94 protein-coding genes and 1 other RNA gene (1 of these 95 running past the window's edge) are annotated in these 115343 nt (G+C 66.8%); 55 read left to right on the forward strand and 40 right to left on the reverse strand.

What is annotated here, in order from left to right; genetic code table 11:
• Positions 1-1450 precede the first annotated feature (1450 nt).
• Together SX243_00590 and SX243_00595 are read left to right on the forward strand one after the other, a co-directional pair.
• Positions 1451-1921, forward strand: a complete 471-nt coding sequence (locus SX243_00590) for a hypothetical protein (GenBank protein ID MDY7091446.1) — start codon at positions 1451-1453, stop codon at positions 1919-1921.
• Between the two features lie 411 nt (positions 1922-2332).
• Positions 2333-2458, forward strand: a complete 126-nt coding sequence (locus SX243_00595; protein MDY7091447.1) for a hypothetical protein — start codon at positions 2333-2335, stop codon at positions 2456-2458.
• Positions 2459-2898: 440 nt separating this feature from the next.
• Here the strand turns inward: SX243_00595 and SX243_00600 are convergent, their stop codons facing one another.
• The gene (locus tag SX243_00600; GenBank protein MDY7091448.1) at positions 2899-5685 is read right to left on the reverse strand and encodes a CHAT domain-containing tetratricopeptide repeat protein; all 2787 of its coding nucleotides are present in this window, start codon (positions 5683-5685) and stop codon (positions 2899-2901) included.
• Between the two features lie 254 nt (positions 5686-5939).
• On the opposite strand from SX243_00600, the gene SX243_00605 reads away from it, so the two are divergent.
• The 14 genes from SX243_00605 (at position 5940) to SX243_00670 (ending at position 19924) form a co-directional block, all read left to right on the forward strand.
• Positions 5940-6971 carry an NlpC/P60 family protein gene (locus SX243_00605; protein ID MDY7091449.1) on the forward strand — a complete coding sequence of 344 codons (1032 nt, stop codon included), beginning with the start codon at positions 5940-5942 and terminating at the stop codon, positions 6969-6971.
• A 139-nt stretch (positions 6972-7110) separates the two neighbouring features.
• Positions 7111-7836, forward strand: coding sequence for a hypothetical protein (locus SX243_00610; GenBank protein ID MDY7091450.1), 726 nt, complete (start codon positions 7111-7113; stop codon positions 7834-7836).
• 100 nt (positions 7837-7936) lie between these two features.
• Positions 7937-8590, forward strand: a complete 654-nt coding sequence (locus SX243_00615; GenBank protein MDY7091451.1) for a hypothetical protein — start codon at positions 7937-7939, stop codon at positions 8588-8590.
• A 48-nt stretch (positions 8591-8638) separates the two neighbouring features.
• Complete coding sequence (locus SX243_00620) at positions 8639-10030, forward strand: FtsX-like permease family protein (GenBank protein ID MDY7091452.1); 1392 nt, start codon at positions 8639-8641, stop codon at positions 10028-10030.
• 588 nt (positions 10031-10618) lie between these two features.
• Complete coding sequence (locus tag SX243_00625; protein ID MDY7091453.1) at positions 10619-11467, forward strand: FtsX-like permease family protein; 849 nt, start codon at positions 10619-10621, stop codon at positions 11465-11467.
• A 21-nt stretch (positions 11468-11488) separates the two neighbouring features.
• The gene (locus SX243_00630) at positions 11489-12298 is read left to right on the forward strand and encodes an ABC transporter ATP-binding protein (GenBank protein MDY7091454.1); all 810 of its coding nucleotides are present in this window, start codon (positions 11489-11491) and stop codon (positions 12296-12298) included.
• On the forward strand, positions 12288-13346 hold the full coding sequence (locus tag SX243_00635; protein MDY7091455.1) for a vWA domain-containing protein: 1059 nt from the start codon (positions 12288-12290) through the stop codon (positions 13344-13346). The genes SX243_00630 and SX243_00635 overlap by 11 nt, the downstream gene beginning before the upstream one ends.
• Before the next feature lie 80 nt (positions 13347-13426).
• The gene (locus SX243_00640; protein MDY7091456.1) at positions 13427-14917 is read left to right on the forward strand and encodes a hypothetical protein; all 1491 of its coding nucleotides are present in this window, start codon (positions 13427-13429) and stop codon (positions 14915-14917) included.
• 98 nt (positions 14918-15015) lie between these two features.
• Positions 15016-15756, forward strand: coding sequence for a prolipoprotein diacylglyceryl transferase (locus SX243_00645; GenBank protein MDY7091457.1), 741 nt, complete (start codon positions 15016-15018; stop codon positions 15754-15756).
• Between the two features lie 318 nt (positions 15757-16074).
• Positions 16075-16914, forward strand: a complete 840-nt coding sequence (locus SX243_00650; GenBank protein ID MDY7091458.1) for a hypothetical protein — start codon at positions 16075-16077, stop codon at positions 16912-16914.
• Between the two features lie 161 nt (positions 16915-17075).
• A complete protein-coding gene (locus tag SX243_00655; protein ID MDY7091459.1) occupies positions 17076-18425 on the forward strand; it encodes a hypothetical protein in 1350 nt (449 codons plus the stop codon).
• A 177-nt stretch (positions 18426-18602) separates the two neighbouring features.
• Positions 18603-18836: a hypothetical protein gene (locus SX243_00660; GenBank protein ID MDY7091460.1), complete on the forward strand. Its 234-nt coding sequence runs from the start codon at positions 18603-18605 to the stop codon at positions 18834-18836.
• A complete protein-coding gene (locus SX243_00665) occupies positions 18833-19267 on the forward strand; it encodes a type II toxin-antitoxin system VapC family toxin (protein MDY7091461.1) in 435 nt (144 codons plus the stop codon). The genes SX243_00660 and SX243_00665 overlap by 4 nt, the downstream gene beginning before the upstream one ends.
• A 150-nt stretch (positions 19268-19417) precedes the next feature.
• Positions 19418-19924, forward strand: a complete 507-nt coding sequence (locus SX243_00670) for a DinB family protein (GenBank protein MDY7091462.1) — start codon at positions 19418-19420, stop codon at positions 19922-19924.
• A gap of 8 nt (positions 19925-19932) precedes the next feature.
• Here SX243_00670 and SX243_00675 read toward each other — a convergent pair whose 3' ends face one another.
• Entirely contained in the window at positions 19933-20991 is a 1059-nt protein-coding gene (locus SX243_00675) for a methyltransferase domain-containing protein (GenBank protein ID MDY7091463.1), read from the reverse strand.
• A 209-nt stretch (positions 20992-21200) separates the two neighbouring features.
• A complete protein-coding gene (locus tag SX243_00680) occupies positions 21201-21758 on the reverse strand; it encodes a hypothetical protein (GenBank protein ID MDY7091464.1) in 558 nt (185 codons plus the stop codon).
• 148 nt (positions 21759-21906) lie between these two features.
• On the opposite strand from SX243_00680, the gene SX243_00685 reads away from it, so the two are divergent.
• From SX243_00685 to SX243_00695, 3 genes are all read left to right on the forward strand, one after another.
• Positions 21907-22629 (forward strand): SEC-C domain-containing protein, encoded by a 723-nt coding sequence (locus tag SX243_00685; GenBank protein MDY7091465.1) that lies wholly within the window; start codon positions 21907-21909, stop codon positions 22627-22629.
• 126 nt (positions 22630-22755) lie between these two features.
• Positions 22756-24780 carry a winged helix-turn-helix domain-containing protein gene (locus tag SX243_00690; protein ID MDY7091466.1) on the forward strand — a complete coding sequence of 675 codons (2025 nt, stop codon included), beginning with the start codon at positions 22756-22758 and terminating at the stop codon, positions 24778-24780.
• A gap of 178 nt (positions 24781-24958) precedes the next feature.
• Positions 24959-26506 (forward strand): ankyrin repeat domain-containing protein, encoded by a 1548-nt coding sequence (locus SX243_00695; protein ID MDY7091467.1) that lies wholly within the window; start codon positions 24959-24961, stop codon positions 26504-26506.
• Here SX243_00695 and SX243_00700 read toward each other — a convergent pair.
• Positions 26455-28077: an MFS transporter gene (locus SX243_00700; protein ID MDY7091468.1), complete on the reverse strand. Its 1623-nt coding sequence runs from the start codon at positions 28075-28077 to the stop codon at positions 26455-26457. The two genes, SX243_00695 and SX243_00700, sit on opposite strands and share 52 nt — an antisense overlap.
• Positions 28078-28301: 224 nt before the next feature.
• Here SX243_00700 and SX243_00705 point away from each other — a divergent pair, with 224 nt between their 5' ends.
• Positions 28302-29282 carry a malate dehydrogenase gene (locus tag SX243_00705; GenBank protein MDY7091469.1) on the forward strand — a complete coding sequence of 327 codons (981 nt, stop codon included), beginning with the start codon at positions 28302-28304 and terminating at the stop codon, positions 29280-29282.
• Between the two features lie 332 nt (positions 29283-29614).
• On the opposite strand, the gene SX243_00710 is transcribed toward SX243_00705, so the two are convergent.
• Positions 29615-30061 (reverse strand): helix-turn-helix transcriptional regulator, encoded by a 447-nt coding sequence (locus SX243_00710; protein ID MDY7091470.1) that lies wholly within the window; start codon positions 30059-30061, stop codon positions 29615-29617.
• Positions 30062-30598: 537 nt separating this feature from the next.
• Here SX243_00710 and SX243_00715 point away from each other — a divergent pair.
• Positions 30599-31018 carry a helix-turn-helix transcriptional regulator gene (locus SX243_00715; GenBank protein MDY7091471.1) on the forward strand — a complete coding sequence of 140 codons (420 nt, stop codon included), beginning with the start codon at positions 30599-30601 and terminating at the stop codon, positions 31016-31018.
• Between the two features lie 106 nt (positions 31019-31124).
• Here SX243_00715 and SX243_00720 read toward each other — a convergent pair whose 3' ends face one another.
• The 6 genes from SX243_00720 to SX243_00745 all read right to left on the reverse strand — a co-directional run bounded on the left by SX243_00720 (position 31125) and on the right by SX243_00745 (position 36229).
• A complete protein-coding gene (locus SX243_00720; GenBank protein MDY7091472.1) occupies positions 31125-31970 on the reverse strand; it encodes a DUF4412 domain-containing protein in 846 nt (281 codons plus the stop codon).
• Between the two features lie 146 nt (positions 31971-32116).
• Positions 32117-32941: a ribonuclease PH gene (rph, locus tag SX243_00725; GenBank protein MDY7091473.1), complete on the reverse strand. Its 825-nt coding sequence runs from the start codon at positions 32939-32941 to the stop codon at positions 32117-32119.
• An 86-nt stretch (positions 32942-33027) separates the two neighbouring features.
• Complete coding sequence (gene murI, locus SX243_00730) at positions 33028-33879, reverse strand: glutamate racemase (protein ID MDY7091474.1); 852 nt, start codon at positions 33877-33879, stop codon at positions 33028-33030.
• Positions 33876-34442 (reverse strand): GerMN domain-containing protein, encoded by a 567-nt coding sequence (locus tag SX243_00735; GenBank protein ID MDY7091475.1) that lies wholly within the window; start codon positions 34440-34442, stop codon positions 33876-33878. Before SX243_00735 ends, murI begins: the two co-directional genes overlap by 4 nt.
• Positions 34439-36019 carry an N-acetylmuramoyl-L-alanine amidase gene (locus tag SX243_00740; GenBank protein MDY7091476.1) on the reverse strand — a complete coding sequence of 527 codons (1581 nt, stop codon included), beginning with the start codon at positions 36017-36019 and terminating at the stop codon, positions 34439-34441. Before SX243_00740 ends, SX243_00735 begins: the two co-directional genes overlap by 4 nt.
• 63 nt (positions 36020-36082) lie before the next feature.
• The gene (locus SX243_00745; GenBank protein MDY7091477.1) at positions 36083-36229 is read right to left on the reverse strand and encodes a hypothetical protein; all 147 of its coding nucleotides are present in this window, start codon (positions 36227-36229) and stop codon (positions 36083-36085) included.
• Between SX243_00745 and SX243_00750 the strand changes: the two genes are divergently transcribed.
• The 3 genes from SX243_00750 (at position 36228) to SX243_00760 (ending at position 40000) form a co-directional block, all read left to right on the forward strand.
• Entirely contained in the window at positions 36228-38984 is a 2757-nt protein-coding gene (locus SX243_00750; GenBank protein ID MDY7091478.1) for a prolyl oligopeptidase family serine peptidase, read from the forward strand. The two genes, SX243_00745 and SX243_00750, sit on opposite strands and share 2 nt — an antisense overlap.
• An 82-nt stretch (positions 38985-39066) precedes the next feature.
• Positions 39067-39422, forward strand: a transfer-messenger RNA (tmRNA) gene (ssrA, locus tag SX243_00755).
• A gap of 197 nt (positions 39423-39619) precedes the next feature.
• Positions 39620-40000 carry a helix-turn-helix transcriptional regulator gene (locus tag SX243_00760; GenBank protein ID MDY7091479.1) on the forward strand — a complete coding sequence of 127 codons (381 nt, stop codon included), beginning with the start codon at positions 39620-39622 and terminating at the stop codon, positions 39998-40000.
• A gap of 12 nt (positions 40001-40012) precedes the next feature.
• Here SX243_00760 and mtnA read toward each other — a convergent pair whose 3' ends face one another.
• From mtnA to SX243_00780, 4 genes are all read right to left on the reverse strand, one after another.
• Complete coding sequence (gene mtnA, locus SX243_00765; GenBank protein ID MDY7091480.1) at positions 40013-41086, reverse strand: S-methyl-5-thioribose-1-phosphate isomerase; 1074 nt, start codon at positions 41084-41086, stop codon at positions 40013-40015.
• 136 nt (positions 41087-41222) lie between these two features.
• Positions 41223-41597, reverse strand: coding sequence for a divalent-cation tolerance protein CutA (gene cutA, locus SX243_00770; protein MDY7091481.1), 375 nt, complete (start codon positions 41595-41597; stop codon positions 41223-41225).
• A 65-nt stretch (positions 41598-41662) separates the two neighbouring features.
• The gene (locus tag SX243_00775; protein ID MDY7091482.1) at positions 41663-42265 is read right to left on the reverse strand and encodes a GspH/FimT family protein; all 603 of its coding nucleotides are present in this window, start codon (positions 42263-42265) and stop codon (positions 41663-41665) included.
• Between the two features lie 212 nt (positions 42266-42477).
• Positions 42478-42837 carry a helix-hairpin-helix domain-containing protein gene (locus SX243_00780; GenBank protein MDY7091483.1) on the reverse strand — a complete coding sequence of 120 codons (360 nt, stop codon included), beginning with the start codon at positions 42835-42837 and terminating at the stop codon, positions 42478-42480.
• A gap of 602 nt (positions 42838-43439) precedes the next feature.
• On the opposite strand from SX243_00780, the gene SX243_00785 reads away from it, so the two are divergent.
• Both SX243_00785 and SX243_00790 read left to right on the forward strand, forming a co-directional pair.
• The gene (locus SX243_00785) at positions 43440-43772 is read left to right on the forward strand and encodes a hypothetical protein (GenBank protein MDY7091484.1); all 333 of its coding nucleotides are present in this window, start codon (positions 43440-43442) and stop codon (positions 43770-43772) included.
• Between the two features lie 18 nt (positions 43773-43790).
• Positions 43791-44063, forward strand: a complete 273-nt coding sequence (locus tag SX243_00790) for a hypothetical protein (protein MDY7091485.1) — start codon at positions 43791-43793, stop codon at positions 44061-44063.
• Between the two features lie 98 nt (positions 44064-44161).
• Here the strand turns inward: SX243_00790 and SX243_00795 are convergent, their stop codons facing one another.
• Complete coding sequence (locus SX243_00795) at positions 44162-45283, reverse strand: DUF4013 domain-containing protein (protein MDY7091486.1); 1122 nt, start codon at positions 45281-45283, stop codon at positions 44162-44164.
• Positions 45280-46278, reverse strand: a complete 999-nt coding sequence (locus SX243_00800; GenBank protein MDY7091487.1) for a DUF4013 domain-containing protein — start codon at positions 46276-46278, stop codon at positions 45280-45282. Before SX243_00800 ends, SX243_00795 begins: the two co-directional genes overlap by 4 nt.
• 241 nt (positions 46279-46519) lie before the next feature.
• Between SX243_00800 and lepB (SX243_00805) the strand changes: the two genes are divergently transcribed.
• From lepB (SX243_00805) to SX243_00820, 4 genes are all read left to right on the forward strand, one after another.
• Positions 46520-47257: a signal peptidase I gene (gene lepB / locus SX243_00805; protein MDY7091488.1), complete on the forward strand. Its 738-nt coding sequence runs from the start codon at positions 46520-46522 to the stop codon at positions 47255-47257.
• Positions 47257-48069 (forward strand): signal peptidase I, encoded by an 813-nt coding sequence (lepB, locus tag SX243_00810; GenBank protein ID MDY7091489.1) that lies wholly within the window; start codon positions 47257-47259, stop codon positions 48067-48069. Before lepB (SX243_00805) ends, lepB (SX243_00810) begins: the two co-directional genes overlap by 1 nt.
• Before the next feature lie 92 nt (positions 48070-48161).
• On the forward strand, positions 48162-48497 hold the full coding sequence (locus SX243_00815; protein ID MDY7091490.1) for a hypothetical protein: 336 nt from the start codon (positions 48162-48164) through the stop codon (positions 48495-48497).
• 70 nt (positions 48498-48567) lie between these two features.
• Positions 48568-50340, forward strand: a complete 1773-nt coding sequence (locus SX243_00820) for an alkaline phosphatase family protein (protein MDY7091491.1) — start codon at positions 48568-48570, stop codon at positions 50338-50340.
• A gap of 53 nt (positions 50341-50393) precedes the next feature.
• On the opposite strand, the gene SX243_00825 is transcribed toward SX243_00820, so the two are convergent.
• Positions 50394-50912, reverse strand: coding sequence for a DinB family protein (locus SX243_00825; protein MDY7091492.1), 519 nt, complete (start codon positions 50910-50912; stop codon positions 50394-50396).
• Positions 50913-51125: 213 nt separating this feature from the next.
• On the opposite strand from SX243_00825, the gene SX243_00830 reads away from it, so the two are divergent.
• Positions 51126-52421, forward strand: coding sequence for a dipeptidase (locus SX243_00830; protein MDY7091493.1), 1296 nt, complete (start codon positions 51126-51128; stop codon positions 52419-52421).
• Between the two features lie 46 nt (positions 52422-52467).
• A complete protein-coding gene (locus SX243_00835) occupies positions 52468-53097 on the forward strand; it encodes a DUF1579 family protein (protein ID MDY7091494.1) in 630 nt (209 codons plus the stop codon).
• A 98-nt stretch (positions 53098-53195) separates the two neighbouring features.
• Here SX243_00835 and SX243_00840 read toward each other — a convergent pair whose 3' ends face one another.
• The 3 genes from SX243_00840 to SX243_00850 form a co-directional block, all read right to left on the reverse strand.
• A complete protein-coding gene (locus tag SX243_00840; GenBank protein ID MDY7091495.1) occupies positions 53196-54767 on the reverse strand; it encodes a tryptophan 7-halogenase in 1572 nt (523 codons plus the stop codon).
• Positions 54760-55761, reverse strand: a complete 1002-nt coding sequence (locus SX243_00845) for a radical SAM protein (protein ID MDY7091496.1) — start codon at positions 55759-55761, stop codon at positions 54760-54762. Before SX243_00845 ends, SX243_00840 begins: the two co-directional genes overlap by 8 nt.
• A gap of 95 nt (positions 55762-55856) precedes the next feature.
• Positions 55857-57203 carry an asparagine synthase-related protein gene (locus SX243_00850; GenBank protein ID MDY7091497.1) on the reverse strand — a complete coding sequence of 449 codons (1347 nt, stop codon included), beginning with the start codon at positions 57201-57203 and terminating at the stop codon, positions 55857-55859.
• 327 nt (positions 57204-57530) lie between these two features.
• Between SX243_00850 and SX243_00855 the strand changes: the two genes are divergently transcribed.
• The 16 genes from SX243_00855 (at position 57531) to SX243_00930 (ending at position 84638) form a co-directional block, all read left to right on the forward strand.
• A complete protein-coding gene (locus SX243_00855; protein ID MDY7091498.1) occupies positions 57531-57881 on the forward strand; it encodes a hypothetical protein in 351 nt (116 codons plus the stop codon).
• Positions 57878-58075, forward strand: a complete 198-nt coding sequence (locus tag SX243_00860; protein MDY7091499.1) for a helix-turn-helix transcriptional regulator — start codon at positions 57878-57880, stop codon at positions 58073-58075. The genes SX243_00855 and SX243_00860 overlap by 4 nt, the downstream gene beginning before the upstream one ends.
• Before the next feature lie 194 nt (positions 58076-58269).
• Positions 58270-59439, forward strand: coding sequence for a Fic family protein (locus tag SX243_00865; GenBank protein MDY7091500.1), 1170 nt, complete (start codon positions 58270-58272; stop codon positions 59437-59439).
• A 175-nt stretch (positions 59440-59614) separates the two neighbouring features.
• On the forward strand, positions 59615-62008 hold the full coding sequence (locus SX243_00870) for an NAD(P)-binding domain-containing protein (protein MDY7091501.1): 2394 nt from the start codon (positions 59615-59617) through the stop codon (positions 62006-62008).
• A 3-nt stretch (positions 62009-62011) separates the two neighbouring features.
• Positions 62012-62863: a hypothetical protein gene (locus SX243_00875; GenBank protein MDY7091502.1), complete on the forward strand. Its 852-nt coding sequence runs from the start codon at positions 62012-62014 to the stop codon at positions 62861-62863.
• Positions 62864-62980: 117 nt separating this feature from the next.
• Complete coding sequence (locus tag SX243_00880) at positions 62981-64993, forward strand: FHA domain-containing protein (GenBank protein ID MDY7091503.1); 2013 nt, start codon at positions 62981-62983, stop codon at positions 64991-64993.
• A gap of 80 nt (positions 64994-65073) precedes the next feature.
• Positions 65074-66780, forward strand: coding sequence for a heme-binding protein (locus tag SX243_00885; protein ID MDY7091504.1), 1707 nt, complete (start codon positions 65074-65076; stop codon positions 66778-66780).
• Between the two features lies 1 nt (position 66781).
• Positions 66782-68857 carry a hypothetical protein gene (locus SX243_00890; GenBank protein MDY7091505.1) on the forward strand — a complete coding sequence of 692 codons (2076 nt, stop codon included), beginning with the start codon at positions 66782-66784 and terminating at the stop codon, positions 68855-68857.
• Between the two features lie 15 nt (positions 68858-68872).
• Complete coding sequence (locus tag SX243_00895; GenBank protein ID MDY7091506.1) at positions 68873-72688, forward strand: hypothetical protein; 3816 nt, start codon at positions 68873-68875, stop codon at positions 72686-72688.
• Positions 72689-72690: 2 nt separating this feature from the next.
• Complete coding sequence (locus SX243_00900; GenBank protein MDY7091507.1) at positions 72691-74076, forward strand: multiheme c-type cytochrome; 1386 nt, start codon at positions 72691-72693, stop codon at positions 74074-74076.
• Positions 74073-75404 (forward strand): tetratricopeptide repeat protein, encoded by a 1332-nt coding sequence (locus SX243_00905; protein MDY7091508.1) that lies wholly within the window; start codon positions 74073-74075, stop codon positions 75402-75404. Before SX243_00900 ends, SX243_00905 begins: the two co-directional genes overlap by 4 nt.
• Positions 75401-76309 carry a FecR domain-containing protein gene (locus tag SX243_00910; GenBank protein MDY7091509.1) on the forward strand — a complete coding sequence of 303 codons (909 nt, stop codon included), beginning with the start codon at positions 75401-75403 and terminating at the stop codon, positions 76307-76309. The genes SX243_00905 and SX243_00910 overlap by 4 nt, the downstream gene beginning before the upstream one ends.
• A 3-nt stretch (positions 76310-76312) precedes the next feature.
• Complete coding sequence (locus SX243_00915; GenBank protein ID MDY7091510.1) at positions 76313-78589, forward strand: adenylate/guanylate cyclase domain-containing protein; 2277 nt, start codon at positions 76313-76315, stop codon at positions 78587-78589.
• A gap of 96 nt (positions 78590-78685) precedes the next feature.
• Complete coding sequence (locus SX243_00920; protein MDY7091511.1) at positions 78686-82153, forward strand: IPTL-CTERM sorting domain-containing protein; 3468 nt, start codon at positions 78686-78688, stop codon at positions 82151-82153.
• Between the two features lie 208 nt (positions 82154-82361).
• Positions 82362-84221, forward strand: coding sequence for a hypothetical protein (locus SX243_00925; protein MDY7091512.1), 1860 nt, complete (start codon positions 82362-82364; stop codon positions 84219-84221).
• A 150-nt stretch (positions 84222-84371) separates the two neighbouring features.
• A complete protein-coding gene (locus SX243_00930) occupies positions 84372-84638 on the forward strand; it encodes a DUF6289 family protein (protein ID MDY7091513.1) in 267 nt (88 codons plus the stop codon).
• Positions 84639-84766: 128 nt separating this feature from the next.
• On the opposite strand, the gene SX243_00935 is transcribed toward SX243_00930, so the two are convergent.
• Positions 84767-85165, reverse strand: a complete 399-nt coding sequence (locus SX243_00935; GenBank protein MDY7091514.1) for a PIN domain nuclease — start codon at positions 85163-85165, stop codon at positions 84767-84769.
• A 2-nt stretch (positions 85166-85167) separates the two neighbouring features.
• Here SX243_00935 and SX243_00940 point away from each other — a divergent pair, with 2 nt between their 5' ends.
• Positions 85168-85335: a hypothetical protein gene (locus tag SX243_00940; protein ID MDY7091515.1), complete on the forward strand. Its 168-nt coding sequence runs from the start codon at positions 85168-85170 to the stop codon at positions 85333-85335.
• A gap of 184 nt (positions 85336-85519) precedes the next feature.
• Here SX243_00940 and SX243_00945 read toward each other — a convergent pair whose 3' ends face one another.
• From SX243_00945 to SX243_00980, 8 genes are all read right to left on the reverse strand, one after another.
• Positions 85520-86335 (reverse strand): hypothetical protein, encoded by an 816-nt coding sequence (locus SX243_00945; protein ID MDY7091516.1) that lies wholly within the window; start codon positions 86333-86335, stop codon positions 85520-85522.
• A gap of 121 nt (positions 86336-86456) precedes the next feature.
• On the reverse strand, positions 86457-86897 hold the full coding sequence (locus SX243_00950; GenBank protein MDY7091517.1) for a hypothetical protein: 441 nt from the start codon (positions 86895-86897) through the stop codon (positions 86457-86459).
• Between the two features lie 133 nt (positions 86898-87030).
• Entirely contained in the window at positions 87031-89985 is a 2955-nt protein-coding gene (locus tag SX243_00955) for a CHAT domain-containing protein (GenBank protein MDY7091518.1), read from the reverse strand.
• A gap of 215 nt (positions 89986-90200) precedes the next feature.
• Positions 90201-91070, reverse strand: a complete 870-nt coding sequence (locus tag SX243_00960; GenBank protein MDY7091519.1) for a zf-HC2 domain-containing protein — start codon at positions 91068-91070, stop codon at positions 90201-90203.
• Entirely contained in the window at positions 91067-91684 is a 618-nt protein-coding gene (locus tag SX243_00965; protein ID MDY7091520.1) for a sigma-70 family RNA polymerase sigma factor, read from the reverse strand. Before SX243_00965 ends, SX243_00960 begins: the two co-directional genes overlap by 4 nt.
• A gap of 127 nt (positions 91685-91811) precedes the next feature.
• Positions 91812-92708: a galactosyltransferase-related protein gene (locus tag SX243_00970; protein MDY7091521.1), complete on the reverse strand. Its 897-nt coding sequence runs from the start codon at positions 92706-92708 to the stop codon at positions 91812-91814.
• Positions 92709-92735: 27 nt separating this feature from the next.
• The gene (locus tag SX243_00975; GenBank protein MDY7091522.1) at positions 92736-93653 is read right to left on the reverse strand and encodes a transketolase; all 918 of its coding nucleotides are present in this window, start codon (positions 93651-93653) and stop codon (positions 92736-92738) included.
• A 51-nt stretch (positions 93654-93704) separates the two neighbouring features.
• Positions 93705-94553, reverse strand: coding sequence for a 1-deoxy-D-xylulose-5-phosphate synthase N-terminal domain-containing protein (locus SX243_00980; protein ID MDY7091523.1), 849 nt, complete (start codon positions 94551-94553; stop codon positions 93705-93707).
• 177 nt (positions 94554-94730) lie between these two features.
• On the opposite strand from SX243_00980, the gene SX243_00985 reads away from it, so the two are divergent.
• A complete protein-coding gene (locus SX243_00985; protein ID MDY7091524.1) occupies positions 94731-95798 on the forward strand; it encodes a hypothetical protein in 1068 nt (355 codons plus the stop codon).
• Between the two features lie 7 nt (positions 95799-95805).
• Complete coding sequence (locus SX243_00990) at positions 95806-97764, forward strand: asparagine synthase-related protein (GenBank protein ID MDY7091525.1); 1959 nt, start codon at positions 95806-95808, stop codon at positions 97762-97764.
• Here SX243_00990 and SX243_00995 read toward each other — a convergent pair.
• Genes SX243_00995 through SX243_01020 form a run of 6 tightly spaced genes read right to left on the reverse strand, consistent with a single transcriptional unit; the run spans position 97761 to position 105112 of the window.
• Complete coding sequence (locus SX243_00995; GenBank protein ID MDY7091526.1) at positions 97761-98954, reverse strand: hypothetical protein; 1194 nt, start codon at positions 98952-98954, stop codon at positions 97761-97763. The two genes, SX243_00990 and SX243_00995, sit on opposite strands and share 4 nt — an antisense overlap.
• Positions 98951-99982 (reverse strand): polysaccharide pyruvyl transferase family protein, encoded by a 1032-nt coding sequence (locus SX243_01000; GenBank protein ID MDY7091527.1) that lies wholly within the window; start codon positions 99980-99982, stop codon positions 98951-98953. The genes SX243_00995 and SX243_01000 overlap by 4 nt, the downstream gene beginning before the upstream one ends.
• A gap of 8 nt (positions 99983-99990) precedes the next feature.
• Positions 99991-101982 (reverse strand): M1 family aminopeptidase, encoded by a 1992-nt coding sequence (locus SX243_01005; GenBank protein ID MDY7091528.1) that lies wholly within the window; start codon positions 101980-101982, stop codon positions 99991-99993.
• Positions 101979-103115 carry a beta-N-acetylhexosaminidase gene (gene nagZ, locus SX243_01010; GenBank protein ID MDY7091529.1) on the reverse strand — a complete coding sequence of 379 codons (1137 nt, stop codon included), beginning with the start codon at positions 103113-103115 and terminating at the stop codon, positions 101979-101981. The genes SX243_01005 and nagZ overlap by 4 nt, the downstream gene beginning before the upstream one ends.
• On the reverse strand, positions 103112-104689 hold the full coding sequence (locus SX243_01015; GenBank protein ID MDY7091530.1) for a radical SAM protein: 1578 nt from the start codon (positions 104687-104689) through the stop codon (positions 103112-103114). Before SX243_01015 ends, nagZ begins: the two co-directional genes overlap by 4 nt.
• A 12-nt stretch (positions 104690-104701) precedes the next feature.
• Complete coding sequence (locus SX243_01020) at positions 104702-105112, reverse strand: hypothetical protein (GenBank protein ID MDY7091531.1); 411 nt, start codon at positions 105110-105112, stop codon at positions 104702-104704.
• 336 nt (positions 105113-105448) lie between these two features.
• On the opposite strand from SX243_01020, the gene SX243_01025 reads away from it, so the two are divergent.
• Positions 105449-106504, forward strand: coding sequence for a hypothetical protein (locus SX243_01025; protein MDY7091532.1), 1056 nt, complete (start codon positions 105449-105451; stop codon positions 106502-106504).
• A gap of 102 nt (positions 106505-106606) precedes the next feature.
• The gene (locus SX243_01030) at positions 106607-107674 is read left to right on the forward strand and encodes a cysteine synthase family protein (GenBank protein MDY7091533.1); all 1068 of its coding nucleotides are present in this window, start codon (positions 106607-106609) and stop codon (positions 107672-107674) included.
• Between the two features lie 46 nt (positions 107675-107720).
• Here SX243_01030 and SX243_01035 read toward each other — a convergent pair whose 3' ends face one another.
• Positions 107721-108518, reverse strand: coding sequence for a hypothetical protein (locus SX243_01035; GenBank protein ID MDY7091534.1), 798 nt, complete (start codon positions 108516-108518; stop codon positions 107721-107723).
• 697 nt (positions 108519-109215) lie between these two features.
• A complete protein-coding gene (locus SX243_01040) occupies positions 109216-110589 on the reverse strand; it encodes a tetratricopeptide repeat protein (protein MDY7091535.1) in 1374 nt (457 codons plus the stop codon).
• A gap of 340 nt (positions 110590-110929) precedes the next feature.
• Between SX243_01040 and SX243_01045 the strand changes: the two genes are divergently transcribed.
• Positions 110930-111715, forward strand: coding sequence for a hypothetical protein (locus SX243_01045; protein MDY7091536.1), 786 nt, complete (start codon positions 110930-110932; stop codon positions 111713-111715).
• A gap of 163 nt (positions 111716-111878) precedes the next feature.
• On the forward strand, positions 111879-113459 hold the full coding sequence (gene pckA, locus SX243_01050; GenBank protein ID MDY7091537.1) for a phosphoenolpyruvate carboxykinase (ATP): 1581 nt from the start codon (positions 111879-111881) through the stop codon (positions 113457-113459).
• 24 nt (positions 113460-113483) lie between these two features.
• Here the strand turns inward: pckA and SX243_01055 are convergent, their stop codons facing one another.
• On the reverse strand, positions 113484-114056 hold the full coding sequence (locus SX243_01055) for an outer membrane beta-barrel protein (GenBank protein MDY7091538.1): 573 nt from the start codon (positions 114054-114056) through the stop codon (positions 113484-113486).
• Positions 114057-114078: 22 nt separating this feature from the next.
• A protein-coding gene (locus tag SX243_01060; GenBank protein ID MDY7091539.1) for a CusA/CzcA family heavy metal efflux RND transporter crosses the window boundary here: on the reverse strand, positions 114079-115343 show its end. 1885 nt of this gene lie beyond the right edge of the window; only the last 1265 of its 3150 coding nucleotides appear in the window; its start codon lies off the right edge, out of view — the gene reads right to left on this strand; it ends in the stop codon at positions 114079-114081.

The raw sequence follows: 115343 nt of genomic DNA on the forward strand, positions 1-115343 counted from the left end.
ACGGACTTCGGGGCCTATCGGTGGAAGCAGCGGGAGCCGTTTGAGAATTTGTTGTTGGGGGAGTGATGACGGTGCGGGTCGCCGAGGGCCCCAAGGGCTGCTGCTAGTCGTTTGCAGGTCTCGGGCGGGTTTGGGAGGGGCGAGTTTGGAAGGTGAGTCTCTCCAGCGACCAGGTCGTCGGCAGGTCGACGGACACGGTGCCTCGCGAAGAGGATCCTGTTTGAGAGAGGAGTTCTTCGAGGGGTGTCTGGCCGCGGGGGCCGTGAGAGCGGACTCCCCGAAACTGAACAACCCACGGATTTGGGATGGGTTCCTCGGTGCTCAGCAAGAAGTATGTGTCAGAGCCAAAGGGCTCTCCAACGCCAAAGATCTCCCGTGGGCCGACTTCGATGACGCGGGGCCAGTCTGCGTGAGGGTTCGGGAGCACGGGGAAACGATTCTCGACACTTCCCTGCGAGGCCCTGGGATAGAGCAACCGACTATTGCCCGCGCTGTCGATGGTGAAGAAGTAGATATAGCGAGGACTCTTCACTGCTTGGAGGGCCTTCGGATGGGCTTCTAGCACCAGGCCGAACCTCTGGTGGTGGAAGAGCGTGCCGGACCGCATCAACTCTCCGGATTGAGCCCGGAGGGCGAATCGGTAGGGGAACTCTCCGCCCCAGGGCGACGAGATGGTCAACCAAGCGCGAATCTTCGCCAAGCGCAGCGCCTGGCTGGTCAACTGACCTCCACAGTTCCTAAGGGATGGGTCGCACCACTTCGTTTGTGACGGCAGCTGCTCGCCTGCCGGGGCAAGGCTGCTGAGACCGGGCCGGACCCAAGCGAACCGAACCCGATTGCCGTCGAGCTTCCCGACGAGCTGATAGTGAGCTCGTTCAGGATCCCCAACGCGCTCCACCGCATCGTGCAAACTTTCCTCTCCTAGCTCGAGAGCATTCCCAAGCTCCTCTGTCGGCGGAAGGTGCATGAAAAGAGACGGCTCTTCGGAAATCTCCAAGACTTGGGCGAGGATGCTCGCAGCTGAAGGCTCTGGGCCCAACGCTTGCGCATCGCGATTCTGGCCGGCCAGCCACCATGCTCCACGGTGCCAATACAGCAGGTGTGTTGGCGTACTTTGCGATGGGTCTGCGACCCAAGAGACCCTCATTTCCTCGCAGAGGTCTCGGAGCTGGCTCGCCAGGTTGGGCAGCTGAGACTTCCAGGGAGAGGAGTCAGGGATCCAAACCTTGAGAGCGGGCTCGTTGGACGAAGTCCACCCTGAGACCCTTGCAAGGTCCCCCGGCCCAATCTCGTGCTGGGCTCTGTGCACCGAGCTGGGGCCGATGAGTCTCGCTTCGGAGCTAGAGGGACTCAGGATGCGAGTGATGCGAAGCTTGGGTGCTATCTCTTCCGGAGCGTCCCCCAAGAGCGTGAGCTCCACCCCCTTCTCAAGCCCGTGGATCCAGCCTCCTTGAACGAGGAACGCTCCATTCCCAAGGTCGCGCTGAATGGCAACCAATCCCGTCTTCGCCGGCGCGTCGCCGCGTCCCAGGATCGGCTCACCGAGGCGACTTGCCTGCCCCGCGAGCACGGGCTGTTGATGGAGCACATGAGCTTGCAGCAGGGCGCGGGCGCGCAAGAAGGTCGCCTCGGCGCTTTCTCCCGGCAGTGCACGACCGAGGGCTGCCAGCAGCGCAGACGAGAAGACGCCCCGGATTTGGTTCGTTTCGTCTGGCGCCTCGATGGCGAACTCAAAATCTTGGGCAGCCGCCAGCACCAACGCGCCGTGTTCTTCCGGCCTGCCACCGGTCGGGGCGGAGTCCTCCACCGCCTGTCGGGATGGCGGCAGGAAGCGGGCCGTGGCTTTGGGCGGGAGGCTTCGGACTCCGGACCCGCTGTGACAGCTATCGAGGATGATGGTGAACCGCGCGTGGCGGCCTAGGATCTGATTGAAGAGGCGGGCCAGCTCTTTGTCGCGCAGGTCATCCGCCCCCAGGTTCGAATCTGCCGGGACCAAACTCTCATCGAGCCCGTCCGCTTCCTGGGAAGCGGGGTTGGGCACCTGAGAGCCATGGCCGGCATAAAAGAAGATCACCTCGTCACCCCGATCTGCAGGTGCCAGAAGATGGTTCTTGATGCCGTCGAGAATGGCTTCGCGGGTGGCTGCTCGGTCCAAGAGCATCATGATCCCTTTGGCTGAGAAGCCATATTCGCTCAGGAGAAGCTCGCGCATCGCGACAGCGTCATGGACGGCACCGTTGAGGTCTCGCCATCGGGCGCCTTCGTTCGGGAATTGGGGCCCTCCGGAGGTGTAGTCGTCGATGCCAATCAGCAGTGCACGCCGAGAGGGAGCGTGATTCGGAGCCTGTTGCGAGGATTGGTCTGGGATCACCTCGATGCCCGGATGGCTCTTGGCGCCCTGATCGCTTGCTTCGAGGAGATGTTGACTCGTGCCTTCACCACCAGCGCCGATGGCTAGCGCCGCAACAGACATCGCCAGCACTCCGAGATACTTTTTCGGCCATTCTAGGGAGTTGCGCAATGAGGGCATGGGTCACAGTCTTCCAGTCGAAATTGGTTGCAACGAGGGCACGGAAGCAGCCGGCCCCGAGGCCGAGCGACGAGGTAGACGAGGAGGCCGACCCCGCTCGTCAGGAGCACCAGAGCCATCCATAGCGAGGCGTTGTCGACTCCTCGTGCCTTGGTGTCCTTTGCCATCCAAACGAGCAGTGCGATGTTGAGCCCGAGGATCACCGTGGAAATGAGGACCAAGCCGGCAGCAAGAATTGCGCAGGCGGGCCCCCGCGCTATCGGCTCGGCCGACGCGGAGAAGAGTTGCAGGGAGAGCAGGCTCGTTACGGTCGGAGAAACCCTGGCGGTGAGCAGGCAACGACGATGGGTGTCCATGGGAGGGGCCGATCAACGGGTGAGGACGAAGCCGCCGGCTGCGAGGACTGCCTCGGCCAAAGAGTCTTCGTCCCGAATCCTTAGGAGCTCTGCTCGCTGCACCTCAGCGAAGGCCTCTTCCACATCCTTGGTCTCGAAGAGTCTTGGGTAGAAGAGCTCCATGAATCGATGAGCGTCCTCGTCTCCGATCTTCCAAAGAGAGAAGAGGAGATGCCGGGAGCCGGCGAGCCGGAACCCATGGCGAAGCCCCAACACGCTCTCTCCCCTCGCTGCCTCTCCAAGGCCGGTCTCACAGGCAGAGAGTGTGGTCAGCCAAGTCTTCCCGAGGTCGAGCCCGGCAGCCTCCTCGGCCGTCAACAGGCCATCGTTCTCCGCCGCGGGCGGCCGGCCTTCCCGCCATGCCTCCAAAGATTCCGGAGCGTTCGCGAGGGCGACATAGCTACGGAGCATCGGAAGGCGCCGGACGGCTTCGGATAGGCCCTTAAGGGCAGAGTTGCGGAGGAAGTGGCCGTGGCCGGAGAAGTGAAGGATGCCCGGTGACGGCTCTTCGAAGAGAGCTCGCTCGCTCGCCTGATCCCCGGTGAGGATTCTGGGTGCCCAGCCGTGGCGACACGCTACCCCGGCTAGATCTTGAACCTCTCGTTCCGGCAGAGTGAGGAGGTCGTCATTCCTGCCAACGGCCAGCACAGTTTTGGGAGTTGCGCGGGCTACATCTCGAACCAGGTCGCGCCCCGAGGTCACCTGGAAGAGATCTAGATCTTCGGCGACAAACCGCCCTTCCTCGTTGGGGAGAGCAGCCCAAGGGACAAAGTGCAGGGCGCCATCAGGGCTCAAGAAGAGGGTTCGAGTGTCCGGAGGAAGCGCTCTGGCCAATGGGTGCCACAACCGACGATGGAGCTCGCCGAGGAATGATCGAAAGCCCGAGGAGCCTCCGCAGTCGAGGGGGTCCGATCCTCGGCCCTGTTTTCCCAGACAGGCGGCTAGCTGGTCCACCGCCGCCTCGATTTCAGCAGCAGAGCCGAGCGGTACCCACCGAGGCTCTCCCTGCTGGGGAATGAGCACGGCCCCATAGTGCGAAAGCAGTCTAGCCCCATCGCCGACTCGCTCGAAGCGAATGATGTCGATGAAGGCCTCGTCCTGCTCGAGCCGCATTTGCAGCCGATCGAGGTCTACGGTGGGGGTTCGCGAGGCGCTCAGCCGGCCCAAGGATCGGGCAAGCGCTGATTCTTCCTGCTTCAGCTCCCGGATGAGCTCCTCGCGCCGAGCGCGGTCGGTGCCACCGGTTGAGCTTTCCACCAGCGATGCCATGATCTGGCGCTTGAGCGAACGAATGTGCTCGAATCGCCTTTTGTGCTCCGGCACCCTCGAGAGGCGTGCCAGCGCTCGTTCTTGGAGCAGCGACTCCGTGACGGCCCCTTTGACCGACAGCACAGCCTCCGCCAGAAGACGCGGCTCTTCCAGGGTGGCCAGCAGGTCGTACAGGAAGCCCTGCCGGCGATAGGCAAGGCGTTCCGCTTCGGTCCCGAAACGGAGGACCTGCTCGAGGGACCGCTGCTCGAGATCCAAGGCCTCGACGGCTAGATCCTTCGCCGCGTTTGTTTCGCCTCTCTGCCAGGCAACCACCGCCAGCCCCTTGAGAACCCCTGCGTTGAATGGATGGACGGGAGAGCCATTCCTGCTCCACAGTCGCTGTGCTCGCTCCAGAAGAGCCTGTGCTTGGTTGAGATCTTGGTGAGATATCGCGACCGTGGCTAGGTTGGCCAGCGGGGCGACAAGGTCGTCAGGTGTTGTATCGGGGCTGGCTTCGAGAATGTCGAGGGATCTCTCGAGGCGCTCGCTCGCCTGGCCGAGCTTTCCTCGCTTGATCGAAACCACGGCGAGATTGCTCAGAACCTTCGCCTCCATGGGACTGTCCTTTCCTACAAGCTGTAGCGCCTCCTCGAGCGCTCTCTCGGCGCCTTCATAGAGCTCGAGCCCGCGAAGCGCCTCCCCAAGGTTGTTGAGCAGCGCGAGGCGGAGCCTAGGGTTGAGCCGAGGCCTGCTCTCAAGCAGGCTCTCGCAGATGACCCGGGCGCGCTCGAAGTCGCCCATCACGAGGCGCAGAACTGCCAGGTTCTGTTGGATGGTTCGGTATTTCTCCGTCTGCTGTTGCTGAAGGGTTTCGAGAAGGTTCAGAGCCTCCTCGAAGGAGCGATCAGCGAGGTCCCAGTTCGCCAAACTCGTCGAGACGGATGCCAGGTTCTGTAGAGCGACGACTCGTTCGGACGGGTGCTGGTCAGTGTCCAATAGATCGAGAGACCGCTGAAAAAGCAGGTTTGCTTCACTGACCTCTCCGCACTGAAAATGAACCATGCCCATGTTGTTGTACAGCCATGCGAGGTCTTCTGACTTGTCGGGATAGTTGACCAGGATCCGGACCGCTTCGTCGAATCGAGCCTGAGCGCGGTCGAAGTCGCCGAGTGCACCATAGAGCTGTGCCAGATAGCCGACCAGGCGCCCGACCCCGGCACTACCCGCTCCGTCGACAGCTCGGGCAGCCTTGGCCAGGCCCTCCAGGGGTGGAATGGCTGCCGCTACGGACTCCTTGGGGACGGGTGGGAGCCCAGGGGGTTGGATCCACCCACCCGCGGCTTGAGTTTCAGATGGGGTCAAGGGGCCAGCGCCGCTGACAGGTTCCAGGGGTTCGCGAGTCCAGCTCTCTGCCGCCAGCGGAGCGACTGTCGCCAGAATTCCGCAGGGGAGTAGGCAGCTCAAGACCAGGCTCTTGAGGACGCAACGAAATCGAAGGCTTTGATTCATGGGAATCCTCCTCTTTCTTTGAATAGAGCCGATGGAAGATTTATTGTTGGAGAGTCTGTCGCACCGATAGAAAGGTTCTGTTTCAGGCCCACAAGGGGCTTCATCGGACCCTCTGAGGCCGAGCACGCCGTTCTGATCCCGGGTACCTGGGAGAGCTCTCCTGGGTCACCGGCTGCTAGGGAGCCTGCCCAGCCTCGGGCCGGCCGCATCGGGGCCTTCGCACCCTTCTCGTCGCATTCTGTGTCGATAGAGGAATGCGCCAGTTGCCAGGTCTCTTTCGTGCAGCGGGTAGCCATCCTTCAGCGAACAACTCGCTACGGGCCGGCTGGCTGTTTCTCGGCTGCTTGGTCCTGACCGGCCTCGGCACCGGGAACTCCGACCAGGCCGAGGCCGTAGTGGCCTCTGGTGGGGTGGTGGAGCGGCTCCAGGAGGTTCACCGCCAACGTCGGGATGTGCGCTATGCCTTCGGTGGCTGCGACGACCTCAGGATGGACTGCTCGTGCTTCGTGCAGACCGCCTTCGAGGACGCCTTTGGCCGTCGCTTGCCGCGCACAACCCTCAGCCAAACGAGATTCTTCGAGAGCGAGTTGCTGCCCAGGCTCACCGACATTCGTCGGCTGGCGCCGGCAACCCTTTGCCCCGGCGATTTGATCTACACCTTCCGCGGTGACCGTTGGGAGACCGCACCGCGCCATGTGGCGATCTATTACCAGGATGGGCGCATTCTCCATTCAGCTTCGGGTCTCGGGGTGGGGGTCCAGTCGCTCGATGTCCTTTCCCACCACAAGCTCCATGGTGTCGTGCGCCTCTTCGAATGCAGGGACCCTGGACCCAACTCCGGGTCGAAACAACCCGAGCCCCCATCTCCTACCCGTGGCCCTCTTCCAGGGCCAAACAACGCCCTCGCCGAGGCTGAGAGTCAGAAGGCGGTGCGCCAACTCGTCGACGACCTCTTTCAGGCTTGGTTTCGACGTGACCGGCGGACCTTTGCCTCCCTCTGGGGCGAGGGGGCCCTGCAATGGCGCCAAGGCTCTGCTGGGGACGAATCGTCCGTGCTCTCCGACTGGCGCAAGACGTTTGATGAATTGGCGGGCCGGCGCTGGAGGTACGGGATTCGCGAGCTGCAGACCCGCGGCGATACCGCCTTTGTCGAAGTCGGCACCGAGTACCCCTGCTTAGCCCCCGAGCAAGGGATCTGCAGCAGCCAGATCCAGACCTTTGTCTGGAGACTCGGCGCGGACGGTGGCTGGCGCATCGTTCAGCATGAGCTGGGCTCAGCGCAATGAGGTGGCGAAGCCGGACTGCTCGCGGTTTCACAACCTTTTGCCGCCGAACCGTGTCTTTCGAACCCAGAACGGCTCGCAACGCGGCTCGACTTTCACCATGGGTTGGCAAGGAGATTCTATGTGCAGGACTTCGGTATGGATGGGATGGATCGTCGCGATGCTCATCGGAGCAGGCTCCAGTGAAGCGCAGATCTTTCCCAAGCAGATGACCTTCAGGGTAAAGGGTGGCTTTGCGCAAGGCTCCTTCGATCTCAGCTTCAGCGAGAGCCTGTCAAAAGGGCCGCCCAAATATTCAATCCTGCTCCGCAATTTTGGCGGCCTCGGCATGACTTCGAGCCAGGAGCTCTGGAGCTACGTCTTCCAAGAGGACCTTTCCCTCTATGGTCACTTGGTCCAAGAGAGAGGCGGCCCGAAGATCCGAGAAGTCTTTCTCAACGATAACTGCAAGAGCGCCATGGGGCAGGTGAGGACCACCTGTTTTCTTTATAAAGAATACACAAGTGGTGATAGCACCCAGGCCGAGCTCTTTGCCAAGGAGCCGGCCATCGACTTGATTTCGTCTCTCCTGGTGGCGACTCGTGAGGCATCCAAAGGCTCGAACGAGACGAAAGATTACGTCTTTGTTTTTGAGGACAGCGCCAAGAAGGTAAGCCTGGTTCCTGTGGGGGAGAAGTCTTTGAGCTTGCCGCAAGCCGGAGAAGTCAGCGCCGCGATCTGGTCCTTGAGACCCCGTGGCGAAACCTTCGAACTCTACCGGTTCTATATCGCACGGGATCGCCAGGGACGCTTCTTCCCCGCCAAGGTGGAGTTCGAAGAACCGAGTCGCGGCCTGATCGAATTAACGGCCGAGAGCTGGACTTGGTGATGTTGTTGGTTGGTGGCAGAAGTCCAGCTGCGCGACGTGTCCTTCGTTCTCGCCGGTCCCTAGAACCGCGCACTTATCGAATCTTCAGGATGGGAAGACCATGAGAAAAATCACCCCGATCATTTTGGCGCAACTCCTTCTGCTGACTCTTCTTATTGCGCCCCAGGCCTCTACCCAGGGGAGCTGCGAGCTGGATCAAGGTCTGCGGGACTTGGTTGGTGACACGTTCAAGGGCTGGGAGGACGGGAGGCCTGCAGGCCAAAGCAAGGTTTATGTAAGTCACCTTTCTTTCATGGACGGCGTGACCAAGACACTGCTGCTTTCCGAGGAAGCGGCCTTGATCGACGAAGCGGTCAAGGACGGGATGCGGCAGGCCGCCAGCACCAATCCGAATATCGTTGTCAATGAGCCCGGCCATACGGTCCCGAATACGGACGCAAGCGTCGGCAAACTCGCGGAGATCTCCTTCAACGCCGACTTCACCCCAGAGCAGAAGTATCGCGAGGCTGTGAGCACCTTGCTCGAGCCCAACGGGGTCGACGTGTTGATCTCGGGAATGATCGTTGACACGGGGACAGTGATCCAGGTCAAGCCCATGGGAGTTTCCAAGCCCGATGAGGTCATCAAGACCAAGGACCGAAGTTTCTCTGTCCGGGAAGAGCTGTTTGAAAAAGTGAATAGAACGCTGACCTTGACACCCAAAGGCCACGAGGAGATCGCCAAGGCGGTGAAAGATCTCCTGGAGAACCTTTGATCCCTTGGCCCTTGGAAACTTGGCTACCTGCAATCAGGAGAGCGGCTCTTGAGTCATGAACGGATGCTCGCCCGTGCCTTTGCTGCTGGAGGAGGCGCTGGACGCTTGCACTCGAGCTTTGTGGTGAGTATTGCCAGCGTGCTTCTCGGCGTAGCGTTTCTGGTTCTCACCCTCGGTGTCTACGACAGCTACGTCGACAAGCTGGAGACCATTGCCTTCGCTCTCTACCCTCATGTGCTGCTCGTCGACGGGCAGACGCTGGAGAGGGCGTCGAGCGCTCCGGAAGAATCCGACAGAGAACTTTGTGAGCGGTTCTGCAATGGCGAGGTTGTTCTCGGTGCTGAGCGTTGGGAACACCGGTCGGCCGGGGTCGGAGTGACCGCCGATCGCTTCGCCGAGCTCCAGCGGGCCCTGAAGGCTGCGGACCCGGTGGATTCCGAGGTCGCCGCCGTGGTGGCGCCGGTGATTCTGGAAGAAAGAGAGCTCACGTTTGTTCTGGGTAGCCGATCCGCATCCGTCGAGGCGTCGCTCGGGAAGCCTGGGGAAGGTGCCAGCCTCGGCGAGCCGCGGCTGGTTCGGGTGCTCGGCGTCGACCCCGAGGCCTCTCGCCTGGTGCCACGGGTGGACCTGGTGCTCGATGCGCAGCAGGTCGACCAGCTGAAGCAAGAGCCAGGAACGGTGTTTCTCGCTTCGACCCTCTGGCGAGACATCCTTGGGTCGGAAGCGGCGTCGGACTGGCTGCGTCTGGCGCGCCCCGGAGACTTGCCGCTCGCGCTGCATCTGGGAGGCCAGTTTGAGCTCGGCTTCCACGCCGTGGCACACAACCTGCTGATCACCTCGCTCGACACTGCGCGATCCATTCTCTCGCTAGGCGATGAAGCTAGCTATCTGGGGGTCGTTCTCAAGGACCCATACCAATCGCGAGACTATGTCGACGCGACCAAGGCGATGTTCCATGGTGCCGGCTTTCGAGCGATCGATTGGACCGAGGTAGCTGGCGGTGACTTCGAGAGCATCCGGCTGTTTCGCTGGATTCTCTTTCTCGTCCTCGGTCTATCGTTCCTGACCATCGCCCTGGGTATTCGCAACACCATTGCCATCCTCATCGTCGAGCGAAGACGCCATATCGGTATTCTCCGTGCCCTCGGGGTCAAGGACCGATCACTGCGGCTTATCTTTCTGGTCATCGCCTGCGCCATGGGGCTAGCGGGCGCCGTGCCCGGTGCACTCATCGGCTCGTGGATGGGAATTGCCTTCGGCCACTGGCTGGACCAAGAGCTGGCTGGAGTGCTGCCTCTACGGGGAGTCGAGGTGGTTTGGCAGCCGGTGGCTCTTGCTCAGGTTCTGTCGCTGGTGCTTTTGGTTTGCGCTCTGACATCGGCGGCAGCGGTCCGGCGAGCTCTCGACCTGGATCCTGCGACCTGCCTGAGGGAGGAGTGAGGGATGCTCGCAAGGTTTCTCGGTCCGGCCCTCGTACCCCGCCGCTACTCCCGATATCTGATCCTGGGCTGCTGTCTCGGGGTCGCGGCCATCCTGGTCGTGCTCTCTCTGTTCGCGAATTACCTGCGGGCGGTGGAAACCCAGCTTCTCGGTGTTCACCCTCATCTCTCGATTCGCCCTGTGCCGGAGGGGCGGATGCTGGAAAGCGGAGAGTTGGAGAGGATCGAGAGGGCCTTGGTCGGTCTGGACGGAGTTGTCGTAGCGCGCCCAGCCATCGATCGCATCTACCGCCTTCAGCTAGCCTCCGTCCAATCCCGCCCTGTCGTCTGTCAAGGATGGGCTCCAACGAGCTCCTGTTTCGAGCCATCGGCTGCAGTAGATTCGCGAACCCTTCGCGGTGTCACCGGCTTCACCGTCGAGCGCATCAAGACCGCCCAGGTGCGGTTGCGAGGCCTCGATCTGGGCGAGTTGTCGGCGAGGGCTCATCCTGCGGGACCGTTGACCCTCGAGCTCGAAAGGGTGCTCGACGTCCGCTCATCGGGTCTTGGTCTTGGGCGATTGGCCCTAGGACCCGCAGAGGGCATGCCGATGGCAGGCTACTTCGAGCGCGGTCTCTTCCTCGGGGCGGCTCCCCTCGACGACTTCCTTCTCTGGTCGCCCTCTGTGGGTAGGCCCGGCGCGGTGGAAAGGACCCCTTCTCGCGAGCCACATCATCTCCGGCTGCTCAGCACCCTTCATCTCGGGCTGCGCCAAGATGCCCATCCGTTGGTGGTCACCTCCCGCGAGAACGCGGCCCGGATCCTCGGGTTCGACACCTCTTCTACCTCTGCGGCCAACACGTTCGAGGTCCGCCTCGAAGAGCCCAATCAGGCGTCCGCCGCGGCCGAAGAACTTTCCCGGCGACTCGGCAAGGCCGGCTTCTCCCTGACGGCTTCCGGAAGAGCTAGGTCGGAAACCATTGGGCTCGAGGTGCGGCCTTGGTTCGATCAAGACCAAGGAGCTCTCCGGCTCCTGGGCGTCCTCCGCTGGGTCATTCTCGTGGTCACGTCGAGCGTCATCGCGGTCGCTGCTTTGGGACTGATGTCCACTCTTTCGTTGGTCGTCCTCGAGGGGCGGCGGAAGATCGCAATGCTGCGGGCGGTGGGTTTGCGGGACCGCCACCTCTATGGGGCATTGGCCTATCAGTGCTCCTGGATCGCTCTAGCAGGCCTGGCCAGCGGCCTGGCCCTCGGCGCGGCTGCAAGCTGGGGACTCCTCCAGATTCCCGGATTCGCCGTGGGTCTCTCAAAGATGGGCGTGTCCGACCCCAAAGTCATGCTACGGATCGAGGACCTTGTGGCTGTCGCGCTGGCTACCTGGGCGCTCTTCCTGGTGGTGGCCTGGTGGCCGGCTCGGGAGGCTTGCCGCATCGATCCCGTCCGCGGGCTCAGAGGATGAAACCGTTGCACAGGAGGCGCTATGGCCTTTCTTGAAGTGAGTGGATTGTGTCGCACCTATCGCACCCTTGATGGTGCGGAGGTGAAGACCGAGCAAACCGTCTTCCGAGACTTTTCCCTCGAGGTCGAAGAGGGGGAGATGATCGCCATCATCGGTCCATCGGGCTGTGGTAAGAGCACTCTGCTCAATCTCATCGGAGGTCTCGATTCCGTTGCCGCCAGAGAGGTCGCTGAGGTCCGGAAGGGTCGGGACTTCGAAGAGGTCGCTCTGCTGGAGGGGGCGGGATCGATCCGCATCGGAGGCTTCGAGATGTCGTCGGAGAGCAGCGCCAACAAGGCCGATTTCATGAATCGCCAAATCGGCTTCGTATTCCAATTTCACCACCTGATTCCCGAGCTCTCCGCTCTCGATAACGTCGCTCTACCTCGGCTGATCCGGGGTAAATCTCGTGCAGCATCACGAGACGCTGCCCGGAAGCTGCTCGAGCGAGTGAACTTGGCCGGGCACGGAGACAAGAAGCCGGCGGTCCTCTCGGGGGGCGAGAAGCAACGCGTTGCCATCGCCCGCGCGCTGATCAATCAACCCTCGCTGATCCTCGCTGACGAGCCCACCGGCAGCTTGGATCCGGATCTCAAGAGCGAGATCTTTGGGCTGCTCCGAGAACTCAACGGAAAGAAAATTACGCTTCTGCTGGTCACTCACGACCGCAACCTCCTCAAGGATGACCGGGGTCGCCTAAGGGTTGATCGTGTGGTGGAGCTTCAGGAGGCCAAGCGAGTTGCCGTCACGCTCAACTCTTCAGAAAGGCAAGGAGGCGGCGATGACTCCTGAGTTCGGGGCGCTTCGTTCCCAACTCTATGGCCTCGAGTGGCCGGCAGGTTGGGTGAGCACGGTCATCGGGTTGCTGGTCGTCGCGACATTTCCTTGCTTAGGTGGGCCTGCTGAAGCGCAGACAGCGCACCTGAAAAACTTCCAACATCTGGTCTGTAACTATTCCCTCAATACAGGCGAGCTGACAGTGGCCCTACTCTCGACCAGCGCCAAGACCGACCCTGCCCAGGAGCCAGGATTGGCATCGTCCATCGAGGTCCAGCTCGAGTTGGACGGAGAGCCTTTACCGATCATCGAAGCCAAGCATTTGAAAACTGCCGTGCTGGGTACCTTTCGGGCCGAGGCGGACCGCAAATACAGACTCTTTCGCTTCAACCTGGTCATCGATGAGAGTACCTCCATCGAGACGCCAGAGTTGATCGAAGCCCGCCGGATCATCGATAAATTCCTGCGACGCATTCCGGTGGTTTACGAAGCTCAGATCATCCGCTTCTCGACCTCGGTGCAGCCACCCAGCGCCTTTACCAACGATGTGGATGCTTTGCGCCAGGCGCTCGGTCAGGGCAATGACCGGCTGATCGGCGGGACCGATTTCTACAATGCAATGGAGCGCGCCTTGCGGGAGCTCACCTCCGCAAATCGGGGAGAGACTTTGCCCCTGCAGTTCACCATCGCCTTCACCGACGGCGCCGACACTTCGGGGCGCGAGTTCGAGCCGTTCAAGCGCTCCCTGCAGCAAATGGTCGATCATGAGCAAATTTTCCTCTTCATTGCAGGGATTGGCGGAGAGGGAGAGATCCAGCACGACCAATTGCGCCAGCTGCCGGGATCGAGGGGTATTTACTATGAGCTATCGAAGGTGCCCGAGGTGGATCAGGTCTTCGACGCCATCGCACAGATGCTCGACAAGACCTACGTTTTGAGAATTCCCACCGTGTCTTCTCATAAAGGCGCGAACAAACTCTACATTGTGCGGAAAAAGGCTACCGGGGGTGGCCGCGAGACCATCCAGGACATCCACCTTCCTCCTCGCTGTGTGCCGCCGTGAAGGGTGCCTCGGTTTTCAGTAGGGGCGAGTCTCTGCGACCGGATCATTTGTTTCAAGGGCAGAAGCCAAGGAGTACCGCCATGGACGATCTCATTCGCTGGTCCCACCTGTCTCTACTAATGCTCCTGACATCAAGCCTTTGTCTGGTGAATGGGGTTTTGGCTCAGGGGCAAGTCGTCAAACCCAAGCCCAGTGAAAAAGGTCCACCCCATGCGCTCCAACCAAAAGAAAAAGCCGTGGCGGTAGAGGGTAGCGAAGCGCAAGAAGCTGGCTCGGTTCGGCTCGGCATCCTTCCCTTCTTCAGCACCACCAGCCGGTTCGATGAGGCGGCGGTCGCCGTCTTCGACGAATGGTTCAAGGCTGCGGTCTCGACGCTTTCAAAAGAAGCGAGCTTCAGTGCGGTCGAATCTCGTTGGATCCCCACCGACGCGGTCGACAAAAACGTCTTCCAAAGCCTGCCGAGCAGTCGAATTCGTGGTGTTGCAGGTCTCTTGAATCCTCTGACGGCTCAGGGTCTCGACGGAATCATCGGATGCTGGATCGAAAGCAAGCAGGGAAGCGATCAACTGGTGCTCGTTTTCTACTTGCCAGAGAGGATCGAGCTGGAAGGTTATAAGGTCTCCGCCAACTTCGAACGCGCCACTTTGGAGGCCGTCGCCGACGTCGGCTATGTCGCCGAGGAAACTCAGAAAGTCATGGCGGATCTCTTGCGAAAGAGCCTCCGGCGCATGACTCCACCGGCGGCGGCGGAGCCTCCCGCAACCCCGCCGACCGTTCCCCCGGTCGCAGGAGAAAATCCCTCCGGCGAGATGGAAGAGGCTCCGAGTCGTGATCCGGCGGAAGAGGAGCCCGATGCTCCAAAGACCTTCGCCGTGCTCGACTTCTCGCGGGAATTTCTTGTCGAGAAGCGGGTCATTGCGAAGGAATATTCTGAAGAGCTCCTAGCCTTCTCGTTCGGAAAGAGCACCGCATCGATCTTGAACGCCTTGGGTGCGCGCCGAGTTCGTCATGAGCGGGATCCGGAGCCCGTTACGGTCGATCAGATCGATGCACCGCCCTTGGCTCTGGACCCTACGTCCGACCCTCACGCTCGGGAGAAAGCACTCTTCGCTCGGGCGGGCCCCGCGGTGGATCTCTTGGTCCTGGGTCACCTTCGCCAGGAGCGCACGAGCCAGGGCATGAGCCTTTGGCTCTATGTTCGGCTTTTGAGGAGATCGGACTTCCGATACTTCATGGCAGAGCCAAGAGAATGGCAACCAGGAAATCAAGACCGGCCGTGGGACGCCGCGACCATCCGGGGCGCTCTTCAGAGTTCCGTTTCCGAAGTTCTGAACAAGGCGGGGGTCGAGGTGACGGTGCCGAAGCCAAGAGAGATCATCCTGAGGCGCGGGCACACTTTGTTCAGGATTGCCAAGAGATGCTACGGGAAGGCGGATACAGCCTTCACCATGGAGGTCCTCACTCAGGAGAATCAACTCGATTCTCCCCACAAGCTCCTCGAGGGGAAGCCGTTCAAGCTACCGCTCAAGATCGGTCAACACAAGCTACAAGATCGAAAGATTTGTCGATAGCAGGCCCCGATTCTGCGAGGTAATCCTGCCCTCCTCTGGAATCTGTCCAAAGCCACTACTTCTTCGGTGATCACGCTCAGCACCTGCCGGCAGTATCGATGAAACCAATACTGCTTCATCTCGCCGAGGTCCCGGTTTACAGCTATGGCTTAGCCATGATTCTGGGAGCCTTTCTCGGCGGTGCCATGGCCTGGCGCATGCGCCCTCAGGGGCTTTTTGAGCTCTCCCAATACCTGAACCTCTGTCTGCTCACCACCTTGGGGGCCAGTGTGGGTGCTCGATGGTTGGGGGCGACAGCCTTCGGAGGCTCCTCGGGGGCCGGCCTTTCCTCTTTGGGTGTCCCTCTGTTGGTGGTTCCCGCGATCTTTATCTACTGCCGGTGGAGCGGTCTGGACTATCGGCGGGTCTTTGACTATCTGATGCCCTTTGCTGTTCTTGGCGCTGCTTTTCAGCGAACCTTCGGCTGCTTTCTCGCCGGCTGCTGCGGAGGCAAAGCGACCGGGCTTCCTTGGGGAGTGCGTTTTCCCGGCATGGCGGCGACCGTTCACCCGACCCAGCTCTACCTGGGCATCGGGCTCTTTCTGACCTTCTTTGTGTTCGTCGGTTGGGTCTCCGCCCGCCCCGGTCGCAAGGCCCTTACCGTCTTGGCGTGCTATGCCGTAGTTTGCCTTCTCGTCGCGCCGCTACGGATAGGGCTCGGAGAGCCTTTCTGGCTGGAGCTGACCCCTTACGCTTGGGTCCACGGCCTGATCGCTCTGTTAAGTCTCTTGGCAGCCACCTATCTATCCTGGAAGCCTCCAAAGCTCGGCGTTGCCCACGGCACAACGAAGAGGCTTTGATCCATGGGCCGGAAAGTCCTCAAGATTCCCTTCGCCTGGCTGGCGCCGGTCATCCTTCTTCTCTATTGTGTTGCGGAAGTCACCGCCGCCGATGAGATCGAGCTGCGCTGGAGCTCTGATGAACCCCGGTGGGCCCAGCCCGTGACCCTCGAGGTCACAGCGCGCAACCCGACTGGGTCGATGGTCCAGGGGGGCTTGACCATCTCGTTCTCCTCGCAGGTCCTGGTGCTCGACCAGAGCCCAGGCTCTCGAGTCTACCTGCCTGGATCGAAGCTCATGGAGGTCGGGCACAGTCGCACCATGAGATCCCGCGACGTCATGGTCGAGACCTGGTATCCCAACTGGGCCCCGGGCACCCGCGCCACAGTCTGGGTGACTTTCTTCCCCGTCCGTTCGGGGCTGTTGACGGTCAAGACGCGGGCCGCCTGGATCCGGTCGGTGACTCAGCGCCGTGTGACCAACTCGCCCCAAAATTCGGGCTGCGTAGATCAACAGGGCTATCCATCAATCTGCCGGCATGTCCGAGTCTATGAATCCCCGGCGACCCTCGAGGATCTGCGCGAAGCTCTGGGCGGTCGCCTGGCTTGGGACACCCAGACGTTTTCCCACCTTCAGACCCTCTTGCTCCAACCCACGGATGACCGAGCACTCGCCTACTTTGGCATTCAGCTCGATGCCACCACCCGCCACTATCTCGAGCGGTATGAGCCTCTCCTCCGGCGGAAGCTGCGCGATCCAAGAATCCGCGACCACCCCCAGTTGCTGCCCTATCTACTGCGCGTGATCCGCAACCCCCTCGATGGCGAGGCTCTGAGGTTTCTGGGGTTCGAAAGTGATCGCCCAGGGACGCCCGAGGACCTCCGGGAAGAGCACATCAACCAGGTCAAAAGCTATCTCTCGGATCAGCAGGGGGGCGTGAACCTGCTCAGCCTGATCGCCGCTGAAAAGGATGTGACCTTTGGTTCCGCCGGAGATCCCCGGGCCATTGTGCTCGAATATGGAGGTGGGCGTTACAGCTTCTGGCGAGGGCCTGACATTGTGGCCCGGATCATCGAGGCCCTGATGCAGATCAAGCCGCATTCGAAGTACATTGACCGCAAGGAAGAGGTCAGTGGCTCTAGCTACAGCGAGGTCCTTAGGAGCTTGCGCAAGCAGTAGGTTGTGTTTGCTCAGAAGCAGCTTTGCCCCAGAATCTTCTTGCACAAGCCTTGAGTTCCGCAAGGCCTCCGTCATCTAGCCAACCACTCCTCCCTACCCTGTATCATCGACCCTATTCCCCAAATGAGTGAAGGGTCGATCTAGCCGGGTTGGTGGTAGCGGTGAGCAACGAACCACGCAAACGAGAACCAGCGAAGCGAGGCAACCAGCCGAGGAAGCGGTGGACCGCTCATTTTGGCAGGGCCTTCACCTGGGTCTCCAACCTCACCGTTGCCTTCACGGCTCTGGGCACTCTCGCTAGCTTCAAGACCTGGGACCACTTCGCCGAATGGTTGGCCGAGCTGAGCCAGCGGCTGGGGGAGATCATCGAGCTCTTCGGCCGCGTGATCCACGCCCTGCTCGTCCCGTGGGTATTTCTGCGCAACCTGATCTTCCGCTTCGTCCCGTTGGACATTCCCGACCACTGGGAGGACCCTGTCCTCCTCGGCCTGTTCATCATCTGGTTTCCGCTGAATCTAGCGTTTCTCTTCTGGGCCGGGTTTTCGAAGCAAATCAGCGCCACGGGGGCAGACCATCTCGAACAAGCGGTCATCGCCTCGGCCATGGAGCCGGGTCGCACGGCTCAGGCGAATCGCATTCACAAGTTGGTCGAGCAGTTGGGCCTGCAGGCCATTGCTCAGGGACCCATCGCCGACTTGCTGCGCGCTCTGCGGGCGGACGAGTTCCCGGAAGATCTGCTGATGGAGCGGGCGAACCGGGCCTTGGCGGATGTGGTTGCCTGGCGCCGGCAGGTTGAGGAGAATTGGGTCGATACCCGGAAGAGCTGGAAGGCCGAGAGCCGCGGCCTGCTGATGCGAGCATTCCTCGCGGTCGTCCTGTTGCTCGCCCTGAGTCTCGACCAGGTGCTCAACGGCGGCGGTTTCGTGGCCTTCTCCATCCTCTGGCGCTCCGCCGTCGTCTTCGTGCTCTTCGGAGTCGGCGCGGCAGTCTTCGGTCTTCTCCTCCTCCCCCTTCTAGTCATCATCCTGCAACCCCTCAGCAAACTGATCGCCCGGCTTCCCGGAGTCGAAAGCTGGGCCCAGGAGCGTTTTCTGCCCTGGTACCTGCGTCAAATGCGCGGCCTGGTCACCGACCCGGAGCCCGACGAAGAGACAACCAGTCAGCAGCCAAGCAACGCGAACAATGAAGTGCCGGCGGTCCCCGAGGAGCCGCTCTTTACCGCCGGAACTTGCCGGCTGGCGGGAGCCGGTGGTGACGGTGTGGCCTACCTGAGATATTCGCAGGACATCCTTGGCCTGGCGCGCATCCAGCACGTGGAGCACGAGATGGATAGCGGCAAGTTCTTCGCAGTTCACGACGACGGCAACCGTCAGCTCCTAGCCCGATGGAACATCCACCCCGACCGCCGCTCCGAGCTGCACCAGATGAACGAGATTCAGCTACAGCTGGTCCTGGAGGAGCGGGTGTTGGATTCGAGCCGCGTGCCGCTGCGGCACTTTTGGATGGGGTAAAGAGGATTACGCTGCCGAGGGAAAGCTCTGCAGGCTCGTCGATGGTAATGAGGCCGGCTGTTGCGGGCTTTGCGTGTTGGTGGGCTTGATCAACGAGGGACACCAGAAGTCTTCACTAGCGATCGTCCTTGTTGGCCGTGCTAGCGCTTGCTAGCATAGGGGGTGGAGGGAGCACGAATGGCTAGCCTAAGTGTGCGAAAACTAGAAGATGAGGTTTACGAGAGACTTCGAGTCCGCGCAGCGGAACATGGGATCTCTATGGAGGAGGAAGCTCGCCGTATTCTGAGGCGTGCCGTGGCAGCCCCTGAGCGTCTGGGATCCTTGGCCGTCGAGTGCTTCGGTGCCGATCATGGCATTGATCTCGAACTGCCACCGCGAGCACCTCATGACCCACTAAGCCTCGACGATTGATTCTCCTCGATACAAATGTTGTCTCCGCGGTAATGAAGCTCGCGGCCAACCCTCGGGTCGTATCCTGGCTTGATCAGCAGCCTACAGACACTCTCTTTCTGTCTACCATCACGATCGCCGAGATCGAATTTGGCCTGCACAATCTTCCAGGAGGCCGTCGGCGCCGCAGCCTCGCGGAGCGTTTCGAGTTCTTCCTAGAGCGAGGTTTTGATCGCCGAGTTCTCCCCTTTGATCTTCCGGCCTCTCGCCTCTACGGCAAACTGATGGCACATCGGCGAAGCCTTGGTCGGCCTTTGTCAGTCCTCGATGGCCAAATCGCTGCAATTGCTCGTCAGCATCGGTTGGCTGTGGCAACCCGCAACGTGAGGGACTTCGAGGAGTGCGGGGTGGCAGTGGTTGATCCCTTCTCGGTTGATCCTGGGGGCGAGTAGTCGCCGACTTGGTTGCATGTCGGCCAGCCCGAAGCGAAGGGCCGATTCGCAGACACCACAGCACCTGCAGGTGACGATAAGCAGAGACTACTTGGTGGTCGTTTGACGCGTGACACTCGAATCACAAGCAATCCACGAGGAGCCCCGCCCATGTTCGACCTCCCCACCTTCCTCGCCTACCTCGACCGAGTCCACGCCCGCACGCGCCGGGTCGCTGTGCTCGTGCCCGAGAATGACCTGGAGTGGGCGCCGGCGCCGGGGCGGTTTAGTTTTGGGGATTTGTTGCGGCATCTGGCGGGGATCGAGCGGTGGATGTATGCGGAGACGGTGCATGGGCGGCCGAGCCGGTATGCGGGGCATGACCGGGCGCTGGCGGAGGGGTGGGAGGCGGTGCTGGCGTATTACGACCGGCTCCATGCCGAGTCGCGGGAGCTCTTCGCGGCGCTGGCGCCGGGGCGGCTAGAGGAGAAGTGCGTGACGCCGGCGGGGACGCCCATCACGGTGTGGAAATGGCTACGGGCGCACCTAGAGCACGAGGCCCATCACCGCGGGCAGCTCTATTTGATGCTGGGGATGCGTGGGGTCGAGGTGCCGCAGCTCTACGGGCTCACCGCGGAGGAAGTGGCGGCGCGGTCTGGCGCGGAAGGCGAGTCGTAGGAGCGGCCCTAGCAGCAGCTCCCAGAGCCGTCCCCACCCCCCGCATCCGCCGGGGCGCAATCGAAGAGCCCGTGATGGACGCTGCGGTCGCCGAGGACCTGGAAGTGGTCGCCGTACCAGGTCTCCTCGACCATGGCGGCGCTGTTGCCGCACACCAGCATGGGCTTGCCGGTGGTAAAGAGGTGATGGTCGTCGAGCTCGAAGGCGTGGGGGGCTTCGGGGATGGTGCCGCGGTAGATGGCCACCTGGCCGTAGTCTTCGCACAGGTCTTCCAAGCTGGCGAGCTTGAACACCCGGTAGGTGATGGACTCGAAGCGGATATTGCCCACGGCGCGGGCGATGCCCGGATCCTCGATCTCGATGGGGCTGCGACGGACCACCCGCAAGTCGAGGACGCCGAGGTCCCGCAGCAGCCGGCGGAAGTCCTCGACGTAGAGGGCGCCGCCCAGGCATTCGCCGTAGATCACCGGGTCGGCGGCGACCTCCGGCGGTACTCGGCGGTCGGTGAAGACGTCGGAGAAGTAGAGCTCGCCGCCGGGCTTGAGGACCCGCAGGATCTCGGAGAAGACCCGCCGCTTGTCCGGCGATAGGTTGATCACGCAGTTGGAGATCACCAGGTCCATGGAGTCGTCCTCGATGCCGGCGGCCGCCAGGTCCTCGATGTAGCCCTGGCGGAACTCGACGTTGGAGCGCTGGAAGCCGAAACGCCGCATCTGGGAATCCACGTGGCGGCGGGCCACCTCCAGCTGCTCGTCGGTCATGTCCAGCCCCAAGACGAAACCCTCTGGTCCCACCAGCTTGGACGCCAGGTAGGCGTCCCGGCCGGTGCCGCAGCCGAGGTCGAGCACGCGGCGGCCTTCGAGAGCCACCGGGATCGGCGAGCCGCAGCCATAGAAGCGGCTCAAGACTTCGTCGTCGATCTCTCCCAGGACTTCTTTCTGGTACCCGGGCAACGCGTCCGTGGTGCAGCAGGCGGTGGTCTTGAGGTCGCTGGTCTTGCTCAGCACCTTGCCGTAGTACTGCTTGACCTGCTCGAGGGTGACGTCGTCGGTGAGGGTCGGTTCCATGGCGTCCTTCGTCGGGGCGTGGATGGGCTGTGCCGGCGGTGGCGCCTCTTCGGGATGGAGCCCTTGAGGATGGGTGCACCGGCGCAGAAATCGAAACGCCGGCACCGCCCCCGGGGCCTCAGCCGCGGGAGGCGGGAGCCGGCTCAGACACTATAAGGATCTTCGCAGCCCGACGGAAGTCGGATTGGTTCTTGGCGTCGGAGGCCGCTTCAGGGCCAGAGCCAGCCGAAGGCGCCGGCGGTAAGCAGGGCGTAGACCAGACCGTCGACGGCGTCCTTGATCGTCCGCTTCCAGCCGCGCCCCATCCAGATGGAGTCGGCAAAGTGGGAGCAGGCGTAGGCCAAGAAGGCGATGGTACCGGAGACCCGGAATACTTCGAGATACGACGTCCCCGCCGGCAGCACTCGCCCGGTCAGATAAGCGACGAAGACCGAGACCACCAGCGAATAGATGAACCAAGAGACGAGCTGTTTGCCCATATTCGGCGGACCGGGTGGGCGCAGGGTCACGATGCCGCAGGGGCCTTCTTTGACCTTGGCGAGCCACTCCTCGCTCTTCCAATCCTCCGCCGTGGCGGCGTAAGGAACGGTGTACTCGCCCGGGGACGCGCCCTTGAGGCCGGCCCGTGCCGCCTCTTCGTCGGGGAGCTTGGCAAAGTCCGAGCGGTGGTGGGGTAGCACCATCCAGGCGAGGGCGCTGGCGATGAAGACCAGCACCGCCGAGAGCAGAATGGGCAGCCACAATGAGGTGATCAGAACCGGTTCCATAAACTCTCCTCCGGGTCTGGGCCCCCTCCGAGCAAAGCCCACGGGGGCGTGGGTTGAATTCGGATCGTTGTAGCGCAGTCTATCAACACTGCTAAGATGCTGGTGCGCGTTCGCGCCACCACCCTTCCCTACCCCTAGGAGCCTCACCATGCCCCATGTCGAACTCGATGATCCGTGTCCCTGTGGCAGCGGAGAGACGTTTCAGGACTGCTGCTTGAAAGCGCGGGAGGAAGGCGCCGAAGGAGCGGTGGCGGCGGCGGTGGACTGGCTCCTCAGCCACCATGAAGAAGCCTGCGACGAGACCCTCAACGAAGACTTCCTGGGTGGCCTGGAGGACGAGCACTATGAGCGCCTGGAGGAGCTGCCGGAGGAGCTCGCCGAGCTGATGACCGCCAATGCCTTCGAGTGGCTGCTGGCGGAGGGGGAGATCGAGATCGACGGCGAGCCCCGCCGGGCCATGGAGCTGGTGCTGGGCCCTGGAGGGCCGGAGCTGGAAGAGGCTCAGCGCGCCTATCTCGAAGCTCTCGGTCAGCGCGGCCTCGGGCTCTACGAGGTCGAGGAGGCGGTGCCGGGAGAAGGCCTGTGGCTGGAGGACGCCCTGGGCCGGGATCAGCCGAGCCGTATCTGGGTTGCCGAGCGCATGGCCTCGGCCTCCTTGGAACCGGGCAACATCCTCGCTACCCGCCTGCTCCCCGGCGACCCCTGGGAGAGCAGCGGCGCCCTCTATCCCTTCCCCGAGGAGCTCTACTCGCCCCTGATCCAAGAGCTCCAGGACCAGCTCGCCGGCGCCGAGACCCCCGAGCAGGAACGCGAGGCCATCGGCGTCATCCTGGTGGACAGCTGGCTGGAGTTGATCACCGCGGCGGAGTAGGGTCTCGTGGCCGAGAACGCCTTAAGAGCTTCTTAATCGGCCTTGCTCAGCGGGCCATCGGCCCGCCGTCTCGAACCAAGCCCCCGGCGGTGGCGTATCCTCCTGGAGAGGAGGTGAGGCAGGAGCATGGGGCAGCAGTTTTCAGAACCCTCACAGAGGCTGGACTCCGTTGAGCGGCCGGTGCACCGGCTACGCTTCGGGGATTTCGTGGTGGATCTGGAGATGCGCCGGCTGCTTCGGGAGGGCCGGCCGCTGGCGGTTCAGGAGAAGCCGCTTCTGCTGCTGGAGACTCTGCTCCGCCAGCCGGGGCGGGTGGTGTCGCGGGCGGAGCTGCGGCGGGCCCTGTGGCCGGATGCCGAGTTCCTCGACTTCGAAAACAACATCAACGTCGCCGTGGGCAAGCTGCGGGAGGTGCTGGGAGAGTCGGCGGCGGAGCCCCGTTGGATCCACACCGTCCCCCGCCGGGGCTACCGATTCGTCGGCAGCGTGGAGGCCGTAGCGGCGGAGGACCCTGGGAGCGCGGTGGCGCAGCCGGCGTCCGGTGCCCGCAGGCTCGTCTACGGTGGGCTGGTGGGGCTGGCGACGCTCGGGGTGCTGGCGATTCTGTGGCTGGGGTCTTCGGACCGCAGCGCCGATCTTCGGGATGCCGGCTCCGCAGAAGCTCCGCGTTCGGCAGCCGGCTTGCCGGCAGCGGAGGTCGTGCGCCTGCGGCTGGCGCCGGTGGAGGCCGACGGGCCGGAGCTCGAAGCCTCGGCCCAGCGGCTGGCGGCGCAGCTGGCGAATCGTCTGCCGGTCCTGCGGCCAGAGCAGTTGGTGGTGACCACGGGAGAAGGCGCCGAGGGAAGTGCCGGGGCGGACTATGAGCTCCGCTCTCGTCTGACCGCTCCCGCCACGGCACTCGGCTCCCGGGCTCGGCCTCTGCTCTCCGCCGAGCTGGTGAATCTTTCCACCGGCGAGGTGGAGTGGAGTTTCGCCCGGCCGCCGGAGCCCCACGAGACGCTGGTGCGGGGAATCCTCCGGCGCCTGCCCTTCGTCCTTCTGCCGCCAGGAGAAAGCTCCCTCGCCGTCGCTCGGGACGCCGCCTTCGAGCCGATGATCCTTCCGCCGCCGTCAGAGCGCCTGCGCCGGCTCGAGGAGCGCTGGGCGACAGCAAGCATGACGCCCCGGGAGAAGGCGGAGCTGGCGTTGCTGTTGCTGGATGAGCGGGGCGCCGCCGGGGCGACGGAGCCGGGTGCTCCGGGATTGGGTGCTCCGGGATTGGGTGCTCCAGGATCAGGGGCTCCGGGTTCGAGGGCCCTGGCCCTGGCGCGGAATGCCCTGGCGGCGGCCCCCGACTCGCCGGATCTGTTGGCGGCGGCGGCGCAGGTGGAGCTCTTCGTGCTGCGCGACTATGGGCGCTCGCGGCAGCTGGCCGCCCGGGCCTTGCGGTTGGAGCCGGGCCACAAATTGGCCCTCGAAACCCTCGCTTCCATCATCGTGGTGGGGAACCCAACCTCGGAGGGCCGATCCTTGCGAGAGGTTGCGGGGTCGGAAGACCGCGTGCGGCCGAATGGTGCTGCCGTGCTCACCCTTCGGCAGCTGGGCGGGCTCATCGCCTCCCGTGCCGGCAGTCCCCCCGAGCCCTTGACGCCAGAGCAAAGCCTCCGCGTGGGTCGCCTGTGGCTCCTGGCCGGCCTGCCCCATGAGGCCCAGGAGGCCTGCAAGGCTGCTCGTCGGGAGGAAAGTCAAGCACCGGACGTCTGGTACTGCCTGGAGCTGGCCCATGCGTTGCTCGGTAACGAGGAATTGGAGATGGTGGCGGCGGCGTTGAGCCTGTCTCCGGGAGCGTCCAAGATTCTCGAGCAGCGGGAGCCGGTGGAGGGCGAGACCGAGACGGAGGCCCTGCGCTACTTGCGCTTGCTCCGCCTTTCCTCGTCCCAGCACGGTACCCCCTTCGGCCCGGCGTACCCTTGGCGGCTGGCTTACGACGCCGCCGAGCTCGGCGAGCCGGAGCTGGCCCTGGCGTGGCTCGAACGGGGATTGAGCGAAGGGCTGCCGCAAATGCTCTTCGTCGGCGTCGACCCCGCCTTCCGCAAGCTGCACGGCGATCCGCGCTTCGCCGAGTTGGTGGCCCGCGCCGAGGCGCCCCGGCCGCAGGTGCCCCCACAGTAGGGACCGCCGCCTCGAAGCCGCTTCTTAGCTCTCCTTAACCATCGCCCAACCGGACTGCCGGTAGCTCCAAAGCGCCCTATCCTCGGTGAGGCTGAAGCCGGCACTCGCGAGGCCCGTATTCGCGAGGCTGGTGCTGCCGAAGCTGGCCCCTGCAAGCGCTGAGAAAGGAGCTTTGCCCATGACTACCACCCGTCGCCAGATCCTCTCCGCCGGGACCCTTACCGCCGTCGGCGCCGCCGTCGGTGCCGGCCTTGCTCCGGCGCCACCTGCGCGGGCGCATCTCGACCCAGCCTGCCCCGAGTCTCAGGCCCCGCCCCTCGATTCCCAGCTCTTCCGACAAGCAGTGCTGGAGGGGGATGAAGAACGGGTGCTGCGCTATCTGGAGCGCGACCCCGGCCTCGCCTACGGCCGCGATGCCCAGGGCCGCTCCCCCATCGTCCTGGCCTTCGTGGCCGGCCACCGTTCCATCGCCGAGCTATTGCAGCGGCGCGGTGTGACCTTGGACCTGGTGGAGGCGGCGTTGCTGGAGGATTGGACGCGGGTGGAGGCGGTGGGTGCCGTCGCCCCGGGGTTGGTCAACGCCCCCCAGCCGGCGGGCGGTACGGCACTCCACGCGGCCGCCCGCTACGGCCAGGCGCGGAATCTGTGGCGGCTGGCGCAGCTAGGGGCTGACCTTGACGCCCGGGCCTCCGAGGCGGCGGTCTTCGGTCCCGCCGGCGCGACCCCGGCTCGGGGGGCGCTGGAACGCTGGAGCAGTGGCGCGGCGGAGCGCACGGAAGCGGTGCGGGTGGTATTCAACCTGCTGGGCAACGGCGCCGACGTCAATGCCGCCTGGGGCCGGGGAGAGACCCTGCTGCACGCGGCGGCGGAGCTGGAAGAGGATCCTTGGGTGCCCCATCTTCTGCGCTTCCTACTGCGCAAGGGTGCGGACGAGGGGGCCCGCAACGGCGAAGGCCAGACCGCGCTGGACCTGTCCCGAAGCAGGGCTCGAAGCGGACACCGGAGCGGAGCTCGGAGCTCCGAGGCGGCGGAGGGGGTTCTGTCGAGGGCTGCGGAGGTGCCGCGGGACTGCCGCACCTCGCGCTTCGCCCAGGACGGCAACGGTGCTCCCTATCGGCCTTCGGCTCACGAAGGGCTGAGCCAGAGCCTGTGCAACCAATTCGTCGGTCTGGCCCACTTCGACCTCGACGAGGTCCGTCGCCACCTGGAGCGCCAGCCGCTCCTGGCCTTCGTCCGATCGTCTCTGGATGAGCTGGCCGTGGAGGCGGGGGCGCATATGGGGCGGCCGGACATGGTCGACCTACTCCTCGACCACGGGGCGCCGCTGTCCCTCCCCACGGCGTTGATGAGCGGCCGGCTGGGGGCAGCGCGGGAGCTTCTCCAGCCGGACCCGGCCCGCATTCGCGAGCGCGGTGCCCACGACTTCCCGCTGATCTGGTATCCGTCCATGGCCGACGGCGATGTGGAGGCCGCCGAGCTCTTGTTGAACGCTGGGATCGATCTTGCCTCCGAGGGCAAGCTGGGCTGGACGGCGCTCCATTGGGCCGCCGACGCCGGGCACGAAGAGCTGGCGGCGTTTTGGATCGAGGCCGGTGTCGAGATCAACGCAAGAAGCTGGGACGAAGGCCTCACCGCCCTCGATCTGGCGGTCGCCAGCGAGAGCACTTCCCTCGCTCAGCTGCTGCGCGCTCGCGGCGGTCGGAGCGGCGAGGCGTGGGAGAGATAGTGGCGGACCCGCGGCGGCTCCGGTCCCCGGTGAAAGGCCCGGCCGGACTCCTCGATGGCCAGGTCCTGCTCCGTCAACCGGTGGTGGTGGCGCAGGTGCTCGACCCAGGACTCATCGACGAAGCTCTCCAAATAGCGTCCGGGTTCGGCGGCGTCCGCCCACAGTCCCCAGCGCACCGAGCCGGCCCGTTGGCGACTGCGCCGGACCTTCTGCATGGCCCGAGCGAACTCGGCGGCTTGCTCCGGGTCGATGCGGTATTCCACGGTGACCAGCACCGGCCCGCCGTCGGGCTCCGGATCGAAGGCCACCAGCGGCGCCGGCCAGTGGCGGGAGGGAGCCAGCCGGCTGGGATCTACCTTGCCGAGCCGGAAGCGCAGGCTGGCGGTGAGGCCGGCGAGCAAGACGGTAGCGGCCAACGCCAGGGCCCAGCGGGGCCCGAGGAAGTCCGCCACCGCGCCCCAGCAGCCGGCTCCGCCGGCGAGGCCGCCAAAGAAGATCACCAGATAGGCGGAAAGCGCTCGGGCGCGCACCCAGCTGGGCAGCGAGCTTTGAGCGGCGACATTGTAGCCGGAGAGCACGGTGAGCCAGGCGCCGCCGGCGATGGTCGCTACCGCCGTTGCCCAGATGGCGGCGGGGGCCAGCGCCAGCCCGAAGAGGGCGACGGCGAAGAAGGTCGAGGCGAAGACGGCCAGAAAGTCGGCGGAGACGCGCTCGCGAATCGGAGGCAGGGCCCAGGCGGCGGTGACGGCGCCGACGCCGAAGGCTCCCACCACCAGGCCGTAGCCCCCGGGGCCGGCGTTGAGCTCGAAGCGCACCACCGCTGGCAGCAATGCCCACCACGCGCTGGCGGCGAAGACGAAGAGGCCGCCACGCACCATCACCGCCTGGAAGCGCGGTGAGTGGCGGACGTAGCGGGTTCCCACCCGGAAAGCGCTGATGAAATTCTCGCCCGGGAGTGCGTCGCCATCCTCTTCCGGCCGATCCCAGCGCGCCAGTACCAGCAGCACCCCGACGAAGGAGAGGGTGTTGAGGGCGAAGTTGGCGGCGGCGCCGAAGAGGGCCAGCAGCGCGCCGCCGAGGGCCGGTCCCAGAGCCCGGGCCATGTTGAACCCCATGCTGTTGAGGGCCACGGCCTTGGGCAGCTCCCGGCGGCCCACAAGCTCCGGGACGATGGCCTGCCAGGCGGGAGCGGAGAACGCCACGCCGCAGCCCAGCATGGCGGTGAATAGGAGCAGCAGCTGAGGGGTCACCGCATCGATGGCGGTGACCCAGGCCAGGCCGCCGGCGGAGAGGGTCATCCAAGCCTGGGCCAGCAGCAGCACCCGCCGCCGGTCGAGGAGGTCTGCCAGCACCCCGGCGGGCAGGGCAAAGAGGAACATGGGCAGCATCGCCGAGGCCTGCACCAGGGCGATGAGGGTGGTGGAGGTGGTGAGGTTGGTCATGGTCCAGGCGGCGCCGACCTCGTGCACCCAGGTGCCGACGTTGGAGGCCAGGGCGGCCAGCCATAGGGACCGGAAGACCGGAACTCGGAGCGGGGTCCAGGGAGAGGTGTCCGCTGGGTTGGGGTTCATCTGCGCCATGGTCGACGATGCTATCCCTAATCGCCGCTATCCCTAACTGTGGGGCCGGGGCGGTTCCCAAACCGGCCGCTGGCCAGTAGAACGGCGGCTGTCGCCCCGGGGTTCGGTGTGAGAGACTTCCCGAGATCGTGATCGGCCTTTGGCAGTCCGTGGTGAGAGCCAGGCCGATGATTTCGAAAACATCCTCGCAACCGACCTGTCTCCAAGGAGTCGTCATGAAGAAGCCTGTTCGCGTGGCCGTGACCGGCGCGGCCGGCAATATCGGATATGCCTTGACCTTTCGCATCGCCTCCGGTTCCATGCTCGGACCGGATCAACCGGTGATTCTGCAGCTGATCGAGATCCCGCCGGCCATGGACGCCCTCGAGGGGGTGGTCATGGAGCTCAACGACGCCGCCTTTCCGCTGCTCGCCGGCACCGTCGCGACCTCCGACCTCAACGAGGGTTTCGACGAAGCGGATATCTGCCTGCTGGTGGGAGCGCGGCCCCGGGGGCCGGGGATGGAGCGCAAGGACCTGCTGGGAGCCAACGGCAAGATCTTCGGCCCCCAGGGCAAGGCCATCAACGACCAGGCCTCCCGCGACGTCAAAGTGTTGGTGGTGGGCAACCCGGCCAATACCAACGCCCTCATCGCCGCCGCCAACGCTCCGGGTCTGGACCGCCGCCAGTTCACCGCCATGACCCGCCTGGACCACAATCGGGCGCTTTCCCAGCTGGCGGAGAAGACCGGTACCCACAGCTCCAAGATCCGGCACATGACCATCTGGGGCAATCACTCAGCGACCCAGTATCCGGACCTCCACCACGCTTTGGTAGACGGCCGCCCCGCCACCGAGCTGGTGGACGAGACCTGGGAGCGGGAGACCTTCATCCCCACCGTGCAGCAACGTGGCGCCGCCATCATCAAGGCCCGGGGCCAATCCTCCGCGGCGTCCGCGGCGTCCGCCGCCGTCGACCACGTGCGCACCTGGGTTCAGGGCACTCCCGACGACGACTGGGTCAGCATGGCGGTACCGGCGGACGGCAGCTATGGGATCTCCGAAGGGGTGATTTACTCCTACCCGTGCACCTGCTCCGGCGGCGATTACTCGGTGGTCCAGGGCCTGGAGATCGACGACTTCAGCCGCCAGCGTATGGATGCCACCGATCAGGAGCTGCGCGAGGAGCGCGCGGCGGTGGAAGAACTCCTGGGCTGAGGCCTCGGAGCTCCCCTTGCCCGGCCCTGAGAAGAAACCCGGATACAAAAGAAAGCAGGAGCCGCTGAGGGCGGCCCCTGGAGGGAAAGGGATGGGTTCGGGAAGGGTCCCGTGTATGGACTAACGTCGTCGCCCGGAGGCGGCGACGGGGTGGGAGTGGGCTTTGAGCCGGCGAGGAAGTCCGGCAGAGCCTGCTCCGAGCATTGCCAGGAGAGTGTGGCGGCGACGCGTGGCGCTCAGGTGTCAGGGGAGTCAAGAGGCGGTGGCGATGATCGTGCCGGCCCTCAGAGGGTTAGCGGTCGTCGGTCGGACTGCGGCGCTTCCGTCGGGGATCAGTGCTTGCGCAGCTGGAGCCAGCGAAGCAGCTTGAAGAGCAGGTCCACGATGCTCAGGACGATGCGCTCCGGCTCCGGCAGCTGAGAACGGTCGCCATAGAGGAGGTCGTGCAGCGCCGGAGCGCCCTCTCGGCCCTCGCCACCCTCGAGGAACGCTGGGGCGGGGAGCTCGTCGGAGGCGATCATCACCGGCCAGTGCTTGCTGCGCACGGGGAATTGATCGCCGCTGGCGAAGCGTAGCGCCGCTTCGAGGTCGATGAAGGAGCAATCCAGCGCTCGGAGCAGGCGCCACAGGGAGCGGGCGGAGAGATTCTTCCCATTGCTCTCATAGTTGGACAGTCGAGAGCTGTTCATTCCGGCAGCTTCCGCCACCGCCTTCTGGGTCATCCCCTGGCGTTTGCGCAACAAGACCAGCGCCGGACCGAGGTGCTCGAAGCGGACCATGGCCAATTCTTATCTCGTCCCGGTCGCAACTGCAAGCATAAACCCTTTATTATGAGACGTTTGGGGAGCCCCCTCGGTTTCTTCAAAGAGCAAGAACTTGACCCCCATGGGAAGCGGCCCTGGGCCACCATGCCGAGGAAAGAGAGAGTGCTTGCGCTTCGAGTGAAAAAAATCCGCGGTTGCGCAAGAGGCGGAAAAATTCGCCGGAATTCTCCTTGTTCGAGACCGCCGGCTAGGCAGCGAGGCCAACCGCTCCCGCTTCCGGCCCCGAGAAGGAAGACGGCCCAGATGTCCACACGGGAAACGGTTTCAGGGCCTCAGCGATGAGGATTATGTCTTTCAGCATTTTTTCGCCAGGCGCTGCTGATTTCTTGGGTCGCGAAGAAAAATGCTCCCTACAGACCATCTGGGTGCAACTTGTTGGCTGCAGGCAATAAATAAATCGTCTCTTGGGTCATGACCCCGGCCTTCCAACTCTTTGAAAACAAAGGCGTTTATCCTTGAACAAAGAAGCTGGAAAACAGTACAGTGCCGGCCATGGTTCCAATCGAGCATCTGGGCAAGGCCCTGGCGATTCTGCGCGAGAAGACTGGAAAAACCCAGCTGCAGATCGGAGAGGCGGCGAATGTAACGCCGTCGATGATCTCGAAGTGGGAGCGCAACAAGGAAAAGCCCACCTTGGAGAGTCTTTGGAAGACCCTCTCCGCGATGGGCTGTACCTGGATCGACCTGGAGGCGGCTTTGCGCTTTGTCCGCGGGGATGCGTTCCCGCTGCAAAGCCGCTATTGGAAGATCACCATCGAGAGTGAGGAATATCCCGGCCTGGTGCCGGCGGGCAGCGAGGTCGCCGAGCCGGCGGTCGACCTGTCCTCTCTCTTCCCCGATGCGCGGCCCGTGCCGCCGGAGAAGGAAGAGGCTTTCCTCGCGATGATGCGTATCCTGCTGCGAATGCTCTGAGGCTGCAGACACCCAGCCGGCCGGGGCCCCCGAACGGTCCCCGGGTGGCTACGCATTGGGGCCGCTCTGGGAAATCCCTCGGCGGCCCCCTGGAGGAAGAAGGAGCTTAACCGCCGCCGAACAGGCCTTTGAGCGGATTGCTCTCGCCCTCCTCCTCGGTTTGCGGCATCATCTCCCGTTCTTCGTAGCCCGCGGGAATCTCGAACGAGCCGGCGGGTACGTCGCGGCGCTCCAACACCGTCACCTCCGTGGTGCTACGGGTGGTCGTGCTGCGCTTTTGCTTTTCGCCGGTGGTGGTGCTGACGGTGACGGTCTTGAGGGGGAAGCCCTGGATCTTGTCGAGCTCCGCTTCCACCAACTGGTCGATGTCCTCGTTGCCGGTGCGCGGCGGGGTCGAGCGCAGCCAAACTCCGAGGGCGGCTTCGTCCATCTCATCGGTGGTCCACAGATCCTGCACCGTCTCCGTCGTGTTGTTGCGGCGGATGCCCATCACCTTCAGCTTCATGGTGTAGGTGGTGCGGTAGCGATAGTGGGTGGTGTCCATGCCTAGCATGCTGCCGCCACCCTCCTCCAGGAGCTTCTCCACCTCCGGCTCGGAAAACTCCATGGTCATCATGCCGCCCATGGAGTCCATCATGGCGCCCAGGGTTTGCATCATGGCGGCCAGATCCCATTCGGTGTAGGTCTTCTCCTCCGGGTTGACCAGGTAGAGGACCTGCCCTCCGTCGGTGGTCAGCAAATAGCTGCCCTCGGGGGTCATGGGATTGGTGCTTTCGGTGAACACGATCTTCGCTTTCTCGCCGTCCACCCAGGCTTCGACGTCCATACGCTGGGACTGGCCATTGTCCGGCTCGATGACCGACTCGGCCTTGTAGTACACGCCGGCGAGGGCGGCGTCGGCGCCCAGCAGGACGCCGAGGGTGAGAATCAAGAGGATTGAGAAACGACGCATTGAGGTCTCCTTTCGGGCCTCGGACTCGAGGCCGAATTCTAGAAAGTCTACGAGCTCCAACGGGGGATGAGAAAGGACGAAGGAGCAGCCCGGCCCCACGCGGTGTGTTGGCCGTTAGCAGGTCGGTGGGGACCGACCCGGATACATCAGGCGGGCGGCCCCCAAAGAGAGCTTTCGTCTTTGGCCGGCGCGGTGCGCCGCCGGCCCCGGCGACTGGCCAGGTCCACTTCTTGGAGGACCTCGCTCAAGGCTTCGTTCTGAGCCGCCGCCAGCTGCCCGATGCCCGCCATGGCGAGGTCCAGAAGCTGGTCCAGCTCCTGACGGTGGAAGGTCGCCCCCTCGCCGGTGCCTTGGACCTCCACGAGGGTTCCGTCGGCAGCGGCGACGATATTCATGTCGACCTGGGCGTCCTGATCCTCGACGTACTCGAGGTCGAGGAGGGGAACGCCCTGGACGACCCCCACCGAGATGGCGGCAATCTGGTGGATCATCGGCCACTTGGGGAGATCGCCGGTGAGGAAGAGCTTGCCCAGAGCCTGGACGGTGGCGACGTAGCCGCCGGTGATGGCGGCGGTGCGGGTCCCGCCGTCGGCCTGGAGGACGTCGCAATCCACCGTCACCGTCACTTCCGGCAGCGCGTCCAGATCCACTGCTGCCCGCAGGCTGCGGCCGATGAGGCGCTGGATTTCGGTGCTGCGGCCGGACGGCTTACCGCTTTTCACCTCCCGCCGGGAGCGGGTGTGGGTAGCCCGGGGCAGCATGGCGTATTCGGCGGTCAGCCAGCCCCCCGCCTCGCGGCGGAAGGGCGGCACGCCGGTTTCGACGCTGGCGGCCACCAAGACCTTGGTCTCCCCGATCTCGATGAGCGCTGAGCCCTCGGCGTACTTCATGGCGTCGAGGGTCAGGCTCACCGGGCGGAGAGCGTCGTGGGCACGGTCGTGGATACGGCGAAAGGACTTTTCAGAACTCATATTGAATATCTTATCGCGCCCCTTTGGGGGCACTGCAGCATGTTGAGGGTGTGTCGCCGAGCCGGAGGCTCCTCCGCGCCAGCGCTTCAGACTTCCACTAACTCCAGGGGCCGGTGATGGGCGCCGAGGATCAGATCCGCCACCCGGGCAAAGGGTTGGCTGGCGTCGGTGACGCAGAGATGGCGCTCCGGATCGCCATGGTCTCGGCTCCCGGCGCTATCCCCAGCGAGCAAGCCCCGCTCCGCCAGACCGACGGCCACCGCCTCTGCGGTGGTCTCCGCCGAGTCCACCAAACCCACATCCGGACCCATCACCCGCTGCAGCACCGGCCGCAGCATGGGGTAGTGGGTGCAGCCGAGCACCAGGGTGTCGATCCCCGCCTCCCGCAACGACCCGGTGTAGCGCCGGGCGACCTCTTCCACCACGGAGTCGTCGAGCCAACCTTCTTCTACCAGCGGCACGAAGAGGGGGCAGGAACTGCTGCTCACCTGCGCCTCCGGCCGGTGCCGACGGATCGCCTGGCCGTAGGCGTCGGAGCGGATGGTGGACTCGGTGCCGATGACCCCGATGCGGCCGCTGGTGCTGTGCTCCACGGCGGCTCGGGCGCCGGGCTCCACAACACCCCAGGTCGGTAGCTGGGGACTGAGCCGTGGCAGCGCCAGCGCGGAAGCGGTATTGCATGCCACCACCATCGCCTTGACTCCGCGGTGGGCGAGGAAGTCGAGGTTGCGCTGGGTGTAGCGGGTGACGGTTTCCTCGGATTTGGTGCCGTAGGGCAGCCGGGCGGTGTCACCGAGGTAGAGAATCGCCTCCCCGGGTAACCGCCGCTCGAGGGCCGCTACTACGGTGAGGCCTCCGACCCCGGAGTCGAAGACGCCGATGGGCCTTTCGCAAGCGGGCCTTTCGGATCGGCTCGTCTCAGGCTGACGGACGCTCACGGATCGATGGCCACCAGGGTGGGGTCGGGGCGCAGCGGAGAGGTGGTGTTGAGGTGACCGCCGAAGCTCTCCAGCTGAGTGCCGTTCCACAGCAACACCACCGACGAGACCAACGAGTGGTTGAGGGCGACGCTGTTGACCAGGCTGTAGATCGCCAGTCGCTCCTGCTGCGAGCCGTAGGAGAACGGCCTCTCGGCGCCGGGCTGGCGGAGCTCTACGTAGGCGACGCCGCCGGTCCCCAAGAGCACGCCGCCGAGCTCGATTTCCGGCGGGAGCGGGGCGATCAGATCCGGGTCCTCGGGGCCCCCGAGCACCGCCAGGACGATGTCCCGGCATTGCTCCGCCACCGTGCGCTGGGGGAGCTCGCGCTGCTCCCTGCCCAGGCGGCCGTTGCCGTTGGGGAAGTAGAGGGTAACCGTGGTAGTGGCTCCGGCGGGGGTGTCGGCGGCGGTCTCGGGAGCCCCGTCACTGGAGCGTCCTGGGCGGGTGCTCCACACCAGCAGCGCGGCGGCAAGGGCGAGGAAGGCGATGCCGGCAGCCCAGAGCACTTGGCGCTGGCTCACGGGAACTCCTCGTCATCGTCGGCCTGACCGCTCTGTTCCACCAGCGCTTTGTAGCGCGTGAAGGCCCGTACCAACGCTTCGACCAGCTGGCTCTGGTACCCGGGCTCCTGCAGCCGCTTCTCCTCCTCCGGATTGCTGAGGAAGCCCAGCTCCACCAGCGCGGCGGGCATGGAGGCCCCCATCAAGACGCGGAAGGGCGCCTGCTTGACCCCGCGGTCTCGCAGCTCCAGGGCGGAGTTGAGCTCTTCTTGGACCAGGGTGGCGAAGCGCAGGCTCTCCGAAAGGTAGTGGCTCTGGCTCAGGTCCCAGAGGATCAGCTGGAGGTCGTAGAGCGGGTCGCCGCCATCGCCGCCGCTGCGGTTCTCCGCCGCCGCCGCATCGGCGGCCAGGGCGTCGGAGGCCTCGTCGCTCAGAATATAGGTCTCGGCGCCGTGGGCGGAGGCCCCGTAGGAGGAGTTGACGTGCAGCGAGACGAAGAGATCCGCCTTGTTCTGATTGGCGACGGCGGTGCGGCTCTCCAGCGACAAGAAGGTGTCGTCGTTGCGGGTCAGCACCACCCGCACCGGCAGCCGTTGCTCCAGCCGCCGGGCCAGGGAACGGGCGATGGAAAGGGTCAGATCCTTCTCCATCGTGCCGCTGGCACCGACGGCGCCGCTTTCGCCGCCACCGTGACCGGGATCGAGGACGATGGTGCGGATCCCCTCCCGGTGCCGGGGCCGGATGGGGGGGCGGTCGGCGTTGCCCTCTGCCCGCGCCTGCTGCTGCGGATAGACGTCGAAGACCAGCCGGAACGGCCGCTGCAGAACGTAGTGGCGGGTGGCCGTATTCTGGGCCAGGCGGATGCGGATGGATTGGGGCTCGATGCGCACATTGCGCACCAGGGCGTCGCCCCGGGGAGTGCCCCACTCGTTGACCAGCCGGTCGCCGAGGATTTCGATGTCGATCCGGCCCGGCCGCTCGTCAATGCGGTAGCGCGGGGTATCGGAGAACTCAATGGCCAGGGTCGTGGTGCCCTGGAGATGCACTAGCTCCGGCAGCACGATGAGCTCCCGGGCCACCGGTCGCTGCACCACCATGCCGACGGCGGGGCGCCAGTCGAAACTCAGTCCCAGCTGATCGCCGAAGGTCAGCTGCAGAAAGTCCAGCGGCACCATGGGGCCGGTGAGGCCGATCTGCGGTGGTTGGGAGAGCTCCAGGATGTCCTCGCCGCGCACTACCGCGGGGCTCTCGCCGCCGAAGACGTAGAGAGTCTCCCCCAGCTCCAGCTCCCAGCTCTCGCCGTAGGGCCCTTGTTCGAGGCGCGCCCCGAGGCGTCCGGCAAAGGGTCGAAGGGCGAAGAGGGGGCCCCCTTCGCCGGCGCGGGTGGAGAGCGGGATGCTCTGGCCGCCGAGAAGGATGCGGCTGACGGCGCCGAGGCTCCCCTCTTGGTCAGAAGCGGACGATCCCTCGGAAGCCGTCGCTTCGGAGGTTGGGATCCGGGGAGCCGGCGGCTCGGTGGTTTGCTGCGGTGCAGCCACCAGCTTTGGCGTCGCCCACAGGAGGGGAATCAGGCAGAGAAAGACGAGCAAACTGCGCACCGGCGGAGAATACCATTGCGCGAGCGAACTCCGGCACCGACTTCGGGTATCGTTGGGCCTATCTCACAGGCTGACCCCGTCGCCCTGGCCCCCCTCCGCCCCGGCCGAGGCCAGCGTCGATGCCGGCGTCACCCACCCGGAGGAAACCATGCGCTCCCAACCGAGGTTGTTGCTCTCCCTGCTCTCCTGCTCTCTTTGGATGATCACCATGAGCCTATTCGCCCAGCCTTCTGCCGCAGCTCACCCTTGGACCATCGAAGACTTGATCCAGGCGGAGACCGCCAGCGATTGGGCCGTTTCCCGGGACGGCAGCCGGGCCGTCTGGGTGCAGTCGGAAGTGCGCAAAGTCGAGGAGGAGGAGAAGCGGGTCTCCAATCTCTACCTGGCGAATCTGGAGACGGGGACCACCGTCCAGTTGACCCGCGGGGACGCCACTGTTTCGGCTCCGGCCTTCTCCCCCGACGGGCGGCATATCGCTTTCGCCTCCGACCGCGAGCTGCCCGCCGGCGGGGGGGACAAGAGCAAGGCCGGCAAGAAGCAGCTGTGGGTCATCCCGGTGAGCGGTGGCGAGGCCTACCCGGTGACCCGCCTGGAGCGCTCGGTGCGCCTCTTTGCCTGGCGCACTGCCGAGGAGCTGGTCTTCGCCGCCCAGGAATCCCCCAGTGCTTGGGAAAAGGAGCGCAAAGAGAAGAAAGACCAGGCGGTGGTGGTGGACGATTACGACCGTGAGCCGCCGGTGCGTCTGTTCAAGGTCGAGTTGGAGGGAGAGCCCGAGCGTCTGAGCACCAACGGCGACTGGATTGACGAGCTGGCGGTGACGCCGGACGGCTCCCGCGCCGTGGTGCGAGCCCAACAAGGCCTGAGCTACGCGTTCTACCAGCGGCGGGCGCCGCATCTTTACCTGGTGGATCTGGCTACCGGAACCTTCGATGAAATCTTGGAAGGCTCCTCGCTACGCCCTGGAGATTTGGCCTGGGACCCCGACGGCGAAGGCTTCTATTTCGCCGAGGAGCGCACCACCCACCCCACCCTGCGCACCGCCACGGTCACCGATCTCTATCGCTACGATCTCGCCGCCGGTGAGGCGCGGCGGGTAGACCTGGACTGGGAGCGGGGCCTGGGCGGTGATTTCCTGCCGGTGACGGACGGCTTCCTGGCGCTGCTGGCGGATGGGGTGGTGACGCGCCCGGCGCTCTACCGCAAGAGTGGCAAAGGCTTCCAGCGGCAGGTCCTCACCGGCGACCACGTACCCCATGTCGATGCGTGGGCGGCGGCGGTGGACGGTTCTCGGGTGGTCTATGCCCACTCCACCGCCAACACTCCTCCGCAGGGCTATGGTGCCGGCCTCGCCGGCTCGGCGTTGACCAGCCCGAAGCAGTTGACCGAGCTCAACTCGGACTTCAAGGGCAAACCCACGGGCCGGGTCGAGGTCCTTCGGTGGCCGGGGGCCAACGGCGACATGGTGGAGGGCCTTCTCCATTGGCCGCTGACGGCGGAGGGAGAGAACGGCGAGATCGCTGCGCCAGCCCCGCTGGTGGTGGATATCCATGGCGGCCCCGCCTGGGCGGATCGCGACAGTTGGGATCAGCGGTGGTCCGGACCGCTGCTGCTGTGGCGCCAGCGGGGGGCCTTCGTGCTCCAGGTCAACTACCACGGCAGCGCCTTCTACGGCTTGGAGTGGGTGGAGAGCATCCGCGAGCGCTATTACGAGCAGGAACGTCAGGACATCCTCACCGGCATCGACGAGCTGGTCCGTCGCGGGTTAGTGGACGAGGGGCGTCTGGGGCTTTCCGGGTGGAGCAACGGCGGCATTCTCACCGCCGACCTGATCACCGTCACCGACCGCTTCCGTGCCGCCTCCGTGGGCGCGGCGGATGTCGAGTGGATCAGCGATTGGGCCAATGTGGACTTTGGTGCCGCCTTCGACGAGTACTACTTCGGCGGGCCGCCGTGGGAGCGCCTCGAGCACTACGTCGAGAAATCTCCCTTCTTCCGCTTGACCGAGGTGACCACCCCCACCATCGTCTTCACCGGCACCGAGGATCGCAATGTGCCGCCGCATCAGAGCTGGTCTCTGTTCCGGGCGCTGCAATCCCTGGATCGGGCGCCGGTGCGGCTGGTGCTCTTTCCCGGCGAGCCCCACGGCTTGCAGGCCATCGCCCACCAGCGCCGCAAGGTGCAAGAGGAGGTGGCCTGGTTCGACCGCCACCTCTTCGCCGCCGAGGAGCCGCGGCCGGAGGCTTTGCCGAAGGGGTCGCTGCTGGCCGGCTTGCTGGCGCGCCAGGGGGCGGCCACCGGCCCGGGGGGAGCCCTCGGTCAGCTTGCGGAGGGCCAGCTGATTCCGGAAACGGTGCCGGTGGCCGGTCTCGGCTCCGTCGCCTTCGAGGCGCCCGATCTTCGGGCGGTGGGACGGTTCGAGGTCACTCGTGCGCAGTGGGCTTCCTATGAAGGAGAGGCTTCCCATGAAGGAGGGGCCGCCGGGCAGGAGGACCTGCCCCGCACGGGAGTCTCCTTCGAGCAGGCTCAGGCCTACGTACGCTGGCTGGCGGAGCTCACCGGGCGTCCCTTCCGGTTGCCCACGAAAGCCGAAGCGGAGGCCCTGGTGGAATTCGCCGAGGGCGGCGACACCACTGGCAATACCCTCGATCGATGGCTCGGCTACGCACCCAACCCCGACGACCGGGCGACCCTCGATCCGTACCTGGCCCGGCTGCCCGGCGAGGCTCCGCTCCTGCTGCCGGTAGGGCACCGGGGCGGCGCCGGTGAGCCGCCGGTCTTCGACCTCGACGGCAACGCTGCCGAATGGGCCGTCGCTCCCGACGGCACCGGCCTGGCCGTTGGGCCCAGCGCTGATCGCTCCACCGACGCTCTGCGTCAGGGGGCTACCGAAGATCCTGCGTACATCGGGCTGCGGGTGGTCGAGGGTGCCACCGGTAGCGCCCGGGTGACTACAACGTCAAATTGACGTACAATTATCATTCGGGAGGCAGGAATGCCTCGCGGCTGGATCTTGTTGTAGCGTGTGCGGAGGGTTCTTTCACAACTGAGGGGGCGCCTTGGATTCGACGGGGAACATTGCGGTCCCGTCGGGAGCGTGCCGAGTCTCCACTCGACAAATGGAAACCATGATAGTTGCCAACGACAACTACGCTCTTGCGGCTTAATTAAAGTCCGCACGTGCCGATGATGAGCCCTGATTTACGGCGCTCATCGGGACGCCGATAAAGTAGATCGATGTGGCAGAGGTGGCCTCGCGGCTGCCACATCTATTTCGTGAGGCTGGTCGTCGCGTCAGGATGCCTTCTCCTATGGCGCAGCGACGAGATTTTCAAGCAAGGCTACGCACGTAGCGCCCGAGGGACGGGTTTCTCGGACGTGGGTTCGATTCCCACCGCCTCCACCATTTACACCCTCCTCTTTCTTCTATTTTCGAAGCAGTGTAGCCCTGGATGGGACGACACCATCAGCGTCAGGCAATGGCCTAGGCTGGTCTTCCCACTTGCTGTGTCCGTGATCCGGCCGCATCGGAGCGTCCAGAATCTGCTATACGGCTTCCCCTGGTGGTGTTGAGCCACCCGGGTTTTTCTCTAGAGTCGCTCCATGTCTGAATTCAAAGGGATCGGCAAGGCCTTGAAGCTGCTTCGCTCCCGTGGGGGATTGAAGCAAAAAGAGCTCGCTGAGCGCGCCGGGATCACCCCGGCCATGATCAGCAACTACGAAACCGAAAAGGCCATGCCCCAGATCCCCACCGTTGAAAGCCTCCTGGAGGCTTTGGGCAACAACCGTTTCGACCTGCTCAACGCCCTCGAAGAGGTCAATGAGAGGCCGTTGCGGGATCTGTCCGAAGTTGGGGATCGCACCAACGAGACCAAGATTCTCGAAGTGCTGGGGGTTCGTTCCGCCACCGTCAACGAAGAAGAGCACTACATGCAGGTGCTCGAGGCTGTGTGTCGGCTGGTCGAGCTCGCTCGACGACCCTGACGGCCCGTAGCTCTAACCTTCCGCGTGTCGGAAGGCAGCGGCAATACTGGCTTCGTAGGGTGCGCGCAGCACGCCCTGCTCCGTGATGATGGCGGATACCAGCTCGGCTGGGGTGACGTCGAAGGCGAAATTCATCGCCGGCGTCTCCTGAGGAGCAATGCGTCTACCGAAGACATCGGTGATCTCTCCCTCCTGCCGTTCCTCGATGGGGATATCGGCTCCGCTGGCGGTGTCTCGGTCGATGGTCGATAGGGGCGCGGCGACGTAGAAGGGCACTCCGTGACGGTGGGCCAGCACGGCCACCGTGTAGGTGCCGATCTTGTTGGCCACGTCGCCGTTGGCGGCGATACGGTCCGCTCCCACCACGATTCGATCCACCAACCCCCGGGACATCAGTGCTCCGGCGCTGGAGTCGGTCACCAGGCGGAAGGGGATGCCCAGCCGCTTGAGCTCCCAAGCGGTGAGCCGCGCTCCCTGGAGCAGCGGGCGGGTCTCGTCTACCCACACCTGGCCCAGCCGTCCGGCATCCCAGGAGGCGTTGATCACGCCGATGGCGGTGCCGTAGCCGGCGGTGGCCAGGGCACCGGCGTTGCAGTGGGTGAGCACGCGATCCCCTTCGGCAAAGAGGGCCGCCCCGTGCTCGCCGATGCGGCGATTGGTTTCCACATCCTGGGCATGCACTTCTTGGGCCCAGGCGAGGAGCTCCTCCAGCATCGCCTCCCGGCCTTTTTCCTGGACTGCATCGAAGACCTTGCGGCCGCGCTTGAGCGCCCAGGAGAGATTCACCGCCGTAGGCCGCGTCCCACCGAGGGTCTCGGCAACCTCATCGAAGCGCCGTCGAAGCGCCTCCCCTTGCTCGTCGGACGTTCCCTCCCTCAGGCCGACCACCAGGCCATAGGCAGCGGCGACGCCAATGGCCGGAGCCCCCCGCACCGCCAGCCGGCGGATGGCGTCGGCGACGGTCTCGGTGTCGTCACAGCGGAGCCACTCTTCGCGGTCCGGGAGCAACGTCTGGTCGAGGAGAAAGAGGTGGTCGTCCTGCCAACGGATGGGCGAGAAAGGGGTGGAGTCGGGAGAGGCGGTCATGGGTAGGGCTCCCGTGGCGGGCTCGAGCTCCCCTGGCAAGGTCGGGCTCGGGCCGGTTGTGTTGTCGGCGCGAGGAGCCTAGGCCAGAGACGCTGCGAGCTCGTCTCCCGCGCGCCGCCGGCGGACGATTCTGGAGCTAGGAGAAGCTCGCTTCTTCGGCATCCTCTTCGTCGTCATCGTCTTCGAAGGGAGCGTCCTTGTCGGTGCTCTGCTCGATCCACTCGAGGAAGTCCGGATCGCCGAACTTGACGTTGAACGCCAGAATTTCCGGCACCTCGTAGTCGTGGATTTCCTGGATGGTCTTGGAGACGGCCTCGAATTCGCTGTCCAGCGTTTTGATGATCAGCATGAACTCGCCATCGACGCAGATCGTGCCCTTCCAGCGGTAGACGGAGCGGGCGCCTGGGACGATGTTGACGCAGGCTGCCTGCCGGCGCGCGACGAGCTCCCGGGAGAGCGTATTGGCCTGTTCTTCAGTTCCGACGGTGGTGACGACAACAATGGCACTCATCAGGGAACGAAGATACTGCACCGCTTTCGAGTCCGTCAATCCTGCTCGGTTTTTGTCGCAAAGCCTCACCGCCGCCACAGCCCGGAGTCCGGATCGTAGGTCATGACCACGATCTTGCCGGTGCGGTTGAACACCCGCACCGCCACCAAGGTGTCCCGCCCGGCGGTCAGATAGACGGTGCCCGGGGTCGACGTGCCCAAGGGGTCGAAGGAGGCCAGGTCGGAGCGGTTGAAGCGGATGGGGTCGTCCAGGCGGTTCAAGTAGCGCCGCGGGTGGCCGATCTGCCGCGGCCGGATGCCCGGTGGGAAGCCGAAGCGTACGGTCTTGCCCAGTCGCTGCAGCTGCTGGGGAGGACCCAAGGGAGGATCGACGCCTCGGCCGATGTCGCGGTTGCGCACGCCGTTGCCGTTGCCATCCTGGAACACCGTGTAGGTCACGTGCTTTGGGTTCTCGGTGTTGAAGCGCACCGCCACTCGCATGCGTTGGCGCACCGCGGTCATGCGCGCACCGTGAAGGGCGCGGGCGACCTCCTGAGCCGCCAGCTGAGCCCGCAATAGGGAGGTGCTGCGCCCTAAGTCGGGAACGGCAAGGACCACCAGGATTCCAACGATGCCGACCACCAAAAGAGCCTCGATGAGGGTGAAACCACGAGATACAGAACGGGTCATGGGAAACCTCCGCGCACGGGCACCAGCAGCCGGTGCCGACACCAATCGACGAGTTGAGAGGGAATGAGGAGCCAGGGAAATCGGGAGACTTGGCGAGGCGAAGAAATCGGTCCGGGAGCGCGGCGGAGATAACCAGTCTCGCCGCGCCCCCGAACCGGTGTGACAGAGGCCGCAAAAGGAGAATGTCCCGAAGGACGCGGCCTCCGTCGCGGTTACCGCTGCTCTTCGTCAGCGGGGCTCGTCACAGGACGCACGCCGCGGATCTTCTCCGCCAGGGTGGTCTTGCCCTCGATGCGCAGATAGGGCTTCATCAGGGCGAAGGTCTTCTCCCCGATGCCGCGCACCAACATCAGGTCCTCCACTGCCTTGAAGGGGCCGTTCTCCTTGCGGAACTCGATGATCCGCAGGGATAGCGCCGGCCCCACCCGCGGCAGATAAGCCAGCTGTTCCAGCGAGGCCTCGTTGAGGTTGACGGTGCCGGCATGGGGCGCCTCGGCGGCGAAGCCGGCGAGGGCGCCGGCGAAGAGGCAGAGGGCGAGGACGGTAGCGGTGACGTTACGAAGCTTGAGCATGATGGCTCTCCTTGTTGGTCTGGTTGGTTCGTTGGTTATGGGTTTGGGTTGAAATGGGTTCATCAATGCGGTCCGAGGTCCGACACGAAGCGCGCGCCTTGGCGCGCCCCGCTGCTTACCGTCTGTTCTCGGACACCTTCCTTCGGGCTGATCCGCACCTCCTTTCTCCCGTTGGTAGATGCCCCGAGATAGATCAAACTCCCTGCCATCCATGCCAAGAGGGCGTAAGTTGCTCTATATAAGCCACTTATGCGAAATCTCCTGCTGCGCCCCAGCACCCACCCCGTCAAACGATTCAGCGCTCCAAGGCACACCAATCCCCCGATCCCCCGGCCCGTGGGGCTCAGGGGGTTGTCAAAGGATTAGGACGGGCGCTGAATTTTTTGACGGGGTGGGGAGGAGCGGGAGAAATCGTGGGAAACAGACCAGAGGAGGGTGAGGGATAAGCGGCGTCAAAGGCAGGAAGGCCCCTTCGGATTGACAGAAAGCCTGTAGGAGTAGCAGTTGACAACGCTCCCACCAGGGGAACACACTTGAAAAGGTGCTTTGTGTAAAGCCAATAGCCACCAAGGAAGACGGAGGGGCAACGCGAGGAGATGACGATGACGAACGAGGCGGATTTGGGGACTTTGTCCGAGCTCAGAGTGCTGCTCTTTCAACAGGATGGAATCTGGGTGGCTCAGGCTCTTGAGGTGAACCTGGTCGCCCAAGCCAAGGAATTCCGAGACGTCCTCTATGAGCTGGAGCGGGTCATCGCGGGGCGAATGTTCCAGGCTCGCCAATTGGGAGTCGCTCCGTTCGCCGGCATCAAGGCAGCGCCCAAGAAGTACTGGGATCTCTACGAGTCGGCTGCCTTGGATGCTTCTCCGAGAAGCCCGGTGGAGTTCGACGTCGCCGAGAATCGCCCGAAGCTCCAACTTCGTACGGCCGCCTAGGCGATCTAGGCGGGAAAGTTGGGCCATCCCTGGGAGATCACCTTCGGCCAGTTCGTGAGCCGGGTTCAATCGGAATTCGGCGCGACTCTCGAAACATACGAGGTCGTTGGTCCGCGCGGGCCAGAGGTGCTCCCGGCGCTGGTCATCAAAGAGACCGGCGCCTTCGCCGCTCTATGGGGGGTCGAAGACCACGACCTCCTCACCGAGTCAGGTCTTCGCAGCCTCTGTGATCAGCTCGGGATTCCGGCAGACCTGTTTGGCCTTGAACCGGACGACGATCCGGTCCATTAATCCTCCACGGCAAGTCCCGCAGCTTCATCCTCGCCTCTAATTCCTCCCACAACCACCGCGCCATACAGCTTCTTCTTCATTCCAAAGAGCACTAGGCCTCAGGCCGCCGCCGGGGCCGGAGTCTCGCGGGGAAAGAACTGGGCTAGCGGGTAACGTTGCCGCGTCGCCTTTTGATAGAGCAAGCCGCTGAGCGCTAGGCGCGCCGGGGCCAGGGCCAAGGGGATGAGGGGCGCCAGGATGCCGGTGCTTAGTAGGACGGCGCCGAGGAAGAGGCAGAGGAGCCAGAGAGCTTTTTGGGGCACGTAGAGCCCGAGCAGCACATCCGTGTTGGCCTTGACGAATCGTCGATTTTCCACCAGCTGCCAGAAGACCTTGGCTTGACCGCTGAGGGCGTAGCGGATCATGGCGGCACGGTAGAAGGGCCAGGCGACGACGGGGTAGACCGCGAGGACCAGGCTGTCGAGGAGGAAGGTGACGACTCCTCCACCGAGGATCTCCTGGAAAGTCTGGGTGCTGCTACCGGTGGTGAGATTCTGTGCTGCCCACCAGGCTAGGTTCACCAGGTCCTCGACCCAATCGAAGCCGATGAGAGTGAGAAGAAAAAACTGAGGTACAAGGTAGAGGAGATACATGGCCCACAGGAACATGCCCTCGGTGAAGTGCCGCCCGATGTGCATGCGGTCGGGCCAGCGCTCGCTTTGACCGGTGCGGATCAGCTCCAGCCGCCACCCCTTGTTGATCACCGAGCCCACGACGGGGATCAGCTGGAGGACCAGCAACCACCAGATCTGGCCAAAGAAGTTCTTCCCCGTGATGCGCTGTCGGAAGTCTCCCCAGCTTTCTTCGATGACCCTCTTCATGGCCGCCACCACGCGCTCGTAGAGCTTGCCCTGAGGGCTTTGCGGCGGTGCCGGGGGCTCGGTGCCGGTGAGTCCCGCGAGCAGCCGGGGCAGCTGATCCAGAGGTTCCCAGCTCCAGAGCCCCGGGGCCCAGATTAAATAGTTCTTGCCCTCTTGGTCGCCGGTGGCGGTCTCGGTGTCGGCGAGGAGGGTCCGCAACTCGTCGAGGGATGCTTCGCGAGTCTCCATGCCGGTGCCGGTCAGGTGCCAGGTCTGAGGAATCGAGCTGTCATCGGCGCTTGGGACGTCCGAGGCTGGGGGCTGTTCCGGCACGGACAGGGGATCGCTCTCCATCATGGGCTTGGGGTCGCCGTTGCTCATGGGGTTACTCCTGCGTTCTGGCCACGATGGGATTCAGGGGATGGCTCTCGGGGCTCCGTCGCCCAAACCAACGGTCCCAGGCTGTCGCGGTAGAGCAATCCGCTGGCGATCACCCGCGCCGGTGCGATCACCGCGGGAACCAGCAAGAAGCCCACGCCGGTGCCCGTGACCGCGCTGCCTGCCAAGAACGCCGCGACGATCAGGAGCTTGGCTTCGACGTACACCCGCATGATCACGGGGTAGTGGCGCCGGATGATCCGGAAGTTCCCGACAAAGTCGAAGAAGACCGAGACGTTCTGCTGGTCGCGGGCGTAGCGCATCATGGCGACCCGGAAGAAGGGCCAGGTGACGATGGGATAGAAGATCAGGAACCCGGAACGGGCCAGGAAACCCAAGAGCGTGCCGGAGACGATGTCGCCCAGGCCTTGGCCCGGAACCCCGCTCTTCACCACCGCGCCGATGTAGCCCAGCAGCTCGATCATGTCTAGGAAGGCGGAGAAGCGGTCGAAGACCACGAGGAAGATCAGCTCCGGCAACAGGTAGAGCCCGTACATCATCCATAGGAGGATGCCGAGGACGAGGAGCCGGCCGATGTCCTCCTTGGGAGGGAATGGGTTGTCCTTCGGCCGTGCCATCATCTCCAGCCGCCAACCGCGGTTGAACACACTTCCCACGAGGGGAATGAATTGGAGCAGGGAGAACCACCAGACCTTCTGGGCGACGGTAGAGCGAAACGGAGCCCGGATCACTCGCCAAAGCTCTTTCAGAGGGTCAACTCGGCTCGGCGTCGGGGGCAGCGGGGGCGGCTCTTCGCGCTCGAAGACGTGCACTAGCTGATAAAGGTTGCTCGCCGGTGCCCAATCGCTCAGTCCGGCGGTCCACACCCAGCTGCTTTCGCGTAGCTGCTTAGAGTCCAAGAGCGCCAGCAGGTGGCCGCTGGGAGCGGGGGGCGAGTTGACGTCGTCTTGGCGGTAGATCCAGGTTCTGGCGGTCACGGGCAGTACGCTCCCGGGCATAGGAGGACCTCTTCGTCGAGGCGGGAGACTCTCCTCGCCACGATGGGAAGAGAGCTCTTGAAAAGACCCTTGGGCCCAACGTTTGTTTCTTAAGAGAGCGATAGCGCCGCTCCCTGGAGGTCAAGAGCTGTGAGCCTTGGCCATCGAGAGGGGCCGTGGGCGGGTCGACGGGGATCCACCGCTGGCTGCAGGGAACGCCGCTGGGATAGATTGGGAGGCCATGACCGAAGAGAGACCAGAGGGGCCACGGGGTCCGGAGCGGCAGGAGGGGGCGTTGCGGGTGTGGACGGAGTCCATCCTGGTGGCGGTGATCCTGTTGCAGTTCGTCAACGCCTTCGTGCTGCAAACCTTCTTCATCCCCAGCGGCTCCATGGAGGACACTCTCTTGGTGGGGGATCATCTCTTCGTCAACCGGTTCATCTATGGGCCGCCGGAGCCGGCAGGGCTCGGGAAATGGTTGCCCCATCGGCCGGTGCAGCGGGGGGATATCGTGGTCTTCGAGTCGGTGGAGGAGCCGGGGGTGGACGTGATCAAGCGTTGCGTAGCGGTGGCCGGGGACACGGTGGAGCTGCGTGGGCAGACCCTGCGCATCAATGGCGAGGCCATCGACGAGAGCGCCTACGCCATCTATCGCGAAGAGCCGGGGGATGCGGAGATGGATTCACGGCTGCGCTCCTTCCTCCAGCGCAAGCAGAGCTTTCCCAACACGCTGGTGCCGCCAGGGCACGTGTTCTGCCTGGGGGACAACCGCAACCACTCCAACGACTCGCGCTTCTGGGGACCCTTGCCTCTAAACCATGTCGAAGGCCGAGCCTGGCTGATCTACTGGTCTTATGGGGGCGAGGGTTATGAAAGCGAGCAGCAGGGCCTGTTGCCCCGCATCCGCCGGCTGCTGCGCACCCTGGTGGGGCTGCCCACCAAGACCCGATGGGGCCGAAGCTTCCAGGTGATCCGCTGATGGCCGAGGGGTGGTTCCGCCGAGCTGTGGGGGGCACCGGGCTATGGCTGCGGGACCTGTTGCGGGCGCTGCTGGTGGCGGTGCTGCTGGCGCTTTTTGTGCGCGTCTGGGTGCTGCAGGTCTTCGAGATCCCTACCGCCTCCATGGAGCCGGCTCTGCTGCGCGGGGATCACGTGCTGGTCAACCGCTTCATTTTCGGCCTGGGCGCTTCCGATGCTCCCGACTGGTTGCCCATGCGCCCACCGGAGCGGGGGGACGTGGTGGTCTTTCGCTTCCCGCCGGACCCGTCCCGCAACTATGTCAAGCGCGCCCTGGGGCTCCCCGGGGACGTGGTGGAGATCGTCGACAAGGAATTGCGGCTGGAAGGCGAGCCCTTGGACGAGGCGGCCTATGCGACCCATATCGATCCTCGAGTCTACAAGCGCTCCCTCTTCCTCCACGACGGATACCGCAAACGCGACAACTTTGGTCCGGTAGTGGTTCCGCCGCGGCATTATTTCGTCCTCGGTGACAACCGGGACGACTCCTATGATTCGCGTTTCTGGGGGCAGGTCTCGCGGCGTCTGCTCAAGGGGCGAGTGCTCTTGGTGCTGTGGTCGTTGGAGCCGCGCTCGCCAGCGCCGCCGCTGCCCCAGGGGGTAGCGCCGGATGGAGGCCTGCCGCCGCGAGAGGGGCCGCCGCCAGTGGGGCCGCCGCCAGTGCCGCCGCCGCCGGCAGCGCTGGATTCACCGCCCCCCGACCCTCCGCCGACGCTGGTTCAAGATCTTCGCCAGCGGATCCGATGGCTGCGGATCTTGCGGCCGGTGCGATAAGCTACCCGGGCTCCCTGGATCTAGATGGGTAGGAGGCATCAATGGTGCGTGTGCAGAGAAGAAACCGTTCGAGGGGACAGCGCGGCGAGGGCATGATTGGCTGCCTGCTATGGGCCGCCGTCCTCATCGTTGCCGTCGTCATCGCCTGGGAAGCGGTGCCGGTGAAAGTGGCCAGCGCGAGCCTCTACGACTATATGGAAGAGGTCGCCCGTTTCCCTGGCAGGAAGAGCGAAGCGCGGATCAAGAAGGACCTCATCAAGAAGGCTGCGGATCTCAATATCGAGCTGGAGCCCAAGAACGTCGAGGTCCAGAAGACCCGCGACCGGATCAAGATGAAGGTGACCTACACGGTGCCGCTGGAGTTCCCGGGATACACCTACTATTGGGACTTCGATCAGTCCATCGACCGACCGATCTTCATCTTCTGATCGGAGGCCTCGAACCGCAGGAACCGCTCGGCTGTGCCACCGCAGGCCGAGCTCCGAACGCCAGGATTCTGTGAGCCGTTTGTCCTCACTTCGCCGCCGGCTGGGGCTGCTCTATCACCAGCGCCCCGGCTGGGTGGATGTGTTGCTCTGCGGGCTCTTGCCGGGGATGCTGGCGGGGATCCAGCTCGCGGGTCTGCTGCTCTTCCTCAATCCTCACCTCGGCCGTTCTCCGGGGACCTTGGTGCCGCTGGCCTTGGTCTACGGTGGTGCCCTCGGTCTGGCCGGCCTGCTGGTACAGCTGCCGGCCACCTTCGGGCACCCCTACCGGGCCCGCCGGCTGTTGCCCTGGGGTTTGACCTTGGCATTGCTGGCGGCGGCGGTGCTCAATACGGTTCAGGCTTCTTACTATGCGTTCTACCTGGCGCCGGGGATCAACTCGCGGCTGATCAAAGCCGGGTTGGTGCTCGCCGTCACCGCCCTGGTCGCCTTCTACACCGCCCTGCTCCACAGCCTGCACCGCCGGCGCTACGGCCGGCGCAGCCGCATCGGCTTCATGCTCTTGGTCTTCGCCTCGTTCTTCGTCATGGTGGAGCGGCTGCAATCCTATGAGCTGCGCCCGGAAGCGTCCCGCACCGCTGCGGCGGCGGGAGAGCGACCCCGGCTGCGGATGGTGACGGTGGCCCTGGAGGGCGCGACCCTGGACGCCATCCTGCCCCTGGCGGAGCAAGGGCGGGTGCCGTTCCTGGCCACCATGCTGCGGGAGGGAGCCGGCGGCCGGCTGGAGACCCTGTCGCCCAATCGCCGGCCGGCGGTGTGGACGTCGTTGTTCACCGGCAAGAACCCCTACCGCCACGAGATTCTCGGCGACGCCACCTGGTCCGCGCCGATGTTGGGGGAAGACGCCCGGCTACGACTGCTGCCGGCGGGGGTGGGCTTTGAGCACTGGGGCTTGTGGGGAATGGACCGCCGGCCGGTGACCCGGGCGGCACTGCGCCCCCTGTCTTTGGCTCAGATCCTCGCCCGCCTGGGGGCGCCGGCGGCGACGGTGGGCTGGCCGCTCACTACGCCACCGGCGCCGGAGCTGCGATTCTCCCTGGCGGAGAGTTTCTTCACCCCCGCACCGACTCTGCGTAGCGCTCAGCCGCCGGACGTCACCGAGCGGGCGCGGCTGTTTCGTCCGGAACCGGCGGAGCTCGAGCCCGAGCTGGTAAAGCGCTTCGGCGGGCCGCTGCCGCCGCCCCTGCTGCAGGCGCTGGAGGGCGACGTTTGGCGCCAGGGCTTGAGCCTTTTCCTGGTGGACCAATCGCCGGAGGTCAGCGGCTTGTTCATCGCGCTGCCGGGCCTCGGAGAGGTCTCCCGCCAGACCTTCAGCGGCTATGCCGAAGTCCAATTCGAGGGCGGCGGGGACGAGGAGGCCCGGCGAGCCCACGAGCAGCTGGCGGCCTATTACGGGCAACTGGATACCTTCTTGGACGCCCTCTGGCAGCGGTTGCCGGAGCCGCGGCTGCTGGCGGTGGTGTCGCCCTACGGCGCGGACGCTCTGGGGCTCGTGCCCCGCTGGTGGCAAGGCCTGACCCAGGGCTCGACGGTGCACGGCTCGTTGGCCGGTGACAATGACGGAGTGCTGCTGCTCTACGGGGACGACATCCGTCCCGGCGCCCGCCTCGCCGACGCGCAGCTGGTGGATGTGGTGCCGACGCTGCTCTACGCCTTCGGCTATTCCATTGCCAAGGACCTGGACGGCAAGGTCCTGACCGCGGCGTTCACGGCCCGGCGCACCTCCCGCCAACCTCTCTCCGTGGTGCCGACCTACGACGCCCTGCCGATTCCGGATCAACCCTGAATCCAGCCTCCGTTGAGCGACCGGTCGCGGAATCGACTCTCCCTCGACGCTGCTCAGGAGAGCGCCGCGTCATGGCCGGCGATACGCCGCAGAAGCCCCGTCTGCCCCACGTGGTAGGCCTCGTGGAAGACGAGCTCGGCGAGGGCCGAAAGCCGGTCCGTTTCCCGACCATTGACACCGACAGCGGGGCTGGCGAGCTCGTCACGAGTCTGGGCTCCCAGCGCTTCGAGCAGAGTGGCCTGGGAGCTTTGGAAATCCGCCAGCAGCTGCTCCAGGGAGAGCACGCCGTCTCCGTCGTCGGTGATCGCCGCGCTGCCGCGAACATAGGGTTGGCGAGTGGCGGAGTCCCAGATCTCCGGCTGTTCCACTAGCTCCAGCATCCGGTTGCGGGAGACCAAGAGATGGCCCACGACCCAGTTCAGGCAGTTGCCGCCACCGGCGGGCTGCACCAGACCCTCCCGGTGGCTCAATCCTTCGAGGTTGGCGGCAAGGGCAAAGCCGTTGAACCTCAGCTGGAGGATCAGAGGAGCGGCGGGCTGGGTCAGGAACGGGGCACTGGCTTCACGGTTCATGGCGATCTCTCCGGATCGTTGGGTTCTGAGGGTCGGGGACGCGATGAGGAAGATAGTACTGCGTTCCGGTGTGGTTCTGTAGCCGGTCCTGTCCGCGGGCCGGCCTCGCTTCCTGGACCTCCATCGCGCCGGCTCGGCCGGGGCGGGCTCGTGGTAGCCTCTCCGGTCGAACCCCCGCCGCGCTCGCCGGCCTTCCACCGTAAGGAGACTCCCATGACTCGCCGACTCCGCTCTCTCCCAGGTATCCCCTGCTCGCTCTTTCTGCTCTTGGCTCTCTCCCTCTCCGCCTGTGGGCCCGAAGCATCCCAGTCCAGCGAGGAGCTGCCGACGGCGGAGGTGCCGGAGGACTTGGAGGCCAAGGCTCGGCGTCTGACCCAAGAGATGATCCTGGTGGACACTCACGTGGACGTTCCCTACCGGTTGACCGAAACGCCGGCGGATATTTCCCGGGCCACCGAGAGCGGTGACTTCGACTATCCCCGCGCCAAGGCCGGCGGTCTCGACGCTCCGTTCATGTCCATCTACGTACCCGCTAGCTATCAGAAGACCGGCGGCGCCAAAGAGGTGGCGGACGAGCTCATCGACATGGTGGAGGGCTTCGTCACCGACGCTCCGGACAAATTTGCCCTCGCCACGTCGCCGGCAGCGGTGCGGGAGAACTCCCGAGCGGGAAAGATCTCTCTGCCCCTGGGCATCGAGAACGGCGCGCCGGTGGAGGACGACCTGGCCAATCTCCAGCATTTCTATGACCGCGGCGTCCGCTACATCACCCTCGCCCACTCGGAGAACAACCAGATCTGCGATTCCTCCTACAGCACCGAGCGGCAGTGGAATGGGCTCAGCCCCTTCGGCCGTGAGGTGGTGGCGGAGATGAACCGGCTGGGGATCATGGTGGACATCTCCCACGTCTCCGACGAGACCTTCTACCAGGTGATGGAGCTCAGCCAGGCGCCGGTCATTGCTTCCCACTCCTCCTGCCGCAAATTCACCCCCGGCTTCGAGCGCAACATGGACGACGACATGATCCGGCTGCTGGCGGAAAAGGGCGGGGTCATCCACATCAACTTCGGCTCGGCCTTCATCTCCGAGACCACCAACCGCCAGAGTCAGGAGGTCTGGGCGAAGGTGGGGGCCTTCATGGAGGAGCACGGTCTCGATCGCGGGGCGCCGGAGGTGCAGGAGTTCATCGAGACCTATCGCCGCGAGAACCCCATACAGCTGGCGACGGTGGAGGACGTGGCGGATCACATCGATCACGTGGTGGAGATCGCCGGCATCGACGCCGTGGGCATCGGCTCCGACTATGACGGCGTCGGACCGACGCTGCCGGAGGGGCTGAAAGACGTGTCCCAATACCCCAACCTCGTGCGGGTGCTGTTGGAGCGGGGCTATTCGGAGGAGGATTTGGGCAAGCTCCTCGGCGGCAACTCGCTACGGGTGTGGGAGCAGGTGGAGGCCAAGGCGAAGGAGCTGCAGGGGGCGAATGCGGAATCTCCGTCCGCGGGGTAGAATTCTCCAGAGACGGTACCAACAGCCTAGATGAGGAGAAAGCGCTATGAAGAGCGTAATGAAGTGGACCCTGACCTTCTTGATCGTGCTCGCGGGGCTACCCGGCCTGGCTCAGGACGCAGCCCCGGAAGGCGCCATGGAAGGGCAGGGCATGCCCGGCATGAGCGAGGAGCAGATGGAGATGATGGCGGCCATGCAGGCAGCCATGACGCCGGGCGAGCCCCATGAGATGCTGGCGGAGAGCGCGGGGTCCTGGAAGCTGACCTTCGAGCTCTGGATGGCTCCCGGAACCGAGCCCATGATCAACGAAGGCACCGCCGAGCGCACCATGACCCTCGGCGGCCGAGTGCTGGAAGAGAAGGTCAGCGCCTCGATGATGGGCATGCCCATGGAGGGCCTGGGCCGCACCGGCTACAACAACGTCACCGACACCTGGTGGAGCACCTGGACCGACAATATGAGCACCGGGCTGGTCACCATGACCGGCACCTGGGACGCGGAGAAGCAAGAGATGGTCTTCGAGGGCGAGGTGCCCAGCCCCATGGACGGCGAGATGCGCACCATGAGAATCGTCAGCCACCACGAGGGTGCCGACAAAGAGATCGCTGAATTCTTCGAGCCCGGTCCCGACGGTGAGATGCACCGCACCATGAGAATCGTCTACGAGCGCCAGTAGTCTCGGCAGCTTCAGCGGCTCCGGAAGCTCCGGAGCGATCCACGGCCGGCCTTGGGGAGTAGACCTCCTAGGGCCGGCCGAGGTGTTTCTGCCGCCGGCTACGAGCGCTGACCCCGCAGCCGGGGCAGCGCGGCCCGCACCGCGTCGGGGGTCAAGCCCAAGAGCTCCGCCCGCTGCACGAGGATCTCGAGATCCAGCGGATAGAGATTGAGTCGTTGGGGGTCTCCCAGCCCGGCAACATCCCGGGGCGCGATGGCGTCCAGCAGCCACGAGCGGAAGCTCTCGTCGCCGGGGCCACTTCCAAGGCGTTCCCAGGCTCGTTCCGGGAGCCCCGAGAGCACCGGATCCTCCGCTCCCAGGAAGACCTCCCAGGCTGGCCGGGGCAGGTCCGGCACCAGCCGCTGCCGGGATTCGGCGAAGCTGGCGGCGGCGAAGTAGAGGAAGGTGACGGCGGTGAAGGCCTCGAAGTCCGGCAGGGCGGCGTAGGCGGCGCGCACCAGCGCTTCGATGTGGTCCGCCTCGCGATGGAGCAGACGCCCGTACTCCCGCCCGTCCCCCTCGCCGGCCAGCATCTTCGGCAGCAGGTCCGCCAGCCGCTCCACCGCCAGCAGGCTCCAGGCCATGCCGGTAGAGAAGAGCGGGTCCGAAAAGGCTAGGCTGTGGGGCAGCAGCACCCAGCGGTCTCCCGCTGCCGCGGATCGGCGATAGGGCAGCTGCACCACCCGCTCCAGGGGGCGGACCGTCTCGGCCGTGACGAAACTGGCGGCGAGGGTGGGGTAGCGAGCCAGCACCCGCTGCCAGATCTCCTCGGGTCTCTCTCCTTCGGCAGGCTCGCGCAGCACTAGGCCGCAGCTGGCGACGCCGTGGTCGAAGGGCAGCACGTACATCCAGCCCTCGTCGAGCAGATGATGCAACGCCGCCGCCTCGTCGGGATAGGGCCCGGGCTGGCAGCTGGCGCCGGCCTGCTGGGCCAGCGGAGGAAACGGCTTCAGGCCGCGGAAATGGCTGTAGACCAGGCTGTGGTGGCGGTCCGGCGGTACCTCCTGGACCACCCCCTGGCTCGCCAGGAAGCCGGCGCGGCCGCTACCGTCCACCACCTGGCGGGCGGTGAGGGCGAAACGGCGGCGGTGGCTCTCCCCCTGAAGGCGCAGGCCGGCGGCGGTGGGCTCGATGCCGTCGAGGGTCGTCTCCTCCCACAGCTCGACGCCGTCCCGGGCCGCCGCCAGGGCCAGGTGGGCGTCGACGTCGGCGCGTAGCCAGTGGGCGTCCGCTACCGACGTGTTGGGGCTCGCTGCCACCAGCAGCCGATGATCGTTGTCGGGGCTGTTGGCGTAGGGTACGCCGGGAGAATGGGAGTAGAAGGTAAAGCCCCGCTTGAGGCCCCGGCGCAGGTGCGGCAGGGTGCTGCGCCAGCGGCCGTAGGCGGCGAGGGCGTAGAGGTCCGGCAGCCGCCAGCGCCGGGCCAGTCGCTCCAGGGACAGGGCCGCCAGCGGGGTCGACGACTCCCCCAGGGCAAAGCGGGGATGGCTGGCCCGTTCCAACATCACCACCTGCAGACCTTGGCGCACCAGGGTCCTGGAAAGAATGGAGGCGGCGAAGCCGGAGCCCACGATGGCGACGTCGCAGCGCCGTTCGGTGCCCGGGGTGACGACGGCGGGGGCGTCAGCCATGGCTGCAATCCTCACAATGAATCGAAGCTTCCGTTCTTCCGGAGAGATTGATCCGCTCCAGCCGCTCTCGCCGCCGCGACAGGCAGGAGGGGCAGGAGGAGAAGCGTTCCAGGTCCCACAGGTCGGCGGTGACGGCGGACTCGGCGCCCTGACGGAAGGCGCCGTGGCGGATGACACCCTGACCGCTGGCGAGCTCCAGGCAGCGGTCGAGAGCCTGCTCCAGCTGCCCGAGGCTCGGCGGGTGGAACTCGCCCCGCCGGGCCAGCTCCTCCAAGGCCCCGTCGCCTCCGCGCACCGGGATGAGGGCGATGTGCTCCGCACCCTCGTCGAGGGCGAAGCGAGCGCTGGCGGCGACCCACTCCAAGTCCTCCTCCGCCGGTACGAAGGGGGCGGCCACCAACACGAAGGCGCGCCAGCCGAGCCCCCAGCTGCGTAGTCGCCGGACGGCGGCCCGCAGGTCGTCGAGGCTCGCCCCTTTGCCCAGCCGCGGTTGGGCCTCAGGGTGCACTGTCTCCACTCCCAGGGCGACCTGGAGCCGTCCCTCGACTCGCTCTCCGAAGCTGCGGCAGCGCTCCCCCACCAGTCGCGGGTGGCACTCCACCACGACCCGTGAGTCGGGCGTCCGAAGGAAGGGCTCCAACAGCCTGGCAAGAGGTTCGTCGTCTTCTTCCGGCACCGCTCGGGAATCGAAAAAGTTGGAGGCGTTGTACAGCTTGATCAGCTCCGGCAGTGGGCCGGCCCTTGCTGCCTCAGCTAACGCCAGCTCCAGCTGCCGGGGTAGCGCACCGGGAGGTGTCGGAGTGTCCAGGGTGTGGCGCCAGAGATCGCAGAAGACGCAGGTGAAGGGGCATTCGGCGCCGTGGAGAAAGACGGTGAGGGCCTCCACCGCCCGGGCCGGGAGGCCGCCGGCGGCAGGCAGGCGCTCGCTTTCGATGGTGATGGGCGGTGCCGCCCAGGGATCCACCGCCTCCTTGGGGCCTCGCAGCGAGCGCACCTGCCGGGTGGTGAGGGGAGAAGGCGCAGTCGCCCTGAGGCCGTTCCCGTCGAGTCCCGGGTTGCCGAGGCCCCTGCCCGCTACCGAGGGAGGCCTCACTGAGGGGCGTGGAGGGTCAGGAAGTGCCGACGGTAGCGGTGGGGGGAGCCGTCGAAGCGGCGGGCGACGGAGTCATCCACCGCGCCGTGCTGGAATCGCCGCTTGGCGAAGATCGGCATCTCCATGCCCAGCACCCGCTGGACGCCCCGGCGCAGGACCTCTCCCTTGAGCCCGTAGAGCCGCTGGTGGTCGCCGCTGGATAGGGCGTCAAAGGGGATGGCTTCCGCCACGGCGATGACCGCCGGGGCGGTGAACGGGCTGAAGGTGCAAAAGCCTTCCCGCCGCGCAGGCGCCCAGCCGCGGACGCAGCCCCGGGAGAGCCCGCCGGAGTAGGTCAGGGAGTGCTTCACCGCCTGCACGCCCCAGCCTTCCTGGTAGAGCATGGAGTTGCCCACCACGCTGCGGATGGTCAGCTCGGGATTCTCCTCGATGGGGTAGTCCTTGAGGTTCTCGTCGCCGCCGTCGCCGTCCGCAAGCCAGCGCCACTGCGGATAGCGTCGGCGGATGCCCCGAACCAGCGCCAGGGCCACGGCGGCGCACTCCACGTCCAGGGGCTTGTAATCCTCGATCACCGCCACCGCCGCCAGCGGGTCCACCTCCTCCGCCGGCACCTCGACGACCTCGCCGAGCATCTCCAGGTCGGTGCGGCGCAGGAACTCCCGCGCCTGGGTCAGGTCCTCCCCGCCGCTGCCCGCCGCCAGGGTGAAGGCTTTGAGCCGCGACGGGCTTTGTCCCAGCTCGAGCAGCTGGTGATAAATCGTCAGCAGCACCGCGCCGCTGTCGGCGCCGCCGGAGAAGAGGACTCCCAGGGGCTCGTCCTCCGGCACGCTCCGCAGCCAGCCCCGCACCTGCTGCACCAGTGCTCCTACATAGCGCTCCCCGATGACGTCCAGATTCTCCGGCAGTGTGGCGGAGGGCGGGTCGAAGAAACGTCGGTGCACCGGATTGGGGTCGGGGCAGCCGATGAGCCGCAGGGTGGTGACGTGGTGGGCGGGCACCATGCGGGTGTAGGAGGGGTGGAATTGATCTCCGTAGCCCATCTCGCCGAGGGCCTCGGCGATGCGGTCGATACGGTCCGAGACCAGCAGCATGGGGCCGTCCTTCTCCTTCGCCAGGAAGAAGCGCAGCGGCCGGTCGAGGCTGCGGGCCATGACCACGTTCTCGCCATCCCGAGCCCACAGGGCGAAGGAGCCTTGGATCTCCTCGACCCCCGCGGTGCCCCCTTCCACCATCCGGCGGCGGGCCTCGTCCGGGCTCATATTCCAAATCTGTTGGCTCGCCGGATCCACCAGGTCGAGGACTCGGGCGACGGGCTTGTGGGTCTCCGATGGATGTCTCTTCATAAGGCGCAAAGATACCACCTGGAGGGCCTCAATGCAGGCTCTGGAACCCGAACCGGCGTGCTGGCTTGCCGGGTGGGTCGGTGACGTGCAGCGCACCGTGCCGAGGAGCTTTATGACAAGAGCACTTGACATAATGTCGCCGTCCATGTACATTTCTTGGTGTCAAGGAGGCGCGACTAATTGAAAAGGGAGCGCGACAGTGCCAAAACTTCAGGAGATGTCGAGATGAACCAGACCAGCAACGAATTGAGCGAGCCGCGGAAGGAGTCCTTTTGGGCCCGCTGCGACGATAGGACACCCAGAGACCGGCGTAATCTGAGATGGGTGATGTGGATCTTCTTCGGTTGGGCCGTGGCCTTCACCACCGCCAGTCAGCTGACCAAGCGCGGCGTGGTCACCGAAGGGCCGCTGGCCTGGCTGCTGGCGGCGCTCCCCTTCCTCTTCGGTGCCGGTGTCATGCTGGCCTACGCGCGCTATCTGCGCGAGACTGACGAGCTCCAGCGCTTGATCCAGCTGCAAGCTTTGGCGCTGGGCTGGGGTGGGACCTTCTTTGTCATCGGAGGCTACGAGGTGCTCGAGCGCCTGGGAGCCCCGGTGGGAGAGTTCGACGACGCGACCATGGTGATGGCGGTTTTCTACGTTCTCGGCACCGTCCTGGCCTGGAGGCGCTACCGGTGAAGAATCGCTTGAAAGTATTGCGCGCCGAGCGCGACTGGACCCAGGCCCGGCTCGCCCAAGAGTTAGAAGTCTCCCGCCAGACGGTGAACGCCATCGAGACCGGCAAATACGACCCCAGTCTCCCCCTGGCCTTCAAGATCTCCCGCGTCTTCGGCCAGCCCATCGAGGAGATCTTCCTCGACCACCAAGGCTGAGCCCTTCTCCACTTCCCCCGCCTACCTCTCTCCGCCCGAGGCCCATTGCGGCGCGCCTCGGGCGGAAGTGCGTGCAAGCAGACTTTCCTTGATGCGCCGGCTAAGAAAGTCAGCTTTCTTTTTGTCCCGGCTTATGAAAGGCTTCTTTCTTAGTCAGCGGCGTCCCTGGTGGGCGTCGCTCGCGGGAGCTCAGCATGACGCGCATCACCGAATCCTACGAGCAGACCACCACCGCGGGGGAAGAGGTGCGTGCCTTCGTGCCTTTCCCGTTGCCGCCGGCGGATCCGCCGCTGGAGCTCGCCGGTGAGATGGCGGAGGCTTTGGAGCGGGCGCGGACGGCCCTCGGGCAGCTGGAGCTGGCAGCGGATTTGGTGCCGTCGCTGGAGTGGTTTGTCTACGCTTACGTGCGCAAGGAAGCGGTGCTCTCCTCCCAGGTGGAAGGCACCCAGGCCACCCTCCTCGATCTGCTCAGCCACGAGGCGGACGCTTCCTCCGGCGGTGCCGCCGCCGACGTAGAGGAGGTCTGCAACTATCTTGAGGCTCTTGCCTACGCCCGGGATGAAATGCATCGGGAGGGTGGGCTACCGCTTTCCATGCGGCTCCTGCACCAAGCCCACCGTCGCCTGATGCGCGGCGTTCGGGGAGCCACCAAGCAGCCCGGAGAGATCCGCCGCAGCCAGAATTGGGTCGGGGGCACGCGGCCGGGGAACGCCGCCTTCGTACCGCCGCCACCCCATCTCCTGCCGGAGTTGCTGGCCCGGCTGGAGGACTACATCCACGAAGCCGATTCCTTACCGCCGCTGGTTCGCGTCGCGCTGGTGCACGTGCAATTCGAAACCCTCCATCCCTACCTCGACGGCAATGGCCGCATCGGGCGCTTGCTGATCACCCTCATGCTGGAGCAGTACCGATTGCTATCCCGCCCGCTGCTCTATCTCAGCCTGTACTTCAAGCGTCATCGCCGGGACTACTACCAGCGCCTCGACGGAGTGCGACAACGGGGAGATTGGGAGGGGTGGGTGGTCTTCTTCCTCGAAGGGGTCGCCGCCGTCGCCGAGGAGGCCACCGACACGGTGCGGCACCTGGTGGCCCGCGTCGCCGCCGATCGCATGCGAGTCCTGCAGAGCTCCTCCACGACGCTGCCGGCACTACGGCTAGTCGAGCAGCTTCCCCGGCACCCCATCGTGACCATCGCCCGGGCCGCCGAGCTGCTGGAGACCACCCGCCCCACCGCGGCCAAGGCGGTGGAGATCCTCCAGAACCTGGAGGTGTTGGTGGAAACCACCGGCGCCAAGCGGGATCGGGTTTTCTGCTATCAGCGATACGTCGACCGCCTGCGGGAAGGAACCGAGCTGGGAAGGTGAACGGCAACTCCAGCCGTGGCACCCACGGGCTGCTAGACGTGCGGGGCGGCTCTTCGGAGCCGCTGAATCATTTGAAATTCTGAGCCCCTTCGGCCATACTGAAAGATAAGTTTCTCTTTACTTTGCGCCCTGTGCTCGGCACTGGTGGTGCTGGCCGCGGGGGGAAAGGGCTCCATTGTCCAATGGGTGTCTCGATCTGCTGATCGTGGGCTCGGGTCCCGCCGGGCTGGCGGCGGCGGCGCGGGCGCGGCATCGCGGTCTCGACTACCGGCTGCTGGAGCGCGCCGAGCACCTCGCGGACACCGTCCACTCCTACCAAAAACGCAAGCACGTCATGGCGGAGCCGGCGGCGGTGCCGCTGCATCCCGGGATTCCCTTCGAGGCTGGTTCCCGGGAGGCGGTGCTGGGGGCATGGCGGGGCGCCGCCGACGACCTGGAGCTGGCCGCGGAATTCGGCCAGGAGGTCACGTCCCTGGAGCGTGGAGACGACGAGTTCACCGTCGCCACCGCTGCCGGTGGCCGCTACCGTGCCCGCCACGTGGTGCTGGCCATCGGCACCCAGGGCAACCCCCGTTCCCTCGGCGTGCCCGGAGAGGAGCTGCCCCACGTCAGTCACCGTCTGGTAGATCCGGCGGAGGTTCAGGGCGAGGACGTGGTGGTGGTGGGCGCCGGCGACTCGGCGCTGGAGGTCGCCCTCGCCCTGGTGGACCGCAACCGGGTGGCCTTGGTGGTGCGGCGGCCGGAGATCGTGCGCGCCAAAGAGGCTTTGGAGCGGGAAGCCCTGGCCCGCTCCGCCAGCGGCGACCTGACCATCCACTTTTCCACCACCGTCAGCGCTATCGGCGCCGATGAGGTGACGCTGGCGGGGGCCGAGGACGACTACCGGGTGCCCGCCCAGCGGGTCTACCTGATGCTCGGCGCGGTGCCTCCGCGGCGCTGGCTGGAAGGGTTGGGGGTGCGCTTCACCGGCGGGGGCCGCGAGGCCCGGCCGGCCCTCGACAGCAGCTACCAATCGACGGTGCCGGGGCTCTATTTGGTCGGTGCGGTCACCGGCCGGGATCTGATCAAGCTCAGCCTCAACCAGGGTTACGAGGCGGTGGAGCATTTGCTGGGCCAGCCGGTGGAGCCCGCCGACGAAGAGCTGCTCAAGGCCCGTCTGCCATGGTGGCGGGGACCGGTGAGCGAGCGGTTGGCGCAGCTGAAGGAGGAGATTCCGCTCTTCGCCGACGCCGACGAGAGCGACCTCCGGGAGCTCTTCTTGTCGGTGGAGACCCACGACCTCCCCGCCGGCGAGGTGGTGGTACGGCAGAACGATTACACCGACAGCTTCCTGATCATCGCCGATGGCGAGGTGGAGGTGCGGGTGCGCGCGGAGGGCGCGACCGAGGACCGCCACGTGGTGGATCTTTCCGCCGGCAACTTCTTCGGCGAGATGAGCCTGATCTCCAACCGCCGCCGCAACGCCACGGTGATCTCCAAGGGCTGCCGCCTCATCGAGGTGCCGCGCAAGGCGATGCTCAAGCTGCTGGCGGTGTCGCCGGCGGTGAAGGAGACGGTGGATCGCACCTTCCTGGTGCGCGCCTTCCAAGGCTATCTCTTCCCCGGCATCTCCCACGGCGAGCTGTGGTCGCTGGTGGCCCGGGCAGAGGTGGTGTCGGTGGACAAGGACCAGACCCTCTTCGAGGAGGGCGAGGAAGCGGAGGCCCTTTACCTGATTCGCAGCGGCATGGTGAAGGTCTCCAAACGCTCCGCCGACCGCGAGATCATCCTCGCCTACCTGGTGGCGGGCAACTTCTTCGGCGAGGTGGCGCTGCTGCCGGATGCCCACCGTAGCGCCAGCGTCGCCACCATCTTCCCCTGCGAGCTGATCCGCCTGCGGCGCTCCGACATCCAGCGCTTCCTCGACCAGCGGCCGCGTATGGCGGAGGAGATTCTGGCCAAGCTCGAGGAGCGTCGGGTGGCGAGCCTGGCGGCGGAGGCGACCCCCGGCGCCGGCCGCATTCTCACCGATTTGATCCGCGAGGAGGTGGTCATCGCCACCGACGCGCTGATCATCGACGAGTACAAATGCGTGCGCTGCGACAACTGCATCCACGCCTGCGAGGGCGTCCATGACGACGGCCAGGCGCGGCTCTCCCTCACCGGCATCAAGATCTACAACCTCCTCGCCCCCAATTCCTGCTGGCAGTGCGAGAACCCCCTGTGCATGCTCGACTGCCCGCCGGACGCCATCGTGCGCAACGCTCGCGGCGAGGTGCAGATCAAGAGCAATTGCATCGGCTGCGGCAACTGCGAGGCCAACTGCCCCTACGGCAATATTTTCATGGTTCATCCGCGCTCGGAGCTCGGCCCCTTCGACTGGCTGCGCCAGCTCTTCGGCTTCCCGGCGAGCACCGCGGCGGAGGCCGACGAGGGCCGCGAGGTCGCGGTGAAATGCGACCTCTGCGCCCACCTCTCCGGCGGTCCCGCTTGCGTCCGCAGCTGTCCCACCGGCGCTGCCATCCGCCTGACGCCGGATCAATACCAGCAGACCCTGGAGGATCTGGTGGTGCGCCAGGGAGAGCTCTGAGCCGTGCTTCTGACCACCCCCGAAAGCCGCCGCTGGCGCCGCCGGGCGCTGGTGATCTTGGTGATCCTTACGGCCCTCTACGTCTGGATGAGCCGCAGCGGCTATGCCCACGGCGGCTCGGTGCCGGGCCTGATCCTGGGCTTCGCCACCCTTGCTGTGATCCTGGTGCTGCTCTGGTTCGGGGTGCGCAAACGCTCCTATCGCAGCACCTTGGGCACCTTGGAAGGCTGGCTCCAGGCTCACGTCTATCTTGGGTTCTTGAGCCTGGTGGTGGCCCTCTTCCACTCCGGCTTTCGCTTTCAGGACCGCCTGGCGACGGCGACTCTCGTGGTGCTGGCGGCGGTGGTGGTGACGGGGTTTCTGGGAGCGCTGCTCTACACCACCGTGCCGCGGCTCTTGAGCGAGGTGGAGAGCAACCTCACCGTCGACCAGCTGTCGGAGCGGCTGAATCAGATCGCCGCTTCCATGGCGCGGCTGGCGGAGGGTAAATCGGCGACCTTCCGGCGGGTGCAGGTGGGGCTGGTGGAAGAGAGCCGCCCGCGGGCCATGGCCGGATGGCGAACGGTCTTCAGCCCGCCCCGGCGCCGGCGGGCAGCGGTGCCGGCGGTGGACGACGCGGCGTGGAAAAGCTTGCTGGGGCGGGTGGCGGAGGATGAACGGGAGGATCTGCGGCGGCTTCTGGTGCTCTCGCGCCAGCACAAGGAGCTCCATCAGCGGCTGACCTACCAGCAGCGCTACCGCAACCTCCTGGACGCCTGGCTATGGCTCCATCTGCCCCTGTCGCTGGTGCTGTTGGTGCTCGCCCTGGGCCATGGAGTGGCGGCCTTGTACTACCGGGGATGGGGTGTGGGATGAGGACTTCCTCGATGGCCGGAGGCCTTCATGTCAGATGCCGGCACTGTCTCTGGAAAGCCCCCGACAGGAAACCTTGAGGAGAGAAGACATCAAAAGATAGCTGAAAAAAGCAGCCCGATGACCTTCCTGATCCATCGCCTGGTGGGCGAACGCACACTGCTGCGTACGGTGGAGGGCGACAGCCTCACCATCGGCCGCGGCGCCGCGGCGGACGTGCGCCTGGACGATGCCGCGGTGGCGCTGGAGCACGCGGAAATCCGCCGAGAGGGCAAGCATTGGGTGCTCGTGGACCGCGGCAGCGTCACCGGCACCTACCGCAATGGCCGGCAGGTGGAGCGAGAGACCCTGAGCGGGGACGACACGGTGGAGATCGGCGGCTACCGCCTGCGTTTCCAGGTCACCCACCCCGAAGATCCCCTGTTCGTCCACTTCTCCCCCATCGAGAGTGCCGTCGAGGCCGCGGCGCCGGCGGAGCCTCGGGAGAAGGCGACCGACGAGGCTTTGGATACCGCCACCTTCGAGGTCCCGGTGAACCCCACCGACGGGTCCGCCGCACCGGAAGAGCTCGCCCCCGCCGGGCACGAGCGGCCATCGGCCCCAACGCCGTCGCCTAGAGTTCCGGACCAGCCAGCACCGACCCAGCCAGCACCGGTCAAGCCAGCACCGGTCAAGCCAGCACTGGCGCCGGCCCCGCCGGAGGCCGTGGACTATGCCGCCGCCTACTCCCTGGCCCGACCGGGGTGGACCAAGGGAGCCCTCACCGTCGCCCTCACCGTCGTCGCCCTGATCACGGTGGCGGCCCTCGCCGCTGGCAGCCACCGCCCCCTGATGCCGGGGATCTCCAGCGCCCACGCCCTCATCGTCGCCGAGGACACCGCCCCGGCCGCTGCCCCAGGGGAGAATGCTGCCGGCGGTGCCTTTCTCAACAGCGAAGCCCGCCGCATCGCCACCCGTGGCTGCGCCGCTTGCCATCGTCCCTGGCGGGGGCCGGCAGCGGTGGAGGATGGCTGCGTCGCCTGCCACGGCGATCAGGGCGAGCCCCACGCCGCCGCCTTGGCCTCCAGCCCCTCGGCGGCGGCGGCCCCCGCCTGCGCGTCCTGCCACCCCGAGCATCGTGGCCAAGACCTGGTGCGCCGCGCCGTTGCCGCCGACTGCACCCCCTGTCACCGGGAGCTCTCAGCGGTGGTGCCCAACGCTACCGTCACACCGCAGGTGACCTCCTTCGCCAGCGATCACCCCGAGCTAGTGGTCACTTTGCCGGCGTCCCGGTCGGATTCGGGAGGAGAGGAGGGACCGCGCCGGCTGTCCGTGGCGGAAGCCGCCGGGGCCGATCCCGGCACGGTGGATTTCGGCCACCGAGTGCACCGGGTACAGCAGGAGGCAACCGGGGCTTCGCCGGCGCAGACCCTCCGCGGTCCCGACGGGCCGGTGGCGTTGGTGTGCGGCGATTGTCACGTCGCCGACGACGACACCGGCCGGATGCAGCCGGTGAGCTTCGAGAACCACTGCCAGAGCTGTCATCGGCTGAGCTTCGACGAGCGACTGCCCGACCGCCAAGCCCCCCACAGCACGCCGCGGGAAGTGGTGGACTCTTTGCTGGGTCTCTACAGCGGCAGCGAGTGGGGCCCGGACGCCGCCGTCTCGTTGCGGGATCGGCGGCTGGAAGTGATCACCGGCGGTGGCCGGCAGAAGCTACCGCCGGGGGTGGACCGCCAGGTAGCCGACGCCGCCCGCACTCTCTTCCGTGCCGGCTGCGATTTCTGTCATCGAGTGGATCTGGACGCCGTGCCCCTGCCGACGGTGGCTCCGGCGGCGATTCCGGAGCGCTGGATGCCCGGCGCCCGCTTCTCCCACCTGGGCCACCGCAACGTGGCCTGCAGCACCTGCCATCCCGATGCCGCCACCAGCGAAGCCAGCGCCGACGTGCTGATGCCCGGCATCGCCGCCTGCCGCGGCTGCCACGGCGCGGGCTCCTCGCCCACTGCAAGCCTTGCCGAAGACCGTGGCCCGGCGGCCTGGGGCGGCGCCCTCGCCTGCGCCCAATGCCACGGATATCACCGCACCGAATTCTCTCGGCCGGCGCCACCGGTGACCGCCGCCGGCCCTTCCCCTTGGAGGAGACCCGGATGAGACTCCTACCCCCTCGGCTCCCTTCCCGCGTCTCGAGCTCTTCCGCGTCGAGCGGTTCCGCCTCGGGACTTCGCGGACACTTGCCGCTGCTTGTCATGCTGCTAGCGCTGCCGCTCGTGCCGGCGCTGGATCTGCTGGCCCAGCATCGCCCCGGGCGTCCCGGGGATCCCGGCGGCGGTGGAGGAGGGTTTGAGGATCCTGGTGGGGCAGTGGCGGACCCCGGCGCTCCCCCAGGGGGCATCGGTGGCCCGGCCGGGCCCGGTGGCTTGCCTGGCCGGCCCGGACCTGGTCGGCCCGGGACTGATCCGCGACCGGCGGTGCCGCCGGTGTGCGCCAACGGCGAGAGTGCCCTTTCCGCAGCTGAGGCGGACTCGCTGGTGCGCGCCGCCGCCGGCGCCCTCGACGAGGCCACCATGACGGTGGCGGTGGTGGATCGCCTGGGCAGGCCCCTGGCGGTTTACCGCAAGGGCGGGCCGGTGCTGGACGACGCCGACGTGGCGGTGGGGCTGGCGCGCACCGGCGCGTTCTTCTCCAACGACCAGGCGCCCCTGTCCTCCCGCACCGTGCGTTTCATCAGCGGCGTGCACTTCCCGCCGGGGGTGGCCCGGACCCCCAACGCCGCCCTCTACGGCATCGAGAACACCAACCGCGGCTGCGACCTGCAGGTGACCTTCATTGGTGGTCAGGCGGTGCCGCCGGCGCGCTCAGTGGTCAACGGTGGTTCGTGCGACGCCAATGACGACCGCGGCTGCGGCAGCGGCCCGGTGACCGGCAAGCCCCAACCCTTCGACACCCACGACGGCTCGCCGGTGCACGACCCCTCCGCGGTGGCGGTCAACCCCGGCGGCATTCCCCTCTACCGCGGCACCGCGGTGGTGGGCGGTCTGGGGGTTGTGGCTCCCGGTGCGCCCCCCGACCACGCCGAGTTCGCGGCGCTGGCGGCGGCGCTCTCGGTGCCGGGGCTGGCGCCGCTGCCGGATCCCCTCCCCGACCCCGGCGTGGTCTTCATCGACGGCGTGCGGCTGCCCTTCGTCCGCCAGCTGGAGCGCCCGGCGAATAGCGCCGCCGATGGTCCTCAGCTGGCCCCCTTGGCCCTCGGCCCGGCGGACGGGGCCTGCGCGCCGGAAGGCTGGCTGGCGGGGCCGGTGGCGGGCAACGGCCTCGGCGTCGCCGAGGTGGATCAGCTGGTCAACCAGAGCATCGACGCCGCCCACCGCACCCGGGCGCTGATCCGCCTGCCCAACGCCGCCGGGGATCGGGCGCGCATGGTCATCGCCGTCTCCGACCTCGACGGCGAGATCGTCGGCCTCTATCGCATGGCCGACGCCACGGTCTTCTCCATCGACGTAGCGGTGGCCAAGGCGCGCAACGTTGTGTGGTTCAGCCAGGGCAATCTGCCCGGGGTGGCACCGGGGGTGGCGGTGACCAACCGCACCATCGGCTTCGCCGCCCAGCCGCTGTACCCGGCGGGCATCGACGGCACCCCCCCCGGGCCGTTCTTCGATCTCTTCCGCCGCGATTGGGCCAACCCCTGCGCCGAGGGCTTCGACCCGGCGAGCCCCAACCGCAACGGCGTGGTCTTCTTCCCCGGCTCCATTCCCCTCTACCGCAACGGCCGGCTGGTGGGCGGGCTGGGCATCAGCGGTGACGGCGTGGAACAGGACGATTACGTTTCCTTCCTCGGCGCCGCCGGCTTCCTGCCGCCGGAGGATCGATGGGCGGACCGGGTCAAGCTGCGCGGTGTGCGCCTGCCCTTCCTGCGATTCCCGCGCAATCCGGAGGGTTGAGTTGAAGCGTTCCTTCCATCCTGCCCTCGCGGTTCTGGGAGCCGGGCTTCTGGGCGTAGTGATGTTGGCTGTGTCCCTCCCGGCGGCGGCTCAGGAGAAGGCTGGGGCCCGGCTCGAGATGGACGGCGGCACCCTGCTGTGGAGCGGCGATCCGCGGCCCACCTTCGAGGGGGTCACCGGCGCTCCCCCGGGCTCGGTGGTGACGGTGATGCTGGAGACGGTGACGCTGGAGAGGGAAGCCGAAGAAGGGAAAGCACCGCCAGAACCCCAGCGGGCGGAGACCACCGTCGGCGAGCGCGGGCACTTTCGCCTCGCCTGGCCCCGGGATCTGGCCGCCGGCGGTTACCGGGTGGCGGTGGCGGTGACCGCGGCGGAGGATCCCCAGCGCGTCCTGGCCCAAGCTCGGGCGACCCTGGTGGTGCAGCTCGGCGAAGGGCTGCCGCGGCGGCCGCTGGTGGCGCCGCCGCTGGATTACGCGCCGCCTTTCGAGCCGGCGGCAGATCGCTTCGAGGCCTTCACCGACCGCTGGCGCATCGTGCCGCCGCCCTACGAATTGAATGCCCAGGGCTCCCGCTGGGATCCCTACAACCAGAACGTCCTCAAGGGCGACTACCCGGTGAAGGGCAACGACATCTTCTTCGTCCTCACCGGCATCTCCGACACCCTGGTGCAGGGGATGAACCTGCCCACCCCCGCCGGCGTCTCCACCGCCGAGCCCGGCTCCATCGAATTCTTTGGTGAGGACGGCCAGCTCTTCCTCAACCAGAACGTGGTGATCTCCGCCGAGCTCTTCCGCGGCGACACCGCCTTCAAGCCCATGGACTGGCGCATCAAGGCGACCCTGGTGGGGAACCTCAACCACCTGGAGACTCAGGAGAACGCGGTGGTCAAGCCCGATGTGCGGGAGGGCACGGACCGCACCGACGGCCGGGCGTCGCTGCAGGAATTCTTCGTCGAGAAAAAGCTGGCGGACCTCTCCACCAGCTACGATTTCCTGTCCCTGCGGGTGGGCATCCAGCCCTTTTCCAGCGACTTCCGGGGCTTCGTCTTCACCGACACCAACCTCGCCCTGCGCCTCTTCGGCAACGCCGACTCCAACCGCTGGCAATACAACCTCTATCTTTCCGAGCGGCTGGAGAAGGACACCAACAGCGGTCTCAACCTCTTCGAGCTGCGCGACCAGCAGGTGGCGGTGGCCAACGTCTACCGCCAGGACACCTTCGCCCTGGGCTGGACCCATCAGCTCTCGCTGCACTATTTGCGCGACGAGCCCAGCTTCTTCTTCGACCGCAACGGCTTTCTGGCGCGGCCGGACCCGGTGGGCTCTTTCACCCCCCACGAGGTGGAGGCCTTGTACCTGGGCTGGACCAGCTTCGGCCACTCCGGGCGCCTCAATATCGACCACGCCCTGTACTACGTCACCGGCGAGGACAGCCTCAACCCCATCGCCGGCGAGGATCTCTTCGCAGGCCGCTCCGACGTCGACATCTCGGCCTTCTTCGGCGCTCTGGAGCTCTCCATCGACCGCAATTGGTATCGCCCCAAGCTGTCGCTGCTCTATGCCTCCGGCGACGACTCCCCCACCGACCGCGACGCCGAGGGCTTCGACGCCATTTTCGACAACCCCGCCTTCGCCGGCGGCGGTTTCTCGTTCTGGAACCGTCTGGGGATCCGCCTCGCCGGCACCGGCACCGGCCTGGTCAACCGCGGCAGTCTGCTGCCCAACCTGCGGAGCTCGAAGGAAGAGGGGCAGCCCAACTTCGTCAACCCCGGCCTGCTGCTGGCCAGCGCCGGTCTCGACCTGGAGCTCACCCCCGAGCTCAAGGCGGTGGCCACCGCCAACTATCTGCGCTTCGACTCCACCGAAGCCATCCAGCTGTTGCTCTTCCAAAGCGACATCGACGAGGAGATCGGCTGGGACCTCTCTCTGGGTGCCCGCTGGCGGCCCTACCTCAACAACAACGTGGTCCTGCTGGCGGGAGTCGCCGCCTTTCTCCCCGGCGCCGGCTTCGAAGACATCTACCAGAGCGACGACAGCCTCTACATGGGCTTCGTCAACCTCACCCTGACCTTCTGAGGAGGCGCTTCCGTCATGCATCCAGCCCGTAGCTCGCGCTCCCGTAGCCTGGCCGTCCTCCTAGCCTTGGGCGTCAGGGCCCTGATGGTGGCGGTGGCGCTGCTCGGGGTGAGCTGGAGCCCTGGAGTGGTCACAGCGGAGCCGCCTCCGGCGCCGGCGGCTCATCCCCTGATGCTACAAAGCGCCGAGACCGCCGCCGCCGGCAGCCGCGGGTGCCTCTCCTGCCACCTGGGGGTGGAGAAGATGCACGCCTCGCCGGCGGTGCAGCTCTCCTGCGTCGACTGCCACGGCGGCGATGCCTCTGCGAGAGTGGCGGATGGCGACGAGCCCGGCTCCGAGGCCTACCGCCGCGTCCGGGAGCAGGCTCACGTGGCACCGCGCTTCCCGCAGCGCTGGGCCGGTGCCGACGGCGAGCCCAGCTCCGCCAATCCGGTGCGTTCCTACACCCTGCTCAACGACGAGTCGCCGGAGTTCATCCGCTTCGTCAACCCCGGCGATCTGCGGGTGGCCGGGGAGACCTGCGGGCCGTGCCACGACGGCCACGTGGACGCGGTGATCAAGAGCCCCATGACCACCTCCGCCATCTTCTGGGCCGCCGCCGCCTACGCCAACGGCATCGTCGGCCCCAAGAGCGCGTTCTTGGGGGAGAGCTATGCCGCCGACGGCACCGCCCAAGGCCTGGTGGATCATCCTACCGAGGAAGAACGTGCCCGCGGCGCCGTGGAGCGGCTGCTGCCCCTGCCGCGGTGGGAGGTGGTGCAGCCCGGCGAGTATTTCCGCGCCTTCGAGCGCGGCGGCTTGCTCCAGCCGTCCTTCTTCCCGGAGATCGGCAACCCCAGTCCCTTCGACGAGCCCGGCCGACCGGACATCCGGGTCTCCAACCGTGGCCGCGGCACCGGTCTGCGCATCAGCCCGGCGGTGATCAATCTGCACAAGACCCGTCTCAACGATCCCCACCTCTCCTTCCTGGGCACCAACGACCATCCTGGGGACTACCGCTCCAGCGGCTGCACCGCCTGCCACGTGGTCTACGCCAACGACCGCGAGCCGCTGCACTCCGGGCCGTGGGCGGAATATGGCCACCGCGGCACCAGCGCCTCCGCCGACCCCACCATTCCCCGCGGCGAGAGCGGCCACCCGGTGGCCCACCGGCTGACCCGGGCGGTGCCCACCAGCCAGTGCATGAGCTGCCACATGCACCAGCCCAACGCCTTCGTCAACACCTACCTGGGCTACACCATGTGGGATTACGAGACCGACGGCGAGCACCTGTGGCCGGAGCAGCAGCGCAACCCCACCGCCGCCGAGCGCCGCGCCGCCTTGGAAGCCAACCCGGAGGGGGCGGTGGTGCGCGGGCTGTGGAGCGATCCGGAGGTGCTGGCGGCGGTCTCGGAGCTCAACCCGGATCTCCAGCACACGCAATTCGCCGACTACCACGGCCACGGCTGGATCTTCCGCGCCGTGTTCAGCCGCGACCGCGCCGGCCGCCTGCTGGACGGCGACGGCGAGGTGGTGCCCTTCGACGACCCGGAGCGCTTCGCCAGGGCGGTGCACCTCAAGGACATCCACCTGGAGCGCGGCATGCACTGCGTCGATTGCCACTTCTCCCAGGATGTCCACGGCGACGGCAACCTCTACGGCGAGTACGGCGATGCCATCGAGATCGAGTGCAGCGATTGCCACGGCAGCGCCGCCCAGCGCGCCACTCTGCGCACCACCGGCCCGGCGGCTCCCGCTGGTGGCACCGACTTGAGCCTCGCCAACACTCCCTGGGGTCAGCGCCGCTTCCGCTGGCGCGGCGACACCCTGGTACAGCGCTCCATGCTCGACCCCGACCTCGAGTGGGAGGTAGTGCAGGTCCAGGACACGGTGACTCCCGGCCATCCGCGCTACAACCCGCGCTCCCGCCGCGCCAAGCTGATGACCACCGACGGCACCTGGCTGGAGGCCGACGAGGCGTCGGTGAACCGCGCCCTGGGAGCCGAGCCGGCGCGCCTCGCCCACCGCGACGAGCGCATGACCTGCTACTCCTGCCACTCCTCCTGGGTCACCTCCTGCTTCGGCTGCCACCTGCCCCAGGAGGCCAACGTGCGCTCGAAGATGAACCACTACGAGGGCACCGAGACCCGTAACTACGCCAGCTACAACCCCCAGGTGATTCGCACCGACGTCTACATGCTGGGCTTGAACGGCGCCACCAAGGGTGGCCGCATCGCGCCGCTGCGCTCCTCCAGCGCCCTGGTGCTCTCCTCCACCAACGCCAACCGCAAGCGCTTCTACACCCAGCAGCCGCCCATCTCGCGACCGGGCTTTTCCAGCCAGGCGTTCAATCCTCACGTGCCCCACACCGTGCGCAGCGCCGAGACCAAAGGCTGCAGCGACTGCCACCTCTCGGAGGACGGCGACAACAACGCCTGGATGGCCCAGCTGCTGACCCTCGGCACCGGCTTCGTCAACTTCATCGGCCACAACGCCTGGGTGGCGGAGGGGCATCACGGCCTGGAGGCGGTGACGGTCACCGAGTGGGAGGAGCCCCAGGCGGTGCTGGGCAGCTATCTCCACCGCCTGGCCTACCCCGACGACTTCCAGCACCACCGGGACGAGGACCTGGTCTTGCACCACGGCCATCACCACGACGGCGGCGGCGGCGAGGTGGTGGATCTCCAGCTCCGCGGCGAGTATCTCTACACCGCCAAGGGCCACGGCGGCTTCGAGGTCTTCGATGTCGCCAATATCGACAACGCCGAGTTCTCCGAGCGCATCGTGACGGCGCCGGTCTCGCCCCTGGGGCAACGCACCGCCGTGGCCACCGCTGACGCTGCGGCCGTCGCTCTGCCCACCAACATGCCCATGGCCTTCGACCGCACGCCGCCGCCGGAGGCTTTGGAGCAGCCCATCCACCCCATCTACCGCTACGCCTTCGTCGCCGATCGGCAGGAGGGGCTGGTGTTGGTGGACGTCGCCACCCTCACCGACGGCGAGCCGCGCAACAACTTCCTGGAGCGCGCCCTGACCTACAACCCGCAGGGCCGGCTCGATGGCGCCGCCGCTCTCACCGTCGCCGGCACCTGGGTCTATGTGCTCTCCGACGCCGGCCTGGTGGTGCTCGATTTCAACCAGCCCTTGGAGCCGCGGGTTGCGGCGGTGTTGCCGGGCTTCGCCGAGCCCACCGCGGTGGCGGTGCAATTCCGCTACGCCTTCATCACCGGCGCCGAGGGGCTGTCGGTGGTGGACATCACCGACCCGGAGAACCCCATCCTCGCCGCCCGGCTGGAAGAGACGGGCAAGGCCTGGAGCGTCTACCCGGCGCGCACCTACGCCTACGTGGCAGCGGGGGAGCGGGGGCTCTTCGTGGTCGACATCGAGCGCCCCGAGAGCCCGCGGGTGGATCAGGTGGTGAGCGGCTTCACCGACGCCCGGGACGTTCAGATCGGCGCCACCAACGCCAGCCTCTTCGCCTACGTCGCCGATGGCGCCGGCGGCCTCAAGGTGCTCCAGCTCACCTCGCCGGAGACGGTGCCCGGCTATCTGGGCTTCAGCCCGCGTCCGGCGCCGCAGCTCATCGCCGTCTATCCCACCGAGGGGGAGGCGCTGGCGCTCTCCCGGGGCCTCGACCGCGACCGCGCGGTGGACGAGAGCGGTCACCAGGTGAGCGTCTTCAACCGCATCGGCGCCCGCCCCTTCAACCGCGCCGAGATGGAGCGCCTCTTCCTGCGCGACGGTGAGATTTTCACCGTGGGGGATGACCCCGGGGAGGAGGAGCCCTCCGCCGCAACCTCCGCCGCAACCGCCGAAACACCCTCCGTTCCAACAGCACCCGCGAGGAGATGACCATGAGAGCCGCCCACCCGCATCATGTCCAGATCCTGCCGGCGCTGCTGCTGGCCATCGGCGTTCTCGCCCTCGCGGCCCAGGCGCCCGCCCAGACCGCAACCCAAACGCCCGCCCAGACCGCGAGCCAGCCAGCAAGCCAGCCCGAGGCGGTGCCCGGGGGCTATGTTGGCGTCGCCGCCTGCGCTTCCACCGTCTGCCACGGCAGTACCGTGCCCCGGGACGCCTACCCGGTGCTGCAGAACGAGTACTTCACCTGGCAGCAGAAGGACTTCCACGCCCAGGCCTACAACGTGCTGCTGGGGGAGCGCTCGCGGATCATCGCCAGCAATCTGGGACTGGTGGCGGCCCACGAGGCGGGCCAATGCCTCGACTGCCACGCCCTCACCCCACCGCCGGAGCGCGTCGCCGGGCGGCTGGAGATCGAGGACGGCGTCACCTGCGAGAGCTGCCACGGCGCCGCCGGCGGCTGGCTCGAAGGTCACCGCTCCGACGGTTGGGAGTATGAGGATTCCGTCGAGGCGGGGATGACGGATCTGCGCTCGCTGCCGGTGCGCGCCGAGCTCTGCCTGGGCTGCCACCTGGGGGACGTGGAGCGTACCGTCGATCACCGGCTCATCGCCGCCGGTCATCCGGCGCTGGTCTTCGAGCTGGACAATTTCGCCGCCGCCATGCCGCCCCATTGGAATCCTCCCGCCCAGCGCGGGGAGGAGCTGGCGGGGGCGCGGGTCTGGGCCCAGGGTCAGCTCTTTTCCTTCCGCAGCGGCCTGGAGCAGCTGGCTCGCCGGGCCGAGGCGGGTCCGTGGCCGGAGTTCGCCGAGATGCGCTGCGACTCTTGCCACCACGGTTTGCAGGAAGAGCGTTGGCGCCGCGGCGTCCGGCGCCCGGTGGGGCTGCCGCGGTGGAGCCCGGCGCGCTGGGCGGCGCTGCGGCCGCTGGTCTCGGCGGCGGAGCCTGGGCGCCTGGCAGAGCTGGACCGCCGGGTGGCGGCGGTGGCCGCCGGGGTCGCGGACCTGGGAACCCCGAGGGCCCAGGTGGCGCGCCGTGCCCGGGGGTTGGCGGAGCAGTTGGCGGCGGTGGCTCCACGGCTGGAGGCCTTGCGCTGGGATCCCCAGCGCGTGCGCTCCATGTTGATCACCGTCGCCGCCACCGACGGGCCGGCGAATCTTTCCGCCGGCTACGACACGGAGGTCCAGCTCTTCCTGGCCGCCAACACTCTCACCGGCGAGCTCTTCCGCTGGAACCCCGAGCTCGCCTCCAACACCGCCCTGTTGGGCACCCTCCAGGGTCTCGACGACGCTCTCCGGGATCGCTCCCGCTACGCACCGGCGAAGGTCGAAGCGCTCCGTGCCCGTCTCGCCAACCAGGTCAGGAGGCTCTCGCCATGAAATCCCAAGCCCTTTCGTCCCGAGCGTCTTCGTCCCGGGCGTTTCCTATCTCGGCGTTGCTGCTAGGGCTCGTGCTGCTGGGGTCGCTGGCCTTGCCGCTGCCGGCCCTTGCCGCAGACTCCTCCATCAGCAATGCGGAAGTGGCCTTCGCCTTCGGCCTCGCCGCCTACCATCGGGGCGACTACGAGGAAGCGGAGGAACGCTTCGAGGAAGCCCTCGCCGCCAACCCGGATCACCCGACCGCCGGCGCCTGGCTGCAGCGCGCCCGGGCGGCGGGAGACGGTGCGGAGGAAGGCGGCCCACCGGCGTCCTCGCCGGATTCCCTGAGCGTCTTCGGCGCCCTGCCCCCGTGGGAGCTGGAGCTGCGGGCGGCGGTGGCTCGGGACGACAACGCCCTGCTGCTCTCCGACGACTCCCGCGCCACGGTGCCCGACCGCGGTACCTTCGACGGCCCCACCTCCGACACCGTCGCCCAGCTGGGGGCGCGCATCGAGCTGCGGCCCCTGCGGGACAAGGGAGGTTGGACTTTGGCCTTGGTGGGCGAGGGCTATCAGGCGCTCTACGACGACCTCGACTTTCTCGACTTCACCCGCCTCCAAGGCGGCGTGAGTCTCGCCTGGGGCGGCGATCCGGCGGGCTTTACCGCTGGCCCCCTGGGCTATTTGCGGGTGCCCGAAGCCCACCGCCGCCTGGGGCTCTTGTTGCAGGCGCGGATCACCGACGATTCGCTGGATGGCGAGGGCCTGCTCACTTCTACCGCCGTTTCCGGCTCGCTCTTCCTCTTCCAAGGCAACGCGGGCCGCACTCGTCTGTCCGCGACGGTGACGGAGCAGGATTACTCTGACGACGGCGTCGGAACCTTCGAGGCCAGCGGCACGGTGACCGAGGCGGAGCTGGCCCAGACCTTCTACTTCGGCTCGCGCCACCGGTTCCTGCGCCTCACCGCCGCCGCCGGTCAGCGAGACGCCGGCGAGGCCTTCGATGACGACCGGTTCCGCGGCGGCGGCGAGCTGGCCCTGCCCCTGGGCAACGCCTGGACCCTCACCCTGTGGGGCTCGGTGGAACAGCGGGAGCGGGACCGGGTGGAATCCAATCCCCTTTTCGGCATCTTTCCGGTGGACGCGGCCCGGGAGGACACCCTCACCCGCACCGGTGCCAGCCTCTCCTGGGCGGTGACGCCGCGGTTGCTCCTGACCGCCCGCGGCTCCCGCACCGACCGGGACGCCGACCTGGGGCCGGTGGCGGAGCAATTCTTGGATCTCGATTACCAACGGACGGTGGTGGCGGTGGGTCTACGCTGGTTCTTCCTCGGTGGAGGTGCGCGATGAACGTCCTCGGCTCTTCGAAACGATTCCTTCCCGATGCCCGGAAGGTCCTTCTACTCGGGCCCCTGGCCCTGGCCCTCGTCCTCCTGTCGGTGGTCTCCGGTGCTCAAGAGGCCAGTGCCCAGGAAGTCGGACTGATGGTAGAGGTGGTGGAACAGGTCACCGGCACCCCCGCCGGCGGCACCGCGGCAGCTCTGGCGGTGACCGATCCGGTGCTCCTGGACATGGCCGTAGAGACCGGCCCGGCCTCCTACGGCGCTATGACCTTCGGCCAGGCCGGCTCGTTGCAGCTGGGCGCCGAGACCCGCATGGTGATCAGCCGCCAGGTGGTGGACGCCGCCACCGGCGAGAGCGACTCGCTCCTCTCCATGCTCCTGGGCAAGGTGCGGCTGGCTCTCTCCGATGTCTTCCGCGGACTGGTGGAGATCGACACTCCCACCGCCACCATCGGCGTCAAGGGCACCACTCTGGTGGTGGCGGTGGCGCCCTCCGGCGACACCACCGTGTGGGTCTTGGAGGGGGAGGTGGAGGTGACCTCCAAGGCCGGCGGCCGGACCCTCATCCTCACCGCCGGTGATTCTGCCGTGGTCTCCCGCGGCCGCCCGGCGGCCGGCCCGACACCCTTCGATCCCGAATCCGGCGTTGCCGCCGTGCGGGTGCTGCCGCCGGTGCTCGCCGAGCCCTCGGAGCAGGTGCCGGAAGATCCGCCCTTTGGCCCCGACGTCGACGACCTGCCCCCGGACCGCGGGGATCCGCAGGACCCCAACGATGGCTTTACCAACGACGGCTACTTCGTGGGCCACGGTGGTGGGGAAAGCTCCACAGCCAACGACCCGTCGCCGAATGAAGCCGCTTCGGTGACGCCGGAGACCGGCCCCGAACCACCGCCGGGAGCCTCGCCGAGGTAGGCGGTGAGCCGTCACCGCATCATCGCGCTGATCCTTGGCATGGCGGCCTCCCTGGCCGTGTTGGCGGTGGAGTGGAGCGGTGTGCTGGAGCCGGTGGAGGCGGTGGTCACCGATCTCCAGATGCGCCTGCGGGGACCGCAGCCGGCGGATGAGCGGGTGGTACTGGTGGCCGTCGACGCCGCCAGCATCGACGCCCTGGGGCGCTGGCCCTGGCCCCGCACCTGTCTGGCGGAGCTGGTGGACCGGCTGGTGGCGGCGGACGCGCGGGTGGTGGCTTTCGATCTGGTGCTCTCGGAGGCCACCCGCTCACCCCCGGGAGTCGACCTGTCGGGAGAGGACGAGGCCCTGGCGAGCTCCCTGGCGGTGGCGCCGGAGGTAGTGCTGGGCTACTTCTTCCGTCACCGGCTTCCTCCGGACCAGCGGGAGGGCTCCGGCGGTTGCGGCCCGGCGCCCCTGGCCGGCGGTATCGGTGAATGCTACGCCCCACCGTCCGCCGGCGAGGGCTCGACGGCCACCGGGCCCCTGGCCCCGTGGTCGGTGCAGCAGGTCCTGGGCGGGCCCTATCCCGTTCCCCAGCGGCCGGCGGTGGAGGCCAACCTGGAGCTCTTTGCCCGCCAGGTGAGCGCCCAAGGCTTTTTCAGCCACGAGCGCCAGCAGGGGGTTCAGCGCCGCTACGAGCTGATCAACGGCTACCGCAGTCGCTACTACCCGGCGCTGGCGCTGGCGGCGGTGGCGCGCTTCACCGGCGAGCCGGTCTCCCTGCGGCCGTACCAGGGCAGTCTTCCGGAGGTGCGCATCGGCGAGCAGGCGGTGCGCGCCGACGAGCACGGGAGGCTGTGGCTCAACTACCGCGGCGGCGCCGGCAGCTTCACCACCTTCTCGGCGCTGGCGGTGCTGCGGGGCGAGGTGCCGGCGACGGCGTTGGCGGATCGGCTGGTCTTCATCGGCGCCACCGAGACCGGCATCGGCGATATCGCCGCCACCCCCTTCGGCGCCGAGGTTCCGGGGGTCGAAGTTCACGCCACCGCCGCCGACAACCTGCTCAACCAGCGCTTCCTCCACGACACGGCGCTGCAATACCTGGTCTCCCTGCTGGCGCTGCTGCTTTTGGGGCCGCTGGTGGCGCTGCTGGTTTCGGTTATCGACCGTCATCTGTTGGGTTCGCTGGCGGCCATCGCTCTGGTCTTTTCCTGGCCCTTGATCAGCCACCTCGCTTTCCGCACCGCCGGCTGGCATCTGCAGACGGTGGCGCCGGTGCTCGCCGGCGGCGTCGCCCTGGTGGCGGCTTTGCGCTATCAGGTAGGCACCGTGGAGGCTCATGCGCGGTTTCTCCGCCGCGCCTTCCAGCGCTACGTCTCCGGGGCGGTGGTGGACGAGCTGGTGCGTCATCCCCACAAGCTCGAGCTGGGCGGTGAGGAGCGCATCATGACCGTGCTGTTCAGCGATATCCGTGGCTTCACCACCCTCTCCGAGGGGCTGGCGCCGGAGGAGCTGGTGGGGCTGCTGAACCAATTCTTCACCCCCATGACCCGCCTGGTGCTGGACGAGGGGGGCACCCTGGACAAATACATGGGGGACGCCCTCATGGCCCTCTTCGGCGCCCCGGTAGAGCAGCCCGACCACGCCCTCCGGGCCTGCCACGCGGCTCTCCAGATGCGCGCCGAGCTGCGCCTGCTCAACGCCCGATGGCACCAGGAAGGGCTCTTCGAGGGGCGGAGCGCAGAGATCGGCATCGGCATCGGCATCAACAGCGGCGAGATGGCGGTGGGCAATATGGGCTCGGACCAGGTCTTCGACTACACGGTGATCGGCGACAACGTCAACCTGGGATCGCGCATCGAGGGCCTGAACAAGCTCTACGGCACCGAGATTCTGTGCTCCGAGGGGACGGTGCGCGAGGTGGAGGCTCTGGAGGCGGGCTTCGATGCGCGGACCCAGACCGCGACGGATCTGGGCACGGTGGATCTGGCCCAGGGACTGGTCTTCCGGGAGGTCGACCGGGTGCGGGTCAAGGGAAAGAACGAGCCGGTGAGTCTCTATGAGCTAGTGGGCCAGCGCCCCCTGCCGGCGGAGATTCAGGCGCGCATCGAGACCTTCGGCCAGGGCCTGGCGTTCTATCGCCGGCGCCGCTTCCATCAGGCGGAGGCGCTCTTCCTCGAATTGCTCGAAGAGCACGGTGAGGACGGTCCCTCCCGCCTCTTCCTCGAGCGCTGCCGCCGCTACCTCGACGACCCGCCGCCGGAGGATTGGGACGGGGTCGAGACCCTGACCCGGAAATGAGCCCCAGCGATGAGAGTCAGTCCCGAGCCATGACCCCGATGAACGAGCTCCTACCGGAATTCCCCACGACCGGTTCTTGCAGCAGGAGGTGTCGTCATGAAGCAGTCTGAGTCGTTCGCGAATCCCCCGGCCGATCTCCGTTGGCGTTTCCCCTGTTGGCGTCACCCTTTCCGCAGTGGCTTTTCCCGCAGTGCCTTCGCCGCGGTGTGCCTGCTGTGGCTTACCGCCGGATCTCTATCCCACCCCGCCGGTGCTCAACTCGATGTCCCCGGCGCCCCACCGGTGGAGCTGCGACCTTCCGACCCCGCCGCCGGGGACCTCTTCGGCTGTGCCCTTTCGGTGGATGGCTCGGAGGTCGCCGTGGGTTCGGTCTACGACGACGACCGCGGTTCCGGATCCGGTTCGGTCTACGTCTTCGCCGCCGCTGGCCAGGGGCAGGAGACCAAGCTGCTGGCGGCGGACGGTGCTGCCGGTGACACCCTCGGCTTCTCCGTCGGGATCTCCGGCGATCGGGTGGTGGCGGGAGCTCCCAACCGCGCCGAGGTGGGCCAGCTCTCCGGCGCCGTCTACGCCTTCCGCCGCGATCAAGGCCAGTGGAGTCAGGAGGCCAAGCTGGTTCCGCCGAGCCTCGGGCCCCGGGACGAGCTGGGCCGTGCCGTGGCCATCGATGGATCGTTGGTGGCCGCCGGTGCCCCCGGCGACGACGACCGTGGCTCATCCGCCGGTGCGGTCTATGTCTACGACCTCGACGCCGGCACTGCGGCACCGCCGGCCAAGGTGCTGGCGGCGGACGGCGCCGTCGGGGACGGTCTCGGCTTTGCGCTCGCCCTAGACGGATCGCGGCTGCTGGCGGGAGCTCCCTTCGCTGACCCCCGGGGTCTGCAATCCGGTGCGGCCTACGTCTTCGAGCGTCAGGCTGGCGCCTGGGTGCAGGTGGCGCGGCTGGTGCCGTCGGACGGTACCGCCGGCGCCCTCTTCGGCGGCTCCATCGCTCTGGCGGGTAATCGCGCCGTCATCGGAGCGCGCTTGGAGGACGCCGCTCTCGACGGGGGTAGCGTCGCCAACGCCGGTGCGGTCTACGTTTTCGAGCGCCAGGGCGGCGCCTGGGTGGAGGTCGCCAAGCTCACCGCCCCGGACCTGATGGCCGGGGACGAGCTGGGGATCAGCGTCGCCCTGAGCGGCACCATGGACGAGGGGCGGATTCTGGCTGGCGCCCGCTTCGCCGCTTCCGGCGGCGCGGCGCGGGCCGGTGCCGCCTATCTCTTCGAAGGAGCGGGCGCTGCCTGGGAGGCGACTCTACGCCTCGCCGCCGATTCGCCGAGCCCGGGAGACGAGCTCGGCTTCGCCGTCGGGCTGGGATCTCTCGACGACCAAGGCGATCAGGATCTCTACGCTGGCACCTATCGCGACGACGGTGCCGGCCTCGACGCCGGGTCCGTTTACACGTATAGGAGAGGGGACGACGGCAGCGACGGCGGTGACGGCGGCGACGACGGCGGTGGTACTGGAGGCAGCAACACCGCAGATCTGACCGTAGACTTGGAAGGCAGCGCCTCCTCCAGCGCTCCGGCGGTGGCAGGGGGTATGACCACCTACACCCTCACCGCCACCAACCTCGGTCCCACCGGAGTTTCTTCGGCCTTGGTAACCCTCAGCGCGCCTCCTTCGAGCCTGACCTGCACCTTCGCCTGCACGGCTCAGGCCGGCGGAGGCTGCGGCGCGCCCTCCGGCTCCCTGCCCTTGGCGGACACGGCGAATCTGCCCGCCGGCGCTTCCACCATCTACGCCATCGACTGCGCCATCGACCCCGCGGCGCCCTCCTCCCTCAGCCTCATTGCCGCCATCAGCGCCCCCGACGGCACTCCCGACCCGGTGGTGGCCAACAACGAGGACTCGGTGACCACCCCGGTGATCCGGCGGGCGAACGTGGGCGTGACCAAGACCGCCACTCCCTCCACGGTGTGCCCCGGGGATGACCTCGAGTACCGGGTGACGGTGAGCCATCGGGCCGGCTCCGGCACCGCCCGGGTGACGCTGGAGGACATTCTGCCCCCCAACCTCGCCTGCTCCTGGGGGTGCAGCGCCAGCGGCGGTGCTGCCTGTCCCGCCGCCACCGGTACCGGTGATTTGCTGGAAGACCTGGTGCTGCCGCCGGCGAGCCAGGTGCTCTACTCCCTGGCTTGTGAGGTGCTGGACTCCGCCGCTGACATGCTGGTCAACATCGCCGAGCTGATTCCCGCGGAAGGCTTCGAAGATACCGACCCCGGTGACCAAACCGCCGTCGCCACCACCCCCGTGGTGTGCGAGGCGGATTTCCAGGTCACCAAGACCGCCGAGCCGGCGGAGGTGGCCGTGGGAGACACCCTTGCCTACACCATTACCGTGACCAACCTCGGCCCCGAACCGGCGGAGGCGCTGGTGAGCGATATGCAGCCGCCGGGGCTGGTTTGCTCCTGGCAATGCTCTGCGACCGGCGGTGGCAGCTGCACACTCCCCGGTGGCACGGGGGGCCTCCTGGACAGCGTCTTCCTGCCGCTAGGGGCGGTAGCCACCTACAGCCTCCCCTGCGAGGTGGTGGACGCCCCTCCCGGCGAGCTGGTCAATACCGCCGAGGCCACAACGCCCCCCGGCGTTCAGGATCCGAATCTCGCCAACAACAGCGCTAGCGCCACCGTCACCGTCACCGCCGTCACGGCCGATCTCTCGCTGGTGAAGAGCGACAATCAGGACTCCGCGGTCCAGGGCGGCCTGGTGGCTTACACGCTGGTGATCTCCAACGCTGGCCCTGGGGATGCGGAGGGCATCACGGTGATGGACCTGATTCCGGCCAACCTCGTGGGCGTGAGCTGGAATTGCGGTGGTCTGGTGGGGAGCGGTGATCTAGTGGCGACGGTGGACGTTCCCGCCGGCGGATCGGTGGTCTGCACCCTCTCCGGCACGACGCCGGAGACCTTCTGCGGAGACTTGGTCAACACCGCCACCCTCGAGCTGCCGGCGACGCTGCGGGATCCGGACTTCGAGGATTGGACCGACGAGGATCAAACCCTCATCGTGCCCGCGCCCGGCGCCGGCGGTACGTCCAATCTCTGCGCTTCCAAGGCCCTGCTCACCGGACCCCATGCGCCGGGGTCCCTGGTGAGCTACCGCATCCGGTTGTTCAACGGCGGGCCGGACCCGCTGATGGACGGTCTGGGCAATGAGTTCGAGGACGTGCTCCCGCCGGAGCTCGGGGGCGCCAGCGTGTCCGCCGACGGCGGCGTGGCGGTGATCCTGCCGGGCAATCTGCTGATCTGGAACGGCGCCATCCCCGCCGACGGGGTGGTCACCCTGACGGTGCAGGCGACGCTGCTCAACAACGTCCCGCCGGGCACCGTGGTGAGCAACCAGGGCTTCCTGGTCAACACCCCCACCGACAACCCCGACACGCCGGATCCCCAGGATCCCACCGTCTTCGTGGTCGCCACGATCGTCGAGATCCCGACTTTGGGAGCGGTGGGATTGGCTTTGTTGGTGGGGATCCTCGCCTGGGCGGGGCTGGTGGCGCTCCGGCGGCGGAGGGCTTGATCCGGAGGCACCCCGGCGGCGGTACCCTCCGTCGGGCCTTGTTGCGACGTCGCTGTCGCCCGGACGCTCTTGACCTCCTCGGGACGGGTCCAGTAGCGTGAAGTGGTTGTCCTGTCGCATCTATGCGCACCTGCACGATGGACGTTCCCGGCAGGAACGCCCCCGCTCAGCCTGTCCGATAGCTGGTCCACACCAGAAGGAGTTTCCAATGAACCTTCATCTCTCCCCTTGCTCCCTAGGTCGCTCTCTGGCCCTCTTCGCCGCAGCGCTTCTAGCCTTGCCGGCGCTTGCGGACCCCGTTCAGCTCTTGGTCTCGCGCATCGGCATCGACGAGAGCGCTCAGGAGGTGTTGGTGGAGCGTCCCGGCCATCGGCCGTTAGCCCGCGCTGCGGACGGCGGCCCGCTGCTCACCACCGCTGGCGTTCGCATCCTGCCGCCGGTGGACGCAGACTCCGAGGATCGTCTGCTCCGCGGTGTCACCATCCTGGTGGAGTCGGTGGCGGAGAGCGGCGATGCACCGACTCCCACGGACAACGACTACACTCGCATATCCGAAGCCATCGCCGCCGTCGCCGCCGTCGGGGACGGCACCATCGTGCGCCTGGTGGGAACCTTCGACTGGACCGAGATGAACGCCTTCGACTCTTGGGAGGCGGAGGGCTTCGGCATCCTCGGCCCCACCGGCGTCGCCGACGTCACCATCGGCGCCCAGAGCCTTGGCGACGCCGTGATCCTCGGCCCCGGCGACCTGCCGGAGCTCTACTTCGAGGGCTTCCTCTTCCTCTTCGGCGGCACTTACCAGGGGTGGACCATCGAGAACCTCGACCTGCGCGGCTTCGATTGGACCCTCGGACTCTTCCACGCCCAGGACGGCACCGGCTCGACGGTGGATTTCAACGACGTCACCATCGCCAACAATCGCATCGAGTTGCCGGTGGATCTGAACACCAACGCGGCGCCGGACGACAACTTCCAGAACATCGCCCTGCACTTCGCCTTCGGCACCAACCAGACCATCCAGGGCAACGAGTTCATCCTCCCCGGCACCGGCGTCAGCGACTCCGGCGCTCCCATGCCCGCCTCCGCCGCCAGCGTCGTCATGCAGAGCAATACCAGTGGCGGCGCGGTCTTCGATGGCCTCCAGATTCTCGACAACGTGATGCGCATCACCGGTGCCCAGAACGCCGACCCGGAGCGCATCTACGGCATCTGGGAGAACGCCGCCGGCCACACCTCCAACATCACCGTCAGCGGCAACTCCTTCGTCAACGAGGATCCCGGCAATATGCCCTTCGCCAACTTCCAGCGCGGCTTCCGGGTCACCTCCCACTCCTCCATGACCAGCACCGTCACCTACTCCAACAACCGCGTCGAGGGCGCCAATATCGGCATCCATTGGATTGGCGACGGCTACACCTCCGAGCCCCCGGCCACCGTCGAGGCGGTGGAGGTCACCGGCAATGTGCTGCTGAACAACGACACCGGCGTCTGGGTGCATTCGGACAACGGCAACACCAACAGCAAGGCCAACGTCACCTTCAACCGCTTCTTCGGCAACAACGTCGGCTTGGTGGTGGACGATAGCGAGGTCACCGCCGAGAACAATTGGTGGGGCTGCAACGCCGGCCCCGGTGCCATGGGCTGCGATAATGCCCTGTTTACCGGCACCGGCTTCATGGACACCGATCCGTGGCTGGTCCTGGGGCTGGAGCTGGCCGCCGACAGCGTCATCCGCGGCGGCATGACCACCGCCACCGCCAGCCTGCGGGAAAACTCCGACGGCATGGACACCACCGCCGACGGCAACGTTCCCGACGGCACCCCCGTCGACTTCTCCGCCACCGGCGGCACGATGATGCCCGAGGACACCGCCACCCTCGCCGGCCTGGCCGACAGCACCTACACCGCCGGCGACACCGCCGGCAGCTTCGACGTCTCCACCACCGTCGACAACGAAACCGTCACCGAGCCCATCGACGTCACCCTCGAAGACATCTTCACCGACGGCTTCGAAAGCGGCGACACCTCGATGTGGGGGCGGGTGGTGAGCGACGGGATGGAGCAGTAGCTCGGGCTGCCGCCGGCAACATGCCGGCGCGGCCCGGAGGGATTCTTGGGAGCGGTTGGACCTGTTCGCGGCCAGGGATTGCGAGCAGTAGACCTTACGAAAGTTCTGCTATGATGGCGCATCTTTTCATCGTCTCTTGAGGAGGTCGTCATGCACATGCTTCGAACCCTGCCCCGCTTCCGCATCATTCTGATCTTCGCCGCCGCCCTGGCGCTGGCCGCAATTCTCTCCTTCGGCGTCGGCACCCAAACCGCCGATGCCGAATACTGCGGTGACGGCTTCTTCCAGAGGTTCTACAGCGACGCCACCCTCACCACCCAGGTCGGCACCCGCAACCGCGCTTGCAACGGCGTGACCTACACCTACGGTCAGGTCACCCAATGGAGCACGGTCAACTTCTTCCCCTGCTGCAGCTGAGACCGCCCAGTTAGAGCTACCACGGCCCCGTTCCCTGTTGGGGGAGCGGGGCCGTGGTGTGTCTGGGGGGGGAGGCCGGAGATCTCGGGGGATGGCGAGGACCGAGTCGGTAGGCCCTCGCACCGGATTCATTGGGTGAGGTTGCTTGCTTTCAGCTCGGAGTGCTCAGCAATTTGATCGAAGTGCCGATCAAGATGAAGCAGAGTAGCGTCACCCTGGATGGCTGAAGCGGCGATGATCAAGTCGGTGGTAGGGACCGTGATGGCTTGGCGCCGTAGGCGAAAGCCCAGGCTGGTCGCAAGCTCGAAGACGGCCGGGTGCAGGTCGATCTGGTGGAAGGCTCGAAAGTCGCGGCGTAGCTTCTCGAAGTCGCGCTCACTCTTTGCGAAGGCCACGACTTCCACCTGAATGATCCCGTTAGTTGCCAAGGTATCTGCAGAGATCGCAGCAACGACGGCGGATTTGGCCCGATCTTGACCGTCGGGTCGGTAGTACTCGATCAGGGCAGAGCTATCGGCGAGGATCAATCTTGACTCCGAAGCTTGGCCAAGCCTTCCTGATCGATGTCGAGATCTATCTTGCCCTGATGGTCCAGGGCTTCTTGCAGGTGCTTTCGGCGCACAATTTCTGCCAGGGCTCTCCTCAGAGTCTCAGCTTTGCTGGTGGCTTGAAGAGCCTCTTGGGCTTCTCGAAGTAGGCCAGGGTCTAGAGTCACGGTCATTCGGGTCATGCTTTCACCTCCACGGCTCACTCCAAGGATACACCACCGGATAGTGCTATCGGTTGGTGGCGCCCTGCGCGACCCGCGAGGTTTGGGGGGCTGGGAGAATGCCGCCGCTCCCAGGGGACGGTCCCCGGGAGCGGGGCACGAGGTTACGGAATTAGCCCTCCATCACCACCCAATCCTCCTCCGGCGTGCCCTCGATGGAGCCGCAGTGGAGGGAGTCGAGGTCGGGACGGTGGGTGGGGTCGAGGTGGGAGAGGTCGAGATCCTCGGGGAGATCGAGCGCTTTGGGGGGCTGGTTCTTCTCGCCGCGCGTCTTGGGGGCCTCGGTGCCGGTAGTGTCGCCAGCGGAGGCGGCGTAGTAGGGGGAGAGGGTGTGGTGGACCTTGATGTCGTTGACGATGACCTCGCAGTAGGGCTGGGAGCCGGGGTTGACGAGGAGAGTCGTGCAGCCGACGTAGAGGTCGTAGGCGTTGCCGGGGACGAGGGTGCGGAGGTTGAGGGTCACCAGGCCGCCGGCGGGCAGGTGAGCGGTGGCGAATTGTTCCTGGGCGTAAGGAGTATTGGGCACCAGATGAGCAAAGACCTTGCCCTGGGCGAAGATGCTGCTGGGGCGCTCGGTGACCGGGCCCATGCGGAAGTCGATGCGGAAGTCGTTGCGGCCGGCTTCCACCCGGAAGCGCTTGCGGGCCCAGCCCGCCTGGGAGACGGCCACCGGCCCGAAGTTGCCGTCGGTGCCGAGTTGCAGCACCACGCCGCCGGTGCGCCAGTTGTGGCGCACGGCGCGCCAGGTACCGGGCTGTTCGAATCGCGGAGAGATGAAGGGGTCCCAGGCGTAGGGGTAGCCCTGCCCCGGTCCCCAGGTCTGGGTGTTGGACAGAGCGCGGACGGCGCTGTTGCCGGCGTCGTCGATCTCGAAGGTGGCCTGGGTGGGCTCGAAGGTGGTCTCGGGGAGCTGGGCGGTGCTGGTCATGGTGGTCTCCTGAACGCTTTCGATGAGAGTTTCTCGGATGGGCCGGGGCGGCTGCCTCGGCCCGGGTTCAAGAGGGTGAAATCCGCTCCTCGGGAGATTGTTTAGAGGAATCTCGCTTTTCTCAGTTCGCCAGCCGCCGGCGGGCCTGGGCCATGCGGTGGAGGGCGGGGACTGCGGCGTCGATGAAGGCCTGATGGCCGCCAGTGCTGGCTTCGTGGAGCGCCGCCAGGAGCCGCTCTTCCAAGATCCCCAACCACATCACCACCTGCATCGCCAGGTCCTGGTCCCGAGGGTCGGGGTCCGAGCCTGGGGGGTTGTACTGGCCGGTGGATTCCTCGGGGTTGGCGGGCTTGATGTCGTCGGAGGAGTCGTCGGCTACGACTTGCGAATAGCGCCAGAGTTTGAGCATCGCCTCGTGCAGCCGGAAGGTGGCGGTGAGGGCGTCGTCGGTCGACCGATCGTCCGGTGCCTGGTCGGTGGAGACCCCAAGGTGAACGAAGAGGGCGTCGCGCAGGGTGTGCAGGTCTCCGGCGAGGTTCTTGGCGAGGTCTTGTCCGTACATGGTGGCTCCTTGGTGACGGTGAGTGAGATGAAATCTCGAAGGCCGCGGCAGCGATGCGGGCTGCCAAAGAGGTGAAATCCCGCCGCGGCGGAATTGTTGAGTCTGGAATGGCTGCCTTCTGGTTCTGTGGCGGTCATGGGGGCTGGCCGTAGAGCACGAAGCCGGCCCAATGGTAGGGCGCTCGCCAGCGGGGCTCGGCGAGGAGAGCGAGCTGGGCCTCGCGCAGAGCCTCCTCTGGTGGTAGCCGCTGCTGGAGCAAGCCGCGATAGAAGCGGCTCATGAGCTCGGCGGTGGCGTCGTCGGAGACGTCCCAAAGGCTCACCAGAACCTGCTGGGCGCCGGCTTGCAGGAAGGCTCCGGTGAGCCCCACCAGACCCTCGCCGCGCACCTCTCGGCCTAAGGCGCTGCGGCAGGCGGAGAGAGTGACCAGCCGGGAGCGTAGCTCGAGGCCGGCGATCTCGTGGAGCAACAGCTGGCCGTCCACGGCACGGCCGGCGTCGTCCCGTTGGGCGAGAAGCAGGGAGGAGAGCTCTGGCCGGTCCTCGTCCACCCGGGCGTGGGTCGCCAGGTGCAGCCACCGATAGGGTGTGAGGGCGCTGGAGGTGAAGAGCTCTTTGCGCGCCTCGGTGCCCAGGGCCAGGAAGGGCGGCTGCGGAGCGAGGTCGGCGATGCGCTGGGCCTCCCGCCGGGTGCCCGGGAGCCTTGGCGGCCCGGCGGCGGCTCCGGGTTCGCCGGGCTCGAAGGCCGGGTCGGCGAGGATCGCCAGGCTTTCCTCCGGTGGTGTGCCGGGGCGCTCCGCCGCCGCCCGCCGGCTGGAGAGGGAGGGCAGGGAAACCACCGGCTGATGCGCCAGCAGCGGTGGGGCCTGTTCGCAGGGCCCTCCGGAGCGTGGGTCGGGCAGCGCTCCGAAGGGGAGGTAGAGCAGCGGGCCGTCGGCGACCACCAGCACCCGCTTCGAATCCAGGTGCTCCGCCACCGGCGCCAGCAGCTCCCGGCTGAGCTGACAAAGCACGGGTCGCAGGGCGCCTTCGGCTTCTCGGCGATGGCTGCTGGCGAGGAGCTCGTGGGCTCGGCGAGCCAGATCTGCGAAACGGCGCACCGGGGGTAGGGTGTGGGTGGTGAGCCGGGGCGCGCCTCGCTGTTGGTCGAGGATCCACAGATAGCTTTCCTCCCGGCCCAGATGAAATTCCAGCAGGATTTCCTCCGCACCAACCCACCGGGCCAGTTCGTTGGCGGCGAGGGATTGGGCAGTGTTGGGGCTTTCTTGACGGCGCGCGATCTTGCCGCGGGCATCGTCCAGCTGCCGGGCCAGCTCTTCGATCTCGATCTCGATGCGGGCCAGGGCCGCCCCGTTGCCGGAGGAGGCTGCCAGCAGCTCGGTGCGCAGCCGGGCGGTGGCGGAGAGGCGGGCGGCGAGGGTGGCTTCTCGTTCGGCGAGCCTGGTATTTGCTTCTTCGGATGGTGGGCTGGCGCCCACGCTGCGGATCCCTCTTGCTTTGCCGCGAGGTACCGAAAGAGCGTCGAGGAGGCTGCGGGAGCGGGCCCGTTCGCTGGCCGCCAGGGCTCGCCAGGCCCAGTCTTGGTGCGGCTCGGCGCGCGCCTGCTCCATCAGCAGCTCGACCGCCAGCTCGTAGCGCTCCTCCACCGTGGCGAAGAAGGCGCGGCGCAGGGCTGCTGCGTCGATGAGGTCGCGCTGGTCTTCGAGCAGATCGAGGGCGGCGCCGATGGCTTCGAGAGATTCTGCCGACTGACCGGTCGCTTGGAAATCGAGGGCCAGAGCGTAGAGAGCGGAGGATTCTCCGGCGGGATCCCGCAGCCGGCGGTAGAGGTCCAGGGCTCGGCGGTGCTCTTCCAGAGCGTGCTCGAGACGGCCGCCGTGGCGCTCCAGATGGCCCAGGTTCTCGCGGCAGCGGGCTTCCCCCAGGGGGTCACCGACGGCGATGAAGATCTCCAGAGCCTGCCGTTGGAGGTCCATCGCTTCATCGCTACGGCCCTGGTGACGCCGCGCCAGGGCCAGATTGGCCAGGCTGACTGCTGCCTCAGGGGAGTTGTTCGAAGGGCGGAGGTCCAGCGCTTGGGTGAAGCGCTCTGCGGCGCGGCCGGCGTCGCCGCTAGCGAGCTCCAGCAGGCCCAGGCGGTCGAGGGTGCGGGCATGGGCGGAGGCGTTTCCCAGCTTTCGCCAGACTTCCGCGGCGGCGGCGAGGTGGCGGTGGGCGCGCTCAACCTCTCCCAATCCTTCCTCCAGGACCCCCAAGTTGTGCAGGGTCTCCGCCTCGCCCCGGCGGTGGGCGGCCTGTCGATGGAGCTCCAGCGCTTCTTCGTAGGCCTCCAGTGCCCGCTGAGCCTCTCCCCGCCGCTGGTGGGCATGCCCCAGGTTGTGCAGCAAGCGGCCTCGGCCGGCGGGATCCTCCTCCGCCGGCCGCAGGGGCAAGGCCCTCCGCCAGGCGGCGACGGCGGCGTCCAGGTCGCCGAGCTCGAAGGTGAGCAGCCCCAGGCGGGCGAGAGCGGCACTCCGCTGCTCCGGTGGGGCGGTCTCGGGGAGCGCATCCACCGCCTGTCGCTGGAGCTTCAGAGCTTCCTGCTGGTGCCCCTGGGCCTGAGCGCACCGGGCCAGGCGGTCGAGGGCGTCCGCCTCGCGGGCCTGCGTTTCAGGGCCAGGATCTCCCAAGCCGCGAAAGCCCTCCAGCGCCGTGGCCAGGAATGCCTCTGCCTCGTCCATTCGCCCGGCCTGGCGCAGGAGCTCGCCCCGCTGGAGCTGTGCCAGGGCTTCCGCCCGTCGCCGATCCTCGTCCGTTGCCGGGCGCTGCGCTACCAGCTCGATTCGGTACTCGCCGGTGCTGGCGCCGTGGATCTGGAGCACATGCTCGCCGGCGGTGTCAGCGACTACCGCTACCTCTTCGCCGCCGCGCCGGCCGTTGGGGCTGTCGGTGCGGGCCAGCTCCACTCCAGAGGGACCGAGGAGCACCAGTAGAACGTCCGCGCCCAGTTGCTGCACGCGCAGCTGGCAGTAGTCGCCGGCCTTCAGCGATAGCCGATAGCGGTGGATCTCGCCTTCAGCGACGGAGATCTGTTCCGGGGATCGCGGCAAGGACCGAGGGGGCACCGGCTTGGCGGCCAGTGAGGGAGCCTCGCCTCGAGGAGGGCTGCCTGACTGCTCGGAGCCATTTGCCGGGGCTGTGTCCGGTGGCGGCCGGGAGATGAGCAAGAGCCCTACTCCCCCCAGGACCGCCAGCAGCAAGGCGCCTAGGAGGACGACTAGCGACCGAGGCGCCCCGTGGCGAGACCCTCGGTTCTGGCCTCCGCTCACGGCTCGGGCGAGTGCTCCGGCGGGGCGATGAGCAGCAGAGGATAGGTGGCCAAGGGTTCCTCTTCGCCCTTGGCGTAGAGCCGCAGGCGGTGCTCGCCGAGGCTCGGCGGTTGGGGGATGAAGCTCAGCCGTAGCGCACCCAACTCCTGCAGTTCGAGGTCATCGAGGGTTAGCCAGGGGGTTCCCTCGGCATCGTGAATCTCCACCCGATAGGAGCTGGCGGCGGGCTCCACCGGTGGGGTGAGGAAGACCATGGCGCGCCGGCTGGCAGGGAGAGTTGGCGGCGTTGCGTCCTCGTTCCGGGTCAGGGCATCGAGGTAGAGGACTGCTGGATTTGCCTGGGGAGCGGAGAGGTCGGCAACCTGGTCTTCCAGGGTCTGTTCCTGCTCGGACAGTTGGGCGACCCAGATTCCAAGCCCCACTACCGCTGCGGCGAGCACCGCGGCGAGGCGGGGGATCCAAGCGCGGGCGCGGCCATCCGCCGGGGGACGATTGCGGGAAGGACTCGGCGCCGAAGCGGCCGCGGGAGCCTCGGAGGAATCCTCCTCCTCGGCGAGGCGCGCCCGCAGGTCCCGCCAGGCGGCGGCGGTGGCATAGTCTGCGGTGGCATGGTCTGCGGTGGAATAGTCCGCCGGCTCCTCGCTGTCGCTGGCAGGACCTTTCAGCTCTTCCAGCGCTTCCAGGTCCACCAGCGCCGCGGTGCAGGCGCGACAGGCCACCAGGTGCTCGCGCACTGCCGCGGCCTCTTCCGGGTCCAGCTCCTGATCCCAGTAGCGCAGCAGCAGGGCGGGCTCGGGGTGGGGCGGCTGGCCGCCGGGAGAAGCCTCGATGAGCTCTGCCAAGAGGGTTTCCAGATCTTGGGTCATCCCCGTGCCTCCTCGCCGACGGCGCCCGTCCGCAGCCGATCCGCCAGCTTTCCTCGCGCTTGGAAGAGATGGGCCTTGACGGTTTGAATCGAGACCTGCATGACCCGGGCGATCTCCCGGTACTTGAGGCCGTGATCGACCCGCAGCAGCAGGCAGTGACGCATGCGCTCCGGCAGCTCCGCCATGGCGCCGGCCACCGCCTGGCGCCGCTCCGCCACCAGCACGCCGTCCAGCTGCTCGGCGTCGGAGGCCCACAACGTGGTCGCTTCCACGGCATCTTGGCTCACTTCTTCCCCGCTGCGTTTGGCGGCGCTCAGGGCGCGCCGGTGTTTGAGATAGGTGGTGGTGGCGATGCGGAAGAGCCAGGTGCCGAAGCGCGCCTCGGGGCGCCAGTCCGCCAGACCGCGGTAAAGGTTGAGGAAGGTCTCTTGGGTCAGGTCCAGGCGATCCTCCGGTGCCACGCCGCGGCGGGCGAAGAAGCGCTCCACGGGGCGGTGGAAGCGTTCGAAGATCTTGCGGAAGGCCGCCTCCCGTTCTCCGGCTTGGAATTCGGCCACCCAGCGCAGGATTCGCGCTTCGTCCTGCTCCGAGCCGGGGGCCGGCTTCGTGGGCACGGGGGGTCGGGCTCCTGGATCGTGGAGACTCATCGAGGTTCAGCTCTCGGGTTGGCCTCCAGTATGCCGCAATCTGCGGCGGCCTGTCATGGGGGCCACTCATCGGGGGCCACTCATCGGGTCCCAACTATTGGTCGCTGGCGAGGAGCTCCTCCAGGGATATAGAGGCCGAGGGGTAGTCCCGGACGTCCTGGCGGTAGGTGCCCTGGAAGTCGGCGCGGTCGTAGTTGGCGAGAGCGGTGCGGAACATGCGGTCGCGGCTCTCCCAGCGGTCGCGGGTGGCCGGGTAGGCGCCGATGCGGGCTTGGTCGTCGTGGGAGAGGTGGAGGGCGTGGCCCTGCTGGATGCGCTCTAGACCGGCGCCGAGGGTCAGGCGGCTGATCATGTCCTGATCCTCCCAGCCCCAGCCGTGGAGCTCGGCGTTGTAGCCGTCGATGCGCAGAAAATCTTCGCGCCGTACCATCAGCAGCCCCGGCGCCTGGCGGGTGCCGTCCTCGGCATCTTCCTCGTGGTCGAGGATCTCCAGCTCGCGGCCGTCGGCGGTGCGCAGACGCAGCTGGTAGCCGAAGCGCACCACGTGGCCGGCGCGGCGGGAGTTCTGCTCCGACTCGCGAACCCCGGCGAGAGTGGCGAACGTGCCCGGACGCTGGTGCAGGCGGTGGAGCAGGCCGGCGATCACCGCCGGCTCCACCACGATGTCGCAGTCGCAGAAGAAGAGGAAGGGGTGCTTCGTGGCGCCGGCGCCGAGGTTTTGAGCGCGGGCTTTGTGGAAGTAGCGCTGGGGGCCGGCGTCGACGATGCGGACGTTCTCCAGCTCTTGCTTCCCGTGGCGGACGGCCTCCTCCAGTTGCTCCGCGAGGAGCCCGCGGTCACCGCCGAAGTTGACCACCGTCACGTCCCCATCGGAGGGCACCATGCCCTCGACGGGCTCGGTCCTTCCGATGGATCGGGCGGCGGCGGCGAGGGCGGGAAGGGCGCGGCCGAGCTCGCGGCGGTCCCGCCAGGTGACGACGATGGAGAGCATCTTCGAAGAGTCGGGGCTTCGGGGCCGCTAGGAGTTCTCGAGGTAGGGCAGAATCTGCCGGGCCAGGCCTTCGGCGTCGAGGCCGCCGAGGGCCAGGAGGTCGTCGTCGTCGCCCGACTTGCCGGACCAGGAGCGGGGCCAGCCGAGGGGGATGATGCGGGTTGGCAGGGCTCGTTCCTGGAGCAGGCTGGCGAGGCCGCCGAATCCATAGTGATCCTCCACCACCAGGAGCGTCTCGACCCCCGCCAGGGCCTCTTCCAGGCCCTTCGGCAGCGGCGCGACCCGAGCCAGGTGGAGTTGCCCCAGGCTGTGGCCCCGACCTTCCAACCAACGGCGGGCGGCGGCGGCGAGGTGGGAGCCGAGACCGCAGCCGGCGAGGGCGATGCGCGGGGCATGGTCTCCGGGGCCTCCGGCGAGCCAGCGCAGGGGGGCGGCGACGCCGGGAAAGTCCTCCAACGGGCGGCGGGGCAGGCGCAAGTAGCCGGGCTCGCTGCCGGCCAGCAGCTGCCCGGCGGCGAGGCGCACTTCCTGCGGCCCCGCCGGCGCCCACACTTGCAGCCGCGGCAGCGAGGCCATCAGTGCCAGGTCGTTGAAGGCGGCGTGGGTTTTGCCGTTGCGGCTGGCGCAGCCGCCGCTGTGGGAGCCCACCAGCACCACCGGCTGCCCCGCCTGGCTGAGCCCCACCCGCACCTGATCGTAGGCCCGATAGCAGAGGAAGGCGGCGAAGGAGAAGACGAAGGGGCGCAGCCCACAGCGGGCCATGCCGGCGGCGACGGAGACCATGGCTTGTTCGGCGATGCCCGCCATGACGAAGCGCCGGGGGTGCTCGCCGGCGAAGTGATGGGCACCGTCGGAATCCGCCAGGTCGCCGTCGAGAACCCAGATGCGGGGGTCCTGGTGGGCTTCCTCGGCGAGGAAGCGGCCGCAGTGGTCCGCCAGGCGCAGGGTCATGACGGCAAGGAGCTCATGGCTGAGGAGCTCATGGTTGGTGGAGCCTCATGACAGGCCGGCGAGCATGCGGTGGTGCTCCTCCTGGGTCACCGTGGTGCAATGGAAGCGGAGCGGGTCGGCTTCCGCCAAGGGGACGCCCTTGCCTTTGACGGTGCGGGCCACCACCGCCGCCGGGCTTCTCGCTCCGGGCTCCTCGCTGCTCGTGATGATCTGGTCGAAGACTTGCGCCAGGTTGCCGTGGTCGTGGCCGTCCACCTCCGTCACCCGCCACCCGAAGGCCCGCAGCTTGGCCGGCAGATCGGGCACCGGGCATGGATCGCCTTGGGGTGCCCAACCGTACTCCTGGTAGCCGTTGGCGTCGATCACCGCGGTGAGGTTGGTGAGGCCCAGCCGGGCAGCGAGCATCGCCGCTTCCCACACCTGGCCTTCTTGGCACTCCCCGTCCCCCAACACTACCCACACCTGGGGCAGCGAGCGAGGCGCCGCTTCCGGCTGCTGCTCGCGCAGCGCCAGCGCCATGCCCACCCCCACCGACAGGCCCTGCCCCAGCGAGCCGGTGGAGAACTCCACCTCCGGTAGCTCGGCGACGTCGGGGTGGCCCTCCAGCGGCGAGGTGGCGGTGCCGTAGCCGGCCAGCGGGTGGTGGTAGAAGCCAAGGCGGCGCTGAACCGCGTAGAGGGCGAGGGCGGCGTGGCCTTTGGAGAGGATCAAGCGATCCCGATGGGGATCTTCGGGGTGGTCCGGGAAGATCCGGAGCTGACAGCGGTAGAGGGTGAGGAGGAGGTCGAGAACGCTGAGGGTGCCCCCGTAGTGGCCGCCGCCGCAATCGTAGAGAGCCTGAAGGATCTCCCGCCGCAACTCCGTCGCCTCCGCCGCCAGAGTGGCGAGATCCATGGGATGGGTCCGTGGGTTGCGGGAACCGCGCGGCTGCAGGGTGGGGACAGGCTTCACTCGACCCTCGGGGCGGTTGTAGTAGATAATGACTATGTCAACTGTCAATTATAGCATGCAGCGACTTCCCACCTTCCCCCGTTTCCCCTGCGTTGGAGCCCCGTTCTGCGGGCGTTTCTGATGGCGCGGGTCCTGCTCATCGGCCTCGGCGATCTCGGTCGCCGGCTGGCTTTGGGGCTGGCGGCGGCGCCGGAGGTGGGGGAGCTGGTCCTCGCCGGCCGCCGCGAGGAGGACGGCCGGGCCTTCGCCGCGCTGGCGGCGGCCTGCGGCCGAGCGCGGGTGCGATTTGTCTACGCCGACGCGGCGCAGGAGGCGGAGCTCGAGGCCCTGCTGCGGAAGGAACAGCCCCAGCTGGTGGTGCAGGCGGCGTCCGGCGCCTCCCCGTGGGCGGCTCCCGGCTCCGACGCTCCGGCGGCGCAGGCGCTGCTCGCGGCGGGTTTCGCGGCGCAGCTTCCGGCGCATCTGCCGCTGGTGCGCCACGTGATGCGTGCGGTGCGGGCCAGTGGCCTGGCGGTGCCGGTGGTCAATGCGGCCTTCCCGGACTTCACCCATTCCATTCTCGCCGCCGAAGGGCTGGCCCCGACGGTGGGTATCGGCAACGCGGGGATGATCCGGGCGCGGGTGGTGGCGGAGCTGCGGCGCCGCGGTGAGGAAGAGCTGGAGCCGCGGCTGAAGGTGCTGGCCCACCATGCTCACCTGACGCCGGTGGTGCTGGCCCAGCCGCTGCCGGAGGGTTGTACCCAGCCGCGAATCTACATCGGTGAGGATGGGCAGCGGCGCGACGAGCTGGCCTTCAGCGGTCCCCCTTTGCCGTCCCGACGGGAGCTCAACGCCCTGCCGGCGGCCAGCGGGCTGCCGATCCTGCGGGCGCTGCTGGGGGGGCCGGAGCTGCGCACCTCGGCGCCGGGCCCCGGGGGCCTTCCCGGGGGCTATCCGGTGAGGGTGAGTGCCGCAGGAGTGGAGCTCGACCTGCCGGCGGTCATCGACCTCGAGGAGGCCTTGGCCTATCAATGGGAGAGCGCCCGCGTGGACGGCGTCGAGCGCCTGGACGCCGATGGCACGGTGCATTTCACCGCCGCCGCCCGCCGGGCCCTGGAGCCTTTCGCCCCGGCCCTCACCGAGCCCCTGGCCCCCGGCGAGGCGGAGGGTCGGTTGGGGCTTCTGCGGCAGCTCCTCGGCTCGGCGTGAGCGTTTCGTGAGCGCTTCCCCCAATCTGCCGGCCTCGCTGCCGGGGTTGGCGCTACCGGGCTTGCCGCTGCCGCTCTTCGGGGCCTTCGCCCACCACTCCCGCGGGCGAGACCGGCTCACCCCGAATCATCTCCAGCCCTGGGTCGCGGCGTGGATTGGCGACGTGGACCCCAAGGATTGGTTCATCGACCAGGGAGCTGGGGTGGCTTTGCTGCGTCCGGAGGCGACGGCATTCCCGCAAGGTCCGGGCTCAGATGCGGGCGCTGAATCAGGACCGTGGGCGGCGCTGGCGATCCGGGGCAGCCTGCAGGCGATGGCGCTGGAAGCGCAGCCGCCGCCGGGATGGCCGGTGCCGGTGGCGCAGAGCGTCGCCACCGCATTGCTCTACCGCTTTTTGGATCGCGGCGAGGAGGCCCTGGCGGGACTGGGGGGAGACTTCTCCATCGCCCTCTGGGACGGTCGGCGCCGCCGGCTGCTGCTGACTCGAGACGCCCTGGGGCAACGTTCCCTCTACTACCGCCGCGCCGGCGGGCTGACGGTGTTCTGCTCGGAGCCGGAGCCGCTGCTGCGGGCGCCGGGGCTGGGGGCCGAGCTGTCGGCGGAAAGCGCGTTCTGGTACCTGGCCTTCGGCACGCCGCCCCCCGGGCGAACCCTGGCGCGGGGGGTGGAGGTGCTGCCGGCGGCCCATCTGCTGAGCTGGCGGCCGGGGGCGGCGGCGCTGGAGCGGCGGTGGTGGACGCCGCTGGATCCCGAGTCGCCGGTGAAGGCGACGGAGGAGGTGATCGGGGAGATTCGCCGAAGCTTGGACACGGCGCTGTTGTCTGCCGTGGCGGATTCGGAGCCCTGGGGATTGCTGCTCTCCGGCGGGGTGGACTCGTCCTACCTGGGAGCCTGCGCGGTGGCCCACGGCCGGCCCCCGGAGGCGGCCCTGACCAGCGCCTTCGAGGAGCGCCACGGTCTCAACGAGACGGAGGTTGCGGCGGCGGTGGCGGGCTGGCTGCGAGTGCCCCACCGGCCGGTGACCCTGCGGGCGGCGGAGGGCTTAGAGCTGCTGCGGGAGGTGGTGCTGGCAGCGCCCATCCCCTGTGCGGCGTGGGCCGCCCTGACCCACCACCGGGTGCTGGCGGAGGCTCGAGAGCTGGGTCTGGAGCTCCTCGTCTCAGGATTGGGGGCGGACGAGGTCTTCGGCGGCTATGACCACTACCGAGGCTACTACGCACGCTTCCTCCGCTTCCTCCGTCGCCAGTCGGTGCCGGCGGGGCTGGCGGAGGTCGAGCTGCCCTGGCAGGCGGAGGAGCAGTCCAGCCGGCGGGTCCTCTATCCGGGGGTGGCGCGCTTCTTCGACGATCCGTCGCTGCGCAAAGGATTGGAAGAGCCGTATCGGCGCTGGCAGTACGCCTCGCACCTGCGCTCCTTCTACCGCGAATGCCGTCGGCTGAAGCCGGAGGCCCACGCCATGGAGCTGATGGTGGCCCACGAATGCCAACATCGCATTCCGGAAATCCTCTTCGGCAATTTCGAGCCCTTGGCGCGGGCCCACGGGGTGGAGGTTCGATATCCCTTCCTGCAGCCGGAGCTGGTGCAGTTGGTGGCGGGGCTGCGGGTGGAGGATCGCTACCGCACTGCCGGCGGGCGGTTCTCCCTGCGCTTGCGGGACCTCCAGCCGCGCTTCAAACACGCCATGCTCGAGGTGGCCCGGGGCCGGGTGCCGGAGGAGGTCGTGGATCGGCCCCGCAAGAGCTTCACCGCGCCCTTCGGCGGCTGGTTGTTCGACCAAGCTTTCGGCCCGGCGGTGATCGACGACCTGCGGCGCAGCCCGTTCTGGAAGCTGGGGATCGTGCGCAAGGAGTGGCTGGAGCATATTCTGGAGCGCATCCAGCCCGGCCCCAACCCGTGGGTCTTCCAGCTCTGGGCGCTGGTCACCCTCGCCGGATGGTACGAGCGCTTCGTGGAGCCCGATCGCTAGCTCTTCAGCCGTGCCAGGAGCTGGTCCCAGCGCTGCTGGCGGGAGCCGGAGAGGGCGCGGCCGGCGAGGCTCTGGTTGAAGAAGCGATGGCCTTCCTCGGGCAAATGGCGCAGCTCCTCGATGCGCTCCACCAGAGCGGCGCGCATCGTCGGCGGGAAGCTGGTGGCCGCCAGATCGCCGCCACCGGCGACCACCATCAAAGCCGTCGCCTGGCATTTGCGGCAGCGGTCGCAGGTGCCGGCGCCGCTCGAATAGCAGACCCTCAGACTCCTCAGCAGCTCCGGGGCGTGATCCAGCAGGGCCTCGACCTTGGGCTGCCGCATTTCGGTCTCGTGAAGCAGCTCCATCGGGGCCGGGTACGCATAGCGATCGACGTACGCGGCGGAGCCAGCGCAGCTGCCCACCCGGCCTAGAAGCTCGCTGAAGCCGCCGGCCAGGTACACCCGCGCCAGCAGGGGGCGGATCACTGTCAGGGCGGTGAAGATGTGGTGCACGTGCATCAGGCCGAGCCAGAAGGAGCAATTGTCGGGAAACTTCTCGTCCAGACGGTTGTGCTTGTAGACGCTGGCCAGATTGGTCCACAGATGCATCCAGCCGAGGCCCCGCTCCTGCGCCACCGCCTGAGTGGTCTCCAGGGCGTCGGCGCGCTGCTCGCCGGTGGTCATGGAGTCGAGATTTTCGAAGTTCGACAGATGGATCAGCCAATCCACGCCCGCCGCTCCTGCACCTTCCCGCTGCTCCAGGTCTGCTCTCTGCTCCAGATCGATCAGCGCTCGGCAGCTGTCGATGCCGGCGCTGAACATCAGCCCCCGGTGGTGTCGGGGCAGGTCGAGATCTTCCTCTTCCGGCCCGGCCAGCGGCGTGAGACTGGCGAAGGGGTCGTGGCGAGGCCAGCCGTAGTGATCCTGGAGGAAGGTGCCGACAGAGCGCAGGCTCTCGATCAGGCTGGCGGGCACCGGGATCGGCGAGCGCAGCTCGGCGCCGTAAGCCCAGCCCAGGGGGGCGAAGGCGGAGACGAAGGCACCGTTGAGGATCGGAGCTTCGCTGCGCACGCCCTCGCTGCACGCCAGCCCCAGCAGCCGGTTGTCCCACAGCAGGGGCTCGAGGTCCGGCGAGCAGGCGTAACGGCACCGCACCCGCCAGGGATCCCGGCCCAACTCGGTGAGCTCGACGAAGGGCATGTCGCTCACGCCAGCGCCCCGCGGCTCGCCGCTTCCACCGCTCCCGCTGATCGGACCTGCCGGACCCCCGGCAGCTCCTCCGCCACCGGCAGGCCCAGGGGGGCGGCCACCTCGTCGAACCAGCGCACCAGGTTGCGCCGTAGTGTTCGGGCTCGCCGGAAGGGCGTCGCTGGCGGCAGGCGCCGGCCGGAAACGGCTCCCTCCACCAAGCGCTGGAGACGCCGCGGTACCGGCGGTTCGATGGGCACCCCCAAATACTCCACCAGCGAGTAGCGGGAGTCGTACCAGGGCCCCAGGAAGAAGGCCGGGGTGCCGTGGACCAGGGCGGTGAGCAGGGCGTGGATGCGGCTGGTGACCACCACCGACGCACCGGCGATGAGCTCGTGGGCCTGCTCCGCACTGTCCAGAGGAACCGCTTCGACGTCTCCTGCCGCCAGCCCCAGGCCGGAGAGGTCCTGACGTTCCGGAGCATGGAGCAGCGCCACCGTCGGGGCGACGGCGGCGCAGGCTTTGATCGAGGCGGCGATGAGTTCCTGAAAACCGAGGCCAGGGGAGAAGACCACCGGCCCGGGTCGGAGTTTCCAGCGTTCCGCATCCCCCAGGAGCAGCGTCGGGCAGCCCACCAAGGCGCTCTCCAGACCGGCGTTGCGCAGCGAGCGATGGGTGAAGGGGTCGCGGCTGCCAACGGTCTGAGAGAGCTGCTGGGCCAGAGCCAGATCCGCCAGGTCTTCGGGGCTGCGCAAGGCCACGCCGGGAGTGAGGATGGGGATCTCCACGGCCGCGAGGCCGGGAGCGGTGGCGTGATCCTCCGGCTGTAGCAGGGTGGCGCCGGGCAGGACCAGGGCGCGGCAGCGGTGGATGGCTTCCAGCTCCTTCTCTCCCAACGGCCGGTGGGCGTTGATCTCGACGGCGAAGTTGGGAAACCCGAAGCAGCTGCGCACCGCGTGCTCGATGATCAGATTGCCGCGGTTGACGCACCCAGGGGTGATGGTCAGCAGGGCATGGTCCCGGGAGCTGGTTACCTGGGAGCTGTTCACCTGGGAGCTCATCGTCGCTGCCGTTCCCGCGCCGCCAGCCGGCGGATCAAAGCCTCCGGCGCCTGCTCCTCGAGGCGGGAGTAATAGCCGCCGAGGTCTGTGCAGGGGGCCTCCTGGGCGGCTTCTTCGCAGGCTTCTCCCAGCGCCATCAGAGCCTGCGCCCGGTCTACCAAGCTTGGACCTTCCGCCACCTGATGGCTCAACATGGCCGGCGGACGGTAGTGCTCGACGGGCCTCGGTAGGTGGCCGCCGGCGTCCACCAGCACGGACAGGACTTTTCCTTCCACGTGCCCTTTCACGGGCCAGCGGAGGGTTTGCCGCCGCTGGTCGAAGAGGATTCGCCGGCTCTGCCGCCCTTCGGAGGTCACCACCGTCACCTCCAGGGGCAGGGGCCAGGGCTGCCGGGTCTGCTGCTCCAGGTCGATCTCCACGGCGTCCTCCACGGCGCCCTCCACGGCGCCCTCCACCAAGCTATGGCGGGCCAGCACCCGCGGCATGTCGCCGCCGTAGACCCAGGCGTCGAAAAAGGATTGGAGGTCTCCACCGCCCGCCGCCTCGATGGCTCGCTGGAGGTCTCGGCTGGTCACCGCGCCGGCTTTCGCACCGGCGACGGTGAAGCGTTGGAGGCCCTTCCAGAAAACCTCGTCTCCGACCTCCTGACGCAGCAGATGGAGCACCAGCAGACCGCGGCTGTAGGTCAGGCCTCCGCTCATCTCCTCGGGGCGGTCCCAACCGTGGTGCACCAGCGGCCGCGGAGGCTCCTCGGCGAGAGCGCGCAAATAGCGCAGCCGGGCCAGAACCCGCTCGCGGTCGTAGGCGGCGCGGCCCCAACGGTCCTCCTTGTAGGCCGCCACCATGAACGACACCAGGCCTTCATGAAGCCAGAACTCCGACCAGGTGGCGCCGGTGACGCGGTTGCCCCACCAATGATGAGCCAGCTCGTGGGCGAGGAGGTAATCCTCCTGCGGGTCGGCGAGCAACGCCTTGCCATAGCGAGTGCTGAACAGGGAGAGCCCGGCCATCTCCTGCGGCGGCGCTTCGTGGAGCAACGCCTGGGTGTAGGAGCTGCCCTCGTAGGGCAGCCCCGCTCGCTGGCCGAAGAAGCGCAGCATGCGGGGCGTGTCGGCGAAGATGCGCCGCAGCTCGGCGCCGTTGAAGTCCCGGCCGACATAGTTCAGGGTGACCTTTTCGCCGAAGGCTCCTTGGGCTACCTCGGCGACTGCCTCGAGGGGCGCCGCCAGAAAACCATAGAGGTAGGCGGGCCGCGGGGTCTCCAGGCGATATCGATGGTGATGCTGGAGGTCTCCGGTGGGCTGGTCGGCAGCGTCGGCGCTTTCGATCCTTCGGCCGGTGGCTTCGACGTGCAGGGTGGCGGGGGCGGTGAGGGAAAGGTCGAGGGTGGCGCGGTCGCCGGGATGATCGTGGCAGGGCATCCAGCCCGCGGTGTGGAAGGCGGTGAAGACCTGGTCGTGGTCGAAGCGCAGGCCTCGCTTCGCATCGGATCGGTAGCGGATCCGGAAGCGTCGCACTTCTTCCTTGGCCATGGGGCCCTTCGTTCTGGGTTCGGGGGAAAGATCGAGGAAGAGGGCCGCTTCGGCTTCCTCCACCCGGAACGGCACCGGAGATCCGCCGCTCCGGACTTCCTCGATGATCAGCCCCTCCGAGGCCAGCCGGATGGTCGCCAGCTCATCGACCAAGGAGCGCAACTCCACCGTGACGTCCCCCAGCACTGCGGGTTGGAGGAAGTCGAGATCGAGGATGGCCTCGTAGTGCAGGACGTCGAAGCCCGCGGCTTCGGCTCGTGGCTTTTCGTTCCCTCCTGGTGCCACTGTTCCAGCTTCGGTGGGCGGCTGGGGCGCCGCCGGCCTTGCGGCCCCGCTGATGGTGAGGGCGAGGAGGAGGGTGCCGGCCAGGAGCCCAATGCCGGCCAGGAGCCCAATGCCGGCCAGGAGCCCGGTGCCGGCCAGGAGCCCGGTGAGCCCTCGAGGGCGGGGCTTCATGAGGCGTTCTTCTTCATGGTCTGTAGGGGTGGTGTCGTGGCCAGCTCGGGGTGCATTTTCAGCAGGCGGCCCTTGAGGCGGCGGACGCGGCCCAGGGCCTCGGCGACCCGGGTGGGGCTCAGCCGGCCCTGTTCCAGCGCCCGATGGAGGCGATAAACGGCGCTGAATTGATGCGCCTCCTTGTAGTAGATCAGCAGATCACTGCCGGCGGCGAAAGCCAGGGCGCCGCATTCCGCCGGCGTCCAGTACCGCCGCAGGGCCTTCATTTCCAGCGCGTCGGCGACGATGGGGCCCTCGTAGCCGAGCTCCTGACGCAAGACCTGCCGCTGCCAGAAGGGCGAGAGGCTAGCGGGCGGATCTTCCCCAGGGGCTTCGCCGTCGGCGCCGGCCTGGGGATAGCGTACGTGAGCGGTCATCACCGCGTCGACATCAGCCGCCAGGGCGGCGCGGAAGGGGATCAGCTCCCGCTCCTCCATCACGCTGCGGGACGCGGACACTACCGGCAGATCCCGATGGCTGTCGACCTCGGTGGCGCCGTGGCCCGGAAAGTGTTTGACGCAGCTCAAGACCCCGCCTCGGCGCAGTCCCCGCACCGCCGCCGCGACGTGCTCGGCGGTGCGCCGAGGATCGAGGCCGAAGGAGCGGTCTCCCACCGCGCCGGCGCTGGTGGCGGCGGCCAGATCCGCCACCGGGGCGAGGCAGAGGTGGACTCCGGCGCCGGCGAGCTCCGCTCCCGCTTGGGCCAGCAGCTCCTCGGTTGCAGCGGGTTCGCCGGTGCCGAGCTCGGCCATGGGCGGGAGGCGAGTGAACCCGGTGCGAAAGCGCTGCACTCGGCCCCCTTCGTGATCGGTAGCCACCAACAGGGGCTCGCCGGGCCGGGCGCAGCGGTGCTGGAGCTCGGCGGTGAGCTGGCCCAGCTGCTCCGGATGGCGAAAGTTGTCGGTGAAGAGGACCACGCCGCCGATGCGGAAGGTGCGGAAGAACTCCGCCACGTCCTCCCCCAGCCGGGTGCCGTCGAAGGCCAGGAGGAAGAGCTGGCCGAAGGTGTCGAGCACCTCTTCCGGCGCAGGACTCCCGCCAGCGCCCCCGCGAGAGCTCTCCGGCGGCGGCGCGTCCTGGTGTGCCGGGTTCACCGACCGGGTTTCCCTGGATTCCCGTCCAGCGGCGGGGTGTCCTGGCGGGGTCGGCTCGCGCTTCCGATTTGCAGCAGCGATGCAGCTCCGGTGGTGGGCAGAGGCTCGCCCGGCTCCGTCAAGGGCCGGCCGTGGGCCGGTGCCTGAGGGCAGCCGACGCAGCCCGGGGGCAGCCAGCCCAGCGCCAGGGGCAGGCGGTACCCCCACAGCAAATCGCCGATCCAAAGCTCCGCCAGGGAGCTGCCGTCGAGTTGCGCCAGGGGGCGCCGGGGCAGGTCGATCATCGCTTCGCAGCAGGTCAGGGAGGAGCCGTCGATGGTCAAGTAGGCGGCGTCCACCGCCCACCGGCAGAGCTCCGGCGGCGGACCGATGGCGGGGTGCAGGATCTCGTCGTGCTCCGGTGAGAGCACCGGGGATGCTGGGATTGGCGCCTCGCCGGTGAGCTGGCGCCAGCGGTCCTCGCTCCAGCGCAGGAAAGCCTCGTCGCCGCCGTCCCAGCCCTCCTCCAGCCAGGTTTCGTCGTAGCTCTCCTGCGCGGTGGAGCGCGGGTCGATGCACGAGAAGTGGGGCATGCGCAGCCCCAGATGGGCGGAGTAGGAGAGAAGCGCTTCGGCGTCGGCGTAGGGATCGTCCACCAGCACCGCTTTGATCTTGATGCGCAGATGGTCGAGGTTCTGCCGCCGCCGATGCTCCACCAGCGCTTCGAGATTGTCGAGCACCGGCTGGAGGGCCGTACCGCCGCGCTGGTGGGCGAAGCGTTGGGGATCCAAGGAGTCGAGAGAGAAGGCGATGGAGGTGATGCCCGCCGCGCACAGGGGTTCGAAGCGGCGGGCGTCGAAGACGGTGCCGTTGGTCACCACCCGCACCTCGGCTCGGGGAGCGCGGCGGCGTACCTCGCGCACCATGTCCGGCAGGCGAGGGTGGAGCACCGGTTCGCCGAGGCCGGTGAAGTCGACGTTGCGCACCCGGTGGAAATCGATGCCGTCGAGATGGCGGAGGAACTCTTCGAAGGGTTGGAAGCGCTTGCTTTCCAGATGGCGATGGGAGCAGTAGGAGCAGGTGAGATTGCAGCGGGTGGAGACTTCCAGCTGCACCGAGCGCGGATGGCCGGGAGTCTCGTAGATCAGGCTCGGTACCGCTTCGCCGCCGGCAGCCCCCTCAAAGCCCTCGAGGCGTGGGCGCAGCTGCTCTACCGCATCGGGTAGCAGCAACTCACCGCAGCTTCGGCACCAGCGGGCGCTGAGCCCCTCCACCACCAGCCCGCTGGCCTCCCCCAGGGCGGCGTCGACGGAGAGGGCTATGGTCGGTGTGCTGCAGCCGGCGCAGGGCGGAGCCTCGCCGCCGGTGGGGCGCAGGCGGGCGACGAGGAAGTGGGATGGGTCTCCCGCCAGACAGCGGGCGATGTCCTCGAGGAGACCTTCGTCCGGGCTGACCGCCGGGGCGAAGGCTCGGCGGCTGGCCAGGCAGACCTGGCCGGGGAGATGTCGTAGCCGGAGCCCCCGTTCCGGTACCAGCAGATCCACCGGTGCCGGGAGCCGGTGCTCGGAAGCACCGGTGGCGGCTTCGGATTGCATCGGCCGGGGCGGCTAGTCGCTGCTCTCGGGGAGCTTGCTCTCCGTCCAGGAACGCTCTCGCGGATCGTAAGTCTGGAAGCGCTCGATGCGGAAATCACACTTCGACGAGGACACCGCGCCCAGCCGGAACTGGCGGCCTTCCTGGAGACCGAACTCGAGGTTGATGCGGAAATCGCACTTCGAAGCGGAAAGCGTCGCGTTGACACCCGGCTGGCGGAACTTGCCGACTCGGTTCTGGAGCAGGTTCACCGACCAGTCGCACTTGTCGGATGCGACCCGCATCTGGCCCCGAGGCATCTGTGCGGAGACCGTACCCAGGTTGTTGAGTACGCCGTCGGCGCTCAGGGAAACCATGTCGAGCTTCCAGTCGGCAGGATTGATCACCGACTGGACGAGGGAGAACTTGAAATCACATTTGGCCATAACCACCCTCCGGCAGGGCTGTGAGCCCCGCGATCATCCGCCCGGGGAGGTGCGGAGCCGATGGCTGAGCTGCCGCCGGATTGCGCCAGTGCGGCGGTCGAGCTCGACGCCTCGGCTGAATCTAGCCATCCGCCCTGCGTCGGTTCTCGGACATGAGACCGGGGGGACAGCGTCGCTCGAATCTCTGATCATGGCTTCCCGGAGACGGTTGGGATTGGTACCCCGGAATGCTGGCAATGATGAGAAACTTCAACGCGGGAAGTCGTTGATCAAAAATATTCTTCATAATCAGTGTATGCCTCTGAGACTGCGAGAGTCAACCGCGAGGGAGACCCCATGAGCGCTTTGCGTGTGGCTTTGTGGATCGATCCCGGCACGCCGCTGGAGCCCTCGGTATCGGGTCCGGCGGCAGTGCTGGGCTACGAGTTGGCGCAGGGGTTGGCCGAGCACTGCGCTGCCAACGAGGATCTGGCAGTGGATCTCTTCGCCGGCCGGGGATCACAGGTCGAGTTGCCGCTGGTCTCGCTGGATCCGGAGGAGCTTCCCGGCGGGGGAAGCCTGGAGGCTTCCGGTCGGCGGCTCGACGCTCTCTTCTGTCAGCTGGTGCTGTCGGGAATGACCCGCGGCTACGACCTGGTGCATTGCCTGGCGCCGGTGGTGACCCCCCTGCAGCTGGTGGCCGCCGCCGGTACGCCGGTGCTGCACTCGCCGTTGGTTGCCGCCGACCACCCGGCAGCGCTGCTGCCGCCGCGGCTGGTGGCTCCTCCTCTGCTGCGCCGGCTGCGCTTCACCGCTGCGCCCCAAAGTGGGTTGGTGGTGGAGTGGTCCACAGCCGGTGGGAGGTCCCGAGAGGCGATCGAAGAAGCACCGGTGGCGGTCACTCTGGGTGTGGATCTGGTGCGCTATCGGCCGGTGGCCGAGCCGCGGGGGGATTTCCTCGCTTGGTCCGGGGCCGGCGGTGGCCAGGGCCGCAAGCTGGCGACGGCGGTGGCGGAAGAGGTCGGTATGGAGCTGTGGAGCCCGGCCCAAGGCGGCGCCGAGGACCTTCTACCCTACGCCCGTGCCCTGCTCCACCCGGCCTCCGAAGCCGGCGGTATCGAAGCACTCTGGCCCCTGCGTGCCCTCGCCTGTGCGGTGCCGGTGATCGCCGTGGCCGGCGGCGAGCTCGACGAGGTCTTTGGTGAGGAGAGCTGTGGAGCTTTGCCGGCTTGGGAGATCGCTGCTGATCCGACTGCCATGGCGGCAGCGGTAGTCGATGTCTTGGAAGCGCTACCGCGGCCGTCCCCGGAGGTGATCCAAGCTCGTCGTCGGCGGGCCCTCGGGCATCACAACCGCCGGGCCATGGTGGCCCGCTGCCGAGAGCTTTACGCGGCGATGAGGGAAGCGAAATAGCGCTGGCTCCCCGCCGGCGGCGGGATCCCTGCCACGGTTTTGCCTTCATCGGGCCTCGGTGAGGTCACCCCCGGCGGTGCCGAGGGCGCTAGAATCCCTGGCATGCAAGACCTCCGCGCCCCTGTGCTCGCTCACCGCCGCCCCACAACGGGACCGGATCTGCGGGTTCACGCCCGTCTCTCCGACGCCGTGGGCTGGACTCCTCTGGTGCAGATGCGCCGCGCGCTGGAAGGCCACGAAGGCTGCGGCGAGGATCGCTGCGAGGTGTGGGCCAAGCTCGAGTTCATGAATCCCATGGGCAGCGTCAAGGACCGCATCGCCCGCTTCATGATCCTGGAGGCGCTGGAAAGCGGGCAGCTGCGCGAGGGCGGCACCATCGTCGAGTCTTCTTCCGGCAGCACCGCCATGGGGCTGGCAATGATGGCGGCTCAATATGGCCTCAAGACCAAGCTGGTGGTGCGGCGCCAGACCTCGAAGGAGAAGCTCGACTGTTTGCGAGCTCTTGGAGTGGAGCTAGTGCTGGTGGACGGCACCCTGCCGCCGGAGGACCCGGAGAGCTACAACCGCAAGGCTCTGCAGGTGGTGGAGCAGACCCCCGGGGCCTACTATCCGGACCAGCACAACAACCGTGCCAACAACCGCGCCCACTATCTGACTACCGGTCCGGAGATCTGGCGCCAGATGGACGGACGCATCGACTATTTCGTCGCCGGCATCGGCACCGGCGGCACGGTCTCCGGCGTCGCCCGCTACCTCAAAGAGCAGGATCCCGCGATCCGCGTGGTGGCGGTGGATATCGCCGGCTCGGTGTTCACTGAATACTTCCGCTCCCGCCGGATGGTAGAGCCTGCCCCCTATCGGGTGGAAGGTCTGGGGGACGAGGAGATCATCAACTGCCCGGAGTTCGAGCTCCTCGACGACATGGTCCAGGTCACCGACCGCCAGGCCTTTCATTGGGCGCGGCGCTTGGCGAAGCGCGAGGCGGTCTTCGCCGGCGGTTCCAGCGGCGGAGCCCTATGGGGCGTGAGTCAGGTCGCCCGGCAGCTGGACGGCTCCCTGGGCCGCCCGGCGCGCATCGCCACCCTCTTTCCGGACTCCGGCGGCCGCTACCTCAGCACCATCTACAACGATGAGTGGATGCGCGCTCAGGGTTTGCTCGACGACGGATAGCCTCAATACCCGAGCCGGCCCGCCGCTTTGCCTGCTCGACGAAGAATCACCGAACCCCGAGAATCCAGCCTTCCACCGATGCCAGCGCGTGGCCTTCGGGGGTGAGATCCGGGTGGAGAAACTGTCCCAGCCGGCCGCAGCGATCCGCCTGCTGCATCCAGGCAGCGGCGCTGTAGGCGTCGTGCTGGTCGCCGGTGCGGTTCTCCCGCGGGAAACCGCTGCTCCACAGAGATGGGTAGACCTCGGCAATCGCGGAGCGGCCGTCGGGGATCTGCCAGCCGTCGAAGGGCCAGAAGTGCAGCTTCGCGCCGAGGCGCCGGCGCAGGAGCAAGAGCCAGGGCAGCCCGCTGTGGGTGGACTTTGCCACCGAGCCCTGGACGTCGAAGTGGAACACCGATTTGGCGCCGCCGGCTCGGCGCTCGCACAGCCTCCGCCAGCGCGCATCGCCGCTCCGGCTCGTGCCGTCACCGACCCGGGCCTGGCGCACGTCGTCGACCCAAACCCCGTCGCCGCCGGTGGGCCAGTGACGGGAGAAGTCGGCGAGGAAGGCGTCCCAATCCGGCTCCACTCCATGGAGCTCGAAGTAGGGCAGGGGGAAGGAGAATCCATGATCGATGCCCACCAGGGTAGCCCCGCCGCCCTCCTCCAGGATCTCCGCTAGCCAGTGGGCAAGGCCTCGCCGAGACCAATACTTCGAGCGTCCTGTGGTGGGTGAGATCTCCCGCGGCGGCTCGGCGCCGTCCGCCCGATAGGCCCGCAGCCCCGGCAGCCCCTTCTCTGGCGTGGCGGCGCCGGAATAATCGATACCGATATATCGCTCAAAGCTCCGGCGGATCCTGGTCACGGAAGATTTCCTCGGTTGGAGGGTGAGAAGAAAAATGCGTTCGTTCGAGCGTGATTCCTCCCAATCCTCGCTCGGGTGTCTCGGGTGGTGGACTTCGATACACCCTCTTAGTGTTGTTGCTTTCTTCTAGACATGTGAAATTTGGTCTCTCCGGAAAGGTTTCTTTGGGAGGCGGATGGCAATCGCTGCATGTCCTTGAAGAAAAGCGACTTGATGGGTGAAGACTGTTTTAGCGGCGGCTGGATGGCTCGTTACCTGCTAGAGATAAGGCCTAAGGCTGCCATAGAAAAGCAATGCTATGCGTCAGTTCGGCTTATCCGAAGATTTAGAGTTTGGCATCTCGCTCTTTGGCGCATAGCGTATGAGCAGCGGGGACATGACCGGCAATGTTGCTTGGTTGGGGAGCCCTGCGGTTGGAGGAGCGATGCGTGCATTCTTCTTGGTGATCGTACTTGCACTGATTCTGGGCTTGGCCCCCTTGAGCCAGGCTAGCGAGGAGCAGTCCTCCTCGGTTCAGGCTTTGATGCAAGGGCAAGATTGGATGGGGCCGGTGGTAGAGATGGGCCCCGGAATCGACCCAGACGCCTAACGGAATGAAAGTGCAGGCTGATGCGGACCGCAGACCTCACGACTGCGGCCCGCATCAGCCTTTTGAGCTGCAAGGCCGGAGGCCAAGAAGCGAGCTTCCTGGAGGCGGCTAGGCTTCTGCGAGTCCCTCTAGGTATGACCTGTCGCTGGTAGATGCGGGCTCTACGCTCTGGCTTAGAGAAAGCCAGATCTTTCCCTGTCGCCGCTCGCTCTCGATTTGGCGCTTGATGCGTTCAACGAGAGCAAGGGTCAGGCCTTCCTGGCCGGCGCGCAGCAACTCAGCTAGCGCGGCAGTGATGACCTTGCTGTTGTGTAGTGGTTCGACCAGGGCGCGCATAGAGGTGGCGGTTAGGTAGGCCTCCCTGGGGTTGCCGAGTTGAAGCTGCACGTGTACCAGGTCGCAGGTAGCGAGAGCTGCCTCACCGAGGTGGCACGATCTCATGGTGCTCACAACTTCCCACAGCAATTCCGCCGCGACCTCGGGCATGTCTAGCTTGATCAGCAAGCTAGCGCGCAACCAGACAAGCTTGGCGCGGTGCCTAGCGCCCATCGCTTCCGAGAGCTTCTCAGCTTCGGCCAAGCATTGCAGAGCACTCTCCAGCTGGCGCTTGTTCTCATAAACCCGCGCCATGTTCTGTAGAGCTGCGCAACGATACCGAAAAGCATTCTCCGGAAGTTTAGCGAGGGCGGTTTGGAAGCACTGTAGAGCCTCGTCATCGCGATCTAGATAGCTCAAGCAAAGTCCTTGCTCCACGGCTACTTTGGCGATGCCTTCGAAATCCCCTGCTCGCAGGAGGTGAATCGAGGCTCGCTCGGCCAGAGTCAAGGCTGTGGATCTATGGCCACGGTCTAGCGCCACATAGCTGAATCGGCGGAGAAGGTTGCCAAAACAAGCTAGATCTCCGTGCTGGTAGGCCATCTGTACGGCTGCGTGAAGGGTATGCTCCGCCTCGTCGAGGAGGAGCAGCAGGCGCTGGGCGGAGCCCGCGATGCCCAGAAGCTGCGGCACCCGCTGGAGCTCTACTAGAGGGATAGAAGCCTCGGCTAACTTGAGGGCCGTCTCAGGGTCATGGTCTCTTCGTCGATCCAACGCCTCCAAGAAGTCTTCCCCCACCCCGGGGGCCTCCTGCTCCTGAATCACTCGGTCCCAGGCTTTTTCCACGATCGGCGGCGGCTCGCCGCAGGGGCGGTCGAGGTCTAGTCCCTCGCCGGTGGCCAGGTGACGGCGCAGGAAGGAGATGGGGTGCAGGCCGAGGTGGTCGAGCACTGCGAGCAGATCCTGGAGGCGCAGATCACCGTTCTGCCGGCGGTAATGCCACCAGCCGGTCTGTTCGCCGAGAGCGCGCTCCAGCTTCGAGATGGAGCCATATCCCCGGCTCCGGATTTCTCGATCGAGGGCATCGACCAGCAATGCCGAGGTCGACTTCTGGAATTTTTCCAAAACTTGGCCTCCCGCAGGCGTTGACTTCTTGAATGGCTCCAAGTCTACAGGGAAACTGCTCGATATCGAAACTTCTTGAATAGGGTCGAGTGCTGAGAAGCGTGACTAAAGGGCCGGTACCGCTGGCTGCCGGCTCGAAGCTCCCGGGCTTTGCGATGCGAGCACGGGGTCGCTTTCCGTTCAGAGGGTCAGGCCGGTCTTCGGTTCCGAGGATGCATCCACCGCTGGCGTGCGGCGTTCCTGGTCGAGGATCCGGCGGCAACTGCCCCAGGAGCCAGCTTGGTGATTCCAGCGGGCCCGCCGGAGCGAATTCGCCGCCTCGGTTGCCACCAGGCCCCACTATGTTTTGTTGATGCGGTGCAACTTTTGAGGAGACCCGCCCATGAACGCTGTCGAACCCCAGTCCCCTTCGATTTCCCCTGCCCCTTCCGTCCATGGAGCCGGTGCCTTTCGTGAAGTGCTGTTGGAGTGGTTCCTCGCTCCGGCCGAAGAGGCGATGCTTCGCCGTGCCGGCCGCTTTCTCGAAGATCTTCTGCGCCGTGCCGACCCTCTGTCTGAGGGCGAGGCGTTGCGTGCCCGGGTCAGTGCCATCCTCGGTGACCTCGAGTTTCTTGCCGCCTTTCTCCAGGACAACGTCGACGTGCGCGGTCGCAGCACGCTCAATCCGTCGGATTGGGAGCTGGCCAAGAAGGCCGGTCGGGATGGCATGCGGCTGATGCTGTGGGCGGAAGAGATCTTCCCCAAAGTCCGTGGCGGAGCCTCGGTGGAGCTCGACGCCGCCACCTGGGAGGACGCCTTCGGGTTCCGGGAGACCGCTCTCTGGCCCCTCGGGGGCTCCGCCGACGCCCAGGCGCTGCGCGACCTCGGTGGGCTGGTCTACGCGTATGCCCGCGAGTCTCAGGGCGGCGAAGTCCAACTGCCCGAGTCCTCCACCCGCCGTGAAGTGCGGGCGGCGGCGCGGGATCTGTTGTCCCTGTCCGAGTTCACCGCCCAGACCGCTGCCCTCGCCGACGGTCCGTTGGCTACGGCGCTGCGGACTTTGGTCCAGCGTCTCGAGGGGGTCGCCCAGAGCTTCCTGCGCGCCCTGTGCAGCCCCGGTGGTGCGGTCAGCGTCGATGATTCGGACGCACAGCCGGCGCTGGTTTCGGTGCATAGCGCCGAGTCCTGAAGCTCATCTTCCTCCGGGTTCGGGAACCACCGGGAGGCTCTGTCCTTCCGGCCGAAGCATCAGTCCAAGCAGCTGACCTAGACGTCTCATCGTGCTAGCCTCGGCGGGTGCTCGGAGTGCGCTCTCCGCACCCAAACAATCCGCAACGTTCAAGAGGTAGACGATGAGCGAGCTGTTCGATCTGACCGCCTACGGCATTCATGTTGACTCCATAGTCCGCAACCCGCCGCCGGCGCTGCTCTACGAACACGGTCTGAGCGAGGAAGCCGGTACCGCCATCGCCTCCTCCGGCGCCCTCATCGCCTACAGTGGCGACAAGACCGGTCGCAGTCCCGACGACAAGCGCATCGTCGAAGATCCGGGCAGCAAGGACGACGTCTGGTGGGGGCCGGTGAACACGCCCATCGACGACCACACCTTCGAGATCAACCTCGAACGGGCCACCGACTACCTCAACACTCGCCCTCGCCTCTACGTCATCGACGGCTTCGCCGGCTGGGACGAGAAGTACCGCATCAAGGTGCGGATCATCACTTCCCGGGCCTACCACGCCCTGTTCATGTTCAACATGTTGATCCGCCCGACGATGGCGGAGCTGAAGGATTTTGGCGAGCCCGACTATGTGGTGTTCAACGGTGGCGGCTTCCCCGCCAACCGCTACACCACCGGCATGACCTCCAAGACCAGCGTCAGCTTGCATTTGGGGCAGCGCAAATTCGTCATCCTGGGCACCGAGTACGCCGGTGAGATGAAGAAGGGCATCTTCACCGTCATGCACTACTTGATGCCGAAGCAGAACATCTTCAGCATGCACTGCTCCGCCAACGAGGGCATGGAGGGAGATGTCTCCGTCTTCTTCGGCCTCTCCGGCACCGGCAAGACCTCTCTCAGCGCCGACGCCCGGCGGCGTCTCATCGGCGACGACGAGCATTGTTGGAGCGACGATGGTGTGTTCAACATCGAGGGCGGTTGTTACGCCAAGGCCATCGACCTGTCGGCGGAGAAGGAGCCGGAGATCTTCAACGCCATTCGCTTCGGCTCGGTGCTGGAGAACGTGGTCTACGACCCGGACACCCGGGAGGTGGACTACTCCGACACCTCCATCACCGTCAACACCCGCTGCAGTTATCCCATCGAGTTCATCCCCAACGCCAAGATTCCCTGCGTGGCGGGGCATCCCAAGAACGTCATCTTCCTCACCGCCGACGCTTTCGGGGTGTTGCCGCCGGTGAGCAAGCTGACCCCGGCTCAGGCCATGTACCATTTCATCAGCGGCTACACTGCCAAGATCGCCGGTACCGAGGTCGGGGTCACCGAGCCCCAGGCCACCTTCTCCGCCTGCTTCGGGGCTCCGTTTCTCGTCTGGCACCCGACGCGTTACGCTGAGCTGTTGGCGGAAAAGCTCCGTGCCCACGGAGCCCAGACCTGGCTGGTCAACACCGGCTGGACCGGCGGTCCCTACGGCGTCGGTCACCGCATCTCCCTGCCCCACACCCGCGCCATCATCGACGGCATCCACGACGGCACCCTCGACCAGGCGCCGACGGAGCGGGATCCGGTCTTCGGGATCGAGGTGCCGACGAAGTGCCTGGGAGTGCCGGCGGAGATCCTCAAGCCCAAGCAGACCTGGGCCGACGGCGCCGCCTACGACGCCCAGGCGGAGAAGCTCGCCGGGCTGTTCCGGAAGAATTTCGAAAAGTACGCCGACGAGGCCAGCGAAGAGATCAAGGCCGCCGGCCCCTGAGCTCGCGTTCGCGGCTGACCCGGGTCAGAAGCGCCAGCCGGCGTTGATGAAGAAGCCGGTGAGGTCGAAGTTGGAGTCGCCGATGTCGAGATCGTCCAGGTCGTCGATGTCGTCGAAGTCCAGATCGTCGAGGGTGCCCTCGACTTCCCGATACCCCGCCTCGACGAAGAAGCTGCGGAACTGCAGCCCGGCGCGGAAGTAGTATCCGACCTCGTCGTCGACGCTGCCCGCCGGCGTGTCGAGAAGGTAGAGGGTGCCGCCGGCGCCGAGGTAGATGCCGGTGCGGCCGCCGAGATTGACCCGAGCGCCGATATCCACCGGGATCGCCTCGATCTCCAGGGTGATGGTGTCGAGGCCCGGATCGTCGAGGTCGAAGTCGAAATCCTCACCGAAGTCTTCGAAGTAGGAGACGCCCAGCTCCAGCTGGAGAGCGCTGAAGAAGGTCAGCCGCGCGCCGGCCCCCACCGACTCCCCGAAGTCATCCGTATCCCAATAACTGCCGTGGACGGAGAGATCCATCGCGCTGGCCGACATCGGGGCCAACAACATGAGGGCGAAGGCTGCGAGGAGGGCGGGGAGGCTGCGCTGATAGGTCAAGGGTCGACTCCTTTGGGTTGGTTCACGGCGAGACGGTGCCGACGGTATCAGAGGGTCGGGTATCAGAGGTGCGAGCGTAGAGCGCCGGCAGTACCAGCAGGGTGAGCAGCGTCGCGGTGATCAGGCCGCCCACCACCACGGTGGCCAGGGGGCGCTGGACCTCGGCCCCCGCCGAGGTGGCGACGGCCATGGGCAGGAAGCCGATGATGTCCGTGGAGGCGGTCATGAGCACCGCTCGCAAGCGCAGTCGGGCCCCTTCCCGAGCGGCCTGACGAGGTCCCAGGCCGGTCTGCCGCTGATTCCGGATGTGCTCCATCAGCACCAGGCCGTTGAGCACCGCGATGCCGAAGACCGCGATGAAGCCCACTGCCGCGGAGATGGAGAACGGATAGCCCCGAAGGCCCAGGGCCAGCAGCCCTCCGGAGAGCGCCAGAGGCACGTTGAGGAAGACCAGCACGGTCAGTCGCCCGGAGCCGAAGGCGCTGTAGAGCAGGATGAAGATCAACAGCAGGACGGCGGGGACGATGAGCAGCAGGCGCTGAGAGGCTTCCTGGAGATTCTCGTATTGCCCACCCCAGCTCAGGCGCCAGCCGGCGGGCAGCTCCACCTGCTCCGCCACCGTCCGCTGAGCCTCTGCCACGAAGGACGCCAGGTCGCGCCCCCGCACATTGGCTTCGATGCCGATGCGGCGGGAAACTTGATGCCGGTTGATCTGCGCCGGACCTTCGGCCACGCGGATGGTGGCTAGCTGGTCCAGGGGGATCATGCGGGGCGGACCGCCGGGCTCCGCCGGTGCGGCGGCGATGCGCAGCTCCTTCAGGCGTTGGGGATCGTCGCGTAGCCGCTCGGGATAGCGCACCTGGACGGGGAATCGCATGGCCCCCTCGAGCACCGTGCCGACGCGAATGCCTCCCAAGGCCTCCAGCACCTGGAAGACCTCCTGCACCGACAGGCCGTAGCGGGCGATGGCCTCCCGGTCCACGGTGACCCGCAGCCGGGGCAGCCCCTGGATTTGCTCCGCCGCCACGTCCGCCGCTCCGGGCACCGAGCGCAGCGCGGCCTCGATTTCCTCCGCCTTTTGCCGCAGCAGATCGAAATCGGAACCGTAGAGATGCACCGCCACGTCGGAGCGCACGCCGGTCATGAGCTCGGCGAAGCGTAGCTCGATGGGCTGGGTGAAGGCGAACTTCGCTCCCGGCACTTGAGCCTGCAGCTCGTCCTGGATCGCTTCCACCAGGGCCTCCTTGGAGGCGAAGCGCCAGCGCTCCTCCGGGTGCAGCATGACGA

This window comes from Acidobacteriota bacterium (genome assembly GCA_034211275.1).
In the GTDB taxonomy this organism is placed as follows: domain Bacteria; phylum Acidobacteriota; class Thermoanaerobaculia; order Multivoradales; family JAHZIX01; genus JAGQSE01.

What these genes read in the sequence shown, in the direction of transcription:
- SX243_00600 (MDY7091448.1), bottom strand. Translation starts at nt 5,685, where the DNA reads ATGAATCAAAGCCTTCGATTTCGTTGCGTCCTCAAGAGCCTGGTCTTG.
- SX243_00605 (MDY7091449.1), top strand. Translation starts at nt 5,940, where the DNA reads ATGCGCCAGTTGCCAGGTCTCTTTCGTGCAGCGGGTAGCCATCCTTCA.
- SX243_00610 (MDY7091450.1), top strand. Translation starts at nt 7,111, where the DNA reads ATGGGATGGATCGTCGCGATGCTCATCGGAGCAGGCTCCAGTGAAGCG.
- SX243_00615 (MDY7091451.1), top strand. Translation starts at nt 7,937, where the DNA reads ATGAGAAAAATCACCCCGATCATTTTGGCGCAACTCCTTCTGCTGACT.
- SX243_00625 (MDY7091453.1), top strand. Translation starts at nt 10,619, where the DNA reads ATGGCAGGCTACTTCGAGCGCGGTCTCTTCCTCGGGGCGGCTCCCCTC.
- SX243_00630 (MDY7091454.1), top strand. Translation starts at nt 11,489, where the DNA reads ATGGCCTTTCTTGAAGTGAGTGGATTGTGTCGCACCTATCGCACCCTT.
- SX243_00635 (MDY7091455.1), top strand. Translation starts at nt 12,288, where the DNA reads ATGACTCCTGAGTTCGGGGCGCTTCGTTCCCAACTCTATGGCCTCGAG.
- SX243_00640 (MDY7091456.1), top strand. Translation starts at nt 13,427, where the DNA reads ATGGACGATCTCATTCGCTGGTCCCACCTGTCTCTACTAATGCTCCTG.
- SX243_00645 (MDY7091457.1), top strand. Translation starts at nt 15,016, where the DNA reads ATGAAACCAATACTGCTTCATCTCGCCGAGGTCCCGGTTTACAGCTAT.
- SX243_00650 (MDY7091458.1), top strand. Translation starts at nt 16,075, where the DNA reads ATGGTCGAGACCTGGTATCCCAACTGGGCCCCGGGCACCCGCGCCACA.
- SX243_00660 (MDY7091460.1), top strand. Translation starts at nt 18,603, where the DNA reads ATGGCTAGCCTAAGTGTGCGAAAACTAGAAGATGAGGTTTACGAGAGA.
- SX243_00670 (MDY7091462.1), top strand. Translation starts at nt 19,418, where the DNA reads ATGTTCGACCTCCCCACCTTCCTCGCCTACCTCGACCGAGTCCACGCC.
- SX243_00675 (MDY7091463.1), bottom strand. Translation starts at nt 20,991, where the DNA reads ATGGAACCGACCCTCACCGACGACGTCACCCTCGAGCAGGTCAAGCAG.
- SX243_00680 (MDY7091464.1), bottom strand. Translation starts at nt 21,758, where the DNA reads ATGGAACCGGTTCTGATCACCTCATTGTGGCTGCCCATTCTGCTCTCG.
- SX243_00685 (MDY7091465.1), top strand. Translation starts at nt 21,907, where the DNA reads ATGCCCCATGTCGAACTCGATGATCCGTGTCCCTGTGGCAGCGGAGAG.
- SX243_00690 (MDY7091466.1), top strand. Translation starts at nt 22,756, where the DNA reads ATGGGGCAGCAGTTTTCAGAACCCTCACAGAGGCTGGACTCCGTTGAG.
- SX243_00695 (MDY7091467.1), top strand. Translation starts at nt 24,959, where the DNA reads ATGACTACCACCCGTCGCCAGATCCTCTCCGCCGGGACCCTTACCGCC.
- SX243_00700 (MDY7091468.1), bottom strand. Translation starts at nt 28,077, where the DNA reads ATGAACCCCAACCCAGCGGACACCTCTCCCTGGACCCCGCTCCGAGTT.
- SX243_00705 (MDY7091469.1), top strand. Translation starts at nt 28,302, where the DNA reads ATGAAGAAGCCTGTTCGCGTGGCCGTGACCGGCGCGGCCGGCAATATC.
- SX243_00710 (MDY7091470.1), bottom strand. Translation starts at nt 30,061, where the DNA reads ATGGTCCGCTTCGAGCACCTCGGTCCGGCGCTGGTCTTGTTGCGCAAA.
- SX243_00715 (MDY7091471.1), top strand. Translation starts at nt 30,599, where the DNA reads ATGGTTCCAATCGAGCATCTGGGCAAGGCCCTGGCGATTCTGCGCGAG.
- SX243_00720 (MDY7091472.1), bottom strand. Translation starts at nt 31,970, where the DNA reads ATGCGTCGTTTCTCAATCCTCTTGATTCTCACCCTCGGCGTCCTGCTG.
- rph (MDY7091473.1), bottom strand. Translation starts at nt 32,941, where the DNA reads ATGAGTTCTGAAAAGTCCTTTCGCCGTATCCACGACCGTGCCCACGAC.
- SX243_00750 (MDY7091478.1), top strand. Translation starts at nt 36,228, where the DNA reads ATGAGCCTATTCGCCCAGCCTTCTGCCGCAGCTCACCCTTGGACCATC.
- SX243_00745 (MDY7091477.1), bottom strand. Translation starts at nt 36,229, where the DNA reads ATGGTGATCATCCAAAGAGAGCAGGAGAGCAGGGAGAGCAACAACCTC.
- SX243_00760 (MDY7091479.1), top strand. Translation starts at nt 39,620, where the DNA reads ATGTCTGAATTCAAAGGGATCGGCAAGGCCTTGAAGCTGCTTCGCTCC.
- mtnA (MDY7091480.1), bottom strand. Translation starts at nt 41,086, where the DNA reads ATGACCGCCTCTCCCGACTCCACCCCTTTCTCGCCCATCCGTTGGCAG.
- cutA (MDY7091481.1), bottom strand. Translation starts at nt 41,597, where the DNA reads ATGAGTGCCATTGTTGTCGTCACCACCGTCGGAACTGAAGAACAGGCC.
- SX243_00775 (MDY7091482.1), bottom strand. Translation starts at nt 42,265, where the DNA reads ATGACCCGTTCTGTATCTCGTGGTTTCACCCTCATCGAGGCTCTTTTG.
- SX243_00780 (MDY7091483.1), bottom strand. Translation starts at nt 42,837, where the DNA reads ATGCTCAAGCTTCGTAACGTCACCGCTACCGTCCTCGCCCTCTGCCTC.
- SX243_00785 (MDY7091484.1), top strand. Translation starts at nt 43,440, where the DNA reads ATGACGAACGAGGCGGATTTGGGGACTTTGTCCGAGCTCAGAGTGCTG.
- SX243_00795 (MDY7091486.1), bottom strand. Translation starts at nt 45,283, where the DNA reads ATGAGCAACGGCGACCCCAAGCCCATGATGGAGAGCGATCCCCTGTCC.
- lepB (MDY7091488.1), top strand. Translation starts at nt 46,520, where the DNA reads ATGACCGAAGAGAGACCAGAGGGGCCACGGGGTCCGGAGCGGCAGGAG.
- lepB (MDY7091489.1), top strand. Translation starts at nt 47,257, where the DNA reads ATGGCCGAGGGGTGGTTCCGCCGAGCTGTGGGGGGCACCGGGCTATGG.
- SX243_00815 (MDY7091490.1), top strand. Translation starts at nt 48,162, where the DNA reads ATGATTGGCTGCCTGCTATGGGCCGCCGTCCTCATCGTTGCCGTCGTC.
- SX243_00825 (MDY7091492.1), bottom strand. Translation starts at nt 50,912, where the DNA reads ATGAACCGTGAAGCCAGTGCCCCGTTCCTGACCCAGCCCGCCGCTCCT.
- SX243_00830 (MDY7091493.1), top strand. Translation starts at nt 51,126, where the DNA reads ATGACTCGCCGACTCCGCTCTCTCCCAGGTATCCCCTGCTCGCTCTTT.
- SX243_00835 (MDY7091494.1), top strand. Translation starts at nt 52,468, where the DNA reads ATGAAGAGCGTAATGAAGTGGACCCTGACCTTCTTGATCGTGCTCGCG.
- SX243_00840 (MDY7091495.1), bottom strand. Translation starts at nt 54,767, where the DNA reads ATGGCTGACGCCCCCGCCGTCGTCACCCCGGGCACCGAACGGCGCTGC.
- SX243_00850 (MDY7091497.1), bottom strand. Translation starts at nt 57,203, where the DNA reads ATGAAGAGACATCCATCGGAGACCCACAAGCCCGTCGCCCGAGTCCTC.
- SX243_00855 (MDY7091498.1), top strand. Translation starts at nt 57,531, where the DNA reads ATGTGGATCTTCTTCGGTTGGGCCGTGGCCTTCACCACCGCCAGTCAG.
- SX243_00865 (MDY7091500.1), top strand. Translation starts at nt 58,270, where the DNA reads ATGACGCGCATCACCGAATCCTACGAGCAGACCACCACCGCGGGGGAA.
- SX243_00880 (MDY7091503.1), top strand. Translation starts at nt 62,981, where the DNA reads ATGACCTTCCTGATCCATCGCCTGGTGGGCGAACGCACACTGCTGCGT.
- SX243_00895 (MDY7091506.1), top strand. Translation starts at nt 68,873, where the DNA reads ATGCATCCAGCCCGTAGCTCGCGCTCCCGTAGCCTGGCCGTCCTCCTA.
- SX243_00900 (MDY7091507.1), top strand. Translation starts at nt 72,691, where the DNA reads ATGAGAGCCGCCCACCCGCATCATGTCCAGATCCTGCCGGCGCTGCTG.
- SX243_00905 (MDY7091508.1), top strand. Translation starts at nt 74,073, where the DNA reads ATGAAATCCCAAGCCCTTTCGTCCCGAGCGTCTTCGTCCCGGGCGTTT.
- SX243_00910 (MDY7091509.1), top strand. Translation starts at nt 75,401, where the DNA reads ATGAACGTCCTCGGCTCTTCGAAACGATTCCTTCCCGATGCCCGGAAG.
- SX243_00920 (MDY7091511.1), top strand. Translation starts at nt 78,686, where the DNA reads ATGAAGCAGTCTGAGTCGTTCGCGAATCCCCCGGCCGATCTCCGTTGG.
- SX243_00925 (MDY7091512.1), top strand. Translation starts at nt 82,362, where the DNA reads ATGAACCTTCATCTCTCCCCTTGCTCCCTAGGTCGCTCTCTGGCCCTC.
- SX243_00930 (MDY7091513.1), top strand. Translation starts at nt 84,372, where the DNA reads ATGCACATGCTTCGAACCCTGCCCCGCTTCCGCATCATTCTGATCTTC.
- SX243_00945 (MDY7091516.1), bottom strand. Translation starts at nt 86,335, where the DNA reads ATGACCAGCACCGCCCAGCTCCCCGAGACCACCTTCGAGCCCACCCAG.
- SX243_00950 (MDY7091517.1), bottom strand. Translation starts at nt 86,897, where the DNA reads ATGTACGGACAAGACCTCGCCAAGAACCTCGCCGGAGACCTGCACACC.
- SX243_00960 (MDY7091519.1), bottom strand. Translation starts at nt 91,070, where the DNA reads ATGACCCAAGATCTGGAAACCCTCTTGGCAGAGCTCATCGAGGCTTCT.
- SX243_00970 (MDY7091521.1), bottom strand. Translation starts at nt 92,708, where the DNA reads ATGCTCTCCATCGTCGTCACCTGGCGGGACCGCCGCGAGCTCGGCCGC.
- SX243_00980 (MDY7091523.1), bottom strand. Translation starts at nt 94,553, where the DNA reads ATGGATCTCGCCACTCTGGCGGCGGAGGCGACGGAGTTGCGGCGGGAG.
- SX243_00985 (MDY7091524.1), top strand. Translation starts at nt 94,731, where the DNA reads ATGGCGCGGGTCCTGCTCATCGGCCTCGGCGATCTCGGTCGCCGGCTG.
- SX243_01005 (MDY7091528.1), bottom strand. Translation starts at nt 101,982, where the DNA reads ATGAAGCCCCGCCCTCGAGGGCTCACCGGGCTCCTGGCCGGCACCGGG.
- SX243_01015 (MDY7091530.1), bottom strand. Translation starts at nt 104,689, where the DNA reads ATGCAATCCGAAGCCGCCACCGGTGCTTCCGAGCACCGGCTCCCGGCA.
- SX243_01020 (MDY7091531.1), bottom strand. Translation starts at nt 105,112, where the DNA reads ATGGCCAAATGTGATTTCAAGTTCTCCCTCGTCCAGTCGGTGATCAAT.
- SX243_01025 (MDY7091532.1), top strand. Translation starts at nt 105,449, where the DNA reads ATGAGCGCTTTGCGTGTGGCTTTGTGGATCGATCCCGGCACGCCGCTG.
- SX243_01030 (MDY7091533.1), top strand. Translation starts at nt 106,607, where the DNA reads ATGCAAGACCTCCGCGCCCCTGTGCTCGCTCACCGCCGCCCCACAACG.
- SX243_01045 (MDY7091536.1), top strand. Translation starts at nt 110,930, where the DNA reads ATGAACGCTGTCGAACCCCAGTCCCCTTCGATTTCCCCTGCCCCTTCC.
- pckA (MDY7091537.1), top strand. Translation starts at nt 111,879, where the DNA reads ATGAGCGAGCTGTTCGATCTGACCGCCTACGGCATTCATGTTGACTCC.